We start from the raw sequence: 115,343 nt of genomic DNA, 5'->3' as shown, positions 1-115,343 counted from the left end.
TATTGCCGGAGCGGGATATCCACCGCAATGATGCCGGGATGGTCTGCAGCGCGTTGATTTACCATTGGATAAAGTATGCTGTGGCGAGGAGTAAGCCGGGAAAAGGGTTGGGAAAAACAGGAGGATGAAGCGGGTAGGATGCCCCGAACCGAAGTTCGAGGCGTAAAGTCTAGCTCATTGCTACATGAAACCGACGCAAGTATGGACCTAAATACCGGATCCGTAAATACGCATAGCGACAATTTTCGCATCCCGGCGGGTGATTGCTCAGCAACTGTTCAATACAGGCGGTAATGACGGACATGAAGAGCGGGCCTGGCCGCCGGCGGGCGTAAAAAAAGCCCGCACAGAGGGGCGGGCAAAGACTTCACAGCAAATCAAACAGCTTAGTTGATGGATGAGTTCGATGGCGTAAAGCTGGGTATCGCCTTCATTTTAATCATAGCCAGTACAAATAAACATCAGTACAACCACTTTCAAAATTACTAATTGAATCATGTGGCAATAACTTAATTACTTCTACGTCTATACTGATTAACAACGTCGGCGATGGGCCGGTTTTAACGCTATAGGGGTGAAGTAAAGGTGCGACTGCTGACCTGCCTGTTGGTTCTGGTGGTGTTGTTAACGGCATTAGCCCCCCGTATCCGGCCCCTGCTGCCGCCCGGCTATGACCCTTTTTTGCCTTTGTCGGTCAGCGATCCGCCGACGTTTATCACCCGCTACAAACTTAAACGGCTGGCTGCCGATCCTCCGGCCTGCCTGGCGGCGCTTGAAAGGGCAAGCGCCGCCGGACGCCTTTCTTTCAGCAAGGTCGCCGATACCACCGGACCTTGCCCGCTATTGTCGCCCGTGAGGGTGCGCGGGTTCGGCCCGGTCGGGCTTAGCTCCAGTTTTCTCGCCAGCTGTCCGCTGGCGCTGAGCAGCGCCATGTTTGTCGGCCAGGCGGCGGCGCCCCTGGCGGCGGCAGGTCTTGCGTCTCCTTTAGCTCGGATTGATCATCTTGGCAGCTATGCGTGTCGTAACATCTATCACCGCAGCGAGGGGCGGCTTAGCGAACATGCAGGCGCGCAGGCGCTGGATGTGTCGGGCTTTATCCTCGCCGACGGACGGCGCATTACGGTGTCGCAACAGTGGCGGCGCCAGGATCCGGCCGGTGATTATTTACGTGACGTGTTTATGCAAAGCTGCGCTTTTTTCGGCAATTCGCTCGGTCCCGATTACAACGCCGCCCACGCCAATCATTTCCATTTCGGCATGCGCGGTTTTGGCGTCTGCCGCTAGACGCGGCATTTTGATTAACGGCCGTCCGGCAGCCCGCGCGCAGAGCGGGCGGCGACGGTAATGGCAATAAAGCCGTGGCTGACATTGAAGACAGGGCGCAAAAGGAGCATTCTGGCAAAGCGCGCCGGCATTTTTTAACCCTATTGCCGGAAAGCCTGGGATTGCGTTAATAAGACTTTTTATTACATATGCCCCGTCGCCATAGGCCGGCGGGGACGGTTAAACAGCAGGTTTTGTCCTGTAGGGCATTTAAGGTAATTGTATGGTCCGTAAAACTCCCATAGAGCGATATCGCAACATCGGCATCAGTGCGCATATAGATGCCGGCAAGACCACCACCACCGAGCGTATTTTGTTTTACACGGGCGTCAGCCATAAAATCGGTGAAGTGCATGATGGCGCCGCGACGATGGATTGGATGGAGCAGGAACAGGAGCGCGGCATTACCATTACCTCAGCTGCCACGACAACCTTCTGGAAAGGGATGGCCGGTAATTATCCGGAACATCACATTAATATCATCGATACTCCCGGGCATGTGGATTTTACCATCGAAGTGGAACGTTCGATGCGGGTGCTCGACGGCGCCGTGATGGTCTACGACTCGGTGGGCGGGGTGCAGCCGCAATCGGAAACCGTGTGGCGCCAGGCCAATAAATATAAAGTGCCGCGCATCGCGTTCGTCAACAAAATGGATCGCACCGGAGCGGATTTCTTCCGGGTCCAGACCCAGATTGCCAAACGCCTGAAAGGCGTGGCGGTGCCGATCCAGATTCCCGTGGGTGCGGAAGAGGGTTTCCAGGGCGTGGTCGATCTGGTCAAAATGAAAATCATTGTCTGGGACGATACTACCCAGGGGGTTAAGTTTACCTATCAGGATATTCCTGAAGATCTGCTGGCCCCGGCCCAGGAATGGCGCAACCATATGATGGAAGCGGCGGCGGAAGCCAGCGAGGAACTGCTGAATAAATACCTCAATGGCGAAACGCTTACCGAAGACGAAATCAAGGGCGCCATTCGTAAACGGACCATCGCCAATGAAATTGTGCCGATGCTGTGCGGCAGTGCGTTCAAAAATAAAGGCGTTCAGGCGCTGCTGGATGCGGTGGTTGATTATCTGCCGTCGCCCATTGATGTGCCGGCAATAAGCGGGCATGACGAGGACGATAAGGAGGCGGAACGTCATTCCAGCGATACCGAACCGTTCTCCGCGCTGGCGTTTAAGATCATGACCGACCCCTTTGTCGGCCAGCTGATTTTTTTCCGGGTTTATTCCGGCGTGATTGCCACCGGCGACTCGGTTTACAATCCGGTCAAGGGAAAGAAAGAGCGTTTGGGCCGGCTGCTGCAAATGCATGCCAATGAACGTAAAGACATTAAGGAAGTGCATGCCGGCGATATCGCCGCCACCGTGGGCATGAAGGATGTGACCACCGGCGATACCCTGTGCGATCCGGATCATCCGATTATCCTTGAACGTATGGTTTTTCCCGATCCGGTCATTTCACAGGCCATCGAGCCTAAAACCAAGGTCGATCAGGAAAAAATGGGTATTGCCCTGGGGCGTTTGATGCAGGAAGACCCGTCGTTTCGCGTCAAGACCGACGAGGAGTCCGGCCAGACCATTATCTCCGGCATGGGCGAGCTGCATCTGGAAATCCTGATGGAGCGTATGCGGCGTGAGTTCGGCGTGGCGGTGACGGTGGGTAAACCGCAGGTGGCCTATCGTGAAACCATCAAAAAGACCGTGGAAGAAGTGGAAGGCAAGTACGTTAAGCAGACCGGCGGCCGTGGGCAGTATGGGCATGTGGTGTTGAAAATCGAACCGCAGCCGGCGGGGAAAGGGTATGAATTCGTCGATGCCATCAAGGGTGGGGTGGTGCCGCGCGAGTATATTTCCTCTATCGATAAGGGTATTCAGGATACCTTGACCTCCGGCGTTTTGGGCGGTTATCCGGTGGTGGATGTGAAAGCTACGCTGTTTTTCGGTTCCTATCATGAGGTCGATTCCAACGAAAATGCGTTTCGTATGGCGGCGTCGATGGCGTTTAAGGATGGGATGCGCCAGGCGCAGCCAATTCTGCTGGAGCCAATGATGGCGGTGGAAGTGGAAACGCCGGAAGATTTCATGGGCAACGTGATGGGTGATTTGTCGTCACGGCGCGGTATGGTGCAGGGGATGGAAGATATTCTCGGCAGCAAGCTTATTCGTGCCGAAGTGCCGTTGGCGGAAATGTTCGGTTATTCCACCACGCTGCGGTCTATGTCGCAGGGGCGCGCCACTTATACCATGGAGTTTAAGCACTATTCGGAAGCGCCGAAAGCGGTGGCCGAGGCAGTGATCAAAACCCGCGGTAAGTAACAACGCTATATATGCCCGGTGATGGCGGGCTTATCGTGCCATGGGGCCTCGGTCGGGCGTGAACACCACGCCCGATTCGGCCCCATTGGCACGCTCTCCCTTTGACACGCTCGTTGCAGGATTTGTGTTAGCGGGCCTACCGCGCCATGGGGCCTCGGTCGGGCGGGAAAAGCACGCCCGATTCGGCCCCATTGGCACGCTCTCCCTTTGACACGCTCGTTGCAGGATTTGTGTTAGCGGGCCTACCGCGCCATGGGGCCTCGGTCGGGCGGGAAAAGCACGCCCGATTCGACCCCATCGGCACGCTCTCCCTTTGACACGCTCGTTGCAGGATTTGTGTTAGCGGGCCTACCGCGCCATGGGGCCTCGGTCGGGCGCGAACACCACGCCCGATTCGGCCCCATTGGCACGGTCTCCCTTTGACACGACTGCGTTGAGATCGGGGTTGGCGGGCTTACCGTGCTTATCTTGAGCCGGGTTTCGTGTCAGAACCGGTATTTCACGCCCACTATGCCGGTGGTGTCGCTGTAGCCTTTATTGCCAACCTGTTGTGCAACGTTGCCCCAAAGATTAACATTGCGGTTAATTTGTCCTTCCACCCCGAGCTTAAGTTCTGCGATATTGGCCGCGCCGTCTTGGCTGACTGTTATCCCATCCATGCTGACGCCAAAATCATCCGAATTGTGGATCCAGTTAGCCTCGACATAGGGCTGAAAGGCCCGATCCTTGTCGTTGTCCCGCTCACTGTAAGTGTGCATATAGGCTTTAACGCCCAAACGGGTCTGGATATTGCCGTCACCTTCTCCCGATACCCTGGTGCCGTTGGCTTCGGTATGATCGTCGGCTTTGACGCCCATCCAGATGGCCTGGGCCTGGGGCTGGACATAATAGGTGGTGTTTTTAGCGGCGTTTTCGCCAACCTTAACGGTATAACCGCTTTCAAGCGAGGCGCTGGCTCCTTTGGACTTATACTCTTCATCGTTTAAATCCTGGCCCGACACCCTATTGTTAAACCAGCCATATTGTGTCCAGCCGTCGATATATAAACCCGTTTTGTCCATCGCATTGGCGTACCAGGTCGCGTAGATACCCAGGCTATACCCGTCGACAGCACTGTTTGCACTGTAGCCGGATACGCGTGACCCGGTATTACTTTTAGCATTGCCGTAGCCGGCCATAACACCTAATCGAATACTATCGAGGCTGCTGCTGCTCCACTGGCCGATATCGCCGCCCAGTTGCAGTACATAACGATTGCTCTGGGTTCTGAGCTGGCCGCCGTCATCACGGGAACGGTTATGACCGCCTTCATTGATTAGCCACAGACTGGTGGACTTGTCCTCGCCCGTCAGCGCGTCGGTATAGTGAGCCATGCCCTGACGATTATCCAAACGGTTGGCGAATAGGGTATTGGCGGCGGCCAGATTGGCGGTATAGCTCCCTGCCTCCGGACGTTCAACCCGTCCCGGTTCTGGGGTGGGGACGGGTTCTGGCGATGGGCCGGGCCCCGGATTCGGATCCTCGACCGAGCTATGCAAATACCAGTTCGCGGCATCAGTTCCGGCGCCGCGCGTCAGGGTATAATCATAGGCGCCCGCCACAATACGGCCTGATTGCAAGAATTCACCGTCCGAGACGCCGTTGACCGAGATCAGTTCAATACCGTCCACGGTGGTGCCGCCGCCGCCGCCGGCATTATTGACGCTGACCAGGGTCGTGCCGGACGTATTACCGCCGATAATCAGTCTTTCAGTCTTTGTCGCATCATCAGATAACCGGGCATTAAAATTAAGACGACCGTTATTGCCGGCATAATCACCCGTCACGTTAAGTACGGTTCCGCCATCACCGTTAAGGTTAATGGTACCCGCATTGTTCATGCTGGCGATAGTTTGGTTAAAACCCTGTAAATTCATCGTCCCGGCCGGGGCGACGGTATAGGCCGACCGGCTGCTGAAGGCATTAGCGCCTCCGGCGACTAACGTTGCGCCGTGAATAACGGTATCGCCGGTGTAGGTGTTTTCGCCGGTGAGAGTCAATATGCCGTTATTAACATTGACTATTAACGGCGCCGCAGACCCGGTGTTTTTAATATTGCCCGTTAACCGCCACTCCCCATCGCCATTTTTGGTCAGGGTTTGAAAATCGGTGATATCGCCCGACAGCAGATCCGCGGCGGGCGGCGATCCGGCCACGCTATTGAGCACCAGGGCATTGGCGCCTTCGCCGCCGCTGATATTACCTGTAAGCGTCGATCCTCCTTCAAGGGTTAAACGGTCATTACCGGGACCGAAGGCGATATTGCCGATAATTACCCCGCCGGTATGGTTGGTCAAGGACACCGCGGTGCCGGAGCTGCCGATAACCGTATTTGCCGGGTCCATGGCTCTGAGGGTACCGTAGTTGTCAATAACATTGCTGCCGATGTCGGGATCGGCGGATGCAAACCAGATTGCCGACCTGCCCGCGCCTTGAATTAAACCGCGGTTGGTAATGCTATTTCCGCTGCCCATGACAGTAATTGCGTCATTTGTGGGTGACGTCCCGAGGCCCAAGACCTGGGCGCCGGTTTCTACGTTTAAGTTGTTATTATTGTTAAACTCAATGGTATTGTGACCCAGCCCCCACGCACCGGCGCCGGATAGGCCATCCGTGTCGTTTTGCACCGTCGCGCGTGCCTGAATGGCAATCGTGGCGCCCGTGTCAAACGTGATGGCGGTGACTGTACCGGTTTCAATCCTGGCGGCAGGCAGCACCAGAAGATTCACATCATTCATCCCCGGGCCGTTGCCGACGGTGTCGGTTTGTACCGACAAGTTGGTACAGGTGGTGGTTTTGCCATTCGTCGGCGGGGGGGTACACGCCGCCCAGGTGTTGCCCGGAGCGGTAAAAAAAAACCATATAGCGGCCATCATTATTATATTAAATTTATTTATTATTTTTAATTCAAATTGTCTTGTTATAGTAATAAATAAAGCTAAAGCATCACGGGTAAATCGCATCGCTACAGTTGTTTTGCGCATCATTACCGGTCCTTTCAGAGATAGGGTAAAGAGGGTTCGTGCGCCAGGCGAAAATATTTGACCCTGTGTTCTGGCTTAATTCACGATCCGTCCGGCTGCCGGTGCGCTCGACCAAATAACATCTAATGCGCGCGTAAATATCCGGCATTATATATTTAAATAAATAAAATCCACTTATGATTGCTATCCCTGCGATAAAGTAAAATTACTGACACGAGACAGGACGAAAGAAATAGAATAGCCAAAGAGTATGGTTTCAATAATTAGAATTATTTTTCAGGGGTTAAATATAAATAGATAAAGTTAGTGTAGGCGCTGGAGGTTTTTTTTCCAAGAATTTATATGGCGGAATAATTTGCCGTGGCATGAACATAAATAACCGGCGTGAGTGTTGATTACCAGCGCGGTACGATGCCATGTCGGTCTTGATTGCGCGTTGTCAATAAAGAAGCCCACGCTAAGCGTGGGCCCAGACTGCTGACAACGATGCGCATACCCTGAAGTGGGTATGCCGGGCAGGGAACGTAACGCGGCGACCCGGCCACCCTGCTTATCGGCCAGGCTACAGCCGGCCTCTTCCCCGCGGTCGGCGGCGATCAGACAAAATCATCGTCGTCGCTGAAGCCATCGTCCACGCCGAAGCTGTCATCCGTGCCAAAACCGTCATCTGTACCGAAGCCGTTGTCCGCGCCGAAACCGTTATCGGCATTGGTATCGTTGCCATAATCATTATTGGCGAACGTATCATCAGTGCCGCTGGCGCCCGGGAAAGGGTTGCCAGAGACATCATTGAAGGTATCGAGATTGTCGCTGGAGAAATCCTGGTTGGTCAGGGGATCGGTGGCGGCATCCAGGGGCTGATCGATAACATTGACTATCTCCTGCGGCTGGCTGTTATGGAACATGCCGGTAAGCATGTTGCCCAGCACCACACCGCCGGCGACCCCGGCGGCGGTTTGCAGCGCGCCGGCCAGAAAGCCCCCTCCGCGCGGCGCCGCCTGCGGCTGGTTATATCCCTGAGCATAACCGTTGTATCCGGGCGGCGGCGCGGCCTGGCCGCCATAGCCGGGAGCCGGTGGCTGCTGCTGGTTATTCCAGGCGGGGGCGGGCTGCTGCGCACGGGCGTTCCGGGCCGCCCCGCCGCCAAACAGGTTGCTGAGAAATCCTCCCTGGCTTGGCTGCGGCGCGTTTTTCAAGGCGGTAAGCTCGGATTCCAGCTGTTGTACCTGCTGGTGCAGGCGCTTAAGCGCGGCTTCCTGGATCAATATCGACTGCGCCATATAATAAGGGGCTGCGGGCTGCTGGCGGATAAATTCCTGGATTTGCCGATCCGCTTCGGCGTCGCGGGGGCCGGCTTTCTGCTCCGCCTGTTTCAGACGCTGAAAAAGGCCCTCGATAATACGTTGCTCTTCTGATTGCATGGTAATGACCCTATAACCTTGTTCACATGCGCAACGGGCTGCGCTTTCTTTAAATCTAGTCTCATATTGGCGAATCATAAAGGCGCCATGCGTAAAGGTTTTTAGAAATGTGTTACCAGTCCACACACCGGGCGGGGGGATGCCGGGAAAGTGTGCCGGGCCGGCCGCGTTTTTTTTGTGGTCGACAGACCGGCGGTTAATAACTATTTGATACTCCTTGTTAAACCCCGCGCCGCCAACCCGCCCGGGATATGTGCTATATTGGCCAGCCAGACTCTTTATCTGACCTTAGAGAAAGCGCCCATGGCCGACTTCATCCGACCGCTACTGAAACTGCCGCAGGGCGCCGACAAACTGCTGCTGCATTCCTGCTGCGCGCCCTGCTCGGGGGAAGTGATGGAAGCGCTTAGCGCTTCCGGTATCGACTACACCCTCTTTTTTTACAATCCCAATATCCATCCCCAGCGTGAATACCTGATCCGCAAGGAAGAAAATATCCGCTTTGCCGACCAGCACCAGGTGCCCTTCATTGATGCCGATTATGATACCGACAACTGGTTCGCTCGGGCGAAGGGTATGGAGCGGGAACCGGAGCGCGGGATCCGCTGCACCATGTGTTTTGATATGCGTTTTGAACGCACAGCGCTGTATGCCTATGAACAGGGTTTTAGCGTCATCTCCAGTTCGCTGGGCATTTCCCGCTGGAAGAATATGCAGCAGATCAATAACTGCGGCCAGCGTGCCGCCAGCCACTACCCCGGCATGCGCTATTGGGATTACAACTGGCGCAAGCAGGGCGGGGCGGCGCGCATGATCGATATCAGCAAGCGCGAGCAGTTTTACCAGCAGGAGTACTGCGGGTGCATTTATTCGCTGCGCGACAGTAACCGGCACCGCAAATCGCAGGGGCGCGATATTATCCGTATTGGCGTCAACTATTATCATTACCAAACACCTGAGAGCGAATCAGGGGAGGAATAGCCGCCCGCCATACCGCCGGCGCGCGCCGGCGAATAATATTATTATTTTTTTGGTTGCCGTTCCAGGGTTAAATTTACCATAGAGTAAAATGTGTTAATTAAAGGATCGTTATTGCCCATGGCGTTTAATAATTGCCTATTTTTCGCAACCGATAAACAGCAATATTGCCCTGCTTGCCACCGCCGTAACATGTAATTATGCCGTTCATACCCCAAGGCGTGCATTTCATTCCTTATTAACGGTATCTCATGCCGCATTTAGACCGCCTCGTTAACCGCGCCTTTATAGTAAAGCCAGTTAACCCGTTTTACGGGCATCGATTCTAAAAGAATTGTTAATGCGAGGCAGAATATGAATACGCAATATGCGACCCACCTGCGGTGGCTTACATTGTTCGGGACCATTATGACCCAGTTCGCCCTGGGGTCGGTTTATACCTGGAGCCTGTTCAACGGTCCGTTGGCCGATAAGCTGCATCAGCCTGTCAGCCAGGTGGCGTTTGCGTTCGGACTGCTCAGCCTGGCGCTGGCGCTGGCGTCGTCGGTGGCCGGCAGGTTTCAGGACCGCTTTGGCGTGCGTAACGTTACGCTGGGCGCTGGTGTTTTGCTGGGCGCGGGGTTTTGCCTGACCGCGTATGCCGGCAACCTGACGATGTTGTGGCTTTCCGCCGGTCTGCTGGTGGGGTTTGCCGACGGCATCGGTTATCTGATGACGTTATCCAATTGCGTAAAATGGTTTCCGGAGCGTAAAGGGGTGATTTCCGCCTGCGCCATCGGCGCTTATGGTTTGGGCAGCCTGGGATTTAAATATATCAACAGCCGCCTGCTGGCCCAATACAGCCTGGAAACCACCTTTATGCTTTGGGGACTGATTGCCATGTTGCTGGTCATCGCCGGTGCCTTATTAATGAAGGATGCGCCGCAACAAAGCGTGAACAAGACCCGGGCAACACGCGATTTTTCCCTGGCGCAGTGCGTACGCATCCCGCAATACTGGTTATTGGCCCTGATGTTTTTAACCGCCTGCATGAGCGGGCTGTATGTGATCGGCGTGGCGAAAGATATTGGCGAGAATCTGGTGCATTTAACCCCGGCGGTTGCGGCCAATGCCGTGACGATTATCGCAGCGGCCAACCTGGGCGGACGCCTGGTGCTCGGCGTGCTGTCGGACCGGATGTCGCGTATGCGGGTCGTCTCGCTGGCGCAGGGAATTTCACTGCTCGGCATGGCGCTGTTATTGTTTGTGCATCTCAGCCCGGTCTTGTTTTTTATGGCGATTGCCTGCGTGGCCTTCAGCTTCGGCGGCACCATTACGGTATACCCGTCGCTGGTCAGTGATTTCTTCGGCCTGAACAATCTGACCAAAAACTATGGCGTGATTTACCTGGGCTTCGGCATCGGCAGTATTATCGGCTCAATCGTGGCCTCGCTGTTCGGGGGATTTATCGTCACCTTCCAACTGATCCTGGTGCTGCTGGTTATTTCGCTTATCATCTCCTTAACCTTGCATCAGCCCGGTGAAAAAATACGCTTACGGCTGAATGAAGTAACGGGTAAATAACTATATCCGGAATAATTATCTATTATCTGTAAGCCGACAGTCCGCCTGGCACGGTCTGTCGGCTTTTTTTGAAAGTATTCTAAATCAAATTACGTTTTAATCCTTTTTCATTATTACCGGCGCGTGAACAAATAATAAGAATGATTATCCTCAACCGCCTTGCTGGAAATAAAGGTTACAGGATAATTCCCATTCCCTTTATAGGCAAAGGAAGGATTAACCATGATGAAAGAACCCGCCGCCGGTGGAGGCATCTTGGGCGGCATGGCGCGGCAAAACGGTGGCGGTGATATCGGCGCCCTGGGCCGGGCGCTGAAAAAAATCATTGCCTGGCTGCGCGATCTCTTCAATAGCGACTAGCCGGCGGCGCTGCGCTTACCCGCTTCATCATCTCCCTTCGCCGGACTTCACAGCCGGCGTTTAGCTGCTAGGCTTAATCATAGCACTCCAGACTGTATGGTCTTTAACAAGAAGGAGCCTATCGTGGCCTATCAAGAAGTGATGTCGTTAACCGCATTGCCGGAATTGGCACCCAAAAAAATCAGCCTGGGCGATACCGATATTCTGTTGATAAAAAAAGGAGATCGGGTTTTCGCCCTCGAAGCCACCTGTCCCCATTCCGGCGCTCCGCTGGAAAAAGGCGCGCTTTGCGAAGGCAAGATTATATGCCCCTGGCATAAGTCGGTATTCACCATTGAGGAAGGCGCGCTGTGCGAACCTCCCTCCCTGCGCGATTTAAAGCGTTATCCGGTCAAGATTGAACAGGGCAAGCTCTGGGTCGACCCGCAGGCGGAACCGGGCGCGGGGCCGCTGGATAAGGTGACGACCCAGGATGCGCTGGTGGTCCTGGGCGTCGGCGCCGGCGGTAGCGCCGCCATTAAGGCGCTGCGCGAAAAGGGTTATCACGGTCGCCTGGTGGTTATCGAACGTGAAAAACAGGCGCCTTACGATCGCACCACCTTGTCCAAATTTGTTCCGCAGGGAGATATGGATATCGACGAGGTGCCGTCGCTCCTGGACGATGATTTTTATCAACAGCAAAAAATCGAGCGTATTAACGGCAACGTCGAAAAACTGAGCGCCGCCAAGCATCAGCTGCGGCTGGAAGACGGCACGATGATTCCTTATCGCCAGCTGTTGCTGGCCACCGGCGGCATCCCGCAGCGCCCCGATTTGCCCGGCAAGGCGCTGTTCGGCATCCAGGTCCTGCGAAGCTGGGAGCAGGCCGCCGTGCTGGTAGACACCGTCGAGAAGGAAAAACGCCTGGTGATTATCGGCAACAGCTTTATCGGCATGGAAGTCGCCGCGGCGTTCCGTAAGCAGGATGTGGATGTGACGGTGATAGCCGAGCATCCGCTGCCGTTCGAGAAACAGTTCGGCAAAGAGCTGGCGAGTTTCTTCCGGCGGCGTCACGAGCAGAAAGGCGTGAAATTTGTCGAAGGCCTGCCCGCGGAGTTTACCGGCGAGCGTCAGGTGGAGGCGGTAGTGTTGAAAGACGGTACGCGCATCGAGGCCGATTTGGTGCTACTGGCCACCGGTGTGGCGCCGGCGACCGGGTTTATTGACGATCTGCCGCTGAATAAAGACGGTAGCCTTAATGTGGACGCCTCCATGTCGGCGGGCCAGGATATTTTTGCCATCGGCGATATCGCCACGTTTCCGCTTAACGGCAAACCCACGCGCATTGAACATTGGCGTGTGGCCCAGCAGCATGGCCGCGTGGCCGCAAGCGTGATGGCGGGTCAGGATGAGATCTATGATTCCGTACCGTTTTTCTGGACCCAGCATTATGGCGTGCGCTATGAGTATCTTGGCCATGCCGGGAAATGGGATACCATCGACATGACCGGCTCGCCCGATAACGATGATTTTGTGGCGCTGTATGCCCTCAACGATGAACTGGTGGCGGTGGTCGGCACCGGTCGTATGCGCACCACGGGTACCTTGCTTATCAAGATGAGGGAGAAACTGACGCTGCAGCAGGCGAAACGCATCGTGGCGGAAGTGGTGGAGCCGGAAAGCTAACCGAGGCCGCCGGCCCGGGCGTGCCCGTCTGGGAGGGCCTTCCTGAAAAACTGTCCGTTGCGCGGGCGCGATCGCCGGTCTTTTTTTGCCGGTTCCGGCCGACGTAAGGGACAATCCTGTAATTAATATGGTATGTAATAAGCTGGCATGCGGCGGCCGCGGGGCGTCGCATGCCCGGCCCGCGACTTTTCGCCCAAAGGCCGTTCGCCGGTTAGTGCGCGTGCGAAGTCAATGCTATGATGCGCAGCTGGACTGAAAAAGTCGTTGGATAAAAGGATATGCGGTTAATGACACAGCCCATTTATTTGGTTGGCGCTAGGGGATGCGGTAAAACCACGGTTGGCCTCGCGCTGGCCGGGGTGTTGGGATTTGAGTTTATGGATACCGACCAGCTGTTGCTGAGCACCACCGGCCGCAGCGTGGCGCAGATCGTCAAGAGCGAGGGCTGGGCGGGATTCCGGGCAAGGGAAAGCGCTATCCTGCGCGCGATTGCCGGCGGGCGCAAAGTGATCGCCACCGGCGGCGGCATTGTGCTGGCGGAGGCCAATCGCCGGTTTATGCGGGCGAACGGCACGGTCATTTACCTCCATGCCCGGCCTGAGGTCCTGGCGCGGCGCCTGGAGGCGTTTCCCGAGGAAGACCAGCGGCCAAGCCTGACCGGGCGGCCGATTGCCGAGGAGATCGCTGAAATCCTGCTGGCCAGGGAAGCGTTATACCAGGATGCGGCCCACCATGTGCTGGATGCGTCCTCTTCCCCGGAAGCCGTGGTGTCGGCGATATTGCAGCAGCTCCACCCCTGCGCCGCCGGATAACGCGGCGCCATGCGCAACCCTGGGGATTGACCTATACTTACCCGACCAAATCATAAAATAAGGAAGTGATTATGGCGAGTAAACCCCCTTATCCCCGCGAAGCCCATATCGTTAAAAAAGAGAAGGGGCCGCCGGGTAAAACCAAGACGGTGTTTGAGCTGCGGGCCGATCATCCCAAGCCCGACACGCTTATCAGCGAGCATGATTCCGAACACGAGGCGCTGGACGCGAAAGAGCGCTACCAGGGCGAAGACAAGACCTGAATTCCCTGCCAGCCGGATCGGATCAATTTTCCCGGTCCGGCTAATTATCTTCCCCTAAGACGGTTATTTTCTTTTTTCTCGCCGGTGAATCCGCCGCGCTTATCCGCGGGTATTTTTTTGCACGCCGGCCGGCATTTCCCGGTAATAAGGCGTGACAAATCAACGATCGTGCTTTTACTATGAAGTACTGAAAATATTATCGAAAGGAATGGATCTATGCTGAATGTAAATGAGTATTTTGCCGGGAAGGTAAAGTCCATTGGTTTTGATTCCGCCAGCATCGGCCGCGCCAGCGTGGGGGTGATGGAAACCGGCGAATACACATTCACCACGGCACAGCCCGAGGAAATGACCGTCATTAACGGCGCGTTGCGGGCATTGTTACCGGGCTCCCACGATTGGCAGGTCTTTATGCCCGGCGAAAAATTCTTTGTTCCGGCGCAAAGTGAATTTATTGTCCAGGTGGCGGAAGCCAGCGCGTATTTATGTAAATATATGAGCAAATAATGGGGCAAAACCGCGGGCAGGCTATGGTTTGCCCCGCAATGCCGGCAAACCGGCGCATAAGTCGCCGGGCAGGGAGAACGGAAAGCATAACGCGTCATGGACTCATCCGCCGGTAGCGTGGTGGTCCTGGTCCAAGGCCACAGGCGTTGGACCGCACAATGGCGCGCACGGATGGGCGCCATCGCTGCGCGTCCGGGCGCGGCCCCGCTAAAAACAGCACGGCTTCACGGTGTTGTTACCCGTCTGATCCTGGCCTCGTTACTCCCGCCAGCAACCTTTTTCAGCGCTGGGCTTCGCCGCCCAAGGCAACGGTCAATTCTTCAATAAGCGTCGCCAGTTCGCCGGTCATCAGGATAAAATCCGCGTCAAAACGCTGGGCAAAATCCTCGCGATCGATATCGTCGTTCTGTTCGCGTAAGGTATCGGAAAACTTAAGGCGCTTGATTGTGGCGTCGTCGGCCAGGATAAACTGCACCCGTTCCCGCCAGTCCAGCGCCAGTTTGGTCACCACCTTGCCGGCCTCGATATGGGCGGCAATTTCGTCGCTGGCCAAATCCTGCTTTTTACAGCGAATGATGCCACCGTCCTCCAGCAGCGCCTTGAGTTCGGCCTCGTCCTGCACCAGGAATCCGGCCGGCGGTTCACCGCCGCGCACCCACTGCGTCAGGGTCAGCTCAATGGGGTTTTCCAGTGTCAGGGGCACCACCGGCAGCGAGCCGAGGGATTTACGCAACAGCGCCAGGGCATCCTCGGCTTTCTTGGCGCTGGCGGCGTCGACAATCACCAGGCCTTTGACGGTGTCCAGCCAGATGAACGTCTGGCTGAAGCGGCTGAACGCGCGCGGCATCAGGCTGAATAACACCTCATCCTTCAGCGCGTCTTTTTCCGTTTTGCGCAGCTTACGGCTTTGCTCGGTTTCCAGCTTATCGATCTTGCCGTTCAGCTCTTGCTTGACCACGGAAGACGGCAGGATTTTTTCTTCTTTGCGCACGCAAATCAATATCTGGTCATTAACGGCATGGGTTAACGCGTCGCTTTTGTCGCCCAGCGGAGATACCCAACCCGACTTGGCCATATCCTGGCTGCCGCAGGGGGTAAATGATGAGGCCGCCAACTGTTTTTCCATCTCTTGCGCCGACAGCGTAATATCGCGGTTCAGGCGGTAAATCATGATATTTTTAAACCAAAACATAAAGTGAGATCCCTGATCCGGCACGTCGGTAAGCGTGCGGGTTAATCAAACGCAGCGCGCATGATAGCGCATCCCGGCGCTAAAATCGGCAAAAATCAACCTGGCCGCGGCGTCTACAGAATGTCCGCCAGGGCGGCGGCAAGATACTCCACCCAGGCCCGGACCTTGCCGGGAATAAAGCGCGCGGCGGGATACACCGCATGTACCGCCATCGGCGGAAAATAATAGTCGGGCAATACGCGTACGAGGGTTTTGGCGGTTAACTGCCGGCGGATCAGCGGTAACTGGACGCCGCCTATCCCGAGTCCCGCTTCTATGGCCTGGATAAGCGTAAAGGTATTATTGGCCAGGAACACCGGCCGGACGGTCAACATCTCCGCGCCCCTGGGGCCCAGCAGGGTGAGTCCGGCGCCGTCGCCACGGCCGCTGTAGCGAATGTAAGGACGATCGGCTAATTCCGCCAGGGTTTGCGGCGCGCCCTGCCTGGCAAGATAGTCGGGCGCCGCGGCCAGGACGCGCTGCAGGGTGCCGAGCCTGCGCGCCACCGTGCCGGCGGTGCGCAGTTCCCCGAGACGTAGCGCGACATCAATTCCCTCGCTGATCACATCCGCCACCCGATCGTCCAGCAGCAGTTCGATAACGATATCCGGATGGCGCTGCTGAAAATCAAGCGCCAGCCGGGCGATATACTGCTGGCCGAGGCCCGTCGGCGCATGGATGCGCAAATGACCCTCCAGCCTCTGGTTCAGCCCCCGCAGCGTCTCTTCCGTTTCATTTACCGCCGCCAGGATCTGCCTGGCCTGCAGATAATAACGGCTGCCGCTTTCCGTCAGGGTGACGGAGCGGGTAGTGCGATAGAGCAATAATGTGCCCAGCAGTTTTTCCAGGGCGGCCACCTGCTGGCTTACGGCGGGCTGCGTCAGGCCCAGATCGCGCGCTGCCGCGGACAGGCTGCCCAGCTCGGCCACGCGCGCGAAGGTATGCATCGCGGTGAGTTTATCCATGGTGTTCCGTCTATTAGTTTTACTTATAACTGATAGTGGTTATGGTCCTATTATCACTTTTTTCCTTATCAATTATAGTGACGCATCGTCTTTTTTCAGCGGAGAAAACACATGCAAAATAATCGGATTGCCCTGGTGGTGGGCGCCAACGGCGTTATCGGCGGCCGGCTCGTCGCGGAACTGGAATCCCGGCGGTGGCAGGTTATCGGCCTGTCGCGCCGCGGCGGCCGCGACCGGCCCGGCGTCAGCTACCTGGCGGTGGATTTGCTGGACGCGCAGGCGACGGGCCGGGCGCTGCGCCCGCTGACCGGCATTACCCATATTTTCTACGCCGCCTACCAGGAGGCGTCCGACTGGGCGGGACTGGTTGTTCCCAATATGATGATGCTGAAAAACGTCGTTGAGGCAATCGAGCCGGTTGCCGGGAAACTGGAGCATGTCAGCCTGATGCAGGGCTATAAAGTCTATGGCGCGCACCTGGGGCCGTTTAAGACACCGGCGCGGGAAACCGATGCGGGGCATATGCCGCCGGAATTCAACGTGGCGCAACAAACCTGGCTGGAGCAACGCCAGCGCAATAAACGCTGGACCTGGTCCGCCATCCGGCCGGGGGTGGTGGGCGGTTTTTCCCTGGGCAATCCGATGAACCTGGCCATGAGCATTGCCGTCTATGCCTCCATCTGCAAGGCGCTGGGGTTGCCGCTGCGTTTTCCCGGCAAACCGGGCGCTTACCACGCGCTGATGGAAATGACCGATGCGGGGCTGCTGGCGAGGGCCACGCTTTGGGCCGCCACCGAGCCCCGGGCGGGCAACCAGGCGTTTAACATCAATAACGGCGATCTGTTCCGCTGGAGTGAGCTGTGGCCGAAAATTGCCGGCTATTTTGAATTGGATCTGGCGCCGCCATTGCCCATGCCGCTAAAGGAAGTCATGGTGGATAAAACGGAACTCTGGCGGGAATTAACCCGCCGGCACCGTTTATCCGCACCGGATTATCAGGCGGTGTCGGGCTGGCCGTTCGCCGATTTCGTGTTCTCCTGGGATTACGATATGTTTGCCGACGGCAGTAAGGCGCGCCGCTCCGGTTTTCATGATTTTGTCGACACCGAAGCGATGTTCTACGCCTTGTTCGATGAATTCCGCCGGCGCCGCGTTATTCCGGGCGCACCGCATAACGCGCCTCCAGCCTGCTGATGCCCAGGCCGTTGATCTTTTTCACTTTGATTTGCACCGGGATGCGTTCCTTCATGGCGTCCACATGGCTGATGACGCCTATCATCTTGCCGGTGGCGTTAAGCGAATCGAGCGCATCCAGGGCAATATCCAGCGTTTGGGCGTCCAGCGTGCCGAAGCCCTCGTCGAGAAACAGCGAATCAATCTGGGTTTTGTGGCTGACCAGGTCCGACAGGGCCAGCGCCAGCGCCAGGCTCACCAGAAAGCTTTCGCCCCCGGAAAGGGTGCGGGTGTCGCGCACGGCATCCGCCTGCCAGGTGTCCACCACTTCAAGCTCCAGCTCCGCCTCGGTTTTGCGCTGCAGCTGATAGCGGCCGTGCAGGCGGGACAACTGCTGGTTCGCCAGATAAATCAGGTGCTCAAGCGTCAGACCCTGGGCGAACTTACGGAACTTGTCGCCCTCTTTGGAGCCAATCAGCTCGTTGAGATAGCTCCAGTCGGCGTAGCGGCCTTCGCCCGCGCTGATTTCCGCCATCAGGCTCTGCTGATCGCGCTGGCGCTGGCGGTGGCTTGCCAGTTGCTGCTGTAGCTGGCCTTGCCGCCGCGCCAGCTCCCATAATAATGCCTTAATATCGGCCAACGTTCGCTCCACGGCGGCAGAGTCGGCAGCCTCGTCCAGGGTGGCGGGACGATCGTCATGGTGTTGCCGCAGCGCCAGCTCCGCCTGCTGCCACATCACCTCCGCGCGCTGCCGCTCTTCCTTTATTTTCTCGCGCAGCTCACGCAGCCGGTCCCGCTCCTGCCCGGGCAACAGGGCCGCCTGCAGCTCGGCCAGCCCGGCGTACGGGCTGTTTGCCAGCGCCTGCCGCAGCGCCGTCGCCGCCTGCTGCGCTTGTTGAGTCAGTTCCTCAAGCCGCCGCCGCTGCGAGCGGATTTCACCGGCCAGCAGATGCAGCTTTTCCTGCGCCTGCTGTACACTGAGTTCGGACTGCCGCCGGTCCCGCTCCACTTCCCCGGCCCGTGTGCTCAGTTGGGCGTTGAGCTGCGCCACGCTGTCATCGCCGGCCAGTTTGCGGCGTTCTTCACGCGCCAGGCGCAGCGCGTTGCCGGTTGTCTGCTGCCGCTGCGCGAGGTCGGCCAACTGTTGCGCCAGTTCGGCCTGGGCTTCCCGGTGGCCGCGCAGTTCGCCTTCCAGCGCGATAAGGTCGTTTTTCAGCGTCTGTTCGCGCTCTTGCTGGTACTGCCACTGCCGCCACTCCTCCTGGCGTTCGGCCAGCCAGGCGTCAACCGCGGAATCCGCCGGCAGGGTCAGTCCCAGTTGGGCGAGAGCCTCGCTGCTTTGCGCCGCCAGTTCGTCCATCCGTTGCTGTTGTTCCTGACGGCGCTGCTGCGTTTGCCGCAGACGTTGGGTCACCGCATCCTTCTGCTGGGCATTCAGCGCCAGACGGGCGTCGAGCCGTTGCCATTCGCCGTCGGCCTGGGCAAGGGCGTCGCGGGCCGCCTGCAGCCCCTGGTTGTCCTGTTCACGCGCCTCCAACTGCCGGGCCAATGCCTGCTCATGCGCGTCCTGCTCAGCCAGCCAGGCGGCGGCGTGTTCGCCGGGCGCCAGATCCAGCCCGGCGGCGGCCTGTCGCCAGGCGTCGTCCAGCAACGCCAGTTCCTCTTGCAGGCGTACCTGTTGCGCCGTCGCCTGGCGCTGCTCCTGCTGCAGCATCTCGAGACGGGTAAACGCCGCCACCACTTCGGCCTTGAGCCGCTCCACCTCCGGCAGCAGTTCCTGCCGCCGCCGATCGGTGTGTTGCGGCTGCAGGTCCTGGTATAGGGCGATGCCGGGATGCTCGGTGGCGCCGCATAGGGGGCAGGGATCCCCCGGTCGCAACGCTCCGCGCAGTTCCCCGAGCGAGACGATATGCATTTCCAGGCGATGGCGCGCGGTCATTTCGTCCAGCAGGGCGGACTTATCCGCCTCGGCGCGCCGCAGCGCCGCCAGCGCGGCGGTAATATCGTCGCAGTCGCGCCGCAGTTGATCTTCCCGCGTGCGGTTGGCCGCCAGATCGCGGCTTACACGCTCCATTTGCGGCAGCAGGGACGACATCAGGGCGCGCCGGCCGCGCTGCTGCTGGCTGTGTTGCCAGTCGGCGCGCAGCGCGGCCAACGGGAACCGGGATTCCTGCTCATCGTGCAGGCCCTGACGTTCCGCCAACTGCGCCGTGAAGGTCATTACCCGCTGCCGGCAGGCCTGCGACGCGCTGAGTTCCTTCTGGCGCGCAATATCGAGTTGTTCAAGTTCCCGCATGATTTGCGCGTCTTGCCGGGCCAGTTCGTCGATGTCGCGCTGTTCGCGCCGGCGGCGGGCAAACAGCTCGCGCCAGAGGGGGAGCTGCCCGCCCCATTGCCGGCAGGCGGCATGCTCAAGCAGATAGCGGGCGACAAGCTGCGCCTGTTGCCCGGCCTCCTGATGTTGTTGTTGTTTCAGCGCCTGCAGCGCCTGTCGTTTCCGCTGCTGTTCCGTTTGGGCTAACCGCTGTTCCTCCTGTTGCGCGGCCTGTTGTTCCAGCCCGGCGATTTTCTGGTCCAGCGGCACGAGATGGTCGTTTATCAACTGCTGTTGCGCCAACTGATGCCGGGCGTGCTGCTCCCAGCGCCGCCGGGCGGTATCCGCCTGCTCCCGCAGCGGTTGTAGCGCCTGCTGACTTTGCAGCTCCAGCGCGCACGCGCGGGCGAGCTCCTGCTCAGCCCGTTCCAGGTCCACGGCGCTGCGCTGCCGATCGTCGAGCAGGGGGCGCAGGGATTCCGCCGGTTCGCCGCGCGCCAGTCGCGCCAGCGGCGCCTGTGCTTCCTGCGCCGCCGCCTGCGCGGCCTGGCGCTGGGCCTGTGCCTGCGCCAGGGCGCCGGTCAACTGGCGCTGCCGCTCCAGCCAGGCGTGATGCTGTTGCGACTGCGATTGTTCGGCGTTCAGCCGGGCCTGCTCCAGGCGCAGGCTATCCAGCTCGGCGTCAAGTTCCCGCAGTTGGGGTTCGCTCAATAGTTCGATGGCGGCGGCGCGCGTACGCAGTGCCTCCAGTTCCCCGCGCACCGTTTTATGGCGTTCGAAAATTTCAGCGGAAATGCGGCCGTAGATATCGGTGCCGGTCAGTTCCTCCAGCAGTTCGGCGCGATTTTTCGCATCGGCGTTTAAAAATGCGGCGAAATCCCCCTGCGCCAGCAGCACCGATTTGGTAAAACGCGCGAAATCCAGGCCGGTCAGTTCGGTGGTCAGGCGCAGCTTATCGCTGATTTTATCCGCCAGGATGGCGCCGTCGGCCAAACGCGCCAGTTCGACCCTGGCGTTTTGCAGTTTGCCCTGCGGGCTGTTTTTCGCCCGGCGCTGGCTCCAGAAGGCGCGATAGCCCACGCCCTTGACCGAAAACTCGACTTCCGCCAGCGATTCGGCGGTCAGCCGGGTCATCAATTCCTGGCCGGGCAACGCGTCCAGGCGGGGCGTGCGGTGATACAGCGCCAGGCAGATGGCGTCAAGAATAGTGGTCTTGCCGGCGCCGGTGGGACCGGTAATGGCAAACAGGCTGGCGCGGTCGAAGGGGTCGGCAGTAAAATCAATTTTCCACTCGCCCCTGAGCGCATTGATGTTTTTCAGCCGCAGCGTCAGGATTTTCACCGGGCGTCTCCTTTGGTTGCGGCATCCGGCGCCGGCGGGTTTTCCGCCGCGGCGCCTTGCTGTACGTCCGCCGTTACCTGGCGATAGAGCAAGCGTATGGCGTCCAGGTTCTCCGGCGCGGGGGAGGGGATCAGCGCCAGGCGCCGCTCAAACACGTCCCCGGCGCTCAGTTCGACCAGCGTTTCCCGTTGCCGGCGCGCCAGTGCCGACAGCCGCTGCTCGCGGTTACGGCGCAACAGCACGATTTCCACCGGCAAATCGGCCGCCAACTGCTGGATACGCTGCTGGATATCATTCAGCCAGGCGTCTGTCACCACCTCGATATCCAGCCAGACGGGCGTGGGCCCCGGGTAATCGCTAAACGAGCGCAACTGCGCCTCGATGTCCGCCAGGTCGCCTTTTATCAGGCGCAGGGCCTGGGTCTCCGGGATCAAAACCGGGGAAATGTCCGCCACGCCCCCGGCGTCGAAACTGACTATATTGATCTGCTTGGGCTGCCCGGTCTCATCAAAACTCAAGGCGATGGGCGAACCGCAATAGCGGATATGCTGCTGTCCGCCCACGCACTGCGGGCGGTGGATATGGCCGAGGGCGATATAATCCGCCGGAGGAAACAGCTGGGCGGGAAACGCGTCCAGGCTGCCGATATAAATATCGCGTACCGAATCGGTGGTGGCGGCGCCCACCGTGGTCAGGTGTCCGGTGGCGATAATCGGCAGCCGGCCGGGCAACCGGGCGCGCAGGGCCAGCGCCCGGTCATATAGCGCCTGGTAATGTGCGGCGATGGCGTCCATCAGCGCCCGCTGTTTATCATCCCCCGATTCTCCGGCGCGGCTGGTCAGCACATCCCGCGGGCGTAAAAAGGGGATGGCGCACAGTATCGCCCCCGGCTTTCCACTACGATCGTTAAGTACAAAAACCGGTTGCCCGCCGCTGTCTTCGCGGTCGCCGTCGGCGTTGTCGTCATCGTCCCGGGCGCCGAACCCGCCGCCGGCGATAACCCGGGTATGCATGCAGGCCAGCAGCGCCCGGGATTCGTTCAATGTCGCCACCGCGTCATGATTGCCCGCCAGTATGATCAGCTGGCAACCGGTCGGCTGCAACGCCACCACGAAACGGTTGAACAGTTCGCGGGCATAGCTGGGCGGGGTGCCGGTATCAAAGATATCGCCGGCCACGATCACCGCGTCGATATCCCGCTCTGCCACCTGCGCCACCAGCCATTGCAGGAAGGCGCGATGCTCCCGGGCGCGGTTTTTGGTGAAAAACGACTGACCCAGGTGCCAGTCAGAAGTGTGAATGATCCGCATGACGCTCCAGCCAGAGTGCAAAAGTCAGGGCGAGAGTATAAACCTTACCCCGGGCGATGCCGACGTAAAGCTGTTAATTTGGCAACCCGGGACGAAAAAAAACCGCCATCCGCTATGCTTCTGGCACGATGGGCTGATTTTAATAAATCTGTCATAAAAGTGACGCATAATGCCCGGGCACGTTAACCGCAGAGATTAATGGCAGGAAAAAATGGCAAAACGCATATTAGTCGTGGAAGACGAAGCGCCGATTCGTGAAATGGTGTGCTTCGTACTTGAACAGAATGGCTTCCAGCCCATCGAAGCCGAAGACTACGGCACGGCGGTCAGCCGTATGGCGGAGCCTTATCCGGATCTGGTATTGCTCGACTGGATGTTGCCAGGCGGTTCGGGAATACAATTTATCAAACATATGAAACGCGAGGTATTGACCCGCGATATTCCGGTCATGATGCTGACCGCGCGCGGCGAGGAGGAAGACCGGGTGCGGGGGCTGGAAGTGGGCGCCGATGATTATATCACCAAACCGTTCTCGCCCAAGGAGCTGCTGGCCAGGATCAAGGCGGTGATGCGCCGTATTTCGCCGATGGCGGTGGAAGATAAGATTGAACTGCAGGGCCTAAGCCTGGATCCGTCGTCGCACCGGGTAACCTCCAACGAACTGGCCCTGGAGATGGGACCGACCGAATTTAAACTGCTGCACTTTTTCATGACCCATCCCGAGCGGGTATATAGCCGGGAACAGTTGTTAAATCATGTCTGGGGCACTAATGTGTATGTTGAGGACCGGACGGTTGATGTGCATATTCGCCGCCTGCGCAAAGCGCTGGAAACCGGCGGTCACGATCGGATGGTGCAGACGGTCCGCGGCACCGGCTATCGTTTTTCCGCGCGCTATTAGCGCGGTATAAGGGGAGCTCTGCCGGTGCTGGAACGTTTATCCTGGCGTAAGATTTTGCTGGAACTGGGGCTGTTTTGCCTGCCGGCCCTGCTGTTGTCGCTTTTTGTCGGCCACCTGGCCTGGCTGTTGGTGGCGGCGCTGCTGGCCGCGCTGGTGCGCAACTATTATTACCAACTGCGGCTGTCCCGCTGGTTATGGGTCGATCTCCGGCATACGCCGCCGGAAGGGCGGGGAAGCTGGGAACCGCTGTTCTATGGCCTGCATCAGATGCAGTTGCGCCACCGGCGGCGGCGGCGTGAACTGGCGACATTGTTCAAACGCTTTCGCAGCGGCGCGGAAACCTTGCCTGATGCGCTGGTGATGTTGACCGACGACGGCCATATTTTCTGGTGCAACGGCCTGGCGCAGCAGCTGCTCGGGTTTCGCTGGCCGGAAGACAACGGCCAGCATATCCTTAACCTGCTGCGCTATCCTGAATTCAACAGCTATATCCAGGGCCAGTCGTTCGAGCGCCCCTTGACCCTGCTGCTCAATAAGCAACGTTACGTTGAATTCCGCGTGATGCCCTATACCGACGACCAGCTGTTAATGGTGGCCCGCGACGTGACCCAGATGCGCCAGCTGGAAGGCGCCAGGCGCAACTTTTTCGCCAATGCCAGCCATGAACTGCGTACGCCGCTGACGGTGTTGCAGGGATATCTGGAAATGATGAACGACCAGGATATGGATGAAGCCATGCGCGCCAAGGCCATCCACACCATGCAGGATCAGACGCAGCGCATGGAGCGTCTGGTCAAGCAGTTGCTGGTGTTATCCCGTATCGAGGCCGCGCCGCAGGGCGAGGTCAATGAACGCGTCGATATTCCGGCCATTCTCAAGCGCCTGCAGCAAAGCGCCGGGGCGCTCAGCCAGGAACGGCATGAGATCGTGTTCCGGGTTAATGAACAGTTGCTGGTGCGCGGCAATGAGGATCAGCTGCGCAGCGCGATGTCGAACCTGATATACAATGCGGTCATCCATACGCCGCCGGGCACCCGCATCGAGGTGTGCTGGCAGCGTACCGCTGAGGGCGCGCAGTTTCAGGTCAGCGATAACGGGCCGGGCATCGCCCCGGAGCATTTACCGCGCCTGACCGAGCGTTTTTACCGGGTTGACAAAGCCCGTTCGCGCCAGACCGGCGGCAGCGGCCTTGGGCTTGCCATCGTTAAGCACGCGCTCGGCAATCATGACGCCCATCTTGATGTTATCAGCGAGCCGGGCGCGGGTACCCGCTTCTTTTTTACCTTGCCCAACCGGTTGATTGTCCTCCCCGTCCTGGCCGAAAATAACCCCACTTCTCCTTCACGTGTCAAATCCCGATGATAAAAGCTGTAAAAACCCTGGGCTGGCTGCTCTGCCTGCTGTTGACCCTGCCGGCGGCGGCGCGGCCGCTGTCGGTGCTGTCGGGTAGCCTCACCAGCAGCGGTTCCGATACGCTGGCGAATATGATGGCCCTGTGGGCGGCGGATTTCAGACATGACTATCCGGATGTCGGCGTGCAGATCCAGGCGGGCGGATCGGCGACGGCGGCGACGGCGCTGGCCGCGGGAACGGCGCAAATCGGGCCGATGAGCCGCATGATGAACGCGACTGAAATCGCCGCGTTCCAGCGCCATTACGGCTACCCGCCCCTGGCGGTGCCGGTGGCCTTGGATGCGCTGGTGATTATAGTCAACCAGGATAACCCCCTGCCCAGGTTGCGCCTGCGCCAGTTGGACGCCATTTTTTCCATCACCCGCAGCTGCGGCGACGCCCCTGCCGTCACCCGCTGGGGGGAGCTCGGCCTAACCGGGCGGTGGGCCGATATGGCCCTGCTGCGCTATGGCCGCAATTCCGCCTCCGGTACCTATGGCTTTTTCCGCCAGCGCGTGCTGTGCGGCGGTGACCTGCTGGCATCGGTCAATGAACTGCCCGGGTCGGCTTCGGTGGCGCAGGCGGTAAGCGCGTCGCGCAACGCCATTGGTTACGCCGGCATGGGGTTTCATACCGCCGGCGTGCGGATCCTGCCGTTAACCGACGAGGCCGGCCGCCAGGTGACGCCGGACGAGTCGGCCTTGCTTAACGGCGACTATCCGCTGGTGCGCTATCTCTATATTTATCTGAATAAGCCCCCTGATACCCCATTGGCGCCGGTCACCGCCGCCTTTATGGACCGTATTTTGTCGCCCCAGGGCCAAAGCCTCGCCCGCCAGGGCGGCTACCAGCCCTTGCCTGAACCCATAAGGCTACAGGCGCGCCGGGATATCGGGCTGCAATGAGGTGTGTCGGCAGGGTGGGCCGTCGCCCGCGGGTGATCATGAATAATGTTCAACACGGGTGAATTTTCTTCGCCATGGCGATGCGCCGCCGCGTGCTAGTATGGATGCGGGCATTATAGACGTCCGGATGTCTATATGTCACCGACGGAAACTATTGCCCACCGGGAATGTTTACATCCTGAACTATTCACTAAATCTTATTATCTTGCGGGCCTTGTCCAGGCCGGCAAAATAACGCCGGAGTTCAAACATGCAAAGAAATACGCCTCCCTTTCGCGCTGATGTGGTGGGCAGCTTATTACGCCCCGAGGCGATTAAGCAGGCCCGCAAGCAGTTGCAGCAAGGGGCCATTACTCCCGCGCAGCTGCGTGCCGTCGAGGATACCGAGATCCGCCGGGTGGTGGAACTGCAGCGCGGTCTGGGGCTGCAGGTGGTCACCGACGGCGAGTTTCGCCGCGCCTGGTGGCATTTCGATTTTTTTGAGGGGCTGGACGGGGTGGAAGGCTACGACGTCGACCAGGGTATCCAGTTTTCCGGGGTGCAGACCAAGGCGCGCAGCATTAAGGTCACCGGCAAGGTGGCGTTCCGCCAGCATCCGATGCTGGCGGATTTCCGCTATCTGCGCAGCGTGGCCGGCGATGCGGTGGCTAAAATGACCATACCCAGCCCGAGCGTGATGCATTTTCGCGGCGGGCGCGGCGCCATCGACGCCGGCGTCTACCCTGATCTGGCGGCGTATTTCGCCGATCTTGCCCAGGCCTGGCATGACGCTATCCGCGCCTTTTACGATGCCGGCTGCCGTTACCTGCAGCTTGACGATACCGTGTGGGCCTATCTGTGCTCGACGGACCAGCAGCGCCAGATCCGCGAGCGCGGCGAGGATCCGCGGCAATTGGCGCGCATTTATGCGGATGTGATCAATCAAGCGCTGGCGGGCAAACCGGACGATCTGGTGGTCAGCCTGCATGTTTGCCGCGGCAATTTCCGCTCCACCTGGATTTCCGAGGGCGGTTATGAGCCGGTGGCGCCTATCCTGTTCGGCGAGGTCAAGGTCGACGCCTTTTTCCTGGAATATGACACCGAGCGCGCCGGCGGTTTTGAACCGCTGCGGTTTATCAAACCCGGCCGCCAGCAGGCGGTGCTGGGCCTTATCACCTCCAAAACCGGTGAATTGGAAGATCCTGAGGCGGTGCTGGCGCGCTTGCGCGAGGCCACCCGTTATATCAGCCTGGACCAGCTGTGCCTGAGCCCGCAGTGCGGCTTCGCCTCGACGGAAGAAGGCAATAGCCTGACCGAAGCCCAGCAATGGGACAAACTGCGGCTGGTGCTGGATGTTGCGGGCCGCGCCTGGTAACGCCAGCGCCCGGCTATCCCGCCCGCGGCAAAATACCGCGGGCGGGCATGGTCGCCGCGGGTTAAGGGGCGGCCCGGGGGTGCCACCGGTATCCATGCCGTTCTGTTATAGTTAAAAGCGCGTCCCTTCAACTATCTTGTAGCAGAAATTACCCAGGCTATGAAAGTATTCACTGCTTTTAGGGTATTTTTTTGGCTTATCATTCTGCTTTTATCTTCAACTATTGCCTTACCGCGCTTTAAACGTTTAAATTGCGCCGGTTATTGCATGCTTCACGCCGTTTTGCACCCTTTTAGCGCTCCGGTCCCGGCAAACAGGCCATTACGCCATGGCCCGCGAGATATCCCGCTGCTGTTGGTGATGTCATAACCGGCATGAGTCGTCATAGGTTTTACTTATTTTTCGCATCCAGACAGGCATTACATTATTCCATGAGCCAGCGTTTAAGCATCAGAGATATCCTCGCCCTGGGTTTTATGACCTTCGCCTTGTTTGTCGGCGCGGGCAATATCATTTTCCCGCCGATGGTGGGATTGCAGTCGGGCCCTTATGTCTGGTGGGCCGCGGCGGGGTTCCTGATTAGCGCGGTTGGGCTGCCGGTACTGACGGTGATTGCCCTGGCCCGGGTGGGGGGCGGCATTGACGCCCTCAGTTCCCCCATCGGCAGAAAAGCGGGACTGCTGCTGGCCGTGGTATGTTATCTGGCGGTGGGGCCGCTGTTCGCCACGCCGCGCACCGCGACGGTATCCTTCGCCGTGGGGCTGGCGCCGTTTACCGGCCAGGGGGATCTGCCGCTGTTTCTTTACAGCCTGGTCTATTTTGCGCTGGTCATCGCCATCTCGCTCTATCCCGGCCGCTTATTGGATACGGTCGGGCACATCCTGGCGCCGCTGAAAATGATTGCCCTGGCGGTCCTGGGCATCGCCGCGCTGCTGTGGCCGGCGGGCAATCCCATCCCGGCGACCGACGCTTATGCCCATATGCCGTTCTCCAACGGTTTTGTCAACGGCTACCTGACCATGGATACCCTGGGCGCCATGGTATTCGGCATCGTGATTGTCAATGCGGCCCGCTCGCGCGGCGTGAACGACGCCGCGCTGCTGACCCGCTACACCATACTGGCCGGGCTGATAGCCGGCGTCGGGCTGACGGCGGTCTATATCACGCTGTTTAAACTGGGTTCGGGCAGCAGCGTGCTGCTGCCGTCGGCGCAAAACGGCGCCGAAATCCTGCACGCCTACGTCCAGTATACCTTTGGCAATGCGGGCAGCGGCTTTCTCGCCATCCTGATTTTCGTCGCCTGCATGGTGACGGCGGTGGGGCTGACCTGCGCCTGCGCCGAGTTTTTCAGCGAACATCTGCCGCTCTCCTACCGCACGCTGGTGTTTATACTCGGTCTGTTTTCCATGCTGGTGTCCAACCTCGGGCTGAGCCATCTGATCCAATTCTCCATTCCGGTGCTGACCGCGATTTATCCGCCGTGCATCGTGCTTATCCTGCTCAGCTTCACGCTGCGCTGGTGGCGCAGCAGCACCCGGATTATCGCGCCGGCGATGCTGATAAGCCTGGTCTTCGGCTGCGTCGATGCCGTCAAGCTCTCGTCATTCCAGGTCTGGCTGCCCGCGTGGATACAGCACCTGCCGCTGTCGGCCCAAGGCCTGGCCTGGCTGCCGCCCACGCTTACCATCGGTATCCTGGTCGCGTTCTATGATAAATACGCCGCGCATCATAAGGCCACCGTCCGGTTATAACCTTTGCGCGCATTATTCACCGCGGGTCGTCCCGCGGCTATTTTTGACTGAAAAAACAGGGTAAATGGGTCATGCAACAACAACCCTCCGCATTAAAACGGGGTCTTACCACCCGCCATATCCGATTTATGGCCTTAGGTTCCGCCATCGGCACCGGGCTGTTTTACGGCTCCGCCGACGCCATTAAAATGGCCGGCCCCAGCGTACTGCTGGCGTATATGATTGGCGGCGTGGTGGCGTATATCATCATGCGCGCACTTGGCGAAATGTCGGTACACAGTCCCCATGCCGGGTCCTTCTCCCGTTACGCCCAGGATAACCTTGGCGGGCTTGCCGGCTATATTACCGGCTGGACCTACTGCTTTGAAATCCTCATCGTCGCCATCGCCGACGTCACCGCCTTCGGCATCTATATGGGCGTCTGGTTTCCGTCGGTGCCGCACTGGGTCTGGGTGCTGAGCGTGGTACTGATAATCGGCGCCATCAACCTGCTCAATGTCAAGGCCTTCGGCGAAATGGAATTCTGGTTCTCGTTCTTCAAGGTGGCCACCATCATCCTGATGATCGTGGCCGGGTTCGCCATCATTATCTGGGGGCTGGGCAACGGCGGACAGCCCACCGGTATCCACAATCTCTGGTCCAACGGCGGTTTTTTCAGCCATGGGATAATGGGCATGATCCTGTCGCTGCAAATGGTGATGTTCGCTTATGGCGGCATTGAAATTATCGGCATCACGGCGGGCGAAGCCAATGAACCGGAAAAATCGATCCCTAAGGCAATCAACTCCGTGCCCTGGCGCATCCTGGTCTTTTATGTCGGCACGCTGTTCGTCATCATGTCCATCTATCCCTGGGATCAGGTGGGCACCGAAGGCAGCCCCTTTGTGCTCACTTTCCAGAAGCTGGGGATCCATACCGCCGCCGGCATTCTGAATTTTGTGGTGCTGACCGCCTCGCTGTCGGCCATTAACAGCGACGTGTTCGGCGTCGGGCGCATGCTGCACGGCATGGCCGGCCAGGGACACGCGCCCAAGATGTTCGCCCGCGTATCGCGTAACGGCATCCCCTGGGTCACGGTGCTGGTGATGATGTTCGCGCTGCTGCTGGCGGTTTACCTGAATTACATCATGCCGGAAAATATTTTCCTGGTGATCGCGTCGCTGGCCACCTTTGCCACCGTCTGGGTGTGGATCATGATCCTGTGCTCGCAAATCGGCTTTCGGCGCAGACTCGGCGCACAGCAGGCCAAGGCGCTGGCATTCCCCCTGCCGGGCGGCGCGCTGACCTCGGCGGCGGGTGTATTGTTCCTGCTGTTTATCATCGGCTTGATCGGCTATTTCCCGGTGACGCGTATTTCGTTATATGTCGGCGGGATTTGGATTGTGCTGCTTCTTGCCAGCTACGCCCTGATGCAACGCCATAAAAACCGCCGCCTGGCAACCGCCCGCTAGGCCCGCCCACACCGATCTCAACGCAGACGTGTTCAAGGGAGACCGTGCCAATGGGGTCGAATCGGGCGTGGTATTCCCGCCCGACCGAGCGCCCCATGGCATGGTATGCCCGCCCACACCGAGCTTAAAGCAGACGTGTTCAAGGGAGACTGTGCCAATGGGGTCGAATCGGGCGTGGTTTTCCCGCCCGACCGAGCGCCCCATGGCACGGTATGCCCGCCCGAACGAGCGCCCCATGGCACGGTATGCCCGCCAACACCGAGCTTAAAGCAGGCGTGTTCAAGGGAGACCGTGCCGATGGGGTCGAATCGGGCGTGGTGTTCCCGCCCGACCGAGCGCCCCATGGCACGGTATGCCCGCCAACACCGAGCTTAAAGCAGTCGTGTTCAAGGGAGAGCGTGCCAATGGGGTCGAATCGGGCGTGGTGTTCCCGCCCGACCGAGCGCCCCATGGCACGGTATGCCCGCCAACACCGCGCTCAAAGCAGACGTGTTAAGGGAGACCGTGCCAATGGGGTCGAATCGGGCGTGGTATTCCCGCCCGACCGAGCGCCCCATGGCATGGTATGCCCGCCAACACCGCGCTCAACGCAGACGTGTTCAAGGGAGACCGTGCCAATGGGGTCGAATCGGGCGTGGTATTCCCGCCCGACCGAGCGCCCCATGGCATGGTATGCCCGCCAACACCGAGCTCAACGCAGACGTGTTCAAGGGAGACCGTGCCAATGGGGTCGAATCGGGCGTGGTGTTCCCGCCCGACCGAGCGCCCCATGGCACGGTATGCCCGCCAACACCGCGCTCAAAGCAGACGTGTTAAGGGAGACCGTGCCAATGGGGTCGAATCGGGCGTGGTATTCCCGCCCGACCGAGCACCCCATGGCATGGTATGCCCGCCAACACCGAGCTCAACGCAGACGTGTTCAAGGGAGACCGTGCCAATGGGGTCGAATCGGGCGTGGTGTTCCCGCCCGACCGAGCGCCCCATGGCGCGGTATGCCCGCCAACACCGCGCTCAACGCAGACGTGTTAAGGGAGACCGTGCCAATGGGGTCGAATCGGGCGTGGTGTTCCCGCCCGACCGAGCGCCCCATGGCGCGGTATGCCCGCCAACACCGAACCCAAAGCAGAGCGTGCCGATACATCAATTGTATTCAGGCATAAAAAAACCGCCGGTTATCCGACGGTATTTATCGCGCGCGCTTTAAGCGGGCAAAATCAACAGACTATTACAAACGGCTGGCATTTTCCGACAGATACTTCGCCACGCCTTCCGGTGACGCGCCCATCCCTTCCTGGCCTTTTTCCCATTGGGCCGGGCACACTTCACCATGTTCCTCATGGAACTGCAACGCGTCAACCATACGCATCATTTCATCAATGTTACGGCCAAGCGGCAAATCGTTGACCACCTGATGACGCACCACGCCCTCTTTATCGATCAGGAACGAACCGCGCAACGCAACGCCGGCTTCCGGATGTTCGATACCATAGGCCCGGATGATTTCATGCTTAACGTCGGCCACCATCGGATACTGCACTTCGCCGATGCCGCCTTCGTTCACCGGGGTTTTACGCCAGGCGTTATGAACGAACTCGGAGTCAAAGGACACGCCGATGATTTCCACGCCGCGTTTCTGGAATTCAGCATAACGCTTGTCAAAAGCGATCAGCTCGGACGGACACACGAACGTAAAATCCATCGGCCAAAAGAAGATAACGGCGGGTTTGCCTTTGATATGGCTTTTCAGATTGAAATTTTCAACGATTTCACCGCTGCCCAATACAGCTGCGGCGGTAAAGTCTGGGGCTTGACGGGTTACCAGTACCATGAGTACTCCTGTAAAAAGCGGTTAAGTGAGTTGCTAACAAAAGAAACAAAACGAGGGCCAGTATAAGGTCTCGCGCCCGGGTGTAAAAGGCCATGGCGCCAATCGGTGAGATAGCTTTGACCAATTGAAGCGCTTATAATTCAACATTTATAATACAAAATAACCCCTTCCGGTGAAAGGGCAAAATCGCTAACGATGAAGCGCAAACGAAACTTACAAACTCCCGGCTCCCCGGCCCGCCATTTGCATTAAATCCGGATATAAACGCCAGAAGCAGGCTTCCAGCGCCGTGTAATGCAGTTCGATTTCCGGAAAGATGCCGCTTAGCGCCACAAGCCTGGGGCGGCGGCTGGCCATACCGTTAAAGACCGGCGCCAGAAAACCCAGCTCGGCATAACGCTCCAGCCAGCGCTCGCGCCACAAATAGTCATTCAGCGCTTGAAAGGACTCCGGCGTCCCCGGCAGGGCGGGCTTTATTTCGCCTTCAACCCGCTGCACGAAACGCCGCAGCGACACTTCAGGCTCGACCCGCCGCCAATGACGCGCCAGGAAATGATCCCACACCACATCCAGCGCAATCGGCGCCACCCGCCGGTAATCGGGGCTGAACAATGCCTTGGCGGCCTTCACTTCGGGATGGCTATCGGTAATGACATCAATCCTGCGATGCATACGAATGCCAGCCGCCACAGGCTCCGGAAACTGGCCGTCGGGATTGCCGCGGACAAAGTCCGCCATCAGGTTGCCCAGTAATGAGCTTTGCGCCAGGGAGGCGAGATGAAGATGGGCAAGAAAATTCATGCCATGAGTATAGGTTAAAAAAGGTTGGCATCCGCTTATTTCTTGCAGGCGCCGCCGCATAGCCCTAGACTAAGCCGCCTGTTTTTTGCGTAAAGTGAACCGAAATGCGAGTGGCCGATTTCTCATTTGATCTTCCTGAAAACCTGATTGCCCATTATCCCCAGCCGGAGCGCAGCGCCTGCCGCCTGCTCTCCCTCGACGGACCGACGGGCGGGATAAGCCATGGTGTATTTACCGATCTGCTGGATAAGCTGCGCCCCGGCGATTTGCTGGTATTCAACAATACGCGGGTGATTCCGGCGCGGCTGTTCGGCCGCAAGGCCAGCGGCGGCAAGATCGAAGTGCTGGTGGAACGGGTGCTGGACGAACACCGCGTACTGGCCCATGTGCGCGCCTCCAAGGCGCCCAAGCCCGGAAGCGCGCTGCAGCTGGGCGACGATGAGAGCATTAGCGCCACCATGGTGGCCCGCCACGATACCCTGTTCGAGCTGCGTTTCAACGAAGAACGGGACGTCTTGACGCTGTTGAACGATGCCGGGCATATCCCCCTGCCGCCCTACATCGACCGCCCGGACGAAGCCGCCGATCGCGAGCTGTACCAGACGGTCTACAGCGCACGTCCCGGCGCGGTGGCGGCGCCCACCGCCGGCCTGCATTTCGATGCGCCCCTGCTGGACGCGCTGCGCGGCAAAGGCGTCGAAATGGCATTTGTCACGCTCCATATCGGTGCCGGAACCTTCCAGCCGGTGCGCGTCTCCCAGCTTGAAGAACACGTCATGCACACTGAATACGCCGAAGTGCCGCAGCAGGTGGTGGACGCGGTACTGGCCTGCAAAGCGCGCGGCAACCGGGTGGTGGCGGTGGGCACCACCTCGGTGCGATCGCTGGAAAGCGCCGCCAGGGCCGCCGGCGATGGACCCCTGGCGCCATTTTTCGGCGACACCGATATCTTTATTTACCCCGGTTACCGCTTTCGCGTTATCGACGTGCTGGTAACCAATTTTCATTTACCTGAGTCAACCCTGATTATGTTGGTATCCGCTTTCGCCGGTTACCGGCATACTATGGCGGCTTACCAGGCGGCGGTTAACGAACGCTACCGTTTCTTCAGCTATGGCGACGCCATGTTCATCACCGCCAATCCCCGGGCGGCGCAGGAAAGCATCGGGGAAGCATAACCGGCCGGGCGGGGCTATCCGCCGGGCTTTTTTTTGCCGGGACAATAGGGTGCCGGCAATGACCGCATCGGACTGTTTATCCGGTGCCGGAGGACGAGTGAAGTATCAATTAATCAACACTGACGGCCTGGCGCGCCGCGGGCGCCTGACATTCGAGCGCGGCACGGTGGAAACCCCGGCGTTCATGCCCGTGGGCACCTACGGCACGGTAAAAGGCATGACGCCTGAGGAAGTGGCCGAAACCGGCGCGCAGATCCTGCTGGGCAATACCTTTCATCTCTGGCTGCGGCCGGGGCAGGAAATTATGAAACTGCACGGCGACCTGCATGATTTTATGCAGTGGCACGGCCCGATCCTGACCGATTCCGGCGGCTTCCAGGTCTTCAGCCTGGGGGATATCCGCAAGATCACCGAAGAGGGCGTGCATTTTCGCAATCCGATTAACGGCGACGCGATTTTCCTGAGTCCGGAAAAATCGATGGAGATCCAATACGATCTCGGCTCCGATATCGTCATGATCTTCGATGAATGCACGCCTTTCCCGGCCGAGCACGACTACGCGAAAAAATCGATGGAAATGTCGCTGCGCTGGGCGGCCCGCTCGCGCGAGCGTTTTGATCAACTGCAAAACAAAAATGCGCTGTTCGGCATAATCCAGGGCGGTATTTACGAAGATTTACGAGATGTATCGGTAAAAAGACTGGTAGAGATAGGCTTTGATGGTTACGCTGTGGGCGGCCTGGCTGTGGGCGAGCCGAAAGCGGACATGCATCGCATCCTGGAGCACGTCTGCCCGCAGCTCCCGGCGGATAAACCGCGTTACCTGATGGGCGTGGGCAAACCGGAGGATCTGGTGGAAGGGGTGCGGCGCGGTATCGACATGTTCGATTGCGTCATGCCAACCCGCAACGCGCGCAACGGCCACTTATTCGTCACCGGCGGCGTGGTGAAGATCCGCAACGCCAGCCATAAAAGCGATACATCGGTCCTGGATGAGCATTGTGATTGCTACACCTGTCGCAATTATAGCCGCGCGTACTTGCATCATCTCGACCGTTGCAACGAAATACTGGGTGCCCGTCTGAACACCATCCACAACCTGCGGTATTATCAGCGTCTGATGGCAGGTTTACGCCAGGCCATCGATGAGAGTAAATTAGGGCGTTTCGTGGAAGAATTTTATGGTCGGAGGGGGTTACCCGTTCCGCCGTTAGCCGTTGAGTTATATAACAATGAGGGAATTTAAATGAGCTTTTTCAGTTCTGACGCCGCCGGCGCAGCCACCGGCCCGTCCCAGGGAAGTCCTTACTCTCTGGTGATCATGCTGGTGGTGTTTGGTTTGATTTTCTATTTTATGATCCTGCGTCCGCAGCAAAAACGCGCCAAAGATCATAAAAAGCTGATGGATTCCATCGGCAAGGGTGATGAAGTGCTGACCACCGGCGGCCTGGTCGGACGCGTGACCAAAGTCGCGGACACGGGCTATATCGCCATCGCGCTCAACGATACCAACGAAGTGGTCATCAAACGTGATTTCGTGGCCGCCGTTCTGCCGAAAGGTACGATGAAAGCGCTGTAATTAACGATTTTCCCGAAGGGAACTGCCGTGTTAAACCGTTATCCTTTATGGAAGTACATCATGCTGATCCTGGCGCTGGTCGTCGGGCTGCTGTATGCGCTTCCAAACCTATATGGTGAGGATCCGGCCGTACAAATCACTGGCGCGCGCGGTGCCGCCGCCAGTGAGACGACGCTGGTCCAGATCCAGAATGTGTTAAAAGAACAAAATATCACCAGCAAGTCTATTGCGTTGGAAAATGGCGCCATCCTGGCGCGCTTCAGCAATCCGGACGTGCAGTTGCGCGCCCGCGAGGCGTTGTTAAACGCGCTTGGCGAAAATTATATCGTTGCGCTTAACCTGGCCCCGGCCACCCCGCCGTGGTTATCGGTGCTGGGCGCCGAACCGATGAAACTGGGCCTGGATCTGCGTGGCGGCGTCCATTTCCTGATGGAAGTGGATATGGATACTGCCCTGGGCAAACTCCAGGAGCAGACCATGGATACCCTGCGCACCGATTTGCGTGAAAAAGGGATCCCCTACGCCACCGTGCGTAAAACCGACAACAATGGCACCGAAGTGGGCTTTCGCGACGCGGCGGCCCGCGACCAGGCGGTTTCCTACCTGACCCCGCGCCATCGCGATCTGGTGTTCAGCAGCGTCGGCGACACCGGCCTGCGCGCCGTCATGGCGGATACCCGCCTGCGCGAGGCGCGGGAATACGCGGTACAGCAGAACATCACCATCCTGCGTAACCGCGTCAACCAGCTCGGCGTGGCCGAACCGCTGGTGCAGCGCCAGGGCGCCGACCGTATCGTGGTTGAACTGCCGGGCATCCAGGACACCGCGCGCGCCAAGGAAATCCTCGGCGCCACCGCCACCCTGGAGTTCCGCCTGGTCAATAGCACGGTAGACCGCACCGCGGCCGCCAGCGGCCGGGTACCGGGGGATTCCGAAGTGAAATCCACCCGTGACGGCCAGCCGGTCGTCCTCTACAAACGCGTTATCCTCACCGGCGATCATATTACCGACTCCACCTCCAGCGCCGATGAATATAACCGCCCGCAGGTCAATATCTCGCTGGACAGCACCGGCGGCACCAATATGTCCAACTTCACCAAGGACAATATCGGCAAGCCGATGGCGACGCTGTTCGTGGAATATAAGGACAGTGGTAAAAAAGACGCCAACGGCCGCTCGATCCTGGTGAAACAGGAAGAGGTTATCAACGTCGCGACCATCCAGTCGCGCCTGGGCAACAGCTTCCGCATTACCGGCATCGACAATCCGAATGAAGCGCGCCAGCTCTCGCTGCTGCTGCGCGCCGGGGCTTTGATTGCGCCGATCCAGATTGTCGAGGAGCGTACCATCGGTCCGACCCTCGGCATGCAGAATATTACCCAGGGGCTGCAAGCCTGCCTGTGGGGACTGGTGGCGTCCATTGTCTTTATGGTGGTGTGGTATCGTAAATTCGGCCTGATTGCCACCACCGCGCTGGTGGCCAACCTGGTGATGATCGTGGGCATCATGTCCCTGCTGCCGGGGGCGACGCTGACCATGCCGGGTATCGCCGGGATCGTGCTGACGCTTGCGGTGGCGGTGGATGCCAACGTGCTGATCAACGAGCGCATCAAGGAAGAGCTGAAAAACGGACGATCGGTCCAGCAGGCAATCCATGAAGGCTATCGCGGCGCATTCTCCAGCATCGTTGACGCCAACGTCACCACGCTGATTACCGCCATTATCCTGTATGCGGTCGGCACCGGCTCTATCAAGGGCTTTGCCATTACCACAGCGATTGGGGTTGCCACCTCGATGTTTACGGCGATTGTCGGCACGCGTGCCATCGTTAACCTGCTTTACGGCGGTAAACGCATCAACAAGCTGTCAATTTAGGAGTGGGCTGTGGCTCAGCAACATAGTGTTGAAGATTTGAATTACGGCCGTAGAGTCTATGACTTTATGCGCTGGGATTATGTGGCGTTCAGTATCTCGATTACGCTGCTGGTCATCTCGATCGCCATCATGTCGGTCAGGGGGTTTAACTGGGGCCTGGATTTCACCGGCGGTACGGTGATTGAACTGAACCTGGAGAAAACCGTCGATCTGGACGCCATGCGCGACGCGCTGGAGAAAGCCGGTTTCAAGGAGCCGCTGATCCAAAACTTCGGCAGCAGCCGCGATGTGATGGTGCGCATGCCGCCGGTGCAGGATGGCGCGGGTCAGGAACTGGGCAATAAAGTGCTCGGCGTGATCAACCAGACCTTCGAGCAGAACGCCGTAGTCAAACGCATCGAATTCGTCGGGCCGAGCGTGGGCAACGATCTGGCGCAGGCCGGCGGCATGGCGCTGCTGGTGGCGCTGATCTCCATCCTGATTTACGTCGGCATCCGCTTCGAATGGCGCCTGGCGCTGGGGGCGGTGCTGGCGCTGGCCCATGACGTGGTGATCACCATGGGGGTGCTGTCGCTGTTCCACGTGGAAATCGACCTGACCATTATCGCCTCGCTGATGTCGGTCATCGGTTATTCGCTTAACGACAGCATCGTGGTCTCGGATCGTATTCGTGAAAACTTCCGCAAGATCCGCCGCGGCAGTTCTTATGAAATCATCAACGTGTCCCTGACCCAGACCTTAAGCCGGACCATCATGACGTCGGCCACCACGCTGATGGTGGTGCTGATGCTGTTTATCTTTGGCGGTCCGATATTGGAAGGCTTCTCGCTGACCATGCTTATCGGCGTTTCCATCGGTACGGTTTCCTCCATCTATGTGGCTTCCGCCCTGGCGCTGAAGCTGGGAATGAAGCGCGAACACATGATGCAGCAGAAAGTCGAGAAAGAGGGCGCCGATCAGCCTTCGCTGCTGCCATAAAAGGCGCTGCCGGCATGACATTCAGGAACCCCGCAGCAGCGGGGTTTTTTTATGGCCGTTTACCGGCGGGCGGGCGCGGCTACTGCCGCGACAGTGGTTTTACCGCATCGGGGGCGGGCGGTGTCTCGGGGGCGTTGCGGATGATATCGCGCAGGCGGACAAAGCCCACCTGTTCCGGCGTCAGGCCGCTGAGCCGCAGCTCAAGCGTGGCTTCCGGTTTCGGCAGCAGGGAAGCCGGCACCACGATCGGCTGGCTAAGCGTATCGGCGGTCAGCGGCTTGCCGGAGGCGGGATCCACCTGGCCCCAATCGACCACCGCATGGAACGGGGGCAGCGCCGAACCGTCCGCGGTGCGGATGCTCAGCAGCGCCCGCGACCCGTTGGCCTCGGTTTCCACCGCGCCCAGGCTGACCTGCAGCCTGCCGATAGCGCTGTCCACCTGCGCCGCGGCCTGCGCCGCCGGATAGAGATAAACGCCGCTGGTGGACTGCTCATTGAGCGCGTTTTGCTGCATCAGCGCCGAGGCCTGATCGTTGAGGTATTGCAGGCGCTGGTTAAGCTGGCCGATTTCCTTTTTCAATTCGGGGATTTTAGGGTTCGGTTGTTGCGCGCAACCCGCAAGGGACAGCAGGGCGAGGGTGGCGTAAAGCGAACGATAACTGATTGTCATAGCAACAGTTTCCTTTTTCTGTCAGTTAAATACAGCTTAGCCCGGAACACGCGGAAAGTCATGAAATGTTAGCAGGCGGGGATACCGAATCCCGCGGTTACCGGCGGCGGCCCTCTTTGTTGTCGGCGCGGTTCGCGCTAAACTACCTTATCCGTTTCAGCCGCGCAGGACGCCTTATGCATTGTCCCTTTTGTTCCGCAGTCGATACCAAGGTCATTGATTCCCGCCTGGTGGGTGAAGGCTCCCAGGTCCGGCGCCGGCGCCAGTGCCTGGTCTGCAATGAGCGCTTTACCACCTTTGAGGTGGCGGAGCTGGTCCTGCCCCGGGTTATCAAGAGTAACGAGATCCGCGAGCCCTTTAATGAAGACAAGCTGCGCGGCGGATTCCTGAAAGCGTTGGAAAAGAGGCCGGTAAATTCCGACGACGTCGAAATGGCCATCAACCATATCAAATCCCAGCTGCGCGCGACCGGGGAACGGGAAGTCCCGAGTAAAATGGTCGGCAACCTGGTGATGGACGCCCTGAAAAAACTCGACAAAGTGGCGTATATCCGTTTTGCCTCGGTATACCGCAGTTTTGAGGATGTACGCGAATTTGGCGAAGAAATCGCCCGCCTCCAGGATTAAGGACCACGCTATGCCGCTTGATGAACTCTACATGGCGCGCGCGCTGGAGCTGGCGCGGCGCGGCCGCTTTACCACCGCGCCCAATCCCAACGTCGGCTGCGTCATTGCGCGCGACGGGCATATTGTCGGCGAGGGCTACCATCTGCGCGCCGGCGAGCCCCATGCCGAAGTCCATGCCCTGCGCATGGCGGGCGACGCGGCGCGCGGCGCCACCGCCTACGTTACCCTTGAGCCCTGCAGCCATCACGGCCGCACGCCGCCTTGCGCCGACGCGCTGGTGGCGGCCGGGGTGGCGCGGGTGGTGGTGGCGATGCAAGATCCCAATCCCCAGGTTGCCGGGCGCGGCATGTATCTCCTGCGCCAGGCCGGCGTATCGGTTGAGCACGGTCTGATGATGAAGGATGCCGAGGCGCTGAATCCGGGGTTTCTCAAACGCATGCGCACCGGTTTTCCCTATGTGCAGCTCAAGCTTGCCGCCTCCCTTGACGGCCGTACCGCCATGGCCTCGGGTGAAAGCCAGTGGATAACCTCGCCCCAGGCCCGCCGGGATGTGCAGGTTTTCCGCGCCCAGGCCGGCGCCATTTTATCCAGCGCCGCCACGGTATTGGCCGACGATCCCGCCCTCACGGTGCGTTGGGACTCACTGCCGCCGAGCATTCGCGAGATGTATCCCCAGGCATCGCTGCGCCAGCCGTTACGGGTGGTTATCGATAGCCGGAATCGGGTTACGCCCCGGCATCGTCTGGTGGCCCAGGCCGGACAGACCGTGCTCGCCCGTCTGCGGCCCGATTCGCAGCCATGGCCACAGGACGTCGAACAGCTGACGGTGCCCGCCGCCGCAGGCGCGCCGGGCGGAACGGCGCATATCGATATCGTGGCGCTGCTGATGTTGCTGGCCCGGCGCCAGGTAAACAGCCTGTGGGTCGAGGCCGGCGCTTCGCTTGCCGGCGCCTTGCTTGACGCCGGGGTGGTGGATGAACTGATCGTCTACCTGGCGCCCAGGCTGCTCGGCGCCGGCGCGCGCGGGTTATGCGACCTGCCGGGACTGGAGACATTGGCGCAGGCGCCGGCGTTTGACTTTACCGACCTGTGCCAGGTCGGGCCGGATATCCGCCTGCGGCTTAAACCGCGCCACGAGCAGTAATTGGCCCGAGCAGCGGGCAAAAGAATATGTTAGAATCCGCCCCCTTGTGGGCAATTACTGCCATTTGTCAATTGAAGGAAAGCCATGAACGTTATTGAAGGTGTTGTCGCCACTCCGGATGCCCGCATAGCGATTGCGATTGCGCGCTTTAACCACTTCATCAATGACAGCCTGCTGGAAGGCGCTATTGATGCCCTCAAGCGTATCGGCCAGGTGAAAGACGACAATATCACCGTAGTCTGGGTACCGGGCGCCTACGAGCTGCCGCTGGCAACCCGCGCATTGGCCAATAGTAAAAAATTTGACGCCGTGGTGGCGCTTGGCACGGTAATTCGTGGCGGCACCGCGCATTTTGAATATGTCGCGGGCGAATGCAGCTCCGGTTTATCGGACGTCGCCATCAGCAGTGGGCTGCCCGTGGCCTTCGGCGTGCTGACGACGGAAAGCATTGAACAGGCAATAGAACGGGCCGGCACCAAAGCCGGCAACAAAGGTGCGGAAGCAGCGTTGACCGCACTGGAAATGATTAACGTACTGAAAGCTATCAAAGCGTAAGTAAAGGGGAAATTCGTGAAACCTGCTGCTCGTCGCCGTGCCCGTGAATGTGTCGTTCAGGCGCTTTACTCATGGCAGTTATCTCATAACGATATCGCGGATATTGAAGTCCAGTTCCTCGCGGAGCAGGATGTCAAGGATGTGGATATCGCTTATTTTCGCGAGCTGTATACCGGTACGGCGACGCATGCAGCGGAGCTGGATCAGCTTATGGCACCCTACCTTTCACGTCAGCTTGACGAGTTGGGCCATGTGGAGCGCGCCATTTTGCGCCTGGCGCTGTATGAATTAAGCAAGCGCCTGGACGTGCCGTATAAAGTGGCCATCAATGAGGCGATTGAGCTGGCCAAGACCTTCGGCGCGGAAGAAAGCCATAAGTTTGTCAACGGCGTGCTGGACAAAGCGGCCCCGCATATCCGTCCCAACAGGAAGTAACGTTTTTCCGGCCGGTTCTCCGGCCGCGGCCCTTTTCCGCAATAACATAGACAACACTATTTGGATAGGTTATGGCCTGTGGCGAATTTGACCTTATTGCCCGCTATTTCAATCGCGTAAGAAGCGTTCGGCGCGATGTGGTACTGGGCATCGGCGATGATTGTGCACTGCTGTCGGTTGATGAAAAACGACTGATTGCGGTCAGCACCGATACCCTGGTGGCGGGTATTCACTTTTTGCCGGATATCTCTCCCGCCGACCTAGGTTATAAATCCCTGGCGGTAAATCTCAGCGACCTGGCCGCCATGGGCGCCGATCCCGCCTGGCTGTCGCTCGCCCTCACCTTGCCCGACGTTGATGAATCCTGGCTGGCCGCCTATAGCGACAGCCTGTATGAACAGCTGGATTATTACGGCATGCAGCTGATCGGCGGCGATACCACGCGCGGTCCGCTCAGCCTGACGCTGACCATCCATGGGCTGATCCCCGCGGGGCGCGCCATCACCCGTTCGGGCGCGCGCATCGGCGATTGGATCTACGTCACCGGTACCCTGGGCGACAGCGCCGCCGGCCTGGCTATCCTGCAAAACCGGCTTGATGTCGATTCGCCGCGGGACCGCCAATACCTGCTGGGGCGCCACCTGCGTCCCCAGCCGCGCATCCTGCAAGGGCAGGCGCTGCGCGATCTGGCCAGTTCGGCGATCGATATCTCCGACGGCCTCGTCTCCGACCTGCGGCATATCCTCGACAGGAGCGAATGCGGCGCGCGCATCCATTTGGACGATCTGCCTTATTCCACCGCCCTGCGACGCCACGCCACGCCGGAGCAGGCGTTGCGCTGGGCCCTGGGCGGCGGCGAAGATTACGAACTCTGCTTTACCGTGCCCGAAATAAACCGCGGCGCGCTCGATGTCGCCTTAGGCCATACCGGCGCCGATTTTACCTGCATCGGCCAGATTGGGCCGCGTAGCGAAGGCCTGCAATTATTGCGCGATAATCAGCCGGTCACGTTCGATTGGCAAGGTTTTGACCATTTTAATCAGGAGTAAGCCATGACCATGGAAATGGCCCTTGCCAAAGGGCGGGTAAGGCTGCGCAATCCCTGGCACCTGCTGGCCACCGGATTCGGCAGCGGATTGTTTCCCTGGATGCCCGGCACCGCCGGCTCCCTGGCGGCAATCCCCTTATGGTGCCTGATAATCCAGCTTCCCTGGCAGCTCTACTCCCTGGTGGTCATGTTAAGCATCTGCCTGGGCGTTTATGCCTGTCACCAGACCGCCAGGGATATGCGCGTGCACGATCACGGCTGCCTGGTCTGGGATGAATTCGTCGGCATGTGGATTACGCTGATGGCCTTGCCGGTCAACGACTGGCGTTGGGTAGCGGCGGCCTTTGTGCTGTTTCGCGTGCTGGACATCTGGAAACCCTGGCCGATCCGCTGGTTCGATCGGGAGGTGCATGGCGGCATGGGGATCATGATTGATGACATCGTGGCCGGTATTATCGGCGCCGGCATAATTTTCGCCGTGGGCCATTACTGGCCGCTGTTCCTGACCTGATGTATCGGTACGCCTGGCGCCGGCATGAACCCGATACGTCGGTGGAGGCTACCGGCATGGGGCGGCGAATCCGCCGGGCGGCATCAGGACGGTACCCCGCCCATGGCGGGCGGGGTTGGCCGCCGGTTAGCCCACCGGCGGCGGATCATTGAAAACCGACCGGATAATGCGGGGCGTAGGCGGTTTCCAGCTCGGCAATGTCCTGCTCATCCAGGATAACGTCCAGGGCGCCGACCAGGTCGTCAAGCTGTTCGGCGCGTGACGCGCCGACGATCGGCGCGGTAACCGCCGGTTTGCTCAGCACCCACGCCAGCGCCACCTGCGCCCGCGACACGCCCTTGCTGTCGGCGATGGCCGCCACGCGTTCGGCTATGCGGGCGTCGGCGTCGGCGCTGTTATCATAGAGCGCCTTGCTGACCAGGTCCGACGCTTCCCGCGCGGTGGTTTCGCCCCAGGGGCGGGTCAGCCTGCCGCGCGCCAGGGGGCTCCAGGGTAGCACCGCGATCCCCTCGGCCCGGCACAGGGGGTGCATTTCACGCTCCTCCTCGCGCTGGATCAGGTTGTATTGATCCTGCATGCTGACAAAACGGGTCCAGCCATGCAAATCGGCGGTATACAAGGCGCGGGCAAACTGCCAGGCGTACATCGACGACGCGCCGATAAACCGCGCCTTGCCGGATTGCACCACGTCGTGCAGCGCCTCCAGCGTCTCCTCCAGCGGCGTGTCGTAGTCCCAACGGTGGATCTGCAGCAGATCGACATAGTCGGTGCCGAGGCGGGAGAGACTGTCGTCGATGGATTGCAGGATATTGGCGCGCGACAGGCCGCCCGACAGATTGCTCATGGGGAAAAAGACCTTGGTGGCGAGAACGATGTCCTCGCGCCGCGCGAAATCGTTTAACGCCCGCCCGACGATTTCCTCGCTGCTGCCGTCCGAATAGCTGTTGGCGGTATCGAAGAAATTAATACCCAGCTCCAGCGCCTGCTTTATCAACAGCCGTGAGCTTTCCTCGGGCAGGGTCCAGGCATGCTTGCCCCTTGTGGGTTCGCCAAAGGTCATACAACCCAGGCACAGGCGGGATACGCGAAGATCGGTCTTGCCAAGCGTGGTAAACTGCATGTTTTTCTCCTGAGGGTGATGTTAATCATTACATTATAGTCAGATTGTTATGGGCGGCGGGGTGATTGCCATCCAGCCCCCGGGCCGGCAAACCCATTAATGCGGTTTTCCTTGACCCATTGCATGGAATCTTACCTCTTCATTAAGGATGATTGTGCGACTTACTCTCAACCCCTCGTCACTATAAACGCGTAGTACATTGAACACCGGGAAATTATGTCTAAATCTAATAAGTTAACCACCTTTATCCTGGCCTTTATGCTGCTGGGCATCGTCATGGGCGCCCTGGTGCACCAGTTTGCCAGCGCGGAGAATGCGCACGCCTATGCGGACAATATTGCATTATTAACCGACATCTTTCTGCGCCTGATTAAGATGGTCATTGCGCCGCTGGTATTTACCACGCTGACGGTAGGCATCATGAATATGGGCGATACTTCGGCCATCGGCGCCCTGGGCGGCAAAGCCTTTCTCTGGTTTATCTCGTCCTCCGTGGTGTCCATTTTGCTCGGGCTGACGGTGGTCACCCTCATGCAGCCCGGCGCCGGCCTTAACCTGCAAATCCCCGCCCAGGCGGTGGATACCGGCCTTGCCGCCAGCGGCATGTCGTTCAAGACCTTTATTGCCCATACCTTCCCCACCAGCATCGTTGACGCCATGGGGCATAACGAAATTCTGCAAATCGTGGTGTTTTCGTTATTCTTCGGCATCGCCGGGGCGTCGCTGGGGGAGAAATTCAATAAACCGCTGGCGGACGGACTGAACGTGGTCTCCCATATCATGCTGAAGGTGACGGGCTATGTGATGTATATGGCGCCGCTCGCCATCTTTGCCGCCGTGTCGTCGGTTATCGCCAACGAAGGGTTGGGCATCCTGAAAAGCTACGCGTCGTTTATCGGCGGCTATTACCTGGCCATCGCGCTGTGCTGCGTGCTGATGATAGGGTTCTGTTACCTGGTGTTGAAATCCGCCACGTTTCGCCTGCTGAGCATGCTGAAAGAGCCGGTGATCCTGGCGTTCACCACCAGCAGCTCCGAGGCCGCCTATCCCAAGACCCTCGAGCAGCTGCGGCGTTTCGGCTGCCCGAACAATATCGCCTCGTTTGTGCTGCCGCTGGGGTATTCGTTTAATCTGGTGGGGTCGATGATCTACTGCTCGTTTGCCGCCATGTTTATCGCCCAAGCCTATAACATCCGGCTCACCGGCGCGGAAATCACCATGCTGATGCTGACCCTGATGCTGGCGTCCAAAGGCATTGCCGGCGTGCCGCGCTCGGCGCTGGTGGTGCTGGCGGCCACCATTCCAAGTTTTAATATCCCGGTGGCGGGTATCCTGCTGTTGATGGGTATCGACCATGTGCTGGATATGGGACGCTCAGGCATCAACGTCCTGGGCAACGGTATCGCCACCGCCATGCTGTCGCGTCCGGAAACGGAGCCTGAAGCATCGGGCGAATGGCAGGAAAATCACTGAAAAATAGCCCGCCACCACCGCGCTTAAAGCAGACGTGTTCAAGGGAGAGCGTGCCAATGGGGTCGAATCGGGCGTGATTTTCCCGCCCGACCGAGCGCCCCATGGCGCGGTATGCCCGCCACCACCGCGCTTAAAGCAGACGTGTTCAAGGGAGAGCGCGCCGATGGGGTCGAATCGGGCGTAATTTTCCCGCCCGACCGAGCGCCCCATGGCGCGGTATGCCCGCCACCACCGCGCTTAAAGCAGACGTGTTCAAGGGAGAGCATGCCGATGGGGTCGAATCGGGCGTGGTTTTTTCGCCCGACCGAGCGCCCCATGGCGCGGTATGCCCGCCACCACCGCGCTTAAAGCAGACGTGTTCAAGGGAGAGCATGCCGATGGGGTCGAATCGGGCGTGGTTTTTTCGCCCGACCGAGCGCCCCATGGCACGGTAGGCCCGCCGGCACCGGGCTTACCTAAGGCGCCGCGCCAAACCCTCAGGCCAGCCAGCGCTCAATCCGGGCTTGGATCCCGGCGCTGTCCAGCCCGAGCGCGGCGCGCATTTCCTCCTGGCTGCCCTGCGGGATAAACCGATCGGGCAGGCCGATATTCAAGACCGGCACCAGCAGCCGCTGGTGCATCAGGAATTCATTCACGCCGCTGCCGGCGCCGCCCATGACGGCGTTCTCCTCCAGCGTCACCAGCGCTTCGTGGCTGGCGGCCAGTTCCTCGATAAGACTTTCATCCAGCGGTTTAACAAAACGCATGTCCACCAGGGTGGCGTTTAGCGCGTCGGCGACGACGCGCGCGTCGGCCAGCAGGGTGCCGAAGTTAAGGATGGCGATCTTTTCGCCCTGGCGGCGGATGATCCCCTTGCCGATGGCCAGCGGCGCCAGTGGCGCCAGCGCCGCGCCGGTACCGCTGCCGCGTGGATAACGCACCGCCGACGGCCCGTCCTGATAGTGATAACCGGTATGCAGCATCAGCCGGCATTCGTTTTCATCGCTCGGCGTCATGATAACCATGTGGGGCACGCAGCGCAGGAAGGATAAATCAAACGCGCCCTGGTGGGTCGGCCCGTCGGCGCCGACGATGCCGCAGCGATCGATGGCGAACAATACCGGCAAACGCTGGATGGCCACGTCATGGATCAGCTGATCGTAGGCGCGCTGTAAAAAGGTGGAGTAAATGGCCACTACCGGTTTATAACCGCCGATGGCCAGGCCCGCGGCGAAGGTCACGGCATGTTGTTCCGCAATGGCCACGTCGAAATACTGGCCGGGGTACTGCCGCGAAAAGCGCACCATGCCCGAGCCTTCGCGCATGGCGGGGGTGATTGCCATCAGTTTATCGTCAGTCGCCGCCGTCTCGCACAGCCAGTTGCCGAAAATCGCCGAATAGGTGGGCAGCCCGCCGGCGCTTTTGGGCAGGGTACCGGTCTCGGGATCAAATTTCGGCACCGCATGCCAGCTGATGGGATCTTTCTCCGCCGGGGCGTACCCCTTGCCCTTTTTGGTCATGATATGCAGGAACTGCGGGCCTTTCATGGCGCGCATGTTTTTCAGCGTATGCACCAGTCCCAGCACATCGTGCCCGTCCACCGGGCCGATATAGTTGAATCCCAGTTCCTCGAACAGCGTACCGGGCACCACCATGCCCTTGATATGTTCCTCGGTGCGCTTGACCAGCTCCTTAATGGGCGGAATGCCGGACAGCACCCGCTTGCCTCCCTCGCGCAGGGTAGAGTACAGCTTGCCGGAAAGAATCTGCGCCAGATGGTTGTTCAGCGCGCCGACGTTTTCGGAGATCGACATTTCGTTATCATTGAGGATCACCAGCAGGTCCGACTTGATATCCCCCGCATGGTTCATCGCCTCGAACGCCATGCCGGCGGTAATGGCGCCGTCGCCGATGACGCACACGGTACGGCGCCCTTTGCCTTCATGTCCGGCGGCCACCGCCATGCCGAGCCCGGCGCTGATGGAGGTGGAGGAGTGGCCGACCGACAGCACGTCATAGTCGCTTTCGCCGCGCCAGGGAAAAGGATGCAGGCCGTCTTTCTGGCGAATGGTGCCGATCTGGTCGCGGCGTCCGGTCAGGATTTTGTGCGGATAGGCCTGGTGGCCGACATCCCACACCACATGATCAAACGGGGTGTTATAGACATAATGCAGCGCAACGGTAAGTTCCACGGTACCCAGACCCGAGGCGAAATGGCCGCTTGAGCGGCTGACGCTGTCCAGCAGGAACCGCCTCAGCTCGTCGCAGAGCCTCACTAAACTCTCTTTCGGCAGCAGCCGCAGCTCGGCGGGTACTTCGGCTAAGGCCAACGTCGGGTACTTCGTCAGATCAATACTCATCGGATACTCATATCTGGGATGGAAAAAGACGCTTTTTTTTACTTATCGCGTTCAATGACAAACCGTGCCAGCGCGTTCAGGGCCGACGTATCATAACCCAGGCTTTCGACATGCGTTAAAGCCGCCAATGACTCCTGGATCAGATCATGTGCCTTGGCGCGCGCGTTATCAAGCCCCAGCAGCGCCGGGTAGGTGCTTTTGCCCAGCTGTTGATCCGCGCCCTGGCGTTTACCAAGCGTCGCGGTATCGCCCACCACGTCGAGAATATCGTCCTGGACCTGGAACGCCAGGCCGATGGCGGCGGCATAACGATCGAGGAAGGACAGGGCCGCACGGCCCGGTTCCCCGGCCGCCAGCGCGCCCATGGTTACCGCCGAGCGGATCAGCGCGCCGGTCTTATAACGGTGAATGGTCTCGAGATCCGCCAGGTTGACCGGCGTCACTTCCGCCGCCAAATCCTGCGCCTGGCCGAGGCACATGCCGGCCGCGCCGCTGGCCTGGGCCAGCGCCGAGATCATCGCCAGGCGATCCCGCGTCGCCACCGACGGCATCGGCGCGTCGGCCAGAATGGAAAACGCCAGGGCTTGCAGCGCGTCCCCGGCCAGGATGGCGGTGGTTTCACCAAATTTAATATGGCAGGTCGGTTGACCGCGCCGCAGGTCGTCGTCGTCCATTGCCGGCAGGTCGTCATGGATGAGGGAATACGCGTGGATGCATTCCACCGCCGCCGCCGGCGCGTCCAGGTCCGCCAAAGGCAGGCCGAACAGCTGGCCGGTACGGTAAACCAGGAACGGCCGCAGGCGCTTGCCGCCCAGTAACGCGCCGTGGCGCATGGCCTGGGTCAGCGGTTCCCGGGGATCCAGGGAAGCGAAAAACCGGTCCAGCGCCCCGTCGACCCGCAGATGGCAGGCCTTTAGCTGCAGCGCGAACTCCATGGTTTATTCCGCGTCCGGGGTAAACGGCGTCAGCGGCGCAGTGTTCTCGTCGCTAAGCAATATCTGCACCCGCTGCTCCGCCTGCTGCAAGGTCTGCTGGCCGTGGCGCGCCAGCTGCACGCCCTGTTCAAATGCGTTCAGCGCCTCTTCCAGCGGAAGCTCGCCTGATTCCAGGCGGGTGACAATCTGTTCCAATTTTTTTAGTGCAGTTTCAAAACTGGCGGGCTGTTCGGTTTTTTTCGGCATAACGATTTTTTCACCAACGTAAAGGGCATGGCATATGAAAACAGACAACGTTAGCCCAGAGTGCGATGATAAGCAAATTGGGCTCAATGCCGCGGCGTAAAGTGATATACTGCGCGCCTCGGATGCTAAGGGTAATATCCAGGCGTACTGCGCCGGATTATCCCTATCTTATTATATGACGTGTTCCGCTACGTTACCTTTTTCTTCTGATCACATAACGACTATCGCCATGAAGTTTATCATCAAACTGTTTCCGGAAATTACGATAAAAAGCCAGTCGGTACGGTTGCGCTTTATTAAAATTCTCGCCAGCAATATCCGCAACGTCATGAAACATTATGACGAGTCCCTGACGGTGGTGCGTCATTGGGATCATATCATCGTACGCGCCAAGGACGAGAGCAAGCGCCCGGTTATCTGCGAGGCGCTGACCCGTATTCCCGGCATCCATCATATCCTGGCGGTGGAAGAACACACCTATACGGATATGCACGACATTTATGTGCAGACGCTGGCGCAGTACCACGACCGGCTGGTGGATAAAACATTTTGCGTGCGCGTAAAACGCCGCGGCACCCATGAATTTACTTCGCAGGATGTGGAACGCTACGTCGGCGGCGGCCTGAACCAGAACGTGTCCGGCACCCGCGTGCGGCTCAACCATCCCGAAGAAACCATCCACCTGGAAATCGAAGACGATCGCCTGCTGCTTATCACCGCGCGCTATGAAGGCATTGGCGGATTCCCTATCGGTACCCAGGAAGATGTGCTGTCGCTGATTTCCGGCGGTTTCGATTCCGGCGTTTCCAGCTATATGCTGATGCGCCGCGGCTGCCGGGTGCATTACTGCTTCTTTAACCTGGGCGGCGCGGCGCATGAAATCGGCGTGCGCCAGGTGGCGCATCATCTCTGGAACCGCTACGGCAGTTCCCACCGGGTGCGGTTTATCGCCATTGATTTTGCCGCCGTGGTGGGCGAAATCCTGGAAAAAGTCGATGACGGCCAAATGGGCGTGGTGCTCAAGCGCATGATGATCCGCGCGGCATCGGAAATGGCGGAACGCTTCGGCATCCAGGCGCTGGTGACCGGTGAAGCCCTGGGGCAGGTCTCCAGCCAGACCCTCACCAACCTGCGCCTGATCGATAACGTCTCCGATACGCTGGTGCTGCGGCCGCTGATTTCCCATGATAAAGAGCAGATCATCAATACGGCGCGCGCCATCGGCACCGAGGAATTCGCCAAAACCATGCCGGAATATTGCGGCGTAATTTCTAAAAGTCCGACGGTCAGGGCCGTAAAGCATCGTATCGAGCAGGAAGAAGCGCATTTTGACTTCAGCGTGCTCGAACGGGCGGTGGCGGAGGCCAGCAGCATAGATATCCGCGAAATCATCGAGCAGACCCGCCAGGATGTGGAGGAAGTGGAAACCGCGGCCGACGTCGGCGGCAATGATATCGTGCTGGATATCCGTCCGGTGGACGAGCAGGAAAGCCAGCCGCTGCTGATGGACAACATCGTGGTCCAGGCGCTGCCGTTCTATAAGCTCGGCACCCAGTTCGGCACGCTTGACCAGAGCAAGTCCTATCTCCTGTACTGCGAGCGGGGCGTCATGAGCCGGCTGCAGGCGCTGTACCTGCGCGAGCAGGGCTTTCACAACGTCAAGGTTTACCGGCCTTAAAGCCGCGTCCCGGCCGTTTGCCGTACGCTAAATACGGCAAACGGCAAGCGTGTTCGCCATCGCCGGCCGGGATCCCGGAGTGAGTTACCCGGCGAAATCCCGTATGCCCGCAGGCAGCACCAGCTGCGCCGCCACTTCCGCCGCTTTGCTTCCGCCCAGTAGCAGCCCGATAATATGCAAGGCAAACTCCATCGCCGTACCCGGACCCTGGCTGGTCAGCAGGTTCGCCGTTTTATCGTAAACGACCCGCTCGTCCCGCCATTGCGACGCCGGGATCCGGTCTTTCAACGCCGGGAACCCCGTTAACGCGGCATCAGGAAACAGGCGATGATGTACCAGCACCAACGCCGGCGCCGCGCAGATGGCGGCAATCAGTCTGCCGGCGCGACTTGCCAGACGCAGGCAATCAATCAGCGCCGCGCTGTCGCGCAGGGCCTCGGCGCCCTTGACGCCGCCCGGCAGGACGATAACGTCGAACGCCCGGCCGGCCACCGTCGCCAGCGGGGCATCGGCCAGCAGCCGTACTCCGCGCGAGCAGACAATCCCATGGCTCGCGTTGCCCACGCCCACGCCCGTCACCGTCACCTCAATGCCGGCCCTGACCAGCAGATCGATCACGGTCACCGCTTCGGTTTCTTCACTCCCAGTCGCCAGACATACCATCGCCGAGACGCCCATAGTGGTCCTCCTTCTGTTTGATCAGCTCATACAACCGCTGGTTTTCCGGTACGCTCAGGCCATGTACCCGCGCCCGCCGCACCAGGTAACCATTAATATAGTCAATCTCGGTATGACGCTGGGCGCGAATATCCTGCAGCATCGACGACGTATTGCCCGCGGTGCTTTTAATGGTTTGCCCAACGTAAAACAGCAGGCTTTCATAAGAAGTATGGTATCCCTCGCGATCCATGACCATCGCCACTTCGCGGCACAGCGCTTCGATCTGATCGATATACTGTTCTATCTCGCCGTTACGGCACTCATAGGCCGCCGTCAGCGGGTTGATGACACAGTTGGCGGCCAGTTTAAGCCAGCAGGAAGCGGCGATATTGTTATGCCAGGCCACATCCGGCAACGCCTCGTGCAGCTTTTCCGCCAGGTGGCTGATGGACTGCGCGTTTTCCGTCAGCGGGCCGATACGGGTGGTACCGTTATAGACATGGATAATGCTGCCGCTCTCGCTGCGATAAGCCGCGTGGGTGGTGATGCCCTGCAACAACGGCTGGGTAAGCGCAGGCAGCTCTTCGCGGGTGCCCAGGCCGTTATGCAGCAATAAAATGGCGCAGTCCGCCCTGAGCTGCGGCAACAGCGTGCGGATGGCGCCGGAAACCTGCCAGGCTTTCAGCGTCACCAGCAAGAGATCACTCCCGGACAAAAGCGCGGCGTTGTTGGCGGGCAACTGATGCCGCACGTTCTCCCCCAGGGGCGTCACCACATCCACCGTACAAGACGACTGCGGCACGCGCAGCCATCCCTGGACGTTGTGCCCCTGGCTCACCAGTCCGGCCAGCCACAACTGGCCGATGGCGCCACACCCGAGAACGGTAATATTCATGTTTTAACCTTTGCTATGCATTAAGCCAACCAGCGCCTGCCTGCGCGTAGATTGCTCTGATTATAGACATATTCGCTGCCTATCAAGGGCCGTTTTAGGCCTATTCATTTTTTTGCCGACGCCGCGGACAGTATTTTGTATCTGGCAAACCAAGCGGGTATGATGCTAACCAAAGAATGGCAGCCGGAGACACATTATGCCCTCATTTGACATCGTTTCAGAAATAGATATGCAGGAAGTTCGCAACGCGGTGGAGAATGCCAGCCGCGAGCTCACCACCCGCTGGGATTTTCGCAACGTACCGGCAAGTTTTGAGCTCAATGAAAAAAACCAAAGCATCACCGCCACCAGCGAATCCGATTTCCAGGTGCAGCAACTGGTCGAGATCCTGCGGGAAAAATTGGCCAAACGCGGTATTGAGGGCGGGGCGATAGAGCTGCCGGACGAGATGGCGCGCAGCGGCAAAACCTATAGCGTCGAGGCCAAGCTCAAGCAAGGCATCGAATCCACCCTGGCCAAGAAGCTGGTGAAACTGATCAAAGACAGCAAGCTGAAGGTACAGGTGCAAATCCAGGGCGAGCAGGTACGGGTTACCGGCAAATCCCGCGATGATTTGCAGGGCGCCATGGCGCTGGTCAAAGGCGGAGAGCTGGGCCAGCCGTTTCAGTTTACTAATTTTCGCGATTAAGTGCTGGGCTGACGGCAGGGCGACTTGCCCATTTTAATCTATATAACTTAATAAGATAGGCGTCTGTTATTAAATAGAGCGGGCGCGGTTTTTAGTTTTAGCGTATCAAAAAATGCCGCCTGAATACCCTTTTTTGCATAATCAATGCATGCCTATTGAAATGAATCCCTCTGTTTGCTATCACTATGGGGAATAGATATCTTTGTAGAGGAACGAGTAATATTAATTAAAAAGTCACTCTATGTAAAATTTATAACATATCTGTTTATATAACATAAATGTATGCATTGATTTTACAGTGATCTTCTTTAGCGTTTTTAACTTAACAGAAAATTATTTAAACGATTGGTGGCATTAATGTGTGAAGTCTAACGCCAAGGCTTAATGTCGTTTTGGCGTGGGCATCATAATGCTTTCCCCAAGAGTTAGCGAGTCGACAGTATTTATATGCTTTAAGCCTTATTTCTTAATTTCTATAAATTTTTTCACGCGGGAATAAATGATTATACCTTTCTCACATTACGCGAAAAGTACTTATACCGTTTGTTACTCACTGTGAAAAATTTGTCATAATAGCAACAGTAGGTGAGGTGTCATCATGAGTAGACAATTTTCATCCCAGGCATTTAATTATAGCGATGCCAATCAAACCACGGTCAATCCGCGTACCGGCATGTTTAATGTTTATTTGCCCTTAGTGAACTTGGTGGGCAATGCGGGATTAGGGCCCGTTTTCCAGGTCGCGCTCAGCTATAATGGGTTTGGTAGCTTTAATTATGGTTTTGGCTTAGGATTTCATCTTGGCTATTCTTATTATGATACTGCCTATGGGATTTTAGTACTGAGTTCAGGTGAACAATATAGTGTCATCGAAACCCCACAAGGCATTGAGGTGATACAAAAAAAACTGACTAACTTCCATTTTGTTAGAACAGAAAACGGTTATCGGATTATATGGAAAAATGGCATAGTGGAAGAATTAGGCAGCCCGCAAAAGATGGACACGTTCAAAGTTGTCCTGAGGATTTACAACCCCTTTGGTTTAATGTTGATGTTTCAATGGGATATTGTCGACTCCAATACGATGCCTAAGTTGACTTCCATAGTCGACAATGATTTTGGGACCTTAAGAATTGATTATTTCAATCAAAGTGGTCTCCCCGAAGATCGGCTTACTTTAATAACTGCCTGGCCGGGCACCCAAGAATCTATTTCGTTCGCATTACGATTTGATGACCATAATAGTCTTAGCGAAGTGTTGACCTTAAGCGAAAACGAAATATTGGCGAGTTCCGAATTTGAATATACTAATTTTCTTCATTACCGCTTACTTACAAAAATGCATGCCGATCCTGATATTACGTATGAAATAACCTATGAAGATAGCGCAACGGTCTTCCCTACTAGCGCGTATTTACCGGCATTACCGAGAGTATCGAAAAAGGTAACAAGCATCGGCGGTAAAACTCCCCTCATCACCAGCAACTACACCTACTCTTTATCCAATTTTCTTGGCGGTCACTCCCCTGAACAATTTTGGGTACACTATCGTGACTATCTGCTTGAGCATAGTCAGTATCTTTTTGATTATCAATACTATCAACATGAAGAATATACAAACGGTGCTGATACCATTAGTATTCGATATGTATTTGATGTATTGCATAATGATATAGAAGTGATAAAAACGGTAACGCGTGACTCAAAAAGCTATGTCACTAAAAAAGAAACTGTGTTTAATTCTAATTTGACAGAGCCTTTTGATGCCCAGCCCAGTCAATATCAGCTGGCGTCCACTCAAAAAATAACCTACATATCTCCGGATAAAATCACCAGGGTGGAAACTACCGAAACGCGCTACGACGAAGGCGGCAACCTAGTTTGGCAGCAAAATCCCGATGGTATGATTATCGAAAATGAATATTATCAGAATAATAAGGAGCATCCAGAGACATTAGATCCCTGGGGGTTTGTACGCTATTTATATAAACAAACCATCAAACCTTCTAGTCGGGAATTTATTACTGAATATACAGTGACAGTACATGAATATGAAAGTTTTCCCTCAATAGATAATGCACCGGCCGCCTGGTCCATTGTTCCGAAAAAAAGCCACTTTTATGCCCATGAATCGGTGAAATCAGAAGAGGTACTTATCACCAGCGAGGAACTATTCTATATAAGCAGCCCTCTTAACAACAACCCAATGCATGGCAGGCTAGAACGGAGGGTCAAAACGTTTATCGATGGCGATCACAGCTATCCCGCCACCACACAATTTACCTATTTCTTGTCGGGTGTTATTTTAGTCATATCCAGGGATGACACCGGCTATGATGGCCTAGCCTATGCCACCGCCAGCAGAACCTCTTCTTGCACCGGACGCGTGCTGTCAGAAGTCGATGCGCAAAACAGTCAACACAATTATGACTATGATTTGTTGGGCCGTTTAATCCGGCACACGCAAAATCCCGGCACCGCCTATCAACGTATAAGCACACTAGATTACTACATAGAGAGAAACTGTGACGGTAATTTTGGGGTGACAACCACCACCGATGCTTCCGGCAATAAGATACGCAGCTGGTTTGATGGTCTAGGAAGGCCAGTTAAAAAGGCATCCAATAATATTGATCGCGCCGAAAGCGATGAATGGTTTGAGATCGAAAGTAAGGAATATAATGCTATTAGCCAGGTTTTATCTAATACCCTGACTGACCACTTTGTTCCCACACCTGATGAAATAGAAGAAAGCGTAAGTATTACAGCTACCATGGAATATGAACCTTGGGGAAATGTCAGCGTGATAAGACGCAGTGACGGAACCCATGAGGAAATACAGTTTGATCCGATTAAACTTCAGGCAACCTTGAAAAAATACAGTTCCACCGATCCTAATAAAAAACTTGGCGATATCAGGATCGATTTTAATATAGGGATGCAACCGCTAAAAAAATCATGTATTAGTCTTGATGGCAGCGTTTATTCTGAAACTAGCTCAAGATATGATGGCTACGGCTTGCTGCGTGAGTACAAAGACGAAAAAGGCTATGTCACCCATTACGAATATGATGCGTTTCATAGGCAAGTTATGGTAGGTTTGCCTGATAAAAATGCAACTTTACGAAAGTATGCCGTCCATACTGATAAACCCTGCGTAACCGAAGTTAGTGTACAAGATATACAGGAAAACGTGACGATATTAGGCACGCAGGCATTCGATAGTTTGGGACGTTTGAAGGAGTCCGTTTCTGGCGGGCGCAGATATACTTATGAATATATTGGTGCTAATCCTAAACCTAGCGTAGTAACCACCCCGGCGGGACAATCACTTGAATATCAATATATTCCAGAATTGGGCAATGTGGTCAGTTTAGTAGCCGATCGAAGTCTATACAAAGTATATTCCTGGAATACCCTGGCCGGGAAAATACAAGCTTCGACAAGTGAAAATGTTGACTATCCGGTAGGCCGGGGGCGGATTATGCAACGCTGGTTTTATTCACCTTCTGGGCAACTTGGGCAAGAAGATTTTTCTTCTGACATCAACGCTAGTATTAGATTCGATTGGACATTGTTGGGCGCTGAAAAAAAAGGTAGTCTGTCAGGGGATAATCCATCATTCACTTATGAACGTTCTTTTTGGTACTCTAAACAAACAGGTCAACAAATATTAGGTCAAAATATTAATTCTTACACTAAAACGGATTACGATGATTTTGGCCGCGTGGCCGAGTTAAACCATACCGATGGTTATGTTGATTTTTACGTTAATACCAAATTTTCCTATGATGAGTTCAGTCGTGAGTATAAACGTGAAATTGTTATGGGAGCGGATTTTCAAACCAATTTCAAGGAAACGAAACTAACAATAGAATATTTTTATGAACGAAATGGGAATATTCTTGATAAAAAGATCACTTTGGATGAAAAACTTGTAAACCATGAATTATACGAATATGACGAGTGTAACCGGCTTATTCATATGAAAAGTGAAAGCCAGGAGTTTGCCACGGATGCTTATGGTCAACAATTTGATGAACAGAATTTTTCCTACGATGCATTGAATAATATGACCCGCTGTCACACGCATTTTTTTTATGGAGATGATTATGCGGAGTTTCATTATGACAATCCGGATGATCCTACTCAATTGACCTCGGTCTCACACAGTGCTCCAGTCTATCCCCCGTTAATTTCACTCCACTATGATGCTAATGGGAGAATGGATGTGGACGAGGCGGGGCGTACATTGCAGTACGATATTCTCGGGCGGCTAGTAAAAGCCCATTCACCTGAGCATTCAGGTAATTATGATTATGATGGCATGGATCGCCTGGCAAAAGAAGAAATTGATCATCAGCCGGTGAGTAACATTATATACGAGCATAATACACCACAGTTGAAACGTGATGCTGATGCCAATGATACTGCCTGGGTTGCTAAATGGTTAAAGATATCAAGAGCCAACGGCTTTTTTGAAGACATGGCAGAAATGGCGAGAGATAGATTGCTAAATGTAGTTTTAACCGGCCGCGTAAGTTTTGACGTTACTGCCACCTTTAATACCGAACTCCATTTGTACACCCCATGGGGTTACCGTCAAACGGAGGATCCAGCCTTGCCGGGATTTAAGGGTGAGCTGCGCGATGCTATTACCGGCGCTTACCCATTGGGCAATGGCTACCGTTCATACAACCCGATTTTAATGCGCTTTAACAGCCCCGACAGCCTCAGCCCATTTGGTGCGGGGGGCATAAACCCCTACGTCTATTGCAACAATGATCCAATAAACGGCATTGATTTGGATGGTCACTTAAGCAGAAGATTAGCATTTACCGTTTTATTTAGTGTGATAGGGTTAGTGTTAGCCATACCTACCTTCGGCTACTCATTGGCGGCAGCCACCGCGGGCGTGATGGCCTTATATGGGGTGGCAGGTTTACTTGAGCTCACCTCCGCCGCGACCGGAATTGCTTCGGCTGCTTTAGAAGGATCGAATCCGCGTACATCAGCTATTCTCGGTTGGGTTTCATTAGGGACAGGCCTCGGTGGATTAGGAGCCTTGGGTGCGGCGGCGGCGGGTGCGAAGTTGTCGGTACTCGCTGCTAATAGGGCTGCATTGGCTGCGGGTGGGGAAATGTTAGGCGAAGATTTTATTATATTCAGAGGCTCGCAATATTCCGATCGATTAATCATTGACGCCCATGGGGCTCAACCATTTTTTAGTGGTGAACGTATTGAGGTTTCTGATGGCACCGCTGTCCGTTTTTTTGGGCGCGAAGGGCGATTTCTTAATGATCCTGGGTTGGTTGGCATTATGGATAGTAGCTATCAATCAAGGAATATTGTTCTTCCTGGGGCTTATGTAATTAATTATAATCTTATGCAATATCCAATTGAAGACAGCTTGGAAATCGAAGAACAAGCATATGAGACGCTATTCCATCTATCTCAACGGTATAATGTGGACGTCGTGTTCCCCGCCAGAGGCGTAATTGATTATAAATTTGCCAACTTAAATAGCCTTTTCAGTGAGCTAGGTAAGGCGGGTCTTCGTTATCAATATATTGATGGCGTCTTTTGCCGATTGAATCCATGGCGTTATTTTTGGGCTGCCGCAGATGATGCTATACACTTTTGAACCCTATACTCATATGCTTTCATTATCGGACAGCGCCTGGGATTTATTCAATCCAAGACCTAAGTAGAGACCCTAATAAATTTGGTTTATACCAAGCTTATCAACCGTTCGAGTTCTAATCGGCTGGTTTGCTTGGTATCAATTTTGATATAGGCGCTCCGTTCTTCCGCCACCACCACCACCTCGGTAACCCCAGGCTGCGCTTTCAGTCTTTCCGCCAGCGCGCCATCCTTAACCGCCAGTTCCGACAAGGTAATGCGCAGGCTGCTGACATAAGGCGGTTCCTTAAGCGAAATGCTGATAACCCACCACATCGCCGCCAGCGCCGCGCCAAAGGTAAATACCAGCCACGCCCCATGCCATTGATACAATAATCCCCCCAGGCTGCCGCCGGCCGCCACGCCAAGAAACTGGCTGGTGGAATAGACCCCCATGGCGGTGCCCTTGTAACCCGCCGGCGCTTCTTTACTGATAAGCGAGGGCAGGATGGCCTCCATCACATTAAACGCCAGAAAAAAAATCTGGATGCCGGCAAATATCGTCCACAAATGCTGCCCCGCGGCCAGCAGCACGATTTCCGCCAGCAGCAACAGGGTAATGCAGATCATAAATACCCGCTTCATCCGCCGCTTAACCTCGGCGTAGATGATAAATGGCACTACCGCGGCAAAGGATACCAGCATGGTAATAAGATAGACTTTCCAATGATCGGCGGGCGCCAGGCCGGCCTTGGCCATCATCGGCGGCAGGGCGACGAAACTCGACATCAGCAGCGCATGCAGGCAAAAAATGCCGATATTGAGCTTAACCAGCTGGCCGTTGGCCAGCACCTTGCTAAAGCTTCCTCTGACGATGCCGGACTCGCGGTTAAGCATATGGCTATCCGCCGCCGGTACGATGGCCAGGGTGATGATGATGCCCGCCAGCGCCAGCAGGGCGATACCCCAAAACAGCGCATGCAGGCCCAGGGCATGGGTTATTATCGGCCCCAGCACCATGGCGATGGCAAAGGTGACGCCGAAGCTGACGCCGATAAATGCCATGGCTTTGGTGCGGTTCTGCTCGCGGGTTAAATCGGACAGCAGCGCCATAACGGCGGCGGCGATGGCCCCCGATCCCTGCAGCGCACGCCCTAAAATGACGCCCCAGATCGAATCGGTGAGGGCGGCGATAACGCTGCCCAGGGCAAACACCAGCAGCCCGCCGATAATCAGCGGCTTGCGGCCGACCCGGTCGGAGATCAGGCCGAAAGGTACCTGGAATAGCGCCTGCGCCAGGCCATAGATGCCGATGGCCAGCCCAATCAGGGCTTCGCTGGCGCCTTGTAATGCCATACCGTAAGTGGTCAGTACCGGTAGCACCATAAACATGCCCAGCATGCGTAACGAGAACACCGTACCCAAGCCCCAGGTGGCGCGCAGTTCGCTGCCGGTCATTTTAGTATCGTTCATTACTACCTCAAGAGAGCTACCCACATCATTTTAATGCGCCGTGCGAACCGGGTAAACGGAACGTCTTTTAACAGATGTAACAGATGGCGGCGAAAGGGTGTCGATGGCGGGGCAGGGGGCTGGCAAAACCGGGGCTTTGCCAGCCATAGGTCAATGCGGATTTTACCAGACGTACGATAACAGGCTGTTGCTGGCCGGGACCATAAAGTCCACGGACATCATCACGCTCAATGAGGTGATCGCCACGATGGAGAAAATAAACAGCTTGCGCGCCCAGACCTTGTCGTCGTTGGCCGATTTATAGCCCTGCAACGCCATGCCCAGCCACCAGACGCTGACCGCGGCCGCGACGATAAAATATTTATAGCCGGCGTAACCGCCCAGGGTCAGCATCAGCGTCGCCACCATAAACCCGATAATATACAGGGTAATATGGTTTTTGGTCACCGATATGCCGCGTTTTACCGGCAGCACCGGGATTGACGCCGCCTGGTAGTCCTTGAAACGGTAAATGGCGATGGCGTAAGAATGCGGCATTTGCCAGAGACTGAAAATCAGCAGCAGAATCAACGCGCCCATATCGAACCGGCCGCTGACGGCGCAGTAGCCGATAACCGGCGGCGCCGCGCCGGACAAACTGCCGATAAGGGTGCCATAAACTGACTTGCGCTTCATATACAGGCTATAAACGCCCACATAGACAATAAAGCCCGCCACCGCCAGCCACATGGCCAGCGGGTTGGCCGCCACGTACAGCAGCACAAAACCGGCGATACCCAACACAGTCGCGTAAACCAGGGTCACTTGCGGGGAGATAAGTCCTTTCACCAGGACCCGGTTCTTGGTCCTTTCCATTTTTTTATCAATGTCCCGGTCGATAAAGTTGTTGAAAACACAACCCGAGGCGACCACCAGCGAGACACCGATTAAGGTGGCGAAAAATAAGGCATGGTCAATTTGGCCTTTGGAGGCCAGCAAAAATCCGCCGATGACAGAAATTAAATTACCGAAAATAATTCCTGGTTTTGTTACTTGCAGGTATTGCTTAATCATCAGGATTACGCTCGGTTAATGGCTCATCAGGTTGTAGTTCAGATGCAGCATGACCCACAGGGAACCGACAACCAGAATGGCGATGATGAGTACGGCGAAGACCAGCGCCACCACGTTCCACCGCTGCTCGGAGGAGCGATCCAGATGCAGGAAATACACCAGGTGGACCATGATCTGCACCACGGCGCACAGCGCCAGGACGGCAATCAGCGTGGTCTTGGTCGCCGAGCCGTTCATCACCATGACAAAAGGAATGACGGTCAGGATGATCGACAGGACAAAACCGATGAGATACGACTTCAGGCTGCCGTGGCTGGCGCCGCCGTGCCCGGTTGTTGCATGACTACTCATTACATGGCCCCCATCAAGTACACCACGGTAAAGACGCATATCCAGATTACGTCAAGGAAATGCCAGAACAGGCTCAGGCACATCAACCGGGTCTGGTTGGTGGCGGTGAGGCCGCGTTTCGCCACCTGTACCATCATTACCGCCATCCAGATCAGTCCCGAGGTCACGTGCAGACCGTGCGTCGCCACCAGGGTAAAGAACCCCGAGAGGAAGCCGCTGCGGTCCGGGCCGTTGCCTTCGGCAATCAGGTGATGGAATTCATACAGTTCCATGCCGATAAACGCCAATCCGAACAGGAACGTCAGGCCCAGCCAAGCGTTGACCCGGCTTTTATTGCCTTTGTTCATGGCAAGTATCGCCATGCCGTAGGTAATGCTGCTGAACAGCAGGCAGAAGGTTTCCACCAGCACAAACGGCAGTTCAAAGATTTCCTTACCCGACGGACCGCCCGCGGTGCTGTTGACCAGTACGGCATAGGTGGCGAACAGCGTGGCGAATAAAATACAGTCGCTCATCAGGTAAATCCAGAAGCCGAAGACCTTGATCGCCCCGGCGTCGTGGTGCCCATGACCGGCATGGGCGTCTACGTGATCGTGATTATGTAAGATCTCAGTTGACATTATTCAGGCCCGCTTCGCTGATTTGTTCAAAATGACGGTTTTCGATGCGTTCCACTTCCGCGACGGGCACGTAGTAGTCCACGTCTTCCTTGAAGCTGTGCACAATCCAGGTCACGATCATGCCGGCGAAGCCGATAATCGCCAGCCACCAGATATGCCAGATCATGGCAAACCCGAAGAACAGGCTGAACGCCGCGATCACCACGCCCGCGCCGGTGTTTTTCGGCATATGGATCGGCTCGTAGGACGCCGGTTTCTGGTAAGCGGTGCCGTCTTCCTTCATCTGCCAGAAGGCGTCGCGGTGATCCTGGACATCCGGCACCACGGCAAAGTTATAGAACGGCGGCGGCGAGGAGGTGGACCATTCCAGGGTACGTCCGCCCCACGGGTCGCCGGTCAAATCGCGGTTCTGATCGCGCTGGATAACGCTCAACACAATCTGGATGACCTGGCACAGGATACCGAGCGCGATTAACGCCGCCCCGCCGGCGGCAACCAGCAGCAAAGCATGGAACTGCGGATCAATCTGCTGGCTCAGACGACGGGTCATGCCCATGAAGCCCAGGGCGTACAGCGGCATAAAGGCGACATAGAAACCGACGATCCAAAACCAGAACGCGCGTTTACCCCATTTTTCATTCAGGGTGTAGCCGAAGGCCTTCGGCCACCAGTAGGTCATGCCGGCAAAGCAGCCGAACACCACGCCGCCGATGATGACGTTATGAAAGTGGGCAATCAGGAACAGGCTGTTGTGCAGCACGAAGTCGGCGCCCGGCACCGCCAGCAGCACCCCGGTCATGCCGCCGATGGAGAAGGTGATGATAAAGCCGACGGTCCAGAGCATGGCCGAGTTAAAGACGATACGGCCCTGGTACATGGTAAACAGCCAGTTGAAGATTTTAACCCCGGTCGGAATGGCGATAATCATCGTCATGATGCCGAAGAAGGCGTTGACGTTGGCCCCGGAGCCCATGGTGAAGAAGTGATGCAGCCACACGCAGAACGACAGGATGGTAATGGCGATGGTGGCCCATACCAGGGACGTATACCCGAACAGCCGCTTCTTGGAGAAGGTGGCCACCACTTCCGAGAACACGCCGAACACCGGCAGCACCAGGATATACACTTCCGGATGGCCCCAGGCCCAGAACAGGTTGACATACATCATCATGTTGCCCCCCATGTCGTTGGTAAAGAAATGGGTGCCGAGGTAGCGGTCCAGGGTCAGCAGCACGATGGTCACGGTCAGGATCGGGAAGGCGGCGATGATCAGCACGTTGGTGCACAACGAGGCCCAGGTAAAGACCGGCATTTTCATCATCGGCATGTTCGGCGCGCGCATCCGCATGATGGTGGCGAAGAAGTTAACGCCGGTGAGGGTGGTGCCGATACCGGCTATCTGGATACTCCAGATCCAGTAGTCGACCCCGACGCCGGGACTGTACTCCTTGCCGGCCAGCGGCGGATAGGCGACCCAGCCGGTCTGGGCGAATTCGCCGATGCCCAGCGAGACGTTAATCAAGATCACGCCCACCACGAAGAACCAGAAGCTCAGTGAGTTCAGGAACGGGAAGGCCACGTCGCGCGCGCCGATTTGCAGCGGCACCGCCAGGTTCATCAGCCCGACCACGAACGGGGTGGCCATGAAGATGATCATGATGACGCCGTGGGCGGTCACCACCTGGTCGTAATGGTGCGGCGGCAGGAAGCCGGCCTCGCCGGCCGAGGCCAGCGCCTGCTGCGAACGCATCATGATGGCGTCGGCGAAGCCGCGCAGCAGCATGACGAACGCCACGATCATATACATGACGCCGATTTTTTTATGATCGACGGTGGTGAACCACTCTTTCCAGAGATATTCCCATTTACCGAAATACGTAATGCCTGCCACCAGCGCCGCGCCGATGACGATAATGGCGGCGACGGTGATCATAATGATCGGTTCGTGGTACGGAACCGAATCCAGCGTTAATTTTCCCAACATCGTAGTTATTCCTCGGTTCCCGCGTGAGAGTGCTCACTCATGCTCATGTCCATGTCCTTGTCCTGGGTCATGTCCATGCTCTTGCCCTTGCCCATGAATTTATCAATCACCGCATGGTACAAGTCAGGCTTAACGCTGGAGAAATACTCAACCGGATTGAATTCGCTGGGCGCGGCCAACTGTTCGTAGGCATCCATGGTGGTGAGCGTTTCCGGCGAGGCTTTAACTTTGGCCACCCAATCATCAAACCCTTGCTGGTCCGGCGTGGCAATGGCCTTGAATTTCATGCCGGAGAACCCCCTGCCGCTGAAGTTCGACGAGATGCCGTCATAGGAGCCGGATTCGTTGGCAATCAGATGCAGCGTGGCGTTCATGCCCGCCATGGCGTAGATCTGGCCGCCCAGGCGCGGGATAAAGAACGAATTCATCACCGAGTTGGAGGTGATTTCGAACCTGACCGGCACGTTGGTGGGGAAGGCTATCTGGTTGACGGTGGCGATGCCCTGCTCAGGATAAATGAACAGCCACTTCCAGTCCATGGCGACCACCTGGATGGTGATGGGCTTGGCGTCGGAGGCAATCGGCTTGCTGGGGTCCAGCGCATGGGTTGATTTCCAGGTAAGGAGCGCCAGGAAAATAATGATCAGGATCGGGACAGTCCACACCACCAGTTCCACTTTGCTGGAGTGGGACCAGTTGGGGCTGTACGTCGCCTGGGTATTGGACGCGCGATATTTGATGGCAAAAACCACTGCCATGACGATTGCAGGTACAACCACTAATAACATCAGCCCAAGGGCGGTGAGTATGAGTGAACGTTGCTCCAGTCCAATCTGTCCTTTGGGATTCATTAACGCCATATCGCAACCGCTCAGCAGGGCGGAGGCGCAAAACAATGACAGAATCCCTAAACTTTTATTGTATTTCCTGAGTCTCATCTAACGACCTCAATAAAAAAAGGGCTTTAATGTCGTTTCTTGTGTGTGGGCATTTTACGGGAAGGTTGCAGTACTGTAAACACGCTTAAGCTTTTGTCAGAAACATGTTTCCGCTTTTTGCAAATGAAATCTTTGGCAACCGAAATTATAACAAAACATGAATATCCACAAAGGCTTAGAGAGAAATAAACCAAACCGCCGCTTTATCCGCCTTAGAAAGAATAACACCGCAGTTTTAGTATCATTGCATTAACAATGCAGTAGCATTTTTAGACAAATAAACTACAAGCCGGCAAATATGACCGCTTGAAAATAGTAGATTGACTAAATTGTCACATTACTGGCATAAAAAAATATCGTATTCCGATACAAAAAATATGTCCCCGCTATCCGGGCTATTTTTTCGCCAGTTATTGCGTCGGCAACACAACGCTTATTTTTTAATCGACTCAAACGGCGTTTTTGGCGCGCCGCATTGATATAAAATCGCACCAGCACCCGCTTAGTATACCCAAAGCCAGCAACATCGCCCCTGATTCCCACAAAAAACCTGTAATGGACCCGGACGCCAGCCATCCCAGGGCCTGCAGCGCCAGCAGCAGCAGGCTTATGGCCAGCAGCGCCGCGCCCAGCATCAGCAGCCGCAGCGCCCAGCGATAGGGACCGATAAAACCGTCGCGCCGCAGGAAACTGTCGGTTTCCTGGGTAAACCGCAGGGTTTCACGGCATAACAGCAGCAGGAGCAGGCCGGGAAACGCGGCGATGATGGAAAAGACATAGAACCAGGCCCAGCCATGGAGCTCCACGAACCAGCCGGCGATGGGGCCGACATAGACCCGGCCCACCGCCGACAGCGCGGACAGCAGGGCAAACTGCGTGGCGGAAAAGGACTTGTTGCATAAAGTCATCAACAACGCCACGAAGGCTGCGGTTCCCATGCCGCCGCAAAGATTCTCGACAAAAATGGCCGCGCCCATGGTCAGGATATGCCGATCCGTAACCGCCAGCAGCCAGTAACCGGCGTTGGAGACCGCCTGCAGCAGGCCGAACAGCATCAGGGCGCGAAACAGCGACAGGCGCTGCATCAGCAGGCCGCCTGCCAGGGTGCCCACCACGGTGGCCAGCAGGCCGAGGGTTTTGTTGACCACCCCCACTTCCCCGGCGGCAAAACCGACGCCGCGAATAAGGAACGTGGTGCTAAGGCTGCCGGCAAAGGCGTCGCCAAGCTTATAAAAGACAATCAGCATCAGGATAAGCCACGCGTTATTGCGGCCGAAAAAATCCTTCAGCGGCGCCACCACCGCTTGTTCAAGGGTCGGCGGCGCGGGAACCGCGTCGTCCGGCTCCGGCGCCAGCAGGGCGACGATCACGCCGATCAGCATCAGTCCGGCCATCAGCCAGTAGGTGGCCTGCCAGCCCAGCAGCCGATCTGCCAGCCACAGGGCCAGCCCGCCGGATACCAGCATGCCGACGCGATAGCCCAGCACCGACACCGCCGCGCCGGTGCCGCGATCCTGCGGCGCCAGGAGATCGGTTTTATAGGCATCGAACACGATATCCTGCGAGGCGGAGCAAAACGCCACCCATACCGCCAGCAGGGCCATTAGCATCAGATCGCGCGACGGATCCCGGGTGCCCATGGCGATAAGACCGGCCATCAGCAACAGCTGGGTTATCACCAGCCAGCCGCGCCGCCGGCCCAGCAGCGGCGGCTGGTATCTGTCCATCAGCGGCGACCAGAGAAACTTAAACACGTACGCCTGCCCCACCAGCGAAAAGAATCCGATGGTCTTTAAATCGACATCGGCCACCGTCATCCAGGCCTGGAGCGTGCCTGATGTGAGCGCGAGCGGCAGCCCCGAGGCGAAGCCCAGGCACAATAACATGAGGGATCGCGGCTGGGCGAGGGTGGCGAGGCTGAGCTGGTGATTAGGCATGGGCGGCTTTCTGCTGTCTCATTGGCGTTGCGGGACCGGCGGCTGCCCGCCTGAACGCGGGCAGGATAAGGCAAAAATTACTGGGCGTTTTGTTTAATAAAGTTGGTGATACTGGTGTCCTGCGCCATATCGCTGATGACATCCCCCAGCACGCTGTTCACCGCATTGGTGATTTTTTGATTGCTGGCGACAAACGCGCCCTGGACATTGTAGGTGGACTGGTAATGTTTTATCTGTTTATTGCCGTTTTTCGCCTGGGCAATTATCGAGATATCCGCGCTGGTGGTGATGTTATAGCGCACATTGCCTTGGGATACATCCGCATACAGTTTGTTGACGATAATTTGCAGGTCGACGCCGCCGTTCGGTCCAACCATATAGCCGCGGGCGGTCATCTGTTTTTCCAGCACTTCCTGCAGCAGGAAGCGCAGGTCGCGCGACGGGGTGAGGACGACCAGTTCGCCGTCGCGGTTCACCTTGGCTAGCGCCTGGTCGGTGCGCTGATCGGCGCCGTTGACGCTGACGGTGGCGCCGCGAATCATCGGATCCTGTTGCGGCAACTCGATTTTAGGCGTGATGTCGAGGGTGTTGCTCTTGCCGGCGCAGCCGGCGAGCAACAGCGCGGCCAATAAGGGGAAAAACAATTTTTTAAGCATAATCGCCTTCTCAATCATTAAGATGCATTAGGGGTGAGAGATATTGCTCTCATCATATCATCGCCACTGGCCGGGGGAAGATCTGAATCACGCTAAATTGCGTCATGTCCGATTTTCCCGCTGTGGGCGGGGGCTCGGCAAAAAATGTCTTTTTAACCGTTTCGTCACTCCATATACTGTTAAACCAGGCTGAAGTTTCGGCTTTTTAAGACAAAAATTTATGATAATAGTGCTATGAGTTAATAAAAAGTCAGCTAAAGTTTAATTGACAGTGCAGGGCACGCGGCCTACGCAGTAAGGAGAATGAAATGTTTCGCGAGCAGATTGAAGCAAAAATAAGGGCGGCGTTTGATCCGATTTTCCTGGAAGTCGTGGATGAGAGCTACCGGCATAATGTGCCGGCGGGTGCGGAAAGCCATTTTAAAGTGATCGTGGTGAGCGAAAACTTTACTGGCGAGCGCATCTTAACCCGCCATCGTTCCCTGTATGCCGTGTTGGCGGAAGAACTGGCCGGCCCGGTTCATGCGCTTGCGCTGCATGCCTATACCCTGAAAGAGTGGACCAGCCTGCAGAACGCGGTTCCCGCGTCGCCGCCGTGCCGGGGCACCCGGCTTATCGCCTGAACTGATTACCTTTTATTTGCGTCCGCCGTTGGCGGGCATCCTCTCCCTCAAACACGCCGTGATTCGCTGCGGTGTCGGCGGGCCTGGCATGCCGTGGGGCACTCGGTCGGGCGGGAACACCACGCCCGATTCGACCCCATCGGCATGCTCTCCCTTGAACACGCCGTGATTCGCTGCGGTGTCGGCGGGCCTAGCATGCCGTGGGGCACTCGGTCGGGCGGGAACACCACGCCCGATTCGACCCCATCGGCATGCTCTCCCTCAAACACGCCGTGATTCGCTGCGGTGTTGGCGGGCCTGGCATGCCGTGGGGCGCTCGGTCGGGCGGGATAACACGCCCGATTCGACCCCATTGGCACGGTCTCCCTTAACACGTCTGCTTTGAGCGCGGTGTTGGCGGGCATACCGCGCCATGGGGCGCTCGGTCGGGCGGGAACACCACGCCCGATTCGACCCCATTGGCACGGTCTCCCTTGAACACGTCTGCTTTAGGAACGGTGTTGGCGGGCATACCGCGCCATGGGGCACTCGGTCGGGCGGGAACACCACGCCCGATTCGACCCCATCGGCATGCTCTCCCTTAAACACGGCGTGATTCGCTGCGGTGTCGGCGGGCCTGGCATGCCGCGACGCCCGGTTTTTTTGAATTTTGTGCGCCATGGCGCTCTGTATGCGGCAATTTTCGCACTGTTCTCGACTCATAAACTCTATGCCGCTATAATGCCGCGTCTTATATTTCCGGAATGTATTCGGGATGCTTCTGACGACGACGGGGAACAGGTATCTGTTCACTCAGACCTCCCGGTTCTCAGAGGCCATTTTCACGTCAGTGGACCTGGATGACCGCTTCTTTGAAAACGGCTTCTGGCGTTGACCGAGCACTGTGATTTTTTGAGGTAACAAGATGCAAGTTTCTGTTGAGACCACTGAAGGCCTGGGGCGTCGTGTAACAATTACCGTTGCCGCCGACAGCATAGAGCAAGCGGTAAAAAGCGAATTGGTGAATGTCGCCAAGAAGGTTCGCATCGACGGCTTCCGTAAAGGTAAAGTCCCCATGAACATCGTTGCGCAGCGTTACGGCATGTCGGTACGTCAGGACGTACTCGGCGATGTTATGCAGCGCAACTTCGTCGACGCCATTATCCAGGAAAAGATCAATCCGGTTGGCGCGCCCAGCTATATACCCGGCGAGTACAAGGCCGGCGAAGATTTCACCTTCAGCGTAGAGTTTGAAGTCTATCCGGAAGTGGAGCTGAAAGGCCTGGACGCCATTGAAGTCGAAAAGCCGATCGTGGAAGTTAACGACGCCGACGTCGACCAGATGCTGGAAACCCTGCGCAAGCAGCAGGCGGATTGGAAAGAAAGCGATGCCGCCGCAACAGCGGAAGATCGCGTCACCGTTGATTTCTCCGGTACCATCGACGGTGAAGAATTCGACGGCGGCAAGGCCAGCGATTTCGTCCTGGCAATGGGACAGGGCCGCATGATTCCCGGCTTTGAAGAGGGCGTTGTCGGCCATAAAGCCGGCGAGTCTTTTGATATCGACGTCAATTTCCCGGAAGATTACCACGCGGAAAATCTGAAAGGCAAAGCGGCCAAATTCTCGATAGTGTTGAAAAAAGTCGAAGTGCGCGAGTTGCCTGAACTGACCGAAGAGTTTATTAAACGTTTCGGCGTGGCCGACGGTTCCATCGAAGGCCTGCGCGCGGAAGTGCGCAAGAACATGGAACGCGAACTGAAAAACGCCGTGCGCAACCGCGTGAAGAACCAGGTGATCGACGGCCTGATCAACGCTAACGAAATCGATGTGCCGGCCAAGCTTATCGACGGCGAAATCGACGTGCTGCGCCGCCAGGCGGCACAGCGCTTCGGCGGTAATGAAAAGCAGGCGCTGGAGCTGCCGCGCGAATTGTTCGAAGAACAGGCGAAACGCCGCGTGCGCGTAGGCTTGCTGTTGGGCGAGGTTATCCAGACCAATGAGCTGAAGGCGGACGATTCACGGGTGAAAACCCTGATAGAGGAAATGGCCTCCGCTTATGAAGACCCGCGCGAAGTGATTGAGTTTTACGCGAAGAATCAGGAAATGATGAATAATATGCGTAACGTCGCTTTGGAAGAACAGGCGGTTGAAGCCCTGCTGGCCAAGGCCAAAGTGGTTGAAAAACCCACCACGTTCACCGAGCTGATGAATCAGCCGACCGCGGCCTGATAAACGACCGGCCAAACGTGTTCCCGGCCGGTCGATGTGTTTGTCATTAAAAGCCCGCCATCAACCGATGGCGGGCTTTTTGTTGGTTTGTGCTTCACGATGATAACATTCAGTAATTAACGCTATATTAAAAGAGGATGCGATGCTAAAACTGGATTGGCGCCGCGCCGCGCCGGCAAGACAATAACGAAAACCGTTAAAGAAAATGCGGCGGGCGCTTGAAAAGGGACGTTTCATACCCCAATTAGCTATATAGATGGGATTATAAAGCCCAGACAATGATACGTCCCTGGCTGATTACATCCGTCCGACACCAAGGCGGCCCGACGGCTTGAGCATGGCGATCGCGCTTCATCTCAAGTAGAATCGGAAAATATAAAGACGCCGAGCGAATTTTATCTAGGAGACGATAATGTCATACAGTGGCGAAATAGAACAACAAGCACCCCATATGGCCCTGGTGCCGATGGTGGTTGAGCAGACTTCACGCGGTGAACGTTCATACGATATCTTTTCCCGCCTGCTGAAAGAACGCATCATTTTCATGACCGGCCAGGTTGAAGATCATATGGCCAATCTGATCGTGGCGCAGATGCTGTTCCTGGAAGCGGAAAACCCGGAAAAAGACATTTATCTGTATATCAATTCACCGGGCGGCGTGATTACCGCCGGCATGTCGATTTACGATACCATGCAGTTTATCAAACCGGACGTCAGCACGTTCTGTATGGGACAGGCCGCGTCCATGGGCGCGTTTTTGCTGACCGCGGGCGCCAAGGGCAAACGTTTCTGCATGCCGAACTCGCGGGTGATGATCCATCAGCCGTTGGGCGGTTTCCAGGGCCAGGCCACGGATATCGAGATTCATGCCCGGGAGATCCTCAAGGTCAAGGCGCGCATGAACGAACTGATGGCCAAACATACCGGCCGCTCTCTTGAGTCGATAGAAAAAGATACGGAACGCGATCGTTTCCTCTCCGCCGAAGAGGCGGTAGACTACGGTTTGGTTGATTCCATATTAAGCAAACGCGATTTGACGGCGTAATTCTGAATACCGATAGACTATAGTTACAGTATTGAGTCATTCGAGTAGACTAACACCACTCAAACGCCGGTTTTACGTTAAGCAGTCGCGTTGCCGCCGTGGTTGGCCTGCGGGACAAAGACTAGAGAAAGAGGTTTACTGATGACAGATAAGCGCAAAGACGGTTCAGGAAAGCTGCTGTATTGCTCTTTCTGCGGTAAAAGCCAGCATGAGGTGCGTAAGCTGATCGCAGGGCCGTCAGTGTATATCTGCGACGAATGTGTCGATTTATGCAATGACATTATTCGCGAAGAGATCAAAGAGGTGGCTCCGCATCGCGAACGCAGCGCTCTGCCGACGCCCCATGAAATTCGCCATCACCTGGACGATTACGTTATCGGCCAGGAAAAAGCCAAAAAAGTGTTGGCGGTGGCGGTGTACAACCACTACAAACGCCTGCGTAACGGTGATACCACTAATGGCATTGAGCTCGGCAAGAGCAATATCCTGCTGATAGGCCCCACCGGCAGCGGTAAAACGCTGCTGGCGGAGACGCTGGCGCGCTTCCTGGATGTGCCCTTTACCATGGCGGATGCCACCACCCTGACCGAAGCGGGTTATGTCGGCGAGGACGTGGAAAACATCATCCAGAAACTGCTGCAAAAATGCGATTACGATGTGCAGAAGGCGCAGCGCGGTATCGTCTATATTGATGAAATCGATAAGATCTCACGCAAATCGGACAATCCGTCGATTACGCGCGATGTGTCCGGCGAGGGCGTGCAACAGGCGCTGCTGAAACTGATCGAAGGCACCATCGCCGCCGTTCCGCCCCAGGGCGGACGCAAGCATCCGCAGCAGGAATTCCTGCAGGTGGACACGTCCAAGATCCTGTTTATCTGCGGCGGCGCGTTCGCCGGCCTGGACAAGGTGATTGAGCAGCGTGTGGATACCGGGCGCGGCATTGGTTTTAGCGCCACGGTTAAAGGCAGCGCCCAGAAGGCGTCCGAAGGCCAGTTGTTGACGAAGGTCGAGCCGGAAGATCTGATTAAATTCGGTTTGATTCCTGAGTTTATCGGCCGTCTGCCGGTGCTGGCCACGCTGAATGAACTGAGCGAGGACGCGCTGATCCAAATCCTGAAAGAGCCGAAGAACGCCCTGACCAAGCAATACCAGGCGTTGTTCAATCTGGAAGGCGTGGAGCTGGAATTCCGCGACGAAGCCCTAACGGCTATCGCCAGGAAAGCCATGGCGCGCAAAACCGGCGCCCGCGGCCTGCGTTCCATCGTGGAAGGCGCGCTGCTTGAAACGATGTATGAACTGCCTTCGCAGGACAGCGTCGAGAAAGTGGTGATCGACGAAGCGGTAATTGAAGGCCAGTCGGAACCCTTGCTGATTTATGGTAAACATGAAACCCAGCAGGCGTCCGGTGAATAATCCATCAGTTGAATGATGATATTCGGCAAAAAGTAAAAAAGTGGGGGATTCCGTCCCCCATTTGTTTTTCCGTTATCCCGGCTGTTGAATGTAAAAGATTCGCCCCCATATACTCAATTACCTATTTGTTGAAACTGGCAACGGCCGAGTTTTGCGAATCCCCTAAACCTGGCGGAAGCTAAACTAAGAGAGAGCTCTATGAATGCTGAGCGTTCCGAACGCATAGAAATCCCCGTATTGCCTCTGCGCGATGTGGTGGTCTATCCGCATATGGTCATCCCGTTGTTTGTCGGGCGGGAGAAATCGATTCGGTGCCTTGAAGCAGCCATGGATAGCGACAAAAAAATCATGCTGGTGGCGCAGAAGGAAGCCTCTACGGATGAACCGGGTATCAACGATCTCTTTTCAGTCGGGACCGTCTCTTCGATTCTCCAGATGCTGAAGCTACCCGACGGTACGGTTAAAGTACTGGTCGAGGGGTTGCAGCGCGCCCGCATAACCACTTTGTCCGATAGCGGCGAGCATTTTGCCGCCCAGGCTGAATATTTTGCCACGCCCGAAATCGATGAGCGCGAACAGGAAGTCCTGGTGCGCACCGCGATTAATCAGTTTGAAGGCTATATCAAGCTGAATAAAAAAATTCCGCCCGAAGTGCTGACATCGTTGAACAGCATCGATGACGCCGCGCGCCTGGCCGATACCATCGCCGCCCATATGCCGCTCAAATTAAGCGACAAGCAGTCGGTGCTGGAAATGGCGGACGTTACCGAGCGGCTGGAATACCTGATGGCGATGATGGAATCGGAAATCGATCTCCTGCAGGTCGAAAAACGTATCCGCAATCGCGTCAAGAAACAGATGGAAAAAAGCCAGCGCGAGTACTATCTGAATGAGCAAATGAAAGCCATCCAGAAAGAGCTGGGCGAAATGGACGACGCGCCGGATGAAAACGAAGCGCTGAAACGCAAGATTGAAGCGGCAAAAATGCCGAAAGAGGCGCGGGAAAAAACCGAAGCCGAGCTGCAAAAATTGAAAATGATGTCGCCGATGTCCGCCGAGGCCACGGTGGTGCGCGGTTATATCGACTGGATGCTGTCGGTGCCCTGGCATACCCGCACCAAGGTCAAGAAAGATCTGGTCAAGGCACAGGAAGTGCTGGATAAGGATCATTATGGCCTTGAACGGGTCAAGGACCGCATTCTCGAATATTTGGCGGTGCAAAGCCGGGTCAGCAAGATAAAAGGGCCGATCCTGTGCCTGGTAGGACCGCCGGGGGTGGGTAAGACCTCGCTCGGACAGTCGATTGCCAAGGCCACCGGGCGCGAGTACGTGCGCATGGCATTGGGCGGCGTGCGCGATGAAGCGGAAATTCGCGGTCACCGTCGCACCTATATCGGCTCCATGCCCGGTAAGCTTATCCAGAAAATGTCCAAGGTCGGCGTAAAAAATCCGCTGTTCCTGCTCGACGAAATCGACAAGATGTCGTCGGATATGCGCGGCGATCCGGCTTCCGCCCTGCTGGAGGTGCTGGATCCCGAGCAAAACGTGGCGTTCAACGATCACTATCTGGAAGTGGATTACGATCTCTCCGATGTGATGTTCGTCGCGACGTCCAACTCGATGAATATCCCGGCGCCGCTGCTCGATCGTATGGAAGTGATCCGGCTGTCCGGCTATACCGAGGATGAAAAGCTGAATATCGCCCGCGAACACCTGCTGCAAAAACAGCTCGATCGCAACGCGTTGAAGGCAGGCGAATTAACCATCGACGATAGCGCCCTGGTGGGCATTATCCGTTATTACACCCGTGAAGCGGGCGTGCGTAACCTGGAACGTGAAATCTCCAAGTTATGCCGTAAAGCGGTTAAGACGCTGTTAATGGATAAAAGCGTCAAGCATATCCATATCGACGGCGACAACCTTAAGGATTACCTGGGCGTCCAACGCTTCGACTACGGCCGCGCCGAGGGCGAGAATCGGGTGGGGCAGGTTACCGGCCTGGCCTGGACCGAAGTGGGCGGCGAACTGCTGACCATAGAAACCGCGTGCGTGCCGGGAAAGGGGAAATTAACCTATACCGGATCGCTTGGCGAAGTGATGCAGGAGTCCATCCAGGCGGCGCTGACCGTGGTGCGCTCAAGGGCGGATAAGCTGGGCATTAATAACGATTTCTACGAGAAACGCGATATTCATGTCCATGTGCCGGAAGGCGCAACGCCGAAAGACGGCCCCAGCGCCGGTATCGCCATGTGTACCGCCCTGGTGTCCTGCCTGACCGGCAATCCGGTGAAAGCCAATGTGGCCATGACCGGCGAAATCACCCTGCGCGGGCTGGTATTGCCGATCGGCGGATTGAAGGAAAAACTGCTGGCGGCGCATCGCGGCGGCATCAAGACCGTGTTAATCCCTTACGAGAATAAACGCGATCTGGAAGATATGCCGGCAAATGTGATCAACGATATGGATATCCACCCCGTGCAACGGATTGACGAGGTCTTGACCCTGGCCTTGCAGAATGCGCCTTTTGGCATGGAAATCGCCACCGCGGCGGCAAAATAAGCGCGTAAAGTAACATATACCGCTAAAAAACGGGCTGGCAGGTGAAATCCCACTTGCCAGCCTTTTTTTGTACCGTTAAGTTAGGTAGCTGGCGGCTCTGGTCGGTATCCGGCTTTGGCTTGCCATGCTATAACAGGCTTGATATAACAGCTGCGCTGTCGCGTTTAAGGAAAATTCCGCCGCGACGAGAGAATTCAAGAGGGGATGAAAGAGTGAATAAGTCACAACTGATCGACAAGATTGCCGCAGGTGCTGATATTTCCAAAGCGGCTGCCGGACGTGCATTGGATGCCATTATTGGTTCCGTTACCGAAACGCTGCAACAGGGAGATGATGTTGCGCTGGTGGGTTTCGGCACCTTTACGGTGCGAGCGCGTGCCGCCCGTACCGGCCGTAATCCTCAAACCGGTAAAGAAATAAGTATCCCGGCTGCCAAAGTACCCGGTTTCCGTGCCGGCAAAGGATTGAAAGACGCTGTCAACTGATTGTTGCACCGCTGTTTTTCGCGTCAAACTATTACCTGACGCAGGGGAACGGGTAGGGTAGAATACAAGGCGCATCTTTTTTGATGTGCCTTTTTTGTTTTTATTTTTCCCTGACAGTTGCGCATTTCGGTTGTCAGAGGAATAGCTTTAGCGCGCAGCAGCTCTCGGAGCTACGGCATGAAGGCGGATCTTACTGCCGGCGCAAAGGTTTCATTCATATTACAGCGGAGTGTTGTCACACTATGATGGACAATTTACGCGCGGCCGCCAATCACGTCGTGCTCAAAATTATTCTGGCCATTGTCGCCATTTCATTCGTGCTGACCGGGGTAGGCAACTATCTGATTGGCGGCGGCGGGGATTACGCCGCGAAGGTGAACGGCCAGCAAATCAGCCGTGCCCAGCTGGAACAGGCGGTGCAAAACGAGCGCAACCGCCAGCAGGAGTCGCTGGGGGACAGTTTCTCGGCCCTGGCCGCCAACGAAGGCTACATGCTCCAGATGCGCCGCCAGGTGCTGTCGCAGCTGATTGATGAGACCCTGCTGGACCAATATGCGCAAACCCTGGGGCTTGCCGTTAGCGATCAACAGGTCAAGGAGGCGATTTTCGCCATCCCGGCGTTTCGCACCAACAACAATTTCGACAATGAAAAATACCGCTCAATCATCGCCAGCATGGGATTGACGCCGGATCAGTATGCGCAGCTGATGCGCAAGCAGCTATTGACGCAGCAGCTGATCCAGGGGCTCGGCGGCACCGGTTTCCTGCTGCCGGAAGAGACCAACCGGCTGATGGCGCTGGCCATCCAGGAGCGTCAGGCGCGCCTGGCGACGCTCGATATCAACGCGCTGCTCGCCGGGCAAACCGCTTCCCCGGAAGAGATCCAGAACCACTATAACCTGAATAAAAACACCTATGTCCAGCCCGAGTCGTTCAAAGTGTCCTATATCGCCCTGGATGCCGCCTCGATGCAGGCGAAAACCACGGTGAGCGAACCGGAAATCCAGGCCTACTACGACCAGCATAAAGACCAGTTCTCACAGCCGGCGCGTAAACGTTACGCCATAATCCAGAGCAAAACTGATGCTGACGCCCAGGCTATCCTGGCGCAACTGCAAAAAGGCGCCGATTTCGCCGCCCTGGCCAAACAACGCTCCACCGACATTATTTCCGCGAAAAACGGCGGTGATATCGGCTGGATGGACGCTGACGCCACGGTGGACGAGCTCAAACAGGCCAACCTGACCGATAAGGGCCAATTGTCCGGCGTGATCACCTCCTCGGTGGGCTTCCTGGTGGCGAAACTGACCGATATCCAGCCGGAGCAGGTGAAGCCGCTGGCCGAGGTGCACGACGGCGTGGCGGCGAAAGTGAAACAGGAAAAAGCCATCGACGCGTATTACGCCTTGCAGCAAAAGGTCAGCGACGCGGCCAGCAACGATAACGAATCACTGGCGTCGGCCGAAACGGCCGCGGGCGTCAAGGCGGTGCAGACCGACTGGTTTACCCGCGACAGCGTACCGGAAGCGTTGAACGCCGATGCCGTGAAACAGGTGCTTTTCGGCGGTTCGCTGCTGGGCGTCAACGGCGCTCCCGGCAACAATTCCGATGTGATCACCGTCGACGGCGACCGGGCTTTCGTCCTGCGCCTGGCCGAGCATAAACCGGAAAGCACCAAGCCTCTGGACGCGGTGCGCGCCCAGGTGGAAAACCAGGTGAAACGCCAAAAGGCGCTGCAACAGGCCCGCATCGACGCCGAAAAAATTCTGGCGGCGCTCAAGCAGGGTAAGGGCGCCGAGGCGATGAAAGCCGCCGGCCTGAGCTTCGGCGAGGTGAAAACCTTTGACTCGACGCGGCAGAACGATCGTTTGACCCAGGCTATCTTCACGTTGCCGCATCCCCAGCCGAACGCCTCCTCCTACGGCATGTCGGAGGATGAACAGGGCAATATCGTCCTGGTGGCGCTCGATAAGGTCGCGCCGCGCCAGCTTGATGAGCAGCAGCGCGGCCAGGTGGTCAGCCAGCTTAGCCAGGGCATGACCGGCGTGACGTTCGACGCGCTGCTCAATAACCTGCGTACCGAAGCCAAGATCAAGATGGGCACCGGCGCGCAAATGCAATAACGCTCATAAAAATACTGAACATAGTGTAATGACCAAAGGCCGCTTTCGCGGCCTTTTGCATGGTTCAATTTCCCTGGTTGCCGTGGTAATACCCTTAAGGCAACCTGCCTGCCGTGCCGGTATCTCACGGCATAACGTGTGGTTATCCACGACCCAAGGCAAGCAATCACAAGGACGTCATGTTATGAAAACTCCAATGAAACGTACTCTGAGCCTGGTGTTACTGACCAGCCTGTTCGCCCTTTCGGGCATCGCCTGGTGTTCGGTGGCGGACGGGGATAAATCCGGCGATGCCGTTGTCGTCAGCCATGACGGCGCAGGGGAAAAAGCCGCTAAGGTTCCGGCGGACGGCGGCGGTGCTAGCGACGGCATCATCAAGGTCATCGGCGCCACGGAGCACGGCGACACCAGCGACAGCGGCAGTGAGGGCGACAGCGCGGCCACCACCCTGTCCGCAGCGGCGACCACGCCGCCCGTATCCGGCGAAGCGGCCAAAGAAGACGCCGCCGAACCGGCCGCAGGCCAGGACGCGACGCAAACGGCGTCGGATACCGAAGATAAAAGCACCCAAACGGATGACTTCGGCGATGAAAAAATCAATATCAATACCGCGTCGGCTGAGGACATGGTGAGCGCGCTGAAAGGCATCGGGCCTAAAAAGGCGCAGGCCATTATCGACTACCGCGAGGCTAAGGGACCCTTTACCCATACCGACCAGTTGAAAGAAGTCAAAGGCATCGGCCCATCCACGTTCTCGCAAATCAAAGAGTTAATCATCGTGGAATAAAACAGGGGATCAATACTGACATGCCGGCCGGGTTTCAGCGCCAGGGGAAAATGTTTTCCAGCGCCGACCCCCGGCCACAGGCGATGCGCCAATATTAAATTTTTATGACAGTGTGGACATCGGGCCGTATCTTTCCTAAGTTAGTGACTCTTCTATCAATAGGAAAGCACTATGAGTGAGACAGCTAATTTAACGATTAAATTGCCTCTCGAGCTAAAGGAAAAATTGAAGTCCTTGGCCGCGAGTAAAAGCGTTTCCATGAGTGCGGAAATCAGCGCAAGGCTAGAGCGCAGCCTGGACGGCACGATTGAGGATGACGTTGAAGGCGGGGTCGAGGCAAAGCGCCACGCTAAAAACGCGGCACACAAAGAGCATGTCGCCGCCGATGTTGATAATCAACATACCGAAGAACTTACCGAGCAGCCTTTTACCACCGGTGAAGTAAAAAAGCTGCGCGCGTTACTGAATGCCAACACTAAAAAAAAATCAAAGAAAAAATAGCCAGAGGCCATTTGACCGGGCCGTCGAGTTAACTGCGGTCATAACATAACGTTATTTGTGAATCAGAGGGGAAGATATACCCTCTGATACCAACGCCTGTCTTCAATCCATCAGTCTGCCCACCTCACCTTGTTCCCGCACCATGGCGCCACAGCCGCTAACGACGGCAAAGACTGGGCGCGCGGGTAGCATGATTATGGCAGCGACGTTTTGGCTTTCATCGCCGCCATGACCCTTTCCCGATGCTGCTGATAGTCGGCCAGGCCCTTGGCGCGCAGATGGCACGCCGCGCAGGTGCCGCAACCATCCCCTTTGATGCCGTTATAGCAGGTCAGCGTTTCCTGACGCACCAAATCCAATTGCCGGTAATAATCGGCCAGCGCCCAGGTTTCGGCTTTATTCAGCCACATCAGCGGGGTGGCGAAGCGAATGTCGCGGGCCATGCCCAGGATGACGGCATTGTTCAGCGCCTTGACGAACTCATCGCGGCAGTCGGGATAACCGGAAAAATCCGTTTCACACACGCCGGTAATGACCGTTTGCGCCCCCACCTGATAGGCATAAATGGCCGCCAGGGTGAGGAACAAAATATTACGGCCCGGCACAAAGGTGCTGGGCAAGGCGTCGCCGCCGGCGCCAGGGTCAAACGCGGGCACCGGAATATTCTCCCGGGTCAGGCTGCTGACCGCCAGATCATTTAACAAACCGGCGTCGATGACTTTGTGCGCGCGGGCGCCCAGCTTGAGCGCCAGGGCGCGCGCTATGTCGATTTCAGCCCGGTGCCGCTGGCCGTAATCAAACGTAACGCAGTGCACCTCGTCATAGTGCGTTAAGGCCTGGATCAGGCAGGTGGTTGAATCCTGCCCGCCGCTAAAAACCACCACCGCTTGTGTCATTGTATTACTCAATTTAAGGAGCCACGGCCCTTATGGTAACGCCTCCGTGGCCATTTGGCATCTTTCCCGCACTTAGAGGGCCGTCAATGTATCCTGCCAGGGACTCAGGTCGCCGATATGTTCACGTACCCACTCCATCTGATAATAGGTGTCATGGTAGCGTTCCCCGCCGTCGCACAATATCGTAACGATGGCGCCTTGCCTTCCTTCGGCGCGCATCCTGACGGCCAGTTGCAGCGCGCCCCACATATTGGTACCGGTGGACGCCCCCACCCGGCGGCCGAGGATAGGCTCGAGCCAGTAAAGGGTGGCGATGGTGGCGGCGTCGGGTACCTGGATCATTTCATCAATCACATCGGCAATAAACGACGGCTCCACGCGCGGCCGGCCGATGCCTTCGATCCGGCTGGCTATGCTTGCGGTGAGCGCGGCGTCCCGGTGATGAAAATATTCAGCAAAGACGGAATTCTCCGGATCGACCACCACCAGCCGGGTGTTATGACCCTGGTAGCGAATATAGCGCCCGAGGGTGGCCGACGTGCCGCCGGTGCCGGCGCTCATAACAATATAATCGGGTTCCGGGCAGGGCTCCTGCGCCATCTGGCGAAAAATGCTTTCCGCTATATTATTGTTGCCGCGCCAGTCGGTGGCGCGCTCCGCGTAGGTAAACTGATCCATATAATGGCCGTTTAACTCATGGGCCAGGGCTTTGGCTTCGTCATAGATCATGGCGCTATGCCCGACAAAATGGCAGCGGCCGCCGTAAAAAGTAATCTGTTCAATTTTACGTTTAGCCGTGCATTCCGGCATGACGGCAATAAAAGGCAAGCCGAGCAGCCGGGCGAAATAGGCCTCCGAAACCGCCGTGCTGCCTGACGAGGCCTCGATAATGGTGGTGCCCTGCTTTATCCAGCCGTTGCACAAGCCGTATAAAAACAGCGAGCGGGCCAGCCGATGTTTTAGGCTGCCCGAGGGATGGGTGCTTTCATCTTTCAGATAGAAAAAAATGCCCGGAAACGCCGGCAGCTGAAACCGTATTAAATGCGTATCGGCGGAGCGCTGGAAATCAGACTGGATTTCGCTGATGGCCTGTTTCACCCAGGGCGCGGTCATAATAATTATCCTTAATGCGGAAGGGGGGGTTCACAGCATAGCGGGGATGAAGAAAAAATAAGTTGCCTTTTTCACTCGATTAACGTGTGATAAGAGAAATATTTTCTCCAAAAGATACTTATGCTAGATAAAACTGACCGCACGTTACTCTCATTGCTGCAGCAAGACTGTACGCTTTCGCTTCAGACGCTGGCGGATGCGGTCAACCTGACCTCCACACCATGCTGGAAACGTCTTAAACGTCTCGAGGAAACCGGTATCGTGCGCGCTAAGGTGGCGCTGCTGGATAATGAAAAGCTGGGGTTGGCCTTGACCGCCTTTGTGCTGATTAAAACACAGCAGCATAATAGCGACTGGTATCAGGCCTTTGTGGCGCAGGTTAAAGGAATGCCGGAAGTGCTGGCCTTTTATCGCATGGCCGGCGAGTATGATTACCTGATGCAGGTGGTGGCGAGCGATATGAAGAGCTACGACAACTTTTATAAGCGGCTGGTGAACGGCGTGCCTGGCCTCATCGATGTGACCTCGAGTTTTGCCATGGAACAAATCAAAAATACCACCGTATTGCCGTTATAATTTATCTTTCGCTGCGGCGGGTCACTTTCAATAGGTTTGGAATAAAACTGCGTGAGATTATTTGCACAATTAGGTTGGTATTTTCGCCGCGAATGGCGACGTTATCTGGGGTCGGTCTTATTGTTGATCATTATCGCCATACTGCAACTGATCCCGCCCAGACTGGTCGGGGTTATCGTGGACGGCGTGACGGAGCATCGGGCCTCCACGCGGATGATCATGATGTGGCTGGGCGTCATGGCGTTTACCGCCGTGCTGGTATACCTGCTGCGCTACGTATGGCGTGTGCTGCTGTTCGGCGCCTCTTATAAGCTGGCGGTGGAGCTGCGCGCCCGTTTTTATCATTTGCTCAGCCATCAACTGCCGGGTTTTTATCTGCGCCACCGCACCGGCGATCTGATGGCGCGCGCCACCAACGACGTGGACCGGGTGGTATTCGCCGCCGGGGAAGGGGTGCTGACCCTGGTGGACTCGCTGGTGATGGGCCTGTCGGTGCTGGTGGTGATGAGCGTGCAGATAAGCTGGCAGCTTACCCTGCTGTCGCTGCTGCCGATGCCGGTCATGGCGCTGCTGATTAAACACAATGGCGATGAGCTGCACCGGCGGTTTAAAACCGCCCAGGCGGCGTTTTCGTCACTCAATAACCAAACGCAGGAAAGCCTTACCGGCATCCGCATGATCAAGGCCTTCGGTCTGGAGGGATACCAGTCGGAGCGGTTTGTGCAGGTGGCCGCCGACGCCGGCGCAAAAAATATGCGCGTGGCGCGCATTGACGCGCGTTTCGATCCCACCATTTACCTGACCGTCGGCTTTTCTAACCTGCTGGCCATCGGGGGCGGCAGTTGGATGGTGATGAACGATCTGCTGACGCTTGGGCAGTTAACCAGCTTTATTATGTATCTGGGCCTGATGATTTGGCCGATGCTGGCATTAGCCTGGATGTTTAATATTGTCGAGCGGGGCAGCGCCGCCTATAGCCGGATCCGCCAAACGCTGGACGAGGCTCCTCAGGTCAGGGACGGTAAGGAAATGCTTCCCCCCGGACGCGGCGTCCTTGAGGTCGACGTCGACAGCTTCAGCTATCCGCACACGCCGCAGCCGACATTGAATAATATCCATTTGCGGCTGGCGCCGGGACGGGTGCTGGGTATCTGCGGCCCGACCGGCGCCGGTAAAAGCACGCTGTTATCGCTGCTGCAGCGGCATTTTGACGTGACCCGGGGCGAGATCCGTTTCCACGGTATGTCCCTTGCCGATGTCTCCCTTGATCAGTGGCATAGCCGCCTGGCGGTGGTCAGCCAGACGCCGTTTTTATTTTCCGATAGCGTGGCGCGTAATATCGCCCTCGGCCGGCCGGACGCCACCCGGGAGCAAATCGAGCGGGCGGCGACCCTTGCCTGCGTGCATGAGGATATCCTGCGGCTGCCGCAGGGCTATGAAACCGAAGTGGGCGAGCGGGGCGTGATGCTGTCCGGCGGGCAAAAACAGCGTCTGTCCATTGCCCGCGCCCTGCTGCTGGAGGCGGAAATCCTGATATTCGACGACGCGCTCTCCGCCGTGGACGGGCGTACCGAACATACCATCTTGCGCAATCTCAGGCAGTGGGGCGAGGGACGTACCCTGATCATTACCGCCCACCGGCTGTCGGCGCTGAATGCGGCCGATGAAATCGTCGTGCTGCGCCACGGCACCCTTGCCCAGCGGGGCGAACATCAGCATCTGCTGCAGGAAGAGGGCTGGTATCGGGATATGTTCCGCTACCAGCAGTTGGAAGCAGCGCTCAGCGCCGATCCGGACGGGCAGGAGGCGGCCGATGCGTAAATGGCAAACCCTGTGGCCGACGCTGAAACGGCTGCTGGCCTACAGCCGGCCTTACCGCAAACCGCTGACGCTGGCGGTGGTCATGCTGTGGCTGGCGGCCGGCGCGGAAGTCGCCGGCCCGGTGGTGATCAGCTTTTTTATCGACCGGGTCGTACCGCTGAAAACCTTTCCGCCGCTGCTGGTGACCGGGCTGGCGCTGGGTTATATCGCCCTGCAGATGGTGTCCGCGTCCCTGCGCTACTACCAGGCGCTGTTGTTCAACCAAACGGCGCTCGACGTGGTGCAGCAACTGCGCACCGAGGTAATGGATGCCGCGCTGCGCCAGCCGCTGAGCGCGTTTGATACCCAGCCGGTGGGCCAGCTTATCTCGCGGGTGACCAATGATACCGAGGTGGTCAAGGATCTTTACGTCACGGTGATGGCGACGGTGCTGCGCTGTATCGCCCTGGTGGGCGCCATGCTTATTGCGATGTTTATGCTGGACTGGCGCATGGCCGCCATTTCGATGGTGATCTTCCCCGTGGTGGCGCTGGTAATGACGGTGTATCAGCATTTCAGCACCCCGATCGTGCGTCGCCTGCGCGCCTATCTGGCGGATATCAACAATGGCTTTAATGAAGCGATAAGCGGCATGAGCGTCATCCAGCAGTTTCGCCAGCAGGGGCGTTTCGGCCAACGGCTGGCGCAAGCCAGCCACGCCCATTACCTGGCGCGGATGCAGACCCTGAGGCTTGAGGGCTTTTTGCTGCGCCCGCTCCTGAGCCTGCTGTCGGCGTTGGTATTATGCGGGCTGCTGATGCTGTTTAGCTTCAGCCCGGCGGGCACCGTCGGGGTCGGGGTACTGTATGCCTTTATCAATTATCTCGGCCGCTTAAATGAGCCGCTGATTGAACTGACCACCCAGCAATCGATGCTGCAGCAGGCCGTGGTGGCGGGCGAGCGCATCTTTGAACTGATGGACGGCGACCGGCAGCAGTACGGCGACGACGACCGGCCCTTGATCAGCGGACGTATTGATATTCGCGACCTCAGCTTTTCCTACCGCAATGCCACGCCGGTATTGCGGCATATTTCCCTGTCGGTGCCATCCCGGCGCTTTATCGCGCTGGTGGGGCATACCGGCAGCGGTAAAAGCACCCTGGCTAATTTAATGATGGGCTATTATCCCATCAGCGAGGGCGCGCTGTTGCTCGACGGCCGGCCCATCGCCAGCCTGTCGCACCGGGTGCTCAGGCAAGGCGTCGCCATCGTCCAGCAGGACCCGGTGGTCATGGCGGACACTGTATTCACCAATATTACCCTGGGGCGTGATATCAGCGAATCCAGGGCCTGGCATGCCTTGGAACAGGTGCAACTGGCGGAACTGGTCAGATCCATGCCGGGCGGCATCCACGCCGGCCTCGGCGAGCAGGGCAATACCCTGTCGGTCGGGCAAAAACAGCTGCTGGCCATGGCCAGGGTTCTGGTCCTCACTCCGCAAATCCTGATCCTCGACGAGGCCACCGCCAATATCGACTCCGGCACCGAGCAGGCGATCCAGCGGGCGCTGGCGGCTATCCGCCACCAGACCACCCTGGTGGTTATCGCGCACCGCTTATCCACCATCGTCGAGGCTGACGAAATTCTGGTGCTACACCGTGGCGAAGCGGTGGAGCGGGGCTCCCACGAGGCGTTGTTAACGCAGCAGGGCCGCTATTTCCAGATGTATCAACTGCAGCAGGCCGGCAGGGCGCTCGCCGCCGACGTCAGGGTGGCCGGCGCGGGGCACGGCTGACGATGTGCGACGGATGTGCCGCCCGTGGGTAGCCGCGGATAAGCATGCTGGGCGCTTAAGCGCAGCGCGCACCGGGATTGAGCATCCCGGCGCCGATATTCCCCTTTCTGCACCGTAATCTGGCGTAGTGCACTAATACAGTGCGCCTCGCTGGTATATTTTTGCGCGTCGCCGGAGCCAATGCTGCGCCTGAGGCGGGTTTTGCTGTATCGGCGGGCGTCCAACGGTAAATTTCTATTTCAAAACATTTGTGGCACATGCTTTGCTTTACTCAGGCGTAGCGATCGCGAGTTCAGATCCAAATTCTTGAGGGGGAACATATGAAGCTGGTAACCGTGGTGATTAAACCATTTAAATTAGAAGACGTGCGAGAAGCGCTTTCTGCTGTGGGCATTCAAGGGCTGACGGTCACCGAGGTCAAAGGCTTTGGACGGCAAAAGGGCCATGCAGAGCTGTATCGCGGGGCCGAATACAGCGTTAATTTCCTGCCCAAGGTAAAAATTGATATCGCCATTGCCGACGATCAGCTAGATGAAGTTATCGATGTCATCAGTAAAGCGGCGTATACCGGAAAGATCGGCGACGGCAAGATTTTTGTTGCTGAGCTACAACGGGTCATCCGGATTCGTACCGGAGAGACCGACGAAGCAGCACTTTAACGACACACACGCGCGAATTTTGTGGATAGGGATGAATGAAAATGAAGAAACTTGTCTCATTGACCAGCCTCGGCGCAGTAGCATTGTTGCCGACATGGGCCATGGCCGCAGCGCCTGTTGCTGACAAGGCCGATAACGCTTTTATGATGATAAGCACCGCTTTGGTGCTGTTTATGACTTTACCGGGGATTGCCTTGTTTTACGGCGGCCTGCTGCGCGCCAAAAACGTGCTGTCGATGTTGACCCAGGTTGCGGTCACCTTCGCCATGGTCTGCGTGCTGTGGCTGATTTACGGTTACTCCCTGGCCTTTAGCGAGGGCAATCCGTTTTTCGGCGGGTTCGGTTGGACCATGTTGAAGAATATTGAGCTGACGGCGCTGACCGGTACGTTCTATCAACTGATCCACGTCGCGTTTCAATGTTCGTTTGCCTGTATTACCGTCGGTCTGATTGTCGGCGCCCTGGCGGAACGTATTCGTTTCTCCGCGGTGCTGATTTTTGTGCTGGTATGGCTGACCTTTTCCTACCTGCCGATGGCGCATATGGTTTGGGCAGGCGGTTATCTGGCGGCGCAGGGCGCGCTGGACTTCGCCGGGGGTACTGTCGTTCATATCAATGCGGCGAGTGCCGGTTTGGTGGGTGCCTATATGCTGGGCAAACGCTCAGGTTTCGGCAAGGAAGCGTTTAAGCCGCATAACCTGCCGATGGTCTTTACCGGTACCGCGATCCTGTATGTCGGCTGGTTCGGCTTCAACGCCGGTTCCGCCAGCGCTGCCAACGAAATTGCCGCACTGGCTTTCCTCAATACCGTCATGGCTACCGCCGGCGCCATCCTGTCCTGGGTGTTTGTTGAGTGGATGCTGCGCGGCAAGCCTTCCTTGCTGGGCGCCTGCTCCGGTTGTATCGCCGGTCTGGTCGCCATCACTCCTGCCGCCGGCACCGTCGGCGTCGGTGGCGCACTGGTCATTGGCCTGGTGGGCGGCGTAGCCGGGCTTTGGGGTGTGGTTGCCCTGAAAAAATGGCTGCGGGTGGATGATGTCTGCGACGTATTCGGCGTGCACGGCGTGTGCGGTATCGTAGGCTGCCTGCTGACCGGCGTATTCACTTCCGCCTCGCTCGGCGGCGTGGGTTACGCTCAGGGTGTTACCATGGGGCACCAGCTCTGGGTTCAGCTGTTCAGCGTGATCGTCTGTCTGGTCTGGTCCGGCGTCGTGGCCTTTATCGGCTTCAAGATTGCCGATATGGTGGTGGGGCTGCGTGTGTCCGAAGAACAGGAACGCGAAGGCCTGGACGTCAACAGCCATGGCGAAAATGCCTATAACGAATAATTTTCTATGCAGCGCCGGGGCACGATAACCGGCCATGGAAAATCAGCAGGGGCGATTTATCGCCCCTGTTTTCATTTGCGCAAAGCGCCGGGCGGGCCGGGTGGGTTCACACCCCATGGTGCCGCATCACGCCTTCCTGCGCCGTCGAGGCTACCAGCACCCCGTCGCGGCGGAAAATCTGTCCGCGCACAAATCCCCGCGCGCCGGACGCCGAAGGGCTTTCTATCGCATATAACAGCCAATCGTCAAAACGAAAAGGGCGATGGAACCACATCGAATGATCAATGGTGGCGATTTGCACCCCGGGCTCAAGAAACCCCACGCCATGCGGCTGGAGCGCTGTGGGCAGGAAGTTAAAATCGGACGCGTAGCCCAGCAGGAATTGATGGCATTCACGGTCATCCGGCAGTGTGCCCGCAGCCCGCAGCCAAACATAACGCACGGGTTTTTCCACGGCGCCTTTAAACGGGTTATGGAAAACAACCGGACGCATTTCTATCGGCTTTTCACCGGTCAGTTTTCGCCGCAGCGGCTCGGGCAGGCCGGCGGCCAGAGGCAGCGCGATATCCCGCTCCGAGGGCAACCCCTCGGGGGCGGGCACCTGGGGCATCGGGCTTTGGTGCTCAAAGCCCGTTTCTTCCGCCTGAAACGAGGCCGTCAGGTAAAATATCGGCAGGCCCTGCTGAATGGCGCTGACATGACGGGCGCTGAAACTGTTGCCATCGCGCAGCTCGGCCACCTGATAGACAATGGGCAAGCTGACGTCGCCTGGGCGTAAAAAATAGCTGTGAAAGGAATGGACATGCCGCGCCGGGGGGACCGTCTGCCGCGCGGCGTACAAAGCCTGGGCCACCACCTGCCCGCCGAAGACCCGCGGCAGGCCCAAATCCTCGCTTTGACCGCGAAAAAGGCCTTCCTCCAGCTTTTCCAGGGTGATCAGATTCAATAGATGATCGATTTTACGGGTCATAACTACGCTCCAGTAACCAGGGTCTTCACTGCGGGTAAACGCATGACGGGTGCCGGCATAGCGTCGGGGCACCGAACCTCCCAGGCCGGCCATGACAGCCCGCTTTAATGAGCATAACCGCAAACGTGTCCGGTGCGAATGCAACCGACAGGAAAATATCAGGATTCTGTGCCATGATTAAATCATTAGGTGGTTCAGCCACCAAGACTTCACCGCCGCTTGGTATCGGTGAAATGATGAGCTAATAATAAGAAGGAGAGATAAATCATGAAACTCTGGCAAGTAGTAGGTGGCGCTGCGCTAGCGGTCACCTTGGCGGGATGCGCTGATAAAGGCCATCAGGTGGCTACCCCGGCGTTCAAAACCCCGGGCACCGCTGAACAAGCCGAAGCGTTAAGGCAACCCAGCGTTTCCGGCACCGTTTGGATCAGGCAACGGATCGCATTGCCTCCCGACGCGGTATTGACCGTAACGCTGTCCGATGCCTCGATAAGCGATACGCCGTCTACCGTCATTGCGCAACGTGTGGTACGCACGGAAGGTAAGCAGGCGCCGTTCAGCTTTGTGTTGCCGTTTAATCCGGCGCAAATACAGCCCAATGCGCGCATCCTGCTAAGCGCGGCGATTACCGTCGATGGCCGGTTAATGTTTATTACCGAGCAGGTGAAGACGGTTATCAACAACGGCGGCACCAAACAGGATCTGACGCTGGTGCCGGTGGAAGCCGTGGCCATGCCGACACGCGCCGCGGCGGCATCTACCGTGCCGCTGACCTCTCCCACCCAGGTGGCGCCGGCCAGCAGTGTTCCCGCGCCTAACCAGTTGTAAGGTCTCTTGGGATGGTGCTAAACGCCGCGGTGTTGGCGGCGTTTATGCCGGCTAAAGCGTCGCGTGCCTGGGCACAACGGCTTGAGACGTTACTGAACAACACTGAACAACGCCTCTGGTGGCGATAGGTTGAGTGTCTCACAGGGAGGTGAGACGCGCTCACGCCCTAGCGCCATGGCGACAAATCATCATCCCCGCCAAGACTAAGGTATTTAACGTGTCGCGGCCTCTCCTCTCCCTGGCCCGCTGTTCCAGCCTGGCCGGCGTTTTACAAGACCCAGCGATAGCGGGACAAGTCGATATTACCGCCGCGCCCGAATTCCACGCCCTCCGCTTCCAGGGCGGTTCTCTGCCGTTCATAACCCTCGCCTGGCAGTGAAATGCCGCCGTGCCGGTTAACCACCCGATGCCATGGCAGGCGGCTACCCGCGGGCAACCGGCTCAGTATGCCCCCGACCTGTCTGGCGGCGCGCGGAGATCCCGCCAGCCGGGCCACATCGCCATAGGTGGCAATGTGGCCGGAAGGAATGGCGGCGACAATCTGGAATACCCGCTGGCGAAACGTATCAATTGGTTCATTCATCGTATGGCACAGAATTCATTAAGCCCAAGGCAGCATATTGGCATAACCCGGCAGGGTCAAAAAGGATTTAAAATAGGACAGGGCCACGGCGCGGATGGCGATTGCCCAAGAAAACAGCGCTTGGCGCGTATCGGCTTGCAATTGCGCGGGGCATCATTGATAATGCCCCGCGCTCGGGAAAAACGAGCCGTCAATGGAGGCCCCGTTGGTGCTCCCGCAACACTAACTTGTGAACTCGGTCAGGTCCGGAAGGAAGCAGCCGTAGCAGGCGACGTGTGTGCCGGGATGTTGCTGGCGGGGCCTCCACCCAATCAAACGCCCCACCATTATTCTCCCATTTTTCATCAATGCTTCTTTATGGATGCAAGGTCCGCTGTTTTTTCAACCAGCCGCCGTTATTAATTAGTCGATAGCCCGGGCCAATAGGATGTTCTATGGCGCTTGTCGATGAAATAACGTCCGTTGATATATTGCCGGGAAAAATTAAAGGATGGAATACCTTGCATAATAGCGTCTATTAAAATAAAGCACTGGCTATCCGGCATTACGCCGTGATAGCTGCTATGGCATATTTATTCGTGTTTTTATTACCAATCCAGGGCATACCCGGGGCGCGTCAACACGCATAAGAGCGCACGTTTACACTTGGGGAGCGCGATAATCTGCGTCACAACACGGAATAGCCGGTGATAAAAAAGGAGTGATAAATACACCTATATGAACATAAATTTTTATTAATGTTGATATTAAGTATCACTTAATGGCTGTTTAACGAACATACTTCCAGACCGATACCGGAACTTTATCATAGAGTTTGTCCATGGTCAGTTCCGCGAGACGATGGTCGGCCGCAGAGTTGAATATCTCCAGTTCGTCGTCGGACAGTTCATATTTGTTTTTCTCTATCACCCGCTCCAGCGTCTCCAGGGTTCTGCATTTGCGTAACCGCATTAAATAATCGATCTTGTTCATATTGGCCTTTTGGGTTCTCTCATATGTTAAAATATCATTTACTATTTCAGGAAATACAGAGTTCAGTCTCTGAGAAAGTTCCGAATAGCCGTGAACGGCTTTTGCGCCACCGTTGCACATCCAGATTATTGATACCGTAGCTGCTAAATAAGGTAAAAGTATCGTCCAGGAAGGTTTCTACATGATCGACCAAATCGCTTTCATTATGATGTTTAAGCTTAAAAATGACCACATAAGATGCAATATGGTCGATTAATTCATTCATCTGTAAATTAATCGCCGATGCCGGGTCATTAACCCACCCATGGTAGCTATCGCCCAAACTGGCAATGCCCTCATCATACAGATTGCCACAGAGGTATTTAAGCTGTGCTATATCATGTCGTTTGGGTGAATACTCATCCATATCAGCCCTCCTAACGCTAAACAAATTACCGTCATCTTTAAGATGGGATTGAGGCACGCCCACGTATCATCGGCGTTCCCGCGCCCTATTTAAAGATAGAAGATTTTATGCAGTTTGGCACTATCAGCTTACATTATCTTACCGTCATATCCTATTGCAATTTCATTAACACTAATTGCACAAACGGTGAAAGCCTGTGGGCGACGATGGTTACCAGCAGTCAACGTGGTGGTGATAAAGCAGCTATTTGCACACAGCAAGCAACGGGTAAACACTCATTTCCGCCGCTATGGTATTTATTATATTTATTTTTACCATTTCTTGTCGCAATACTCATCCCTTATTGCCATAAAATTATGACAATACGTTGCTAAACCGTTCAAACCCGGCGGTTCCTTAACAGTTAAACGCCGGAGGGATGTTGGCAAGCCTCCCAGTACGTGATATGTTATAGTATAACATTTTATGAAGGCATGTTTTCATGCGATCCTCTATCAGCAAAACCACCGACCCCACGCCTGACAATCTGATGTGCGCCTCCGGGTTACGGCGCATAGGATTTGGCCTGGCCCTGCTGTGTGTCCTCTGGCTGGGTATCTTTTGGGCATCCTTACTGCCATGATGACATTTGAACAGTTATGTATCGGCTACCACGGGCACGCTATTATCGACGCCCTGGACGGCAAATTCGAGGCCGGCAGCCTGACCGCGGTTATCGGCGCCAACGGCACCGGTAAATCGACCCTGTTGAAAACCATTGCCGGACTTTTGCCGGCTATCGGCGGCAGCCTTTCGTTCTCGGCAGGGCAAAAACCCCGTATCGCCTATTTACCACAGCAGTCAGAGCTGGACCGTCAGTTTCCGTTGCGGGTGTTTGAAGTGGTCGCTATGGGCTGTTGGCCGGCCATCGGATTGCTGCGGCGTATTAACAAGACGGCCATGGCGCGCATCCATGACGCCCTGGATCGCGTCGGTCTGGGATCAATGGCAACGAGCCCGATTGAAATACTATCAGGCGGCCAGTTCCAGCGTATGCTGTTCGCCCGCCTTCTGGTGCAGCAGGCGCCGCTGATATTGCTGGATGAGCCTTTCAGCGGGATTGACAGTCCAACCTGCGCATTATTGATGGATGTCATCGACCAGCTTCATAAGGCCGGCCACACCATTATCGTGGTACTGCACGACGACGCCCTGGTAGTCCGTCGTTTTCCACAAACCCTGCTGCTGTCCGGCCGGCACACGCGCTGGGGGGCGACAGACGCGATCCTCGCGGACGCGTTTTCTCCCCGGGCCGCCTGGTCCACCGATCGTTGCTTCCATCAGGCCGCATCATGATCCTTCACCTCTTATTCGACCCCTTTCTCTCGCTTGGATTTATGCGGCGTGCGCTGGTGGCCTGTTTTGCCCTTTCGCTCAGTTCCACTCCGCTGGGGGTTTTCCTGTCGCTACGCAGGATGAGCCTGGTGGGGGATGCCTTATCACACGCGATATTGCCCGGCGTCGCCATCGGTTATCTGCTGTCGGGCATGTCGCTGATGGCCATGGGCATCGGCGGATTTATCGCCGGATTACTGGTCGCGGTGCTGTCCGGCTGGGTGACCTCGCTCACCGTCCTGAAGGAAGACGCCAGCTTTGCCGGTTTTTATCTGGGATCGCTGGCCCTGGGCGTGACCTTGGTATCCCTGCGCGGGTCCAGCGTCGATTTGCTTCATCTGTTATTTGGCACCGTATTGGCGGTCGATAGCCAGGCCATTCTGTTTGTCGGCCTGATTGCCACCGTTACGCTGCTTTGCCTGGCGCTGATGTATCGCGCGCTGATTATTGAGGCCTTCGACGCGGCGTTCCTGCGCATAAACGTTCGCGGTTATCCCCGCCTGATCCATGCCTTATTCCTGGCGCTGGTGGTGCTTAACCTGGTGGCGGGTTTTCAAATTCTCGGCACCCTGATGTCGGTGGGACTCATGATGCTGCCGGCGGTGGCCGCCCGCTGTTGGTCCGGGCATCTGCCGGGCACGCTGCTGATAGCGTTGTTGATTGGCCTGCTTAGCGCCTGGGTAGGGCTGCTGTGGTCGTTCTACGCCTCGATTCCGGCGGGCCCGGCCATTGTGCTTACCGCCAGCCTGATCTTTTTTATTTCGGTACTGTTAGGACCGCGCGGCAGTTTCACCATGATTTTGCGCCGGCATTATTTCACTGCCGGCAAGGCAAAAAAATAACCTGCGTGCCGCCATCGCCGGCCGCGCCGGCGGCAAACAAAAGGCCTCCAGCGGAGGCCTTTGACCGACTGAGTAACCGGCGCCGGTTATTTTTTCTTTTTCCCGCCCTGGACCGCCTTGAAGCGGGGATTGGATTTGCAGATGACGTAAATGCGGCCGCGACGGCGAACGACTTTACAATCCGGATGACGCGTCTTGGCGGAACGCAACGAGCTTAATACCTGCATGATAACCACGCCTCTTCTAATAATGACTACTTGGTGAAAAAACGGCCGAAGCGTTGGTTAAAGCGCGCGGTGCTGCCTTCTTTATCCACGATCCGCTGCTTGCCGGTGTAATAGGGATGGGATTCGGATGACACCTCCACCGTGATGTAGGGGAATGTTTTCCCGTCCAGCTCCACGGTACGGTCGGTCTTGATGGTCGAACCCACTTTAAAATAAGCATCCGCGCTGGTGTCGTGAAACACCACGGTACGGTAGTCGGGATGGATGCCAGGTTTCATATCTCACCTCATTTAGTTATGTTATATCATAACTATTATCCTCTTTTTCGCCATCGGGTCAAGCCCCCTCAAGCCGTCGGCCTAAGCCAGGCATAAAAAAAGCCGCTTGCGCGGCTCGGGACTTGACTGAACCATCAGGCCGCGTCAACGGCCCGATGGTTAAACGGTGCTTAACGGTGCGGATTATCCAACTGAGGATTATTCACCGGGCGATCCTGTTCCCGCTGTTCGTCGCTTTTGTTACCGAAGCGGCGGCGAACCACGACAAAAAACACCGGTACGAAAAATATTGCCAGCAAGGTGGCGGTGATCATACCGCCGATTACCCCGGTGCCGACGGCGTTCTGCGAGCCCGACCCCGCGCCGGTGCTGATGGCCAGCGGCAATACGCCGAGGATAAAGGCCAGCGATGTCATCAGGATGGGACGCAAACGCATGCGCACCGCCTCTAATGTCGCCTCAACCAATCCCTTGCCTTCCTTGTCCATCAAGTCCTTGGCGAACTCGACGATAAGAATGGCGTTTTTCGCCGACAGCCCGATGGTGGTCAGCAGCCCCACCACAAAATAGACGTCGTTATTCATACCGCGGAAAGTGGCGGCCAGCAGCGCCCCGACCACGCCCAACGGCACCACCAGCATCACCGCGAAGGGGATGGACCAGCTTTCATACAACGCCGCCAGGCACAGGAACACCACGATCAGCGAGATGGCGTACAGCGCCGGGGCCTGGTTGCCGGATAGCCGTTCCTGATAGGACATCCCCGTCCAATCGTAGCCTACGCCGGCGGGCAGCTTAGCCACCAGTTCCTCCATCAGCGCCATGGCTTCACCGGTACTCTTGCCCGGCGCCGCCTCACCCTGGATTTCCATCGAGGGCAAGCCGTTATAACGCTCCAGGCGCGGCGAGCCATACTGCCAGTGCGAGGTGGACACCGCCGATAACGGCACCATCTGTCCATTGGTGCCGCGCACAAACCAGTTGCCTATGTCCTGCGGCAGCATACGGTACTGCGCGTCGCCCTGGACATAGACCTTTTTGGTTCGGCCGCGATCGGTAAAGTCATTGATATAGTTACCGCCCAGGGCCGCGCCCAGAGTGGTGTTGATATCATCCAGCGAGACGCCCAACGCCGAAGCCTTCTCCTGATCCACATCCAGCTTGAACTGCGGCGTATCCTCCAGGCCATTTGGCCGCACGCCCACTAAGGTATCGGGATGCTGCGCAATCATACCGAACAGCTGGTTACGCGCCTCGGTAAGCTTGGCATGCCCCAGGTTGTTCTCATCGATTAACTCGAAGTCGAAGCCGGTAGCATTACCCAGCTCAACGATAGCCGGCAGGTTAAACGCCAGGGCGATACCGTCCTTTATCTGAGAGAATTCCCCATTGGCCCGGGCAATGATCGCCGGGACCTTATTTTCCGCCCCTTTGCGCTCATCCCAGCTTTTCAGGCTGACGAACGCGATGCCGGAGTTCTGGCCGCGCCCGGCAAAACCGAAGCCGTTAACGGTAAAGACCGAGTTGACGTTATCCTTTTCTTTCGTCAGGTAATACTGGGTCATCTGGTCCAGTACTTTCTGGGTGCGCTCCTGGGTGGCCCCGGCCGGCAACTGCGCCATATTCAGGAAAACCCCCTGATCCTCCGACGGCAGGAAGGAGGAGGGCAGGCGAATAAACAGCAGCGCCATGCCGACCACAATCAGCAGATAGATGATCAGGTAGCGTCCGGTGCTGTTAAGGATATGGCCGATACTGTCGGTATAATGATTGGTGCTTTGATCGAACTTTTTATTAAACCAGCCGAAGAAGCCTTTGGTGGTGCCGTGATCGCCTTTTTTGACCGGTTTTAATATGGTGGCGCACAGCGCCGGGGTCAGGATCATGGCCACCAGCACCGACAGTACCATCGCCGAGACGATGGTAATGGAGAACTGGCGGTAGATGGCGCCGGTCGACCCGCCGAAGAAGGCCATCGGCACAAATACCGCCGACAAGACCAGCGCGATGCCCACCAGGGCGCCCTGGATCTGGCCCATGGATTTGCGCGTCGCCTCCTTGGGACTAAGGCCTTCCTCGCCCATGACGCGTTCGACGTTTTCCACCACCACGATGGCGTCATCCACCAGGAGCCCTATCGCCAGCACCATGGCGAACATGGTCAGGGTATTAATGGTATAGCCGAACGCGCTCAGTATGGCGAAGGTGCCCAGCAAGACGACCGGCACCGCAATGGTCGGGATAAGCGTGGCGCGGAAGTTCTGCAGGAACAGATACATGACCAGGAACACCAGGATGATCGCTTCCACCAGGGTCTTCACCACTTCCTGGATGGAGATTTTCACAAACGGGGTGGTGTCGTACGGATAAACGACTTTTAATCCCGTCGGGAAATCCGCCTGCAGCCGGGCCAGCTCCGCTTTAACCGCGTCGGCGGTATCAAGGGCGTTGGCGCCGGTGGCCAGTTTAACCCCGAGCCCGGCGGCCGGTTGGCCGTTGAAGCGCGCGATAACGTCGTAGTTTTCCCCGGCCAGTTCAACCTTGGCCACGTCCTTCAGGCGTACCTGCGAGCCGTCGGCGTTGACCTTGAGCAGGATTTTGCCGAACTCCTCGGCGTTGGTCAGGCGGCTTTGCACAATGATCGAGGCGTTCAACTGCTGGCCTTTAATCGCCGGCGCTCCGCCTAGCTGTCCGGCGGCAATCTGGTTGTTCTGAACCGTCAATGCGCTGACCACATCCACCGGGGTAAGCTGGAAGTTGTTCAGTTTATTGGGGTCCATCCAAACACGCATGGCATATTGGGCGCCGAATAGCTGCACTTCGCCCACGCCCTGCGTACGGCTTATCGGATCCTTGATTTTGGAGCCGACATAATCGCCGATATCCTGCTGGGTGGCATTTTTATCGTCGCTGATAAACCCGGCCACCATCAGGAAGCTGGCGCTGGACTTCTGTACCTGCACCCCCTGGCTCTGCACGGCCTGGGGCAGCAGCGGCATGGCCAACTGCAGTTTGTTCTGCACCTGCACCTGGGCGATATCCGGATTGGCGCTGGAATCGAATGTCAGCGATATGGTGGCGGTACCGGATGAATCGCTGCTGGACGACATATACAGCAGATGATCGATACCGTTCATATTCTGTTCGATAATCTGGGTTACGCTGTCCTGCAGGGTCGTCGCGTCGGCACCCGGATAGGTAGCGGTGACCCGGATGGTCGGCGGCGCGATGGCCGGATACTGCTCGATGGGCAGCTGCAAGATAGACAGCAGGCCCGCGAGCATAATAATGATGGCAATCACCCATGCAAAAATGGGGCGATCGATAAAAAACTTAGCCATATCGTTTACCCGTTCCTATTAAGACTTTTTGGCGGCGTCAGGCTGCGGTTGTGCCGGTTCATCAGTCGCTTCCTTGGCCGTGACCTGCACACCCGGCTTGACTTTCTGCAGGCCGCTGACAATCACGCGGTCGCCTTCCTGTAAGCCGGCGGTGACCAGCCATTTATCGCCGATCGCCTGTTGGGCGGTGATTTGGCGTACGGCAACCTTATTGTCAGGACCCACCACCATTGCGGTCGCTTCGCCTCGGGGATTGCGGGTTATGCCCTGCTGCGGCACCAGTAACGCATTGTCGTTGGTCCCTTCTTCCAGACGGGCGCGGACAAACATACCGGGCAGCAGGCTATGCTGCGGGTTGGGGAAAATGGCGCGCAGGGTGATGGAGCCGGTGGTTTCATCCACGCTGACATCGGAGAATTCCAGGGTGCCGGGCTGCGGGTATTCGCTGCCGTCTTCCATCAGCAGCCGCACGGCCGCTTTTCCGTCCTTCTGTTTGAGGGCGCCGCTGTCGAGTTCCTGTTTTAAGCGCAGGAAATCGTTGCTGGACTGGGTTACGTCCACATAGAGCGGATCCAACTGCTGAACGGTGGCCATGGCGGTGGTCTGGCCATTGGTGACCAGGGCGCCTTCGGTATAGGCGGATTTACCGATGCGGCCGCTGATAGGCGAGGTGACCTTGGTGTAAGCCAGGTTGATGCGCGCGCTTTCCAGCGACGCTTTGGCGGCAAGCACCGCGGCGTCGTTCTGCTGCATGGTGGCGACCGCCGTATCGTAGTCCTGACGGCTGACAAAGTTGGTGGCGATCAGTTTTTTGTAACGATTGACGGTGACACGGGCGATATTGGCATTGGCCTGCGCCTGGGCTAAGTCGCCGTTGGCGCTGTCATACGCCGCTTTATAGGTTGCCGGATCAATTTGATAGAGGGAGACGCCAGCCTGCACGTCGCTGCCTTCGACAAAATTGCGTTTTAAGATAATGCCATTAACCTGGGGCCGGACTTCGGCAACACGGAAAGCGGCGGTACGACCAGGCAGATCAGTTGTGACATTCAATGATTGTTTTTTTACCGTCACCACACTAACTTCCGGGGCCTGTTGCTGATTTCCTGCCTGTTTAGCGTCTTTATTGTCACATCCAATGAGAATAAAGCTGCCTGAAAGCATCAGAACGGCTGCCAGAGGCAAAATCCCTCTGTTTTTGTTCATAGATAAACCTCAAGAGTCCGATTTGAAAAAATTGATCAATTGATCACAAGCCTACAAACCCATTGCTGCGTAACAATTAGCCTTATGCTATGGTACATACATTCGCGAATGTATGTAAATCTAAAGACAACCAAAAAAAGCGCTATGGCACGAAAAACCAAACAGCAGGCCCAGGAAACGCGCCAGCATATTCTGGATGCCGCAGTCCAGGAATTCTCAATGCGCGGGGTTTCCGCAACGTCGCTCACCGATATCGCAACGGTGGCAGGGGTAACCCGTGGTGCTATTTATTGGCATTTCAAGAATAAAGTCGAGTTATTTAATGAGATCTGGCATGCCGCTGAAGCTAGGATATTGGCATTAGAGCTAGAGTATCAGGCAAAATTTCCCGACGATCCACTACATGTCTTAACCGAGACATTGATTTACATTCTGCAGTCCACCGTATCCAATACCGAATGGCGCGCCTTAATGGAAATTGTTTTTCATAAATGTGAATTTGTCGGAGAAATGGAACTGTTCCAGGAAGTCCGCAAAGGATTATACGCCGAATGTTATGAACGCATTGAAGAGACGCTCAACCGGTGCATAGAATGCGGTCAACTGCCGGCCGGTCTGCACTGCCGCCGCGCCGCCATCCTGCTGCGCGCCTATATGACCGGGTTGATGGAAAACTGGCTGTTCGTGCCCGGCACCTTTGATCTGGCCGGCGGCTCCCGCATCCTGATCGCCGCCTTTATGGATATGCTGCGGCTAAGCCCTAACCTGCGTCACGACCCGGCGGCGCTGCCGCAGTAGCCGCCCGGCTGGGGCAGGGTTATTCTTCCCCGCGGCGCGCCTTGATGACATAATCGTTTTTCACAATTTCCAGGGCCGCCAACACCAGCTCCGGCTCCATATCGTTACTCTCCAGCAGCATAATCAAATCGACCGCCAGTTTAATCTCGGGGGATTCATCTTCCAGCGCCACAGGTCTCTCCTGAATGCGTTGTCGAGTAGACGAAAACTACCAGTATAGATGAAAACATGAAGCAATTTATAATGAGCGAATAAACAAAATGTGACAGCACGTGCTATCAACCCTTTTCCAGTCCATTCTCCCTGCGCTCGATCAGACGCTCAATGCGCGCCAACGCCTGCCGGCAGCGGGCCAGCCGGCCTTCAAGGGCGGCGATTTCCTGTTGCAACTGCTGGGTACGGGCATAATCGCCCGTGCTTTGCCGCAGGCTGTCCCGGTCGCGGATCATGGACAGCAGCCGGCGCTCATAGTCCTGATGTTCATTCAGCCGGGCGTAATAATCCACCGGCGCGGCCTTGGCAGGCTGGCCGCGCCGCAAGTCCTGTGTGGCCAGTTCCCGCGCCAGGGCGGTCATTTGATCGATAAGCCGCTGCGCCAGCCAGGCCACCCGCTCGGTGTAACCCTGCTCGACGGTCAGCGTCAGGCGCTGCAATGTCTGGCGGCTTTCGGCCAGATAGTCGTCAAGGCGGGTTCCCCGGCTCTGGAAAAGCTGGTGGTCAAAGCGGGACTGGGACACCGTCTCCTGTCCGGCCGCCTCGATCCGCCCGGCCAGCGTGTTGAACTGGTCGCTTAACGTGACGAGGAGCTTGGATGAATGCACGCCCTTCTCCTGAGTAAAAACCGCGAAAAAAAAGATATTAACCTGTCGCCGCCATGATACCGCGTTCGCGCCTGTCCTGAACAGCGCGCCGGCGGGCAAAGAAAGATGAAAATATTCCGGGGCCGCGGTATGTTAACAGGGATGCAAAACCGGTACGGAATAGGCCGGAAATCACGCCGTGCGTCCATGGTTGACTTTACGCAACAAAAGGCTAAATGAGTCGCCCTCGGTGGTTGCATTTTTCCGCCAGTTTGCATAGATTTGAGCGCTTTCGTGCGCGGTCGGTCCTGCCAGCCCATGTTAAAACGCGATGTACCGTGGTTGTTCAGGATAACGCGTCCGCGCGGATTATGATTTCTTTCGTTTCAGGCGCATACATTATGACCGCGATGGCCGAACAGCTAGCATTGATCAAAAACAGTATCAAAACGATTCCCGATTACCCCAAACCGGGTATTTTTTTCCGGGATATCACCAGCCTGCTGGAAAATCCCCAGGCCTATGCCGCCAGTATCGAACTGCTGGTGAATCACTATCGCGGCCACGGCTTGACCAAGGTGGTGGGCACCGAAGCGCGCGGTTTCCTGTTCGGCGCGCCGGTGGCGCTGGCGCTGGGGCTGGGATTCGTGCCGGTGCGCAAGCCTGGCAAGCTGCCGCGCGCGGTGCTGAGCGAAAGCTACGAGCTGGAATACGGCGTCGATAAGCTGGAAATCCATCAGGACGCCATCGCGCCAGGGGATCGGGTACTGGTGGTCGACGACCTGCTTGCCACCGGCGGTACTATCGAGGCTACGATAAAATTAATCCGCCGGCTGGGCGGTGAGGTCAAGGACGCGGCGTTTATTATCAACCTGGCCGATCTCGGCGGCGAAGCGCGCCTGCAGCGCCTGGCCGTCAATAGTTACAGCCTGGTGGGTTTCGCCGGGCACTGATCATATCAGCCTCGCGCTCCGGTGCGAGGCTGTGTTAGCATGACCTCCCTGTCCACCGACATATTTCGCGACCCATGAGCTATCAGGTTCTTGCCCGTAAATGGCGTCCGCAGACGTTTTCAGATGTAGTAGGTCAGGAACATGTTCTGACGGCGCTGACCAATGGCCTTTCACTGGGCAGGGTCCATCACGCCTACTTGTTTTCTGGTACCCGCGGCGTCGGCAAGACCACTATCGCCCGCCTGCTGGCCAAGGGGCTTAATTGCGAAACCGGCATCACCGCCAGCCCTTGCGGTCAATGCGCCAACTGTCGTGAAATCGAGCAGGGCAGGTTTGTCGATCTGATTGAAATCGACGCCGCCTCGCGCACCAAGGTGGAGGACACCCGGGATCTGCTGGACAATGTGCAATATGCGCCGGCGCGCGGCCGCTTCAAGGTCTATTTGATCGATGAAGTGCACATGCTCTCCCGGCATAGCTTCAACGCGTTGCTGAAAACGCTGGAAGAACCGCCGTCCCATGTGAAATTCCTGCTGGCGACCACCGACCCGCAAAAGCTGCCGGTAACCATCCTGTCCCGCTGCCTGCAGTTTCATCTCAAGGCGCTGGATATCGGCCAGATTCGCGCGCAGTTAGAGCATATCCTGCGTGAAGAGAATATCGACAGCGAGCCGCGCGCCCTCCAGCTACTGGCCCGCGCCGCCGACGGCAGCCTGCGCGACGCCCTGAGCCTGACCGATCAGGCAATCGCCATGGGTATGGGGCAGGTCACCACCCAGACCGTGGGCGACATGCTGGGTACCCTTAACACTGAACAACCCCTGGCGCTGATAGAGGCTCTGGCGGCGGCGGACGGCAACGCCATGATGGCGCAGCTGGCCCAGTGCGCCTCCCGCGGCGTGGACTGGGAAACCCTGCTGGTGGATATGCTCCAGCTGCTGCACCATATCGCCATGGGTCAACTGGTTGCGGATGCCCTGGATGACGAGGATGACGCCGCCATCGCGCCCCGGCTGCGTGAGCTGGCGCGGATCGTTCCCCCGGCGGATTTGCAGCTTTATTACCAAACGCTGCTGGTGGGACGCAAAGAGCTGCCGTTTGCCCCCGATCGCCGCATGGGGGTCGAAATGACCCTGCTGCGCGCGCTGGCGTTCCACCCGCGCATCATTGATCTCACCCCGCAGGCGGGGGAGAACACGGAAAAAAAAACGGCTGAATCCGTCGCTCTAGCTCCGGAACGTACAAATAACCGGCAGCCGGCGCCCGATAACGCGGTTCCCGCGCCTGGTCGTGGCCGGCAAATGACGCCGCATAACGACGCGCCGCCGTCGGATCAGGTCAGGCCGACCCCTGAGGTACACACCGCGCCGCCGTCGGATCACGCCAGGCCGACCCCTCAGGTCAACGCCGCGCCGCCGTCGGATCAGGCCAGACCGACCCCTCAGGTAAACGCCGCGCCACCGTCGGATCAGGCCAGGCCGCCGCGCCTGGAACATGGCGCGCCGTCGCCGGGCCATGCCGGGCAGGCGGTTTCCATCCCCACGCCCCAAATGCGGGACGATGCCGGCGCCGATATGCCGGATGACTGGGTCAGCGCCGCCGAGCAGTACGCGAATATGGCCGGCGACCCGGCATCCGACGATGCCGGTGATGATAGGTACGCTTATCAGGCGGATGACGCGGCCGGGCATGTTCCCGCGCCGGCCTCCGCGGATCGGCCTGCGGCGCCGGCGTCGCTGCCGGACAGTACCGCGCAATTGCTATTGGCGCGCACCGCGTTATTACAACGCCACGGCAACCAAAACGTAAAAAAGAACGATACATCGCCGGCCAGGCCACGGCCCGCGAACAGCGCCCTGGAGCGCCTGGCCACGGTCAGCGAACAGGCCCAGCAGCGGCAGGCCGCCGGCGGCAAGGAGCCAGGGACCGCCAAAGCCGTCAAACCGGAGGCCTATCGCTGGAAGGCCAGTATTCAGACCACGCAGGACAGCGATCCGGTGGCGACGCCCAAGGCCCTGCGCACGGCGCTGGAGCATGAAAAAACGCCTGAGCTGGCGGCCCGCCTGGCCGAGGAATCCATCGTGCGCGATCCTTGGGCGGCGCTGGTGGACAGGCTAAAGATCCCCAAGCTGGTACAGCAACTGGCGTTAAACGCCTTCCGGGAAGATCTGGCGCCGGGCAAGGTCTGCCTGCACCTGCGTTCCGCGCAGCAGCACCTTAATTCCCCCATTTCCCAGGGAACGCTGGCCGAGGCCCTAAGCACAGAACTCGGCGCTCCGGTTGAATTAACCGTGGTGACAGATGATAATCCGGCGATACGTACCCCGCTGGAATGGCGACAGGCCATATATGAAGAAAAATTGATGCAGGCGCGCCAGGCGATTATCGCGGATAATAATATCCAGACGCTTCAGCGTTTTTTTGATGCCGAATTGGATGAAGATAGCATCCGTCCTGTTTAACTGCCGCACGGCGCGTAGAGAGATGCCGCCTGCGGTTCGACGCTACGAGAGAGGGAAATGTATGTTTGGTAAAGGCGGAATGGGCAATCTGATGAAGCAGGCCCAGCAGATGCAGGAAAAAATGCAGCAGATGCAGGAAGAGATCGCCCAACTGGAAGTTACCGGCGAATCTGGGGCAGGCCTGGTCAAGGTTACCATCAACGGCGCGCATAACTGCCGTCGTGTTGAAGTCGATCCCAGCCTGCTGGACGACGACAAGGATATGCTCGAGGATCTGATCGCGGCGGCTTTTAACGACGCGGCGCGCCGTATTGCCGAAACCCAGAAGGAAAAGATGGCTACCGTCTCCAGCGGCATGCAGCTTCCTCCTGGTTTTAAAATGCCGTTCTGATGCAAACCAGTCCATTGCTAGAGGCGTTAACCGAAGCCTTGCGCTGCTTGCCCGGCGTCGGGCCGAAATCGGCCCAGCGCATGGTCTTCCAGCTTCTGCAGCGGGATCGCAGCGGCGGTATGCGTCTGGCGCAGGCGCTCACCCGCGCCATGTCTGAGATCGGCCACTGCGCCGATTGCCGGACGTTTACCGAGCAGGACATCTGCACCATCTGCGCCAATCCCAGGCGCAGGCAAACCCGGCAGATCTGCGTAGTGGAAAGCCCGGCGGATATTCATGCCATCGAGCAGACCGGGCAATTCGCCGGCCGCTACTTTGTGCTGATGGGGCATCTGTCCCCGCTGGACGGCATCGGTCCGGACGATATCGGCCTGGATCGCCTGCAGGAGCGCCTGGAAAGCGAGGATATCGCCGAGGTGATCCTGGCCACTAATCCCACGGTGGAAGGCGACGCCACCGCCAATTACATTGCCGAGATGTGCGCCCATTTTGAGGTCCTGGCTACCCGTATCGCCCACGGCGTGCCGGTGGGCGGTGAGCTGGAAATGGTCGACGGTACCACGCTGTCCCATTCGCTGGCGGGACGCCACCCGATTAAATTTTAAATCGGCGGCGCGTCCGCGCCGTCTTTTCCGCCCCTTTTTTTACCTTTTGTGCTTGAATTCCTGCGCCGCAATCCCCATCTGTTCATCATTGCAGTATCTACACCCGCCTGATTGATAGCTATTTGGATTGAGGTAAGTATAAATATGAAAGGACAAGAAACCCGCGGATTCCAATCTGAAGTTAAACAATTGCTTCAGCTGATGATCCACTCACTTTATTCCAATAAAGAAATTTTTATACGCGAACTGATCTCCAACGCTTCGGATGCGGCGGATAAACTGCGTTTTCGCGCTTTATCCCAGCCGGAGCTCTATGAGGGGGACGGCGAGCTACGGGTACGCCTGTCAAGCAACAAAGAAGCACGCACCCTGACTCTGAGCGACAACGGCATCGGCATGACGCGCGAAGAGGTTATCGACAATCTGGGTACGATCGCCAAATCCGGCACCAAGGCTTTCCTTGAGTCCATGGGTTCGGATCAGGTCAAGGACAGCCAGCTGATCGGCCAGTTCGGCGTCGGGTTCTATTCCGCTTTTATCGTGGCCGATAAAGTCACGGTGCGCACCCGCGCCGCCGGCGCTTCCGCCGATGAAGGGGTTTTCTGGGAATCAGCCGGTGAAGGCGATTACACCATTGCCGATATCACCAAACCCGAACGCGGCACCGAAATCACCCTGCATCTGCGCGAAGGCGAAGACGAATTCCTCGATGACTGGCGTTTACGCAGCATCATCAGCAAATATTCGGATCATATCGCCCTGCCTGTCGAGATCGAAACCCGCGCCCAGGCGGAGGCCGTGGACGATGAAGCCGCCGATGCCGATGCCGCTAAAGAAGAAAAAGAAGCCACCGTCACCTGGGAAAAGATTAATAAAGCCCAGGCGCTGTGGACGCGCAGCAAGGGCGAAATCAGCGACGAGGAATACAAAGAATTCTACAAACACCTCTCCCACGACTTCAGCGATCCCCTGATCTGGAGCCATAATCGCGTCGAAGGCAAGCAGGAATATACCAGCCTGCTGTATATACCGGGCCAGGCGCCGTGGGATATGTGGAACCGCGATCATAAACATGGCCTGAAGCTCTATGTCCAGCGCGTCTTTATCATGGACGACGCCGAGCAGTTTATGCCTAACTACCTGCGCTTCGTCAAAGGCCTGATCGACTCCAACGATCTGCCGCTGAACGTCTCCCGTGAAATCCTCCAGGATAACCGCGTTACCCAGAACCTGAAAAGCGCGCTGACCAAGCGCGTGCTGCAGATGCTGGATAAGCTGTCCAAGGACGATGCCGAAAGCTACCAGAAATTCTGGCAGCAGTTCGGCCTGGTGCTGAAAGAAGGCCCGGGCGAGGATACCGCCAACGCCGAAAGCATCGCCAAGCTGCTGCGCTTTGCGTCCACCCATACCGACAGCTCGGCGCAAACCGTATCGCTGCAGGATTATCTGGGACGTATGGTGGAAGGCCAGGAAAAGATCTATTACATCACCGCCGACAGTTACGCGGCCGCCAAGAGCAGCCCGCATCTGGAACTGCTGCGCAAAAAGGGCATCGAAGTCCTGCTGCTTTCCGACCGCATTGACGAGTGGATGATGAGCTACCTGACCGAGTTTGAAGGTAAACCATTCCAGTCGGTAAGCAAAACCGACGCCACGCTCGACAAGCTGGCCGACGAAGAGACCGCCGAGGAACAAAAAGACGCGGAAAAAGCGCTTGAGCCGTTTGTCACGCGCGTCAAGACTTTCCTGGGCGATCGCGTCAAGGACGTGCGTCTCACGCACCGCCTGACCGATACCCCGGCCATCGTCACCACCGCGGCCGACGATATGACCACTCAAATGGCGAAGCTGTTTGCCGCCGCTGGCCAGGCCGCGCCCGAGATCAAATACATATTTGAACTCAATCCGGATCATGCGCTGGTCAAACGCGCCGCCGACATTAACGAAGAGAGCCACTTCAACGAATGGATTGAGCTGCTGTTCGATCAGGCGCTGCTGGCGGAACGCGGCACCCTGGACGATCCTAACCAGTTTATCCGCCGCATGAACCAACTGCTGAGCGCATAACGCCGCGCGGGTATATTTACCAGCACACTAAGGGCCAGGTTAACCTGGCCCTTATACTATGGAAAAACATGCGCCAAAACGAACTCAACGCAGATCTGTTCAAGGGAGTGCGTGCCGATGGGGTCGAATCGGGCGTGATTTTCCCGCCCGAGCGAGGCCCCATGGCACGATATGCCCGCCAACACCGGGCTTAAAGCAGACGTGTTCAAGGGAGAGCGTGCCAATGGGGTCGCATCGGGCGTGGTTTTCCCGCCCGCCCGAGCTCCCCATGGCGCGGTAGGCCCGCCAACACCGGGCTTAAAGCAGACGTGTTGAAGGGAGAGCGTGCCGATGGGATCGAATCGGGCGTGGTGTTCCCGCCCGACCGAGGCCCCATGGCGCGGTATGCCCGCCAACACCGGGCTTAAAGCAGACGTGTTTAAGGGAGACCGTGCCGATGGGGTCGAATCGGGCGTGGTGTTCCCGCCCGACCGAGCGCCCCATGGCATGGTAGGCCCGCCAACACCGGGCTCAAAGCAGACGTGTTCAAGGGAGACCGTACCAATGGGGTCGAATCGGGCGTGGTGTTCCCGCCCGACCGAGGCCCCATGGCGCGGTATGCCCGCCAACACCGGGCTCAAAGCAGACGTGTTCAAGGGAGACCGTGCCAATGGGGTCGAATCGGGCGTGGTGTTCCCGCCCGACCGAGCGCCCCATGGCGCGGTATGCCCGCCAACACCGGGCTCAAAGCAGACGTGTTCAAGGGAGAGCGTGCCGATGGGGTCGAATCGGGCGTGGTGTTCCCGCCCGACCGAGGCCCCATGGCGCGGTATGCCCGCCAACACCGAACTCAACGCAGACGGGTTCAAGGGAGAACGTGCCGATGGGGTGGATTCTGAAAGCGCCGTTAAACCGTCTCTCCCTGCGCCCTTTCCTTGAGGAAACATACCCAGTAGTGGTAAGGTTTAGCGTTTTCTTATTTTTTTACATTTGTTAGCAAGGGGATTTACGCAATGCGTATCATTCTGCTGGGCGCTCCGGGCGCTGGTAAGGGCACTCAAGCACAATTCATTATGGAAAAGTACGGCATACCGCAGATTTCCACCGGCGACATGCTGCGCGCCGCGGTAAAAGCGCAATCCGAACTGGGTAAAAAAGCCAAAGCTATCATGGACGCCGGCAAACTAGTCACCGACGAACTGGTGATTGCGCTGGTCAAAGAACGCATCAAGCAGGACGACTGTCGCAACGGCTTCCTGCTCGACGGTTTTCCGCGCACCATTCCGCAGGCGGACGCCATGAAGGACGCCGGCATCAACGTCGACTATGTCCTGGAATTCGCCGTGCCGGATGAACTGATTATCGATCGCATCGTCGGCCGCCGTGTCCATGCGCCGTCGGGGCGCGTCTATCACGTCAAATTTAATCCGCCAAAACACGAAGGCAAGGATGACGTCACCGGCGAGCCGCTCACCACCCGCAAAGACGATCAGGAAGAAACCGTGCGCAAACGCCTGGTGGAATACCATCAGCAAACCGCGCCGCTGATTGGCTATTACCTGAAAGAAGCTGAAGCCGGCCACACCCAGTACCGTAAAATCGACGGCACCCAACCGGTCGCCGCCGTCAGCAAAGAACTGGCCGCGATCCTGGGCTGATTACCGCGCATTATACGCCAGGCGGTATCTACGCCTGGCGCCTCTTGTCCGCCGCGCCTCCGCCAATGCCCCTCTCCCCACGATCATCGCCCTGCCGCCTATCGTAATGATTTGCATCCCCGGCGCCGATAACAATTTCCGGCCGCCACTTTTGCGCTACAATAACTTGGCGATAACCGCCGGTTAATCCCTTTTAAATACAGGGAATTGGCTTATTGACCATATAAGGAAGGGCAGGGAATGAAACAGGAAAAATATGGCGTGCTGATGGTAAACCTGGGCACGCCGGAGGCGCCGACACCCCAGGCCGTAAGGCGTTACCTGGCCGAATTTCTCAGCGACCGGCGCGTGGTGGATACCCCGCGTATCCTGTGGTGGCCGTTGCTGCGCGGCGTCATACTGCCGCTGCGCTCACCCCGGGTAGCCAAATTGTATAAAAGCATCTGGATGGAACAAGGATCGCCGCTGATGGTATTTTGCCGGCGCCAGCAGGCGGCACTGGCCGCCGTATTGCCGGACGCGCAGGTGGAGCTGGCGATGAGTTATGGCAGTCCATCGCTGCCGGCGGCGCTCGAACGCCTGCTGGGGGCCGGTATCACCAAACTGGTGATCCTGCCGCTCTACCCGCAGTACTCCAGTTCCACCAGTGCGTCCATCTGGGATGCAGTGGCGCGCATCCTTGGCCGCTACCGGTCCCTGCCGTCCATCAGCTTTATCCGCGACTACGCCGAGCATCCGGCCTATATCGCCGCGCTGGCGCAAAGCGTCCGCCGGTCTTTCGCCGAACACGGCGAACCGGATCGCCTGGTGATCTCGTTTCACGGCATCCCGCAACGCTACGCCCGCGAAGGGGACGACTACCCGCTGCGCTGCGAGGACACCCGCCGCGCGCTGGTGGCCGCGCTCGATTTTCCGCCGGAAAAGGTGATGATGACCTTCCAATCGCGCTTTGGCCGCGATCCCTGGCTGACGCCGGCGACCGATTTGACACTCAAAGACCTGCCGGCGCAGGGCATCCGGCATATCCAAGTGATATGCCCGGGATTCTCCTCCGACTGCCTTGAGACGCTGGAAGAAATCAAGGAACAGAATCGTGAAATTTTCACCCACGCCGGCGGCGACGCCTTCCACTATATCCCGGCGCTGAATGACGACCCCGCCCACATCGACATGATGCGCCAACTGGTCAGCGAGCAGTTGCGCTAAGGATCAGTAGGGGATTTTGGCGGCGTCCAACTGGAGCAGGGCAATCATGCTGGATGCGATTTCCCGCTCGCCCATCACCACCCGGGTGGCGCCGCGTTCGGTAATATACGCCACCTCGTCGTCATAATGCGCGCGCACGATAATGCGCAGATCAGGGCGTTTTTCCCGCGCCAGGGCGACGATTTCCCCGGCCTCGAACCCATTTGGGATGGTCAGCAACAGCCAGCTGGCGCAGTCCAGGCGCGCGAGGGACAGTATTTCCGGCTTGGCGGCATTGCCCAGCACGACATTGATTCCCTGGCCGCGCAGCGTATCCACACGCGCCCGGTTATGTTCAATCACCACCATCGGCATGCCCGCCTCGGCCAGTTTCGCCCCGATCAGGCTGCCGACCCGGCCGTAACCGACCAGCAGCGCGTGATGACACACTTCCATCGGCTGCTGGATCTCCTCCCCGGCCTGCCTTTCGGCGGTTTTTTCGTCCTCGCTATCATGCCGTGCCAGATAGCGCTCAAGCAGGGCAAACATCAGCGGGTTGATCATAATCGACAAAATCGCCCCGGCCAGCACCAGGTTCTGCCCCTGCGGCGATAACATGCCAAGTGAAATGCCGAGTCCCGCCAGAATAAAAGCGAACTCGCCTATTTGCGCCAGGCTGACTGAAATGGTCATGGCGGTACGACTGGAGTGACCAAAGATTTTTACCAGCGCAAACGCCGCCGCCGATTTCCCGACCAGGATAATGGCCAGGGTGGCCAGCACCGCCAGCGGCTCGTGGATAACGATCAGCGGGTCGAACAGCATACCCACCGAGACAAAAAACAACACGGCAAACGCGTCCCGCAGCGGCAATGTGTCATGGGCGGCGCGATGGCTTAGCTCCGATTCATTCAACACCACGCCGGCGAAAAACGCGCCCAGCGCAAACGAGACGCCGAACAATTCCACCGCGCCGAAGGCGATGCCCAGCGCCATGGCCAGCACCGACAGCGTGAACAGCTCACGGGAGCCGGTACTGGCGCTTTTCGCCAGTACCCACGGCACAATCCGCCGCCCCACCACGATCATCAAAGTAATAAAGGCCGCCACTTTGCCAAGCGTCAGCGCGAGATCCAGCCACACCTGCCGCATCGTTTCGCTTTCGCCGCCGAGCAGCTTGCCATAGGCCGGCAGCAAGACCAGCGTCAGCACCATGACCAGATCTTCGACAATCAGCCAGCCGATGGCGATTTGGCCACGCCGGCTATCGATAAGCTGCCGCTCCTCCAGCGCGCGCAGCAGCACCACGGTGCTGGCGGTGGACAGGCATAGCCCGAACACCAGCCCATTGGCCAGGGTCCAGTCCATGACCAGGGAAAAGGTCATGCCCAGGAGCGTTGCCACCGCAATTTGGGCGATGGCGCCGGGAATGGCGATGGATTTCACCGCCATCAGGTCTTTCAGCGAAAAATGCAGCCCCACGCCGAACATCAGCAAAATCACGCCCAGCTCGGCCAGTTCGGGGGCCAGCGACGTATCGGCGACGAAACCGGGGGTATGCGGACCGACCAGCACGCCGGCCGCCAGGTAGCCTACCAGGGGTGAAATGCGAAAGCGGTTAGCCAGGATGCCCAGCAGGAAAGCCAGGACCAGTCCTCCCACGATGGTATTAATGAGCGGTGTGGCATGATGCATCCCAACTCCTTCATTAAGGGGGGTTAGAAACAAAGTTTTACATATTGAGTTTATGGTATTCGATGGGGCTTTGTGTAGGAATTTATAGCAAAGAGGCGAAAAAAAGCTTTTGCGACGAAAAAAGGGTCAAGACGAAAGTTTCATCACTTTTTTACGCTATTACCGTGCGGGGCAAGGCCTGTGGTTTCCCAGCGAAACAGTTTCGTGGGAAACAAAAAACACTTTTAGCTATTATCAGGCAGAAAAGCGGTCAGAATGCCTAATAAAGGCAAATACGAGCAGATTTGGTAGACATATTCAATGCTGGTGCTATCGGCGATATGGCCAAGCACCGCAGCGCCAAGCCCGCCCATGCCGAAGGCGAAGCCGAAAAACAGCCCCGATACCATGCCGATCCTGCCCGGCAGCAGTTCCTGGGCATACACCAGTATGGCGGAAAAGGCCGAGGCGATGATGACGCCGATAAACAGGGTCAGCACGCCGGTTACCGCCAGGGAGGCATAAGGCAGCATCAGGGTAAACGGCGTGACGCCGAGGATCGAACCCCAAATCACGTATTTCCGGCCGATGCGATCGCCCACCGGCCCGCCGATAACGGTGCCGACCGCCACCGCAAACAGAAACGCGAACAGATGCATCTGCGCCGCCTGTACCGACAGGCCGAACTTATGGATCAGGTAGAAAGTGTAATAACTGCTGATGCTGGTGAGATAAAAATATTTGGAGAAGATCAGCACCAGCAGCACGGCAATGGCGCAGGCTACCCGCCGGGACGGCAGCGGCGATGCGCTGGCCGCCTGGGCGCGTTGCGGCGCGGGCGTCCTGATGGCGCCGCGGTACCATTTGCCCACCTGCAGCAAGATGATGGTGCCCAACAGCGACGCCAGCGCAAACCAGGCCAGATGCCCCTTACCATAAGGCGCTATAAATACCGCCGCCAGCAGCGGACCGAGCGAGGCGCCGAAATTGCCGCCGACCTGGAACAGCGACTGGGCCAGGCCATGGCGCCCACCGGACGCCATGCGCGCCACCCGGGACGATTCCGGATGAAAAACCGACGAGCCGGTGCCGACCAGGGCCGAGGCGACCAGCACCATTGGAAAGCTGGTCGCCGCCGCCATCATCAGGATGCCGCATAAGCTAAAACCCATGCCGATGGGCAGCGAGTAGGGCTGCGGATATTTATCGGTAAAGCCGCCGATAAGCGGCTGCAGCAGCGAGGCGGTAATCTGGTAGGTGAGGGTAATCATACCGACCTGGGTAAAACTGAGCGCAAACGACGCCTGCAGCAGCGGGTAAATCGCCAGGATCAGCGATTGCACCATATCGTTGAGCAGATGGGCGACGCTGATGGCAGCCAGGACCGGGAACAGCGTGCGCCGTCCCCCCGTATGCGCAGACAGCGAATCGGTGGCGCGTAACGTCATGCGAGTGGCGCACCCTTATCCTGGCCGTCGCGTTTAGCGATATCGGCAAATGTCGCCGACAGCAGCTGGCGCAAATCAGCCGGGCTGAGTTCAATATCCAGGCCGCGTTTGCCGCCTGAGACGAATATCGTGGCAAATGCCTGCGCCGGCGCGTCAATGACCGTCGGCAGGCGTTTCTTCTGTCCCAGCGGGCTGATGCCGCCGACCAGATAGCCGGTGGTCTTTTGCGCCAGCAGGGGGTCGGCCATTTCGGCTTTTTTCGCGCCCAGCGCCTTGGCGACTTTTTTCAAATCCAGCTGCAGTGCCACCGGCGTCACCGCCACCGCCAACTGCCTGGCCTCGCCGTTCAGGGCCACCAACAGGGTTTTATAAACCTGGGCCGCGTCAAGTCCCAGCTTGCTGACCGCTTCCGCGCCAAAATGGGTTTCATCGCTATCATGCTGGTAAGGATGGAGCGTGAATGCAATATGGTTTTTTTCCAATATATTAACCGCAGGCGTCATAACATCGTCCCGAATACCAATAAGATACTTAATGAATAAATAATAATTCAGGTTAACGTAGTCGCGGCAAGGGGTAAATGCCCCGCCGGACAAAAACTCAACGCCGCAGCAGCGAGGGCAGGCTTTGGGCGCCGTACAAATGCAGGGCGCCCACCGCCACCACATAGCCGCCGGCGGGAAGGTCCTGCAACTGCTGTTTCCAGCGCAGGTTGCGTTCGGTCATCAGATAATGATACAGATCCGCGCTGAAGGTGGCGGGAAAGGCTTTATCCAGGTTGACCGGCCTGCTGTCGAGCCACCAGCCGATCATGGTCTGCAACAGGCGCGCATTGGTATGCCAATGGCGCAGGGTATCCTCCAGCAGGGCATTCCCCTGATCCGGAAGCTGCAGCAGCAGGTCCAGCTGTTCCTGCGGCCCTTCCAGTTCAATGACCGGCTTGCCCATGTCCCTGGCCGCCTGGATCAGCTGATAATCGATGCCGTAGTCCGCGCGCAGCCCCAGCCGCTCGGCCTGGCGCGCTTGCAGCATCAGGGCGATCTGCCAGGCGGGCAACGCCGACAGCGTCTCCCCGTCCAGCTGATATTCGGCGCACAGGTCGCTGAAAATGCGATAGTGGTCTGCGGACAGACGATCCCTGAGCGGGGTAGCCACCGGCGGCACCGACGTCAACGGCGAGCCGGCGGTGATATCCGCTTCCACCACCAGCGCCGTGGCCTGGCGCAGTAGGGATAGCAGGCGCGCGGGCAGCGGCGCCATATCACGGGTGCCCATATGGATGCTGCCCACCATATGCAGCCGGCGGTGATCGGACAGGCTGACGTCCATGCCGGGCCAGGCGTACTGCTCCGCGGGCAAAAAACCCAGCAGGGTCGCCATGCGCCGTAATAAGCTCCTCATTGCATACCACTCCCGTTGCGTGACAAGTCCTTAACGTTAACATCATCGCCCGTGTAAGGCGTTACGCTTTGGGCTTAAAGCGTATCAGGCGGTTGGCGTTGCTGACCACGGTAATGGACGATAAGGCCATGGCCGCGCCGGCCACCACCGGGCTGAGCAACGTGCCGGTAAAGGGATAGAGGACGCCGGCGGCGATGGGAATACCCAGGGCATTATAGATAAATGCGCCAAGCAGGTTTTGCTTCATATTGCGCAGCGTGGCGTTGGCTATCGCCAGCGCATCGGCTACCCCGTGCAGGCTATGGCGCATCAGGGTAATGGCAGCGGTTTCAATCGCCACGTCGCTGCCGCCGCCCATGGCGATGCCGACTTCCGCCTGCGCCAGCGCCGGGGCGTCATTGATGCCGTCGCCAATCATGGCCACCCGGTGTCCGTGGCGTTGCAGCGTTTTAATCGCCTCCGCCTTGCCGTCCGGCAGGACGCCGGCGATCACCCGGTCGATGCCGGCTTCCCTGGCCACCGCGCCGGCGGTAGCCGGGTTATCGCCGGTCAGCATCACCAGGGAATAACCCAGGCCATGCAGCCGGCGCAGCGCGGCCACGCTGTCGTCGCGCAGCGGATCGCGGATGGCGAACAGCGCCGCCGCCTTGCCGTCCAGCGCCAGCAATACCGGCGTGGCGCCCTGCTCAGACCAAAAGGCGACCCGCGCGGCAAGGCCGGCGATATCGACCTGCTGTTGTTGCAGCAGCGCGCTGTTG

At 57.4% G+C, this 115,343-nt stretch carries 97 protein-coding genes, 1 other RNA gene and 1 pseudogene (2 of these 99 only partly in view); 59 read left to right on the top strand and 40 right to left on the bottom strand.

Annotated elements, in window-relative coordinates:
- From ACL2XG_RS10300 to fusA, 3 genes are all read left to right on the top strand, one after another.
- On the top strand, window positions 1–31 hold the 3' end of the coding sequence (locus ACL2XG_RS10300; RefSeq protein ID WP_413722234.1) for a fatty acid desaturase. It extends 1,043 nt beyond the left edge of the window; the window shows 31 of its 1,074 coding nt (coding positions 1,044–1,074); its start codon lies off the left edge, out of view; it ends in the stop codon at window positions 29–31.
- Window positions 32–585: 554 nt separating this feature from the next.
- Window positions 586–1,284, top strand: a complete 699-nt coding sequence (locus ACL2XG_RS10295) for an extensin family protein (protein ID WP_410016239.1) — start codon at window positions 586–588, stop codon at window positions 1,282–1,284.
- 262 nt (window positions 1,285–1,546) lie between these two features.
- Window positions 1,547–3,646 (top strand): elongation factor G, encoded by a 2,100-nt coding sequence (fusA, locus tag ACL2XG_RS10290; protein ID WP_410016238.1) that lies wholly within the window; start codon window positions 1,547–1,549, stop codon window positions 3,644–3,646.
- Window positions 3,647–4,131: 485 nt separating this feature from the next.
- Here fusA and ACL2XG_RS10285 read toward each other — a convergent pair whose 3' ends face one another.
- Complete coding sequence (locus ACL2XG_RS10285) at window positions 4,132–6,030, bottom strand: autotransporter outer membrane beta-barrel domain-containing protein (RefSeq protein ID WP_413722235.1); 1,899 nt, start codon at window positions 6,028–6,030, stop codon at window positions 4,132–4,134.
- Between the two features lie 298 nt (window positions 6,031–6,328).
- On the opposite strand from ACL2XG_RS10285, the gene ACL2XG_RS10280 reads away from it, so the two are divergent.
- Window positions 6,329–6,730, top strand: a complete 402-nt coding sequence (locus ACL2XG_RS10280; protein WP_413722236.1) for a hypothetical protein — start codon at window positions 6,329–6,331, stop codon at window positions 6,728–6,730.
- A gap of 535 nt (window positions 6,731–7,265) precedes the next feature.
- Here ACL2XG_RS10280 and ACL2XG_RS10275 read toward each other — a convergent pair.
- A complete protein-coding gene (locus ACL2XG_RS10275; protein ID WP_410016235.1) occupies window positions 7,266–8,090 on the bottom strand; it encodes a DUF2076 domain-containing protein in 825 nt (274 codons plus the stop codon).
- A 303-nt stretch (window positions 8,091–8,393) separates the two neighbouring features.
- Between ACL2XG_RS10275 and ACL2XG_RS10270 the strand changes: the two genes are divergently transcribed.
- The 7 genes from ACL2XG_RS10270 to ppnP all read left to right on the top strand — a co-directional run bounded on the left by ACL2XG_RS10270 (window position 8,394) and on the right by ppnP (window position 14,238).
- Window positions 8,394–9,071: an epoxyqueuosine reductase QueH gene (locus ACL2XG_RS10270; protein WP_413722237.1), complete on the top strand. Its 678-nt coding sequence runs from the start codon at window positions 8,394–8,396 to the stop codon at window positions 9,069–9,071.
- A gap of 351 nt (window positions 9,072–9,422) precedes the next feature.
- The gene (locus ACL2XG_RS10265; protein WP_410016233.1) at window positions 9,423–10,631 is read left to right on the top strand and encodes an OFA family MFS transporter; all 1,209 of its coding nucleotides are present in this window, start codon (window positions 9,423–9,425) and stop codon (window positions 10,629–10,631) included.
- A gap of 222 nt (window positions 10,632–10,853) precedes the next feature.
- A complete protein-coding gene (locus tag ACL2XG_RS10260) occupies window positions 10,854–10,991 on the top strand; it encodes a hypothetical protein (protein ID WP_410016232.1) in 138 nt (45 codons plus the stop codon).
- A gap of 123 nt (window positions 10,992–11,114) precedes the next feature.
- Window positions 11,115–12,656, top strand: coding sequence for an FAD-dependent oxidoreductase (locus tag ACL2XG_RS10255; RefSeq protein ID WP_410016231.1), 1,542 nt, complete (start codon window positions 11,115–11,117; stop codon window positions 12,654–12,656).
- Window positions 12,657–12,943: 287 nt separating this feature from the next.
- Window positions 12,944–13,468, top strand: coding sequence for a shikimate kinase AroL (gene aroL, locus ACL2XG_RS10250; protein WP_410016230.1), 525 nt, complete (start codon window positions 12,944–12,946; stop codon window positions 13,466–13,468).
- Window positions 13,469–13,539: 71 nt separating this feature from the next.
- Window positions 13,540–13,731 (top strand): hypothetical protein, encoded by a 192-nt coding sequence (locus ACL2XG_RS10245; protein ID WP_413722238.1) that lies wholly within the window; start codon window positions 13,540–13,542, stop codon window positions 13,729–13,731.
- Window positions 13,732–13,947: 216 nt separating this feature from the next.
- Window positions 13,948–14,238: a pyrimidine/purine nucleoside phosphorylase gene (ppnP, locus tag ACL2XG_RS10240; RefSeq protein WP_410016228.1), complete on the top strand. Its 291-nt coding sequence runs from the start codon at window positions 13,948–13,950 to the stop codon at window positions 14,236–14,238.
- Window positions 14,239–14,518: 280 nt separating this feature from the next.
- Here ppnP and rdgC read toward each other — a convergent pair whose 3' ends face one another.
- Window positions 14,519–15,430 (bottom strand): recombination-associated protein RdgC, encoded by a 912-nt coding sequence (gene rdgC / locus ACL2XG_RS10235; protein WP_413722239.1) that lies wholly within the window; start codon window positions 15,428–15,430, stop codon window positions 14,519–14,521.
- Window positions 15,431–15,543: 113 nt separating this feature from the next.
- On the bottom strand, window positions 15,544–16,434 hold the full coding sequence (locus tag ACL2XG_RS10230; protein ID WP_413722240.1) for a LysR family transcriptional regulator: 891 nt from the start codon (window positions 16,432–16,434) through the stop codon (window positions 15,544–15,546).
- 111 nt (window positions 16,435–16,545) lie between these two features.
- Between ACL2XG_RS10230 and ACL2XG_RS10225 the strand changes: the two genes are divergently transcribed.
- Window positions 16,546–17,628 (top strand): SDR family oxidoreductase, encoded by a 1,083-nt coding sequence (locus tag ACL2XG_RS10225; RefSeq protein ID WP_413722241.1) that lies wholly within the window; start codon window positions 16,546–16,548, stop codon window positions 17,626–17,628.
- Here the strand turns inward: ACL2XG_RS10225 and ACL2XG_RS10220 are convergent.
- A complete protein-coding gene (locus ACL2XG_RS10220) occupies window positions 17,588–21,262 on the bottom strand; it encodes an AAA family ATPase (protein WP_413722242.1) in 3,675 nt (1,224 codons plus the stop codon). The two genes, ACL2XG_RS10225 and ACL2XG_RS10220, sit on opposite strands and share 41 nt — an antisense overlap.
- Window positions 21,259–22,572 carry an exonuclease subunit SbcD gene (gene sbcD / locus ACL2XG_RS10215; protein WP_413722243.1) on the bottom strand — a complete coding sequence of 438 codons (1,314 nt, stop codon included), beginning with the start codon at window positions 22,570–22,572 and terminating at the stop codon, window positions 21,259–21,261. Before sbcD ends, ACL2XG_RS10220 begins: the two co-directional genes overlap by 4 nt.
- Before the next feature lie 211 nt (window positions 22,573–22,783).
- Between sbcD and phoB the strand changes: the two genes are divergently transcribed.
- The 6 genes from phoB to proY all read left to right on the top strand — a co-directional run bounded on the left by phoB (window position 22,784) and on the right by proY (window position 30,326).
- Window positions 22,784–23,473 carry a phosphate response regulator transcription factor PhoB gene (gene phoB, locus ACL2XG_RS10210; RefSeq protein ID WP_162367673.1) on the top strand — a complete coding sequence of 230 codons (690 nt, stop codon included), beginning with the start codon at window positions 22,784–22,786 and terminating at the stop codon, window positions 23,471–23,473.
- A gap of 24 nt (window positions 23,474–23,497) precedes the next feature.
- Entirely contained in the window at window positions 23,498–24,835 is a 1,338-nt protein-coding gene (gene phoR / locus ACL2XG_RS10205) for a phosphate regulon sensor histidine kinase PhoR (protein WP_410016222.1), read from the top strand.
- Complete coding sequence (locus ACL2XG_RS10200; protein ID WP_413722244.1) at window positions 24,832–25,770, top strand: PstS family phosphate ABC transporter substrate-binding protein; 939 nt, start codon at window positions 24,832–24,834, stop codon at window positions 25,768–25,770. The genes phoR and ACL2XG_RS10200 overlap by 4 nt, the downstream gene beginning before the upstream one ends.
- Window positions 25,771–26,020: 250 nt before the next feature.
- Window positions 26,021–27,124 carry a cobalamin-independent methionine synthase II family protein gene (locus ACL2XG_RS10195; RefSeq protein ID WP_413722245.1) on the top strand — a complete coding sequence of 368 codons (1,104 nt, stop codon included), beginning with the start codon at window positions 26,021–26,023 and terminating at the stop codon, window positions 27,122–27,124.
- Window positions 27,125–27,555: 431 nt separating this feature from the next.
- Window positions 27,556–28,875, top strand: coding sequence for a branched-chain amino acid transport system II carrier protein (gene brnQ / locus ACL2XG_RS10190; protein ID WP_413722246.1), 1,320 nt, complete (start codon window positions 27,556–27,558; stop codon window positions 28,873–28,875).
- Window positions 28,876–28,946: 71 nt separating this feature from the next.
- On the top strand, window positions 28,947–30,326 hold the full coding sequence (proY, locus tag ACL2XG_RS10185) for a proline-specific permease ProY (protein ID WP_410016218.1): 1,380 nt from the start codon (window positions 28,947–28,949) through the stop codon (window positions 30,324–30,326).
- Window positions 30,327–31,551: 1,225 nt separating this feature from the next.
- On the opposite strand, the gene ACL2XG_RS10180 is transcribed toward proY, so the two are convergent.
- Complete coding sequence (locus ACL2XG_RS10180) at window positions 31,552–32,154, bottom strand: peroxiredoxin C (protein WP_331122721.1); 603 nt, start codon at window positions 32,152–32,154, stop codon at window positions 31,552–31,554.
- 213 nt (window positions 32,155–32,367) lie between these two features.
- Entirely contained in the window at window positions 32,368–32,955 is a 588-nt protein-coding gene (locus ACL2XG_RS10175; RefSeq protein ID WP_410016217.1) for an ACP phosphodiesterase, read from the bottom strand.
- Window positions 32,956–33,059: 104 nt separating this feature from the next.
- Between ACL2XG_RS10175 and queA the strand changes: the two genes are divergently transcribed.
- The 5 genes from queA to secF all read left to right on the top strand — a co-directional run bounded on the left by queA (window position 33,060) and on the right by secF (window position 38,565).
- The gene (gene queA, locus ACL2XG_RS10170) at window positions 33,060–34,133 is read left to right on the top strand and encodes a tRNA preQ1(34) S-adenosylmethionine ribosyltransferase-isomerase QueA (protein WP_413722247.1); all 1,074 of its coding nucleotides are present in this window, start codon (window positions 33,060–33,062) and stop codon (window positions 34,131–34,133) included.
- A gap of 97 nt (window positions 34,134–34,230) precedes the next feature.
- Window positions 34,231–35,379: a tRNA guanosine(34) transglycosylase Tgt gene (gene tgt / locus ACL2XG_RS10165; protein ID WP_410016215.1), complete on the top strand. Its 1,149-nt coding sequence runs from the start codon at window positions 34,231–34,233 to the stop codon at window positions 35,377–35,379.
- Window positions 35,380–35,712 carry a preprotein translocase subunit YajC gene (yajC, locus tag ACL2XG_RS10160; protein WP_162367683.1) on the top strand — a complete coding sequence of 111 codons (333 nt, stop codon included), beginning with the start codon at window positions 35,380–35,382 and terminating at the stop codon, window positions 35,710–35,712.
- A 27-nt stretch (window positions 35,713–35,739) separates the two neighbouring features.
- Window positions 35,740–37,587 (top strand): protein translocase subunit SecD, encoded by a 1,848-nt coding sequence (gene secD / locus ACL2XG_RS10155; RefSeq protein WP_410016214.1) that lies wholly within the window; start codon window positions 35,740–35,742, stop codon window positions 37,585–37,587.
- Between the two features lie 9 nt (window positions 37,588–37,596).
- A complete protein-coding gene (gene secF / locus ACL2XG_RS10150; protein ID WP_410016213.1) occupies window positions 37,597–38,565 on the top strand; it encodes a protein translocase subunit SecF in 969 nt (322 codons plus the stop codon).
- 79 nt (window positions 38,566–38,644) lie between these two features.
- Here the strand turns inward: secF and ACL2XG_RS10145 are convergent, their stop codons facing one another.
- Window positions 38,645–39,235, bottom strand: a complete 591-nt coding sequence (locus ACL2XG_RS10145) for a DUF3251 domain-containing protein (RefSeq protein WP_410016212.1) — start codon at window positions 39,233–39,235, stop codon at window positions 38,645–38,647.
- A gap of 176 nt (window positions 39,236–39,411) precedes the next feature.
- Here ACL2XG_RS10145 and nrdR point away from each other — a divergent pair, with 176 nt between their 5' ends.
- From nrdR to pgpA, 6 genes are all read left to right on the top strand, one after another.
- Window positions 39,412–39,861, top strand: coding sequence for a transcriptional regulator NrdR (nrdR, locus tag ACL2XG_RS10140; RefSeq protein ID WP_410016211.1), 450 nt, complete (start codon window positions 39,412–39,414; stop codon window positions 39,859–39,861).
- A 10-nt stretch (window positions 39,862–39,871) separates the two neighbouring features.
- Window positions 39,872–41,005 carry a bifunctional diaminohydroxyphosphoribosylaminopyrimidine deaminase/5-amino-6-(5-phosphoribosylamino)uracil reductase RibD gene (gene ribD, locus ACL2XG_RS10135; RefSeq protein ID WP_413722248.1) on the top strand — a complete coding sequence of 378 codons (1,134 nt, stop codon included), beginning with the start codon at window positions 39,872–39,874 and terminating at the stop codon, window positions 41,003–41,005.
- An 84-nt stretch (window positions 41,006–41,089) separates the two neighbouring features.
- Window positions 41,090–41,560: a 6,7-dimethyl-8-ribityllumazine synthase gene (ribE, locus tag ACL2XG_RS10130; RefSeq protein ID WP_410016209.1), complete on the top strand. Its 471-nt coding sequence runs from the start codon at window positions 41,090–41,092 to the stop codon at window positions 41,558–41,560.
- A 15-nt stretch (window positions 41,561–41,575) separates the two neighbouring features.
- Window positions 41,576–41,995, top strand: a complete 420-nt coding sequence (gene nusB, locus ACL2XG_RS10125; protein ID WP_162367690.1) for a transcription antitermination factor NusB — start codon at window positions 41,576–41,578, stop codon at window positions 41,993–41,995.
- Window positions 41,996–42,066: 71 nt separating this feature from the next.
- Window positions 42,067–43,044, top strand: coding sequence for a thiamine-phosphate kinase (thiL, locus tag ACL2XG_RS10120; protein ID WP_413722249.1), 978 nt, complete (start codon window positions 42,067–42,069; stop codon window positions 43,042–43,044).
- Between the two features lie 15 nt (window positions 43,045–43,059).
- The gene (gene pgpA / locus ACL2XG_RS10115) at window positions 43,060–43,554 is read left to right on the top strand and encodes a phosphatidylglycerophosphatase A (RefSeq protein ID WP_410016608.1); all 495 of its coding nucleotides are present in this window, start codon (window positions 43,060–43,062) and stop codon (window positions 43,552–43,554) included.
- Window positions 43,555–43,699: 145 nt separating this feature from the next.
- Here pgpA and ACL2XG_RS10110 read toward each other — a convergent pair whose 3' ends face one another.
- Window positions 43,700–44,674 (bottom strand): aldo/keto reductase, encoded by a 975-nt coding sequence (locus ACL2XG_RS10110; RefSeq protein ID WP_413722250.1) that lies wholly within the window; start codon window positions 44,672–44,674, stop codon window positions 43,700–43,702.
- Between the two features lie 216 nt (window positions 44,675–44,890).
- Between ACL2XG_RS10110 and ACL2XG_RS10105 the strand changes: the two genes are divergently transcribed.
- Window positions 44,891–46,147 (top strand): dicarboxylate/amino acid:cation symporter, encoded by a 1,257-nt coding sequence (locus ACL2XG_RS10105; protein ID WP_413722251.1) that lies wholly within the window; start codon window positions 44,891–44,893, stop codon window positions 46,145–46,147.
- 476 nt (window positions 46,148–46,623) lie between these two features.
- Here the strand turns inward: ACL2XG_RS10105 and dxs are convergent, their stop codons facing one another.
- Genes dxs through xseB form a run of 3 tightly spaced genes read right to left on the bottom strand, consistent with a single transcriptional unit; the run spans window position 46,624 to window position 49,667 of the window.
- A complete protein-coding gene (gene dxs / locus ACL2XG_RS10100) occupies window positions 46,624–48,486 on the bottom strand; it encodes a 1-deoxy-D-xylulose-5-phosphate synthase (protein WP_410016205.1) in 1,863 nt (620 codons plus the stop codon).
- Window positions 48,487–48,524: 38 nt separating this feature from the next.
- Window positions 48,525–49,421, bottom strand: a complete 897-nt coding sequence (gene ispA, locus ACL2XG_RS10095; RefSeq protein ID WP_413722252.1) for a (2E,6E)-farnesyl diphosphate synthase — start codon at window positions 49,419–49,421, stop codon at window positions 48,525–48,527.
- Between the two features lie 3 nt (window positions 49,422–49,424).
- Window positions 49,425–49,667: an exodeoxyribonuclease VII small subunit gene (gene xseB, locus ACL2XG_RS10090; RefSeq protein WP_413722253.1), complete on the bottom strand. Its 243-nt coding sequence runs from the start codon at window positions 49,665–49,667 to the stop codon at window positions 49,425–49,427.
- Between the two features lie 229 nt (window positions 49,668–49,896).
- On the opposite strand from xseB, the gene thiI reads away from it, so the two are divergent.
- The gene (thiI, locus tag ACL2XG_RS10085; RefSeq protein ID WP_413722254.1) at window positions 49,897–51,345 is read left to right on the top strand and encodes a tRNA uracil 4-sulfurtransferase ThiI; all 1,449 of its coding nucleotides are present in this window, start codon (window positions 49,897–49,899) and stop codon (window positions 51,343–51,345) included.
- Between the two features lie 84 nt (window positions 51,346–51,429).
- On the opposite strand, the gene yajL is transcribed toward thiI, so the two are convergent.
- Complete coding sequence (gene yajL / locus ACL2XG_RS10080; RefSeq protein ID WP_410016201.1) at window positions 51,430–52,023, bottom strand: protein deglycase YajL; 594 nt, start codon at window positions 52,021–52,023, stop codon at window positions 51,430–51,432.
- On the bottom strand, window positions 51,983–52,900 hold the full coding sequence (panE, locus tag ACL2XG_RS10075) for a 2-dehydropantoate 2-reductase (protein WP_410016200.1): 918 nt from the start codon (window positions 52,898–52,900) through the stop codon (window positions 51,983–51,985). Before panE ends, yajL begins: the two co-directional genes overlap by 41 nt.
- Before the next feature lie 196 nt (window positions 52,901–53,096).
- Between panE and ACL2XG_RS10070 the strand changes: the two genes are divergently transcribed.
- Window positions 53,097–53,588 carry a YajQ family cyclic di-GMP-binding protein gene (locus ACL2XG_RS10070; protein WP_331122703.1) on the top strand — a complete coding sequence of 164 codons (492 nt, stop codon included), beginning with the start codon at window positions 53,097–53,099 and terminating at the stop codon, window positions 53,586–53,588.
- A gap of 598 nt (window positions 53,589–54,186) precedes the next feature.
- On the top strand, window positions 54,187–59,232 hold the full coding sequence (locus ACL2XG_RS10065; RefSeq protein WP_413722255.1) for an RHS repeat-associated core domain-containing protein: 5,046 nt from the start codon (window positions 54,187–54,189) through the stop codon (window positions 59,230–59,232).
- A gap of 86 nt (window positions 59,233–59,318) precedes the next feature.
- On the opposite strand, the gene ACL2XG_RS10060 is transcribed toward ACL2XG_RS10065, so the two are convergent.
- From ACL2XG_RS10060 to ACL2XG_RS10025, 8 genes are all read right to left on the bottom strand, one after another.
- On the bottom strand, window positions 59,319–60,683 hold the full coding sequence (locus ACL2XG_RS10060) for an MFS transporter (RefSeq protein WP_413722256.1): 1,365 nt from the start codon (window positions 60,681–60,683) through the stop codon (window positions 59,319–59,321).
- A gap of 162 nt (window positions 60,684–60,845) precedes the next feature.
- Window positions 60,846–61,736: a heme o synthase gene (cyoE, locus tag ACL2XG_RS10055; RefSeq protein ID WP_410016197.1), complete on the bottom strand. Its 891-nt coding sequence runs from the start codon at window positions 61,734–61,736 to the stop codon at window positions 60,846–60,848.
- A 15-nt stretch (window positions 61,737–61,751) separates the two neighbouring features.
- Window positions 61,752–62,087, bottom strand: coding sequence for a cytochrome o ubiquinol oxidase subunit IV (locus tag ACL2XG_RS10050; RefSeq protein WP_410016196.1), 336 nt, complete (start codon window positions 62,085–62,087; stop codon window positions 61,752–61,754).
- Window positions 62,087–62,707: a cytochrome o ubiquinol oxidase subunit III gene (locus ACL2XG_RS10045; protein ID WP_413722257.1), complete on the bottom strand. Its 621-nt coding sequence runs from the start codon at window positions 62,705–62,707 to the stop codon at window positions 62,087–62,089. The genes ACL2XG_RS10050 and ACL2XG_RS10045 overlap by 1 nt, the downstream gene beginning before the upstream one ends.
- Entirely contained in the window at window positions 62,697–64,691 is a 1,995-nt protein-coding gene (gene cyoB / locus ACL2XG_RS10040; protein ID WP_410016194.1) for a cytochrome o ubiquinol oxidase subunit I, read from the bottom strand. Before cyoB ends, ACL2XG_RS10045 begins: the two co-directional genes overlap by 11 nt.
- 5 nt (window positions 64,692–64,696) lie before the next feature.
- Complete coding sequence (cyoA, locus tag ACL2XG_RS10035) at window positions 64,697–65,629, bottom strand: cytochrome o ubiquinol oxidase subunit II (protein WP_410016192.1); 933 nt, start codon at window positions 65,627–65,629, stop codon at window positions 64,697–64,699.
- A gap of 449 nt (window positions 65,630–66,078) precedes the next feature.
- Window positions 66,079–67,566 carry a muropeptide MFS transporter AmpG gene (gene ampG / locus ACL2XG_RS10030; protein ID WP_410016191.1) on the bottom strand — a complete coding sequence of 496 codons (1,488 nt, stop codon included), beginning with the start codon at window positions 67,564–67,566 and terminating at the stop codon, window positions 66,079–66,081.
- A gap of 77 nt (window positions 67,567–67,643) precedes the next feature.
- Window positions 67,644–68,222, bottom strand: a complete 579-nt coding sequence (locus ACL2XG_RS10025; RefSeq protein WP_410016190.1) for a lipoprotein — start codon at window positions 68,220–68,222, stop codon at window positions 67,644–67,646.
- A gap of 308 nt (window positions 68,223–68,530) precedes the next feature.
- Between ACL2XG_RS10025 and bolA the strand changes: the two genes are divergently transcribed.
- The 9 genes from bolA to ACL2XG_RS09980 all read left to right on the top strand — a co-directional run bounded on the left by bolA (window position 68,531) and on the right by ACL2XG_RS09980 (window position 79,970).
- Complete coding sequence (gene bolA / locus ACL2XG_RS10020) at window positions 68,531–68,845, top strand: transcriptional regulator BolA (protein ID WP_410016189.1); 315 nt, start codon at window positions 68,531–68,533, stop codon at window positions 68,843–68,845.
- 904 nt (window positions 68,846–69,749) lie between these two features.
- Window positions 69,750–71,054, top strand: a complete 1,305-nt coding sequence (tig, locus tag ACL2XG_RS10015) for a trigger factor (protein WP_410016188.1) — start codon at window positions 69,750–69,752, stop codon at window positions 71,052–71,054.
- Between the two features lie 412 nt (window positions 71,055–71,466).
- Window positions 71,467–72,099 (top strand): ATP-dependent Clp endopeptidase proteolytic subunit ClpP, encoded by a 633-nt coding sequence (clpP, locus tag ACL2XG_RS10010; protein ID WP_413722258.1) that lies wholly within the window; start codon window positions 71,467–71,469, stop codon window positions 72,097–72,099.
- Window positions 72,100–72,240: 141 nt separating this feature from the next.
- Window positions 72,241–73,515, top strand: coding sequence for an ATP-dependent protease ATP-binding subunit ClpX (clpX, locus tag ACL2XG_RS10005; RefSeq protein ID WP_410016186.1), 1,275 nt, complete (start codon window positions 72,241–72,243; stop codon window positions 73,513–73,515).
- Between the two features lie 198 nt (window positions 73,516–73,713).
- A complete protein-coding gene (lon, locus tag ACL2XG_RS10000; protein ID WP_410016185.1) occupies window positions 73,714–76,074 on the top strand; it encodes an endopeptidase La in 2,361 nt (786 codons plus the stop codon).
- A gap of 212 nt (window positions 76,075–76,286) precedes the next feature.
- On the top strand, window positions 76,287–76,559 hold the full coding sequence (hupB, locus tag ACL2XG_RS09995; RefSeq protein ID WP_162367713.1) for a nucleoid-associated protein HU-beta: 273 nt from the start codon (window positions 76,287–76,289) through the stop codon (window positions 76,557–76,559).
- A gap of 242 nt (window positions 76,560–76,801) precedes the next feature.
- Window positions 76,802–78,682, top strand: coding sequence for a peptidylprolyl isomerase (gene ppiD / locus ACL2XG_RS09990; protein WP_410016184.1), 1,881 nt, complete (start codon window positions 76,802–76,804; stop codon window positions 78,680–78,682).
- Window positions 78,683–78,878: 196 nt separating this feature from the next.
- On the top strand, window positions 78,879–79,469 hold the full coding sequence (locus tag ACL2XG_RS09985; RefSeq protein ID WP_413722259.1) for a ComEA family DNA-binding protein: 591 nt from the start codon (window positions 78,879–78,881) through the stop codon (window positions 79,467–79,469).
- A gap of 171 nt (window positions 79,470–79,640) precedes the next feature.
- The gene (locus ACL2XG_RS09980; protein ID WP_413722260.1) at window positions 79,641–79,970 is read left to right on the top strand and encodes an Arc family DNA-binding protein; all 330 of its coding nucleotides are present in this window, start codon (window positions 79,641–79,643) and stop codon (window positions 79,968–79,970) included.
- Window positions 79,971–80,164: 194 nt separating this feature from the next.
- Here ACL2XG_RS09980 and queC read toward each other — a convergent pair whose 3' ends face one another.
- A complete protein-coding gene (gene queC / locus ACL2XG_RS09975) occupies window positions 80,165–80,866 on the bottom strand; it encodes a 7-cyano-7-deazaguanine synthase QueC (protein WP_410016181.1) in 702 nt (233 codons plus the stop codon).
- Window positions 80,867–80,938: 72 nt separating this feature from the next.
- Entirely contained in the window at window positions 80,939–81,979 is a 1,041-nt protein-coding gene (locus ACL2XG_RS09970; protein WP_410016180.1) for a PLP-dependent cysteine synthase family protein, read from the bottom strand.
- A gap of 120 nt (window positions 81,980–82,099) precedes the next feature.
- Between ACL2XG_RS09970 and ACL2XG_RS09965 the strand changes: the two genes are divergently transcribed.
- From ACL2XG_RS09965 to amtB, 5 genes are all read left to right on the top strand, one after another.
- A complete protein-coding gene (locus ACL2XG_RS09965) occupies window positions 82,100–82,555 on the top strand; it encodes an Lrp/AsnC family transcriptional regulator (RefSeq protein ID WP_413722261.1) in 456 nt (151 codons plus the stop codon).
- A gap of 51 nt (window positions 82,556–82,606) precedes the next feature.
- Window positions 82,607–84,376, top strand: a complete 1,770-nt coding sequence (locus tag ACL2XG_RS09960; RefSeq protein ID WP_413722262.1) for a SmdA family multidrug ABC transporter permease/ATP-binding protein — start codon at window positions 82,607–82,609, stop codon at window positions 84,374–84,376.
- A complete protein-coding gene (locus tag ACL2XG_RS09955) occupies window positions 84,369–86,150 on the top strand; it encodes a SmdB family multidrug efflux ABC transporter permease/ATP-binding protein (protein ID WP_413722263.1) in 1,782 nt (593 codons plus the stop codon). Before ACL2XG_RS09960 ends, ACL2XG_RS09955 begins: the two co-directional genes overlap by 8 nt.
- A 320-nt stretch (window positions 86,151–86,470) precedes the next feature.
- Window positions 86,471–86,809 (top strand): P-II family nitrogen regulator, encoded by a 339-nt coding sequence (glnK, locus tag ACL2XG_RS09950; protein ID WP_009639071.1) that lies wholly within the window; start codon window positions 86,471–86,473, stop codon window positions 86,807–86,809.
- 41 nt (window positions 86,810–86,850) lie between these two features.
- Window positions 86,851–88,137 (top strand): ammonium transporter AmtB, encoded by a 1,287-nt coding sequence (gene amtB / locus ACL2XG_RS09945; RefSeq protein ID WP_410016176.1) that lies wholly within the window; start codon window positions 86,851–86,853, stop codon window positions 88,135–88,137.
- A 106-nt stretch (window positions 88,138–88,243) separates the two neighbouring features.
- On the opposite strand, the gene tesB is transcribed toward amtB, so the two are convergent.
- A complete protein-coding gene (tesB, locus tag ACL2XG_RS09940; RefSeq protein ID WP_410016175.1) occupies window positions 88,244–89,107 on the bottom strand; it encodes an acyl-CoA thioesterase II in 864 nt (287 codons plus the stop codon).
- A gap of 267 nt (window positions 89,108–89,374) precedes the next feature.
- Here tesB and ACL2XG_RS09935 point away from each other — a divergent pair, with 267 nt between their 5' ends.
- On the top strand, window positions 89,375–89,935 hold the full coding sequence (locus ACL2XG_RS09935) for a YbaY family lipoprotein (protein ID WP_410016174.1): 561 nt from the start codon (window positions 89,375–89,377) through the stop codon (window positions 89,933–89,935).
- A 268-nt stretch (window positions 89,936–90,203) separates the two neighbouring features.
- On the opposite strand, the gene ACL2XG_RS09930 is transcribed toward ACL2XG_RS09935, so the two are convergent.
- Window positions 90,204–90,518 (bottom strand): MGMT family protein, encoded by a 315-nt coding sequence (locus ACL2XG_RS09930; protein ID WP_413722264.1) that lies wholly within the window; start codon window positions 90,516–90,518, stop codon window positions 90,204–90,206.
- A gap of 203 nt (window positions 90,519–90,721) precedes the next feature.
- On the opposite strand from ACL2XG_RS09930, the gene ffs reads away from it, so the two are divergent.
- An RNA gene (ffs, locus tag ACL2XG_RS09925) (signal recognition particle sRNA small type) lies at window positions 90,722–90,818 on the top strand.
- A gap of 468 nt (window positions 90,819–91,286) precedes the next feature.
- Here the strand turns inward: ffs and ACL2XG_RS09920 are convergent.
- Together ACL2XG_RS09920 and tomB are read right to left on the bottom strand one after the other, a co-directional pair.
- Complete coding sequence (locus tag ACL2XG_RS09920) at window positions 91,287–91,490, bottom strand: HHA domain-containing protein (protein WP_162367725.1); 204 nt, start codon at window positions 91,488–91,490, stop codon at window positions 91,287–91,289.
- A gap of 46 nt (window positions 91,491–91,536) precedes the next feature.
- A complete protein-coding gene (gene tomB / locus ACL2XG_RS09915; protein WP_162367726.1) occupies window positions 91,537–91,896 on the bottom strand; it encodes an Hha toxicity modulator TomB in 360 nt (119 codons plus the stop codon).
- Between the two features lie 618 nt (window positions 91,897–92,514).
- Between tomB and ACL2XG_RS09910 the strand changes: the two genes are divergently transcribed.
- Together ACL2XG_RS09910 and ACL2XG_RS09905 are read left to right on the top strand one after the other, a co-directional pair.
- Window positions 92,515–93,231: a metal ABC transporter ATP-binding protein gene (locus ACL2XG_RS09910; RefSeq protein WP_413722265.1), complete on the top strand. Its 717-nt coding sequence runs from the start codon at window positions 92,515–92,517 to the stop codon at window positions 93,229–93,231.
- Complete coding sequence (locus tag ACL2XG_RS09905) at window positions 93,225–94,112, top strand: metal ABC transporter permease (RefSeq protein WP_410016607.1); 888 nt, start codon at window positions 93,225–93,227, stop codon at window positions 94,110–94,112. The genes ACL2XG_RS09910 and ACL2XG_RS09905 overlap by 7 nt, the downstream gene beginning before the upstream one ends.
- A gap of 86 nt (window positions 94,113–94,198) precedes the next feature.
- On the opposite strand, the gene ykgO is transcribed toward ACL2XG_RS09905, so the two are convergent.
- The 4 genes from ykgO to ACL2XG_RS09885 all read right to left on the bottom strand — a co-directional run bounded on the left by ykgO (window position 94,199) and on the right by ACL2XG_RS09885 (window position 99,164).
- On the bottom strand, window positions 94,199–94,339 hold the full coding sequence (gene ykgO, locus ACL2XG_RS09900; RefSeq protein WP_410016171.1) for a type B 50S ribosomal protein L36: 141 nt from the start codon (window positions 94,337–94,339) through the stop codon (window positions 94,199–94,201).
- Between the two features lie 26 nt (window positions 94,340–94,365).
- Complete coding sequence (locus ACL2XG_RS09895; RefSeq protein ID WP_410016170.1) at window positions 94,366–94,617, bottom strand: type B 50S ribosomal protein L31; 252 nt, start codon at window positions 94,615–94,617, stop codon at window positions 94,366–94,368.
- Between the two features lie 170 nt (window positions 94,618–94,787).
- Complete coding sequence (locus ACL2XG_RS09890) at window positions 94,788–97,958, bottom strand: efflux RND transporter permease subunit (RefSeq protein ID WP_410016169.1); 3,171 nt, start codon at window positions 97,956–97,958, stop codon at window positions 94,788–94,790.
- 18 nt (window positions 97,959–97,976) lie between these two features.
- A complete protein-coding gene (locus ACL2XG_RS09885; protein ID WP_410016168.1) occupies window positions 97,977–99,164 on the bottom strand; it encodes an efflux RND transporter periplasmic adaptor subunit in 1,188 nt (395 codons plus the stop codon).
- Window positions 99,165–99,308: 144 nt separating this feature from the next.
- Between ACL2XG_RS09885 and acrR the strand changes: the two genes are divergently transcribed.
- Window positions 99,309–99,962, top strand: a complete 654-nt coding sequence (gene acrR / locus ACL2XG_RS09880; RefSeq protein WP_410016167.1) for a multidrug efflux transporter transcriptional repressor AcrR — start codon at window positions 99,309–99,311, stop codon at window positions 99,960–99,962.
- Window positions 99,963–99,981: 19 nt separating this feature from the next.
- Here acrR and ACL2XG_RS09875 read toward each other — a convergent pair whose 3' ends face one another.
- On the bottom strand, window positions 99,982–100,134 hold the full coding sequence (locus ACL2XG_RS09875) for a DUF2496 domain-containing protein (RefSeq protein WP_410016166.1): 153 nt from the start codon (window positions 100,132–100,134) through the stop codon (window positions 99,982–99,984).
- Between the two features lie 106 nt (window positions 100,135–100,240).
- Complete coding sequence (priC, locus tag ACL2XG_RS09870; protein WP_410016165.1) at window positions 100,241–100,783, bottom strand: primosomal replication protein PriC; 543 nt, start codon at window positions 100,781–100,783, stop codon at window positions 100,241–100,243.
- 380 nt (window positions 100,784–101,163) lie between these two features.
- On the opposite strand from priC, the gene apt reads away from it, so the two are divergent.
- The 7 genes from apt (at window position 101,164) to hemH (ending at window position 110,083) form a co-directional block, all read left to right on the top strand.
- Complete coding sequence (apt, locus tag ACL2XG_RS09865; protein ID WP_410016164.1) at window positions 101,164–101,715, top strand: adenine phosphoribosyltransferase; 552 nt, start codon at window positions 101,164–101,166, stop codon at window positions 101,713–101,715.
- A gap of 74 nt (window positions 101,716–101,789) precedes the next feature.
- Window positions 101,790–104,177: a DNA polymerase III subunit gamma/tau gene (gene dnaX, locus ACL2XG_RS09860; RefSeq protein ID WP_413722266.1), complete on the top strand. Its 2,388-nt coding sequence runs from the start codon at window positions 101,790–101,792 to the stop codon at window positions 104,175–104,177.
- A 61-nt stretch (window positions 104,178–104,238) separates the two neighbouring features.
- A complete protein-coding gene (locus tag ACL2XG_RS09855) occupies window positions 104,239–104,568 on the top strand; it encodes a YbaB/EbfC family nucleoid-associated protein (protein WP_410016162.1) in 330 nt (109 codons plus the stop codon).
- Window positions 104,568–105,173, top strand: a complete 606-nt coding sequence (gene recR, locus ACL2XG_RS09850; protein WP_410016161.1) for a recombination mediator RecR — start codon at window positions 104,568–104,570, stop codon at window positions 105,171–105,173. Before ACL2XG_RS09855 ends, recR begins: the two co-directional genes overlap by 1 nt.
- Window positions 105,174–105,317: 144 nt before the next feature.
- A complete protein-coding gene (gene htpG, locus ACL2XG_RS09845) occupies window positions 105,318–107,240 on the top strand; it encodes a molecular chaperone HtpG (protein WP_410016160.1) in 1,923 nt (640 codons plus the stop codon).
- 992 nt (window positions 107,241–108,232) lie between these two features.
- Window positions 108,233–108,877 (top strand): adenylate kinase, encoded by a 645-nt coding sequence (adk, locus tag ACL2XG_RS09840; protein WP_413722267.1) that lies wholly within the window; start codon window positions 108,233–108,235, stop codon window positions 108,875–108,877.
- Between the two features lie 240 nt (window positions 108,878–109,117).
- On the top strand, window positions 109,118–110,083 hold the full coding sequence (gene hemH, locus ACL2XG_RS09835; protein ID WP_410016158.1) for a ferrochelatase: 966 nt from the start codon (window positions 109,118–109,120) through the stop codon (window positions 110,081–110,083).
- A 3-nt stretch (window positions 110,084–110,086) separates the two neighbouring features.
- Here hemH and ybaL read toward each other — a convergent pair whose 3' ends face one another.
- From ybaL to copA, 5 genes and pseudogenes are all read right to left on the bottom strand, one after another.
- On the bottom strand, window positions 110,087–111,757 hold the full coding sequence (gene ybaL, locus ACL2XG_RS09830) for a YbaL family putative K(+) efflux transporter (protein WP_413722268.1): 1,671 nt from the start codon (window positions 111,755–111,757) through the stop codon (window positions 110,087–110,089).
- Between the two features lie 224 nt (window positions 111,758–111,981).
- Window positions 111,982–113,127 (bottom strand): annotated as a pseudogene (locus ACL2XG_RS09825) (MFS transporter); the annotation flags it as partial.
- A gap of 53 nt (window positions 113,128–113,180) precedes the next feature.
- Window positions 113,181–113,687, bottom strand: coding sequence for a Cys-tRNA(Pro)/Cys-tRNA(Cys) deacylase YbaK (gene ybaK / locus ACL2XG_RS09820; RefSeq protein WP_410016156.1), 507 nt, complete (start codon window positions 113,685–113,687; stop codon window positions 113,181–113,183).
- Between the two features lie 97 nt (window positions 113,688–113,784).
- A complete protein-coding gene (locus ACL2XG_RS09815; RefSeq protein ID WP_413722269.1) occupies window positions 113,785–114,585 on the bottom strand; it encodes a TraB/GumN family protein in 801 nt (266 codons plus the stop codon).
- 61 nt (window positions 114,586–114,646) lie between these two features.
- Window positions 114,647–115,343: the end of a copper-exporting P-type ATPase CopA gene (gene copA, locus ACL2XG_RS09810; protein ID WP_413722270.1), read on the bottom strand. The gene runs 2,024 nt beyond the window's last position; only the last 697 of its 2,721 coding nucleotides appear in the window; its start codon lies off the right edge, out of view — the gene reads right to left on this strand; its stop codon occupies window positions 114,647–114,649.

The sequence above is a fragment of the Sodalis sp. RH24 genome (genome assembly GCF_047324145.1).
Classification (GTDB): Bacteria; Pseudomonadota; Gammaproteobacteria; order Enterobacterales; family Enterobacteriaceae; genus Acerihabitans.
The sequence above is the reverse complement of the archived record's forward strand: the minus strand, read 5'-3'. Positions and strand labels throughout refer to the sequence as shown.

What these genes read in the sequence shown, in the direction of transcription:
- pgpA (WP_410016608.1), top strand. Translation starts at nt 43,060, where the DNA reads ATGGCCCTTGCCAAAGGGCGGGTAAGGCTGCGCAATCCCTGGCACCTG.
- ACL2XG_RS10065 (WP_413722255.1), top strand. Translation starts at nt 54,187, where the DNA reads ATGAGTAGACAATTTTCATCCCAGGCATTTAATTATAGCGATGCCAAT.
- ACL2XG_RS10265 (WP_410016233.1), top strand. Translation starts at nt 9,423, where the DNA reads ATGAATACGCAATATGCGACCCACCTGCGGTGGCTTACATTGTTCGGG.
- ribE (WP_410016209.1), top strand. Translation starts at nt 41,090, where the DNA reads ATGAACGTTATTGAAGGTGTTGTCGCCACTCCGGATGCCCGCATAGCG.
- ACL2XG_RS09910 (WP_413722265.1), top strand. Translation starts at nt 92,515, where the DNA reads ATGATGACATTTGAACAGTTATGTATCGGCTACCACGGGCACGCTATT.
- panE (WP_410016200.1), bottom strand. Translation starts at nt 52,900, where the DNA reads ATGAATATTACCGTTCTCGGGTGTGGCGCCATCGGCCAGTTGTGGCTG.
- tomB (WP_162367726.1), bottom strand. Translation starts at nt 91,896, where the DNA reads ATGGATGAGTATTCACCCAAACGACATGATATAGCACAGCTTAAATAC.
- ACL2XG_RS09885 (WP_410016168.1), bottom strand. Translation starts at nt 99,164, where the DNA reads ATGAACAAAAACAGAGGGATTTTGCCTCTGGCAGCCGTTCTGATGCTT.
- glnK (WP_009639071.1), top strand. Translation starts at nt 86,471, where the DNA reads ATGAAGCTGGTAACCGTGGTGATTAAACCATTTAAATTAGAAGACGTG.
- ACL2XG_RS10285 (WP_413722235.1), bottom strand. Translation starts at nt 6,030, where the DNA reads ATGGACCCGGCAAATACGGTTATCGGCAGCTCCGGCACCGCGGTGTCC.
- lon (WP_410016185.1), top strand. Translation starts at nt 73,714, where the DNA reads ATGAATGCTGAGCGTTCCGAACGCATAGAAATCCCCGTATTGCCTCTG.
- ACL2XG_RS09955 (WP_413722263.1), top strand. Translation starts at nt 84,369, where the DNA reads ATGCGTAAATGGCAAACCCTGTGGCCGACGCTGAAACGGCTGCTGGCC.
- ACL2XG_RS10175 (WP_410016217.1), bottom strand. Translation starts at nt 32,955, where the DNA reads ATGAATTTTCTTGCCCATCTTCATCTCGCCTCCCTGGCGCAAAGCTCA.
- ACL2XG_RS10145 (WP_410016212.1), bottom strand. Translation starts at nt 39,235, where the DNA reads ATGACAATCAGTTATCGTTCGCTTTACGCCACCCTCGCCCTGCTGTCC.
- ACL2XG_RS10060 (WP_413722256.1), bottom strand. Translation starts at nt 60,683, where the DNA reads ATGAACGATACTAAAATGACCGGCAGCGAACTGCGCGCCACCTGGGGC.
- ybaK (WP_410016156.1), bottom strand. Translation starts at nt 113,687, where the DNA reads ATGACGCCTGCGGTTAATATATTGGAAAAAAACCATATTGCATTCACG.
- htpG (WP_410016160.1), top strand. Translation starts at nt 105,318, where the DNA reads ATGAAAGGACAAGAAACCCGCGGATTCCAATCTGAAGTTAAACAATTG.
- clpX (WP_410016186.1), top strand. Translation starts at nt 72,241, where the DNA reads ATGACAGATAAGCGCAAAGACGGTTCAGGAAAGCTGCTGTATTGCTCT.
- ACL2XG_RS10245 (WP_413722238.1), top strand. Translation starts at nt 13,540, where the DNA reads ATGGCGAGTAAACCCCCTTATCCCCGCGAAGCCCATATCGTTAAAAAA.
- ykgO (WP_410016171.1), bottom strand. Translation starts at nt 94,339, where the DNA reads ATGCAGGTATTAAGCTCGTTGCGTTCCGCCAAGACGCGTCATCCGGAT.
- tig (WP_410016188.1), top strand. Translation starts at nt 69,750, where the DNA reads ATGCAAGTTTCTGTTGAGACCACTGAAGGCCTGGGGCGTCGTGTAACA.
- ACL2XG_RS10070 (WP_331122703.1), top strand. Translation starts at nt 53,097, where the DNA reads ATGCCCTCATTTGACATCGTTTCAGAAATAGATATGCAGGAAGTTCGC.
- brnQ (WP_413722246.1), top strand. Translation starts at nt 27,556, where the DNA reads ATGAGCCAGCGTTTAAGCATCAGAGATATCCTCGCCCTGGGTTTTATG.
- cyoA (WP_410016192.1), bottom strand. Translation starts at nt 65,629, where the DNA reads ATGAGACTCAGGAAATACAATAAAAGTTTAGGGATTCTGTCATTGTTT.
- ACL2XG_RS10195 (WP_413722245.1), top strand. Translation starts at nt 26,021, where the DNA reads ATGCAAAGAAATACGCCTCCCTTTCGCGCTGATGTGGTGGGCAGCTTA.
- dnaX (WP_413722266.1), top strand. Translation starts at nt 101,790, where the DNA reads ATGAGCTATCAGGTTCTTGCCCGTAAATGGCGTCCGCAGACGTTTTCA.
- ampG (WP_410016191.1), bottom strand. Translation starts at nt 67,566, where the DNA reads ATGCCTAATCACCAGCTCAGCCTCGCCACCCTCGCCCAGCCGCGATCC.
- thiL (WP_413722249.1), top strand. Translation starts at nt 42,067, where the DNA reads ATGGCCTGTGGCGAATTTGACCTTATTGCCCGCTATTTCAATCGCGTA.
- proY (WP_410016218.1), top strand. Translation starts at nt 28,947, where the DNA reads ATGCAACAACAACCCTCCGCATTAAAACGGGGTCTTACCACCCGCCAT.
- queA (WP_413722247.1), top strand. Translation starts at nt 33,060, where the DNA reads ATGCGAGTGGCCGATTTCTCATTTGATCTTCCTGAAAACCTGATTGCC.
- ACL2XG_RS10280 (WP_413722236.1), top strand. Translation starts at nt 6,329, where the DNA reads ATGGCAATCGTGGCGCCCGTGTCAAACGTGATGGCGGTGACTGTACCG.
- ACL2XG_RS10225 (WP_413722241.1), top strand. Translation starts at nt 16,546, where the DNA reads ATGCAAAATAATCGGATTGCCCTGGTGGTGGGCGCCAACGGCGTTATC.
- clpP (WP_413722258.1), top strand. Translation starts at nt 71,467, where the DNA reads ATGTCATACAGTGGCGAAATAGAACAACAAGCACCCCATATGGCCCTG.
- apt (WP_410016164.1), top strand. Translation starts at nt 101,164, where the DNA reads ATGACCGCGATGGCCGAACAGCTAGCATTGATCAAAAACAGTATCAAA.
- thiI (WP_413722254.1), top strand. Translation starts at nt 49,897, where the DNA reads ATGAAGTTTATCATCAAACTGTTTCCGGAAATTACGATAAAAAGCCAG.
- adk (WP_413722267.1), top strand. Translation starts at nt 108,233, where the DNA reads ATGCGTATCATTCTGCTGGGCGCTCCGGGCGCTGGTAAGGGCACTCAA.
- ACL2XG_RS09855 (WP_410016162.1), top strand. Translation starts at nt 104,239, where the DNA reads ATGTTTGGTAAAGGCGGAATGGGCAATCTGATGAAGCAGGCCCAGCAG.
- ACL2XG_RS09935 (WP_410016174.1), top strand. Translation starts at nt 89,375, where the DNA reads ATGAAACTCTGGCAAGTAGTAGGTGGCGCTGCGCTAGCGGTCACCTTG.
- ACL2XG_RS09985 (WP_413722259.1), top strand. Translation starts at nt 78,879, where the DNA reads ATGAAACGTACTCTGAGCCTGGTGTTACTGACCAGCCTGTTCGCCCTT.
- ACL2XG_RS10110 (WP_413722250.1), bottom strand. Translation starts at nt 44,674, where the DNA reads ATGCAGTTTACCACGCTTGGCAAGACCGATCTTCGCGTATCCCGCCTG.
- hemH (WP_410016158.1), top strand. Translation starts at nt 109,118, where the DNA reads ATGAAACAGGAAAAATATGGCGTGCTGATGGTAAACCTGGGCACGCCG.
- queC (WP_410016181.1), bottom strand. Translation starts at nt 80,866, where the DNA reads ATGACACAAGCGGTGGTGGTTTTTAGCGGCGGGCAGGATTCAACCACC.
- ppnP (WP_410016228.1), top strand. Translation starts at nt 13,948, where the DNA reads ATGCTGAATGTAAATGAGTATTTTGCCGGGAAGGTAAAGTCCATTGGT.
- ACL2XG_RS09930 (WP_413722264.1), bottom strand. Translation starts at nt 90,518, where the DNA reads ATGAATGAACCAATTGATACGTTTCGCCAGCGGGTATTCCAGATTGTC.
- fusA (WP_410016238.1), top strand. Translation starts at nt 1,547, where the DNA reads ATGGTCCGTAAAACTCCCATAGAGCGATATCGCAACATCGGCATCAGT.
- yajC (WP_162367683.1), top strand. Translation starts at nt 35,380, where the DNA reads ATGAGCTTTTTCAGTTCTGACGCCGCCGGCGCAGCCACCGGCCCGTCC.
- ACL2XG_RS09895 (WP_410016170.1), bottom strand. Translation starts at nt 94,617, where the DNA reads ATGAAACCTGGCATCCATCCCGACTACCGTACCGTGGTGTTTCACGAC.
- aroL (WP_410016230.1), top strand. Translation starts at nt 12,944, where the DNA reads ATGACACAGCCCATTTATTTGGTTGGCGCTAGGGGATGCGGTAAAACC.
- ACL2XG_RS09890 (WP_410016169.1), bottom strand. Translation starts at nt 97,958, where the DNA reads ATGGCTAAGTTTTTTATCGATCGCCCCATTTTTGCATGGGTGATTGCC.
- bolA (WP_410016189.1), top strand. Translation starts at nt 68,531, where the DNA reads ATGTTTCGCGAGCAGATTGAAGCAAAAATAAGGGCGGCGTTTGATCCG.
- rdgC (WP_413722239.1), bottom strand. Translation starts at nt 15,430, where the DNA reads ATGTTTTGGTTTAAAAATATCATGATTTACCGCCTGAACCGCGATATT.
- ACL2XG_RS09980 (WP_413722260.1), top strand. Translation starts at nt 79,641, where the DNA reads ATGAGTGAGACAGCTAATTTAACGATTAAATTGCCTCTCGAGCTAAAG.
- dxs (WP_410016205.1), bottom strand. Translation starts at nt 48,486, where the DNA reads ATGAGTATTGATCTGACGAAGTACCCGACGTTGGCCTTAGCCGAAGTA.
- xseB (WP_413722253.1), bottom strand. Translation starts at nt 49,667, where the DNA reads ATGCCGAAAAAAACCGAACAGCCCGCCAGTTTTGAAACTGCACTAAAA.
- ACL2XG_RS10200 (WP_413722244.1), top strand. Translation starts at nt 24,832, where the DNA reads ATGATAAAAGCTGTAAAAACCCTGGGCTGGCTGCTCTGCCTGCTGTTG.
- ACL2XG_RS10270 (WP_413722237.1), top strand. Translation starts at nt 8,394, where the DNA reads ATGGCCGACTTCATCCGACCGCTACTGAAACTGCCGCAGGGCGCCGAC.
- ispA (WP_413722252.1), bottom strand. Translation starts at nt 49,421, where the DNA reads ATGGAGTTCGCGCTGCAGCTAAAGGCCTGCCATCTGCGGGTCGACGGG.
- ACL2XG_RS10045 (WP_413722257.1), bottom strand. Translation starts at nt 62,707, where the DNA reads ATGTCAACTGAGATCTTACATAATCACGATCACGTAGACGCCCATGCC.
- ACL2XG_RS10025 (WP_410016190.1), bottom strand. Translation starts at nt 68,222, where the DNA reads ATGCTTAAAAAATTGTTTTTCCCCTTATTGGCCGCGCTGTTGCTCGCC.
- amtB (WP_410016176.1), top strand. Translation starts at nt 86,851, where the DNA reads ATGAAGAAACTTGTCTCATTGACCAGCCTCGGCGCAGTAGCATTGTTG.
- cyoE (WP_410016197.1), bottom strand. Translation starts at nt 61,736, where the DNA reads ATGATTAAGCAATACCTGCAAGTAACAAAACCAGGAATTATTTTCGGT.
- ACL2XG_RS10230 (WP_413722240.1), bottom strand. Translation starts at nt 16,434, where the DNA reads ATGGATAAACTCACCGCGATGCATACCTTCGCGCGCGTGGCCGAGCTG.
- sbcD (WP_413722243.1), bottom strand. Translation starts at nt 22,572, where the DNA reads ATGCGGATCATTCACACTTCTGACTGGCACCTGGGTCAGTCGTTTTTC.
- nrdR (WP_410016211.1), top strand. Translation starts at nt 39,412, where the DNA reads ATGCATTGTCCCTTTTGTTCCGCAGTCGATACCAAGGTCATTGATTCC.
- ACL2XG_RS09970 (WP_410016180.1), bottom strand. Translation starts at nt 81,979, where the DNA reads ATGACCGCGCCCTGGGTGAAACAGGCCATCAGCGAAATCCAGTCTGAT.
- phoB (WP_162367673.1), top strand. Translation starts at nt 22,784, where the DNA reads ATGGCAAAACGCATATTAGTCGTGGAAGACGAAGCGCCGATTCGTGAA.
- ACL2XG_RS09815 (WP_413722269.1), bottom strand. Translation starts at nt 114,585, where the DNA reads ATGAGGAGCTTATTACGGCGCATGGCGACCCTGCTGGGTTTTTTGCCC.
- ACL2XG_RS10050 (WP_410016196.1), bottom strand. Translation starts at nt 62,087, where the DNA reads ATGAGTAGTCATGCAACAACCGGGCACGGCGGCGCCAGCCACGGCAGC.
- ACL2XG_RS09965 (WP_413722261.1), top strand. Translation starts at nt 82,100, where the DNA reads ATGCTAGATAAAACTGACCGCACGTTACTCTCATTGCTGCAGCAAGAC.
- ppiD (WP_410016184.1), top strand. Translation starts at nt 76,802, where the DNA reads ATGATGGACAATTTACGCGCGGCCGCCAATCACGTCGTGCTCAAAATT.
- recR (WP_410016161.1), top strand. Translation starts at nt 104,568, where the DNA reads ATGCAAACCAGTCCATTGCTAGAGGCGTTAACCGAAGCCTTGCGCTGC.
- ACL2XG_RS10105 (WP_413722251.1), top strand. Translation starts at nt 44,891, where the DNA reads ATGTCTAAATCTAATAAGTTAACCACCTTTATCCTGGCCTTTATGCTG.
- ACL2XG_RS10180 (WP_331122721.1), bottom strand. Translation starts at nt 32,154, where the DNA reads ATGGTACTGGTAACCCGTCAAGCCCCAGACTTTACCGCCGCAGCTGTA.
- ACL2XG_RS09920 (WP_162367725.1), bottom strand. Translation starts at nt 91,490, where the DNA reads ATGAACAAGATCGATTATTTAATGCGGTTACGCAAATGCAGAACCCTG.
- yajL (WP_410016201.1), bottom strand. Translation starts at nt 52,023, where the DNA reads ATGGGCGTCTCGGCGATGGTATGTCTGGCGACTGGGAGTGAAGAAACC.
- cyoB (WP_410016194.1), bottom strand. Translation starts at nt 64,691, where the DNA reads ATGTTGGGAAAATTAACGCTGGATTCGGTTCCGTACCACGAACCGATC.
- ACL2XG_RS10260 (WP_410016232.1), top strand. Translation starts at nt 10,854, where the DNA reads ATGATGAAAGAACCCGCCGCCGGTGGAGGCATCTTGGGCGGCATGGCG.
- tesB (WP_410016175.1), bottom strand. Translation starts at nt 89,107, where the DNA reads ATGACCCGTAAAATCGATCATCTATTGAATCTGATCACCCTGGAAAAG.
- acrR (WP_410016167.1), top strand. Translation starts at nt 99,309, where the DNA reads ATGGCACGAAAAACCAAACAGCAGGCCCAGGAAACGCGCCAGCATATT.
- ribD (WP_413722248.1), top strand. Translation starts at nt 39,872, where the DNA reads ATGCCGCTTGATGAACTCTACATGGCGCGCGCGCTGGAGCTGGCGCGG.
- ACL2XG_RS10275 (WP_410016235.1), bottom strand. Translation starts at nt 8,090, where the DNA reads ATGCAATCAGAAGAGCAACGTATTATCGAGGGCCTTTTTCAGCGTCTG.
- ybaL (WP_413722268.1), bottom strand. Translation starts at nt 111,757, where the DNA reads ATGCATCATGCCACACCGCTCATTAATACCATCGTGGGAGGACTGGTC.